The sequence below is a fragment of the Paenibacillus sp. J22P51 genome (assembly GCF_059692215.1).
In genome coordinates this window covers 230,686-346,028 of sequence record NZ_JCAUAZ010000004.1, presented here as the reverse complement: position 1 = coordinate 346,028, position 115,343 = coordinate 230,686, and the positions used below count along the sequence as shown (strand labels likewise).

The window sequence follows — 115,343 nt, the reverse complement described above, 5'->3', positions numbered from 1 at the left end:
CCAGAAATATAATGAACATATTTATATCTACCGTCATACACCATAGAACGTCCTAAAAATTCGCTAAAAACGTATTTATTAATCGGCTTTTCAGGGTTCTCGATTAATGCCATTAAGCTTTTCCCTTGAACCGTATTCGGTTTAGGAGCCTGACAAATATCCAAGAACATAGGCATGAGATTAACCGTACTTACCAACGAGTCACAAGTACTGCCTTTCGAGACGCCCGGTCCGTAAACTAGGAGTGGAACTTTGACCATCGATTCGTAAAAGAAATATTTATAGGATAAACCATGGTCACCCAGCGCATCGCCATGATCACTTGTAAACACGATATACGTATCTTCCAGCACGCCTTTTTCCCTTAATACATCTATCATCTTGCCAATGCCTTCATCGATCAGAGAGATTGTCGCATAGTAATGCTTCCGCCATCTTCTGATTTGCTCGGGAGTTGCCTTTGTAGGATCAATTCTGAAAACCGAATTATTCTCCGTATCCCTGCAGAACGCCAATTGTTCTTCCAACATATAGTTCGCTTCTACAGAACCTTGAATCGGCTCAGGAATCTCGCATTCTTCATACATATCCTTCATTTCTGCAGGCGGGTCGTAGGGATCGTGCGGGCTTGGAAAACTAACCCAAACGGCAAAAGGCTCATCGCCATTCGTTCCCAGCCATTGTGCTGCGCTTTCTGCAACAAATACATCTGGGTGAAACTTCTTTTCATGAATAAAATAAGGCGCTCCGAGCGATTCCTGGTATTCCGGAAACTCAACCGGACTCGATCGGTCCAATCCATTGTGCTTGAGAAAGGTATAGTGGTCATCCGGCAAATAAAAATGCCGTTTATCCTCACATATAATTCGCTCTTTAAAACCGCCTAGTTGATCCCACGGGGTAAAATGCATTTTTCCAATCGCTGCCGTTTGATAGCCTTCTCTGCCAACGATCTCGGGCCATACCGGCGTCCCCTCAGGAAGGTTAGTATCGTTGGATAATGTCCCGACGACAGATGGATACTGCCCACACATCATGGCCGATCGGCTAGGTCCGCATACGGGAGCTGTCACGTAGCAGTTGTTAAATACCATGCCATTATTAGCAATCCAATCCAAATTAGGCGTTTTCATAAAATCCAACCCATAACATGGCAGTGAATCCTGTCTTTGTTGATCCGTTGTAATAAACAATAAATTCTTTTTTTTCATTTTACATTTACCTCCGTTAAATAGAGCTGTATCGTTCCACTTCGGTCGGAGGCGAATAAAATGCTGTCAGCCTTCCAGCTGAAAGTCGGATGGCAATGCGACATCTGGGAGCCCCATGAGGTGTGGTGGGTACATAATGTTTCCAGCTCCGTTTCACCATTGTTCAATGTGATGAGGACAATATCATCGACTTCATCCCCGACCAATAGGCTGTTATCGTTGTTGGCATGATAATGGTTGCAGTAATGCGGCATCGGAATCGTTTTGAGCACCTCGCCGTTCTCATCAGCTAACCCGATATAAGGCGTTTGCCCGCTTTCCTCCGTAACAATCGTAGCCTGCGTTCGCTTCGAGGTAATGGTGCCGTCATGCCCTTTCCTACGATTATCGAAGAAAATCAAGCCGTCTCGCGTCCAAAACTCATGGCCTACGCAGTCGTCCTCCTCCTGCCTGAAGCAGGGTGTTACTTTACCAGAGGAAATTTCCAGCAGCCAAATACGTTGATGCACCTGATTCCACGGACCTTCATGACAGAACATGGCCAGATCGCTGTTATGAGGAGAAAATTGGAAATGCCCCAGCCAGTGGGTATCTTCAAAAGCATTATAGACCTGGGAACCATCCAAATGGGCAATCGTGACAAAGCCCCGTTTGATCGCATACATAGTCTCCTTAAAGCCGGCATAGTTATTGCCATATTTTATGGAGACATCCTCATTACGGCAAAAGCCCACTAGCTTTTTATCTGGACTTATAAAAGGAGACCATAACGTCATGCCTTCGGTCTCTTCGTACACAACGGTGATCTCTCCCGTTCGGGTATTAACCTTTTTGATCTTGTTGCCGGTAATGTAGACTAACAGCTCGCTGTCTGGTGTCTTCGTGCTGAATCCTGTATGGCCGACGCCTTCGGGTTCATCTGTTATTTGTGTAATTTGACCTGAAGCCAGATGCATCTTGAAAAAGTTGTACAGCCCCCGGTCACTGCCTCGATCGGAGAGAAAGTATATTTCCTTATCTCCCAGCGAGAAGGAATTGTCCGTAAAATAGAGATGCACATTGTTGGAGGAGCCTGCGGTCAGCTGCCACACCTGTCGTCCCGTTTTTTCATCGATGTACGATTTCTTTTCCGATGGATATACTTTACCTATCAATGGGTTCACTCTCCTATGGATCTAGCTGATTTCCAACGTTAACTCCCACTCTTTGACGCCACCGCCAGGCACTATCAGACAACTGTTCAAACCATGAGCAATGCTCACATTATCCAAATACCCGGTCGCTGGCTCCATTGCAAGGTGATAATGATCATTCCAACCGCCGCCATTCATCCAGAAGGCCAAATAAGGAATTGTTTTCACATCAAAAATGAGTGTAAATCGTTCTCCTGTCGCTTCCTCAACTACGGAGCACCAGCCCTCTTGAAGGGGGGACTTTACATAAAACTTATCGGCCACGCCGGAATTCCGGGCAGGCATCTTGTTTACTTCTACTTCGGTCCCGTCCTTGCCAATAAATGCTGGCCATGCATGCTCCGTGCCCCATTTTCCCAAACGCTGGTCTAACGAAACGGTCGTTACGATTTGGCCTACGGATGGCGGCAAACAGATGCGCATAGATTCCGTAGCAGCGATGATGGGATGAGGAGCCCACAAATAAGGCATATCATGCTCGCTCAAATTCGTTAAACGATAAAAGAAATGTACCTGACTACCTTTCAAAACGATCTTTTTCTCCAGTCGGTAAGGCAGTTGACATCCTTGAACCTCACCATGCATCTCTAGGTCGGAAACTTTGCTGCACGCCCACGGCATTGCCCATACTTCTCCGTGATCAGGAATCTGGACATGTTTCCATGGATCAACAGGATAAGAACAGCTATCTATGCTTGGAAATAATTCATCCCAACCGCATCGATCCCACTCCTCCCACAAACTGCCGTAGCGAGGCTGTTGAAACCCTACCATGCCATCTGGTCGATCCATCCATTGTTTTCCCGTCTTTTTATTGATGAGCGAACAGATTTTGGTTCCGAGTGCAGGAATGATGTCAATCAACAGGTTCTCATTTTCCAAGCGGATTTGTTCAAGTTGTTGATGTTCGGACTTGTTTTCCATTCAAGCACCACCCCTTCACCACCGTGGGATTATACAATGAGCAGTTCGTGAAATTCGCATGAGCGCGCACCATGAATAACGAACGGGTCTTGAGTGGCAAGCTTTTCAGCTTCTTCCAAAGATTTAGCGTTGTAAATAACCATGCCTCCTGCTCCGTCTACAAAACGAGCTTTGAGATAGATGGAGCCCTTCTTTTCCAGATCTTCCAAATAAGCTAAGTGAGCCGGTCGATGGAGTCGATTCTTTTCCTCATCAAGCATCGGCAAAATCGCGATGTACTGTTTCATAGCTCAGCCAACATCCCTCCGTCTATAACTACACCCGTGCCAATCATAAATGGCGCCTCATCGCTTAACATAAAGCAAATGAGGTTGGCAACTTCCTCAGGTTTTCCAATGCGTCCAAGCGGCTGGGCGTCTTTCCATTCCTCATTTAAATCAGCGCCATGCAATCCGCCCAATTCCGCATATCTGTTTAACATGCCAGTATCTGTCGCGCCTGGAAGAACCGCGTTAACGCGAATCCCTTTTTTGGCGTAATCGATCGCCATGCTTCTTGTCAAAGCCATCAGCCCGCCCTTTGAAGCCGCATAGGCTGCATAGTTTGAAATGGTTGCTTGCGCGTGAACGGAAGCGACGTTAATAATGACGCCTCCGCCACTGTTGATCATAGGTGGAATGCCGTATTTTCCCAACAAGAACGCGGATGTTAAATTCACATTGATCGTGTTGTGCCACTCCTCCTCGGATAAATCTACAACTCCAAGCAAGGATTCAATCGCAGCACTATGGACAATGCCATCCAGCCTGCCATAGGTATCAACCGCGGTCTGGATCACCCTTCGAATATCGTCAGACTGTCCCACATCGGTTTTGACGAAAATAGCTTTTCCCGCCGAGCCTTCCATCTGCTCCAGCGTTTCCATGGCGTTCTTTTCAGAACGATTGGCTATGACGACGTTAGCCCCTTCTCTGACCAAACGTAGGGAAGTGGCTCGGCCAATGCCGGTTCCGCCGCCGGTAACAATGAAAACCTTTTTCTCAAATCGCATGGTATCGCCCTCTTTATTAAGGATGTAAAGTAATTTTGCTGAATTCGGTCTTGCCTTCCACTAAAGCTTTAAATATGTCGGGTCCATCAGACAAGCTGCGCTTCGCCAGCCAACCTTCCGTTCTGATTTTCCCACTGACCAGCATCTGAACCGCATGTTTAAAATCCGAATCCGTATAGGAATAGGAACCGAGAATGTTAACTTCTTGACGGACAAGATGATTCATTTTCATAGGGGATTCATCGCTTCCCAAACCAACCAGCACGATGTTTCCGCCAGGATTAATCAGTTGCAGCGCTTGTTGTCTCACTGCTGTTGCACCGACGCAATCAATAATCGTATCGATTCCCCGCTGAGCGAACAGCTTAGTCACTTTGTCTTCCACTTGTTCCGGCGTCGCAACTTCAGCACCTAGAAGCTTGACATGATTCAGCCGCACTTCCTGCCGATCCACGACCAACGCTTTATTCGCCCCCATATTCAATGCCGCCTGCAAAGTCAACAACCCTATCGTCCCAGCTCCATAAATGATAAGATCATCCAAATACGGAAGACCGAGCTTGATCGCATGGATGCATACGGCTAGTGGTTCCGCCAACGAGGCGACAGCGGCATCCATTTCTTTGGGAATGGAATACAAGCTGCTTAAAGGTACGGTCACGTACCCCGCAAAAGCACCCGGCCGATGAATGCCTATCAGTTCACGATGACGGCATAGATTACGCTTGCCGATTAAGCAACGGTCGCAAGAGCCGCAAGAAATAAGTGGATTGGCTACAACTTTGTCTCCGATGGAAAATCCTTCAGTTGCGCTTGCTCCCTTATGTATGTCAACAATCGTGCCGCAAAATTCATGCCCCATAATTAACGGCGGAATTCTGACACTGCTATGGCCCAGATAACCTTCCAATTCGCTGCCGCAAATGCCTGCGGCTTCGACCTTGATGATGGCCTCTCCCGGAAGCGAGCGCGGATCTTCCATGTCTTCAAGACTTAATTGCCTCGGTCCGTTATATACCAGTGTCTTCATGCAGACTAGACCTCCACACCGTTGACGATATGCTTGGGACGTTCTCCGCTAAGTATACGTTTTACTTCCAAAGCCGCATGACGTTGCAGCCGGTTCACTGAACTTTCCGAATACCAAGCGCAATGGCTTGTAATAAAGCACTGCTCTATTTGCAGCAGGGGACTGTCCGGCGAAACGGGCTGCTGCTCCAGTACATCCAGTGCTGCACCGGCAATCTGGTTATTCGTTAGCGCAGCAATCAAACTTTCGGTGTGAACGACCGCTCCTCTGGACGTATTGATCAAATAGGCCGTTGATTTCATTCGCTCAAAGGCTTCATGATTGAAAATATGCTTCGTATCAGGCGTTAAAGGAAGATGAACCGAGATCATATCGCTTTGTTCCAGCAGTTCATTCCAATCGACCTTCTGCGTGTTCATTTGTTCAAAAATAGGCTGCTGCACATAGGGATCGTAGCCTATCGTGTTAATGCCGAAGCTTTGCGCTCTTCTTGCCACATCTTTTCCGATATTCCCGAAGCCGGCAAGGCCTAACGTTTTCCCTTGAAGTCCCATAATAGGGCTGCATGGCGTTATTTGCCAAACGCCTCTGCGGACTTGTGCAACAATTTGCGGAATTTTGCGGACGCTCGAAAGCAGTAAGGACATCGCATGATCGGCAACTTCCCCGGTCCCATAGTCCGGAACGTTGACAACAGGAATATTTCTTGCCTTGGCCGCTTCAATATCCACATTATCGACACCGACGCCGTACCTGACGATGATTTTACAGCGCTCCAGACTGTCTATGACTTCCTTGGTGATCGGCGCTCTTTCCGCTATAATCGCATCAGCTTGTTTCGCCATACGAAGCACTTCTTCTGGCGTTTTGCATTGTCCCGAAATGAGCTCAACACCCATTGGCAACAAGACTTCTTCTTCTTGCTTTAAATCCGGAAACCCGTAATCCGTCACTACTACCTTGTAGGTTGTCATCAATTACACTCCTTTTTCGTGCGTTTTTATATACTTCTCATAGTTCCATCTTCTGCTGACATTGTCGCATAGCAATCTACGAACCACCCAGCCACACCATCTACGATTGCAGCCAAATAAGACTGTCCTTGCTCGGCGGATGCGGCCTCACTACTATCCGTAATGCCATCAGCGCCAGTTAACTTGCCATGACAGCCGATAAAAGTGCCCGCCGGCCCACCAAATATCCAATCCAGCTCGGGATGCTCCTGCGGAATGAGGTCCTTACGTACAAGACCCTCATTAAGCGCAAGCATTAACGAAGTTTCAAATCGACCGGCATGTCCAGCCACCATCCCCCGATTTTCTTCCCGAGCAGCCGTAATCGCTTGCCCAGCTGCGTTCCAATAGGAAGCGGAAGCGACCCACACCGGATGCCCCACAACTAAGTCCTGTGCCGCCTGGTTCATCATGTTGGCATTGCCGCCATGCGAATTAATAAAAATGATTTTGCGGAATCCGTCCTTGATTAAGCTTTCTCCGATTTCCCTAAGCATCCGTAAATACGTTTCCGGGGAAAACGAGAGGGTGCCACCAAAGGCAAGATGATGACTGGAGCAGCCGATCGACAATTGCGGAGTCAGGAGCAGCTTCGCTTTTCCTTCTGCGGTCGCTTTACGGACAGCCTCTGTACTCACATGCTCGCAAATCAGGCTGTCCGTATAGACACTAAGGTGCCTTCCGTGCTGCTCCGTTGCCGCCAGCGGCACAACTGCGGCGTAACCGGCTCTTGCGCATTCCGTAATTTCTTCCCGTGTCAAATGGTGAAATAGGAATGTATCCATAGCGTGAACCTCCATTTATGGTATTTAGCCTGATATATACTGTATTTACACGCCTAATTAATCCATTATATGTAAGATTATAATTGAGCTAACACGCGATCCATTGCCAGCAATGTCTCTTTAATATCAGATCTATTGTGTGCCGTGGAAATGTACCAAAGACCATTCGGACGGAGTAATACGCCTTCGTCCAGCATCAATTCGGCAAAGCGGCTATATTTGGCTGAGTCGCGTTTATTGAACGTATCGAAGTCGTTAACTTCCACGGCATCAATAAACATCATGTGAAGCACAGGGCCAACTTGGTTGACTACGCCAGAGATACCATGCCTGCCCAGCAAAACGCGTATTCCGGTAGCAAGCTCTATAAATAAAGCTTCCATTTGTTCATAAGCAGCACCGTTGTCTTGCGAGAGGTGGCTTATTGTAGAGATGGCTGCTGCGGTAGAAACACAGTTTCCGTTCAGCGTACCCAGATGACTCACTTTACCATCATCCACGAGCTTCATGATTTCAGCTTTACCGGCCACCGCGCTGATGGCGATGCCGCCGCCCATCGCTTTGCCGATAACGACTAAGTCAGGAAGGATACCGAATCTTCCGTGAGCCCCACCCAAGCTAAGTCGAAAACCGGTAATCACCTCATCCATAATCATGACGATATGGAGCTCTTCGGTCAGTTTGCGGATCAACTCTAGATAGCCGGGCTTAGGCTGGATACAGCCGGAATTGCACATGACCGGCTCCGTTATGACAGCTGCGATTTCATGACCGCGGGTGCGGAACACAGATTCTAAGGCAACAGGATCATTCCAAGGAAGTAAGATGATATCATCCAGACTGTTTTCGCTTTGTCCGAATGTACCAGGGGGGATTTGAGAAGCTTTGTCGTCGGAAGCTTTTTGACTCATGTCCGAGCTGGGAAAAGAGGTAAAAATTGAATCCGACCAGCCATGGTAATGTCCATGGAAGCGCACGACCTTTGTTTTATTCGTGAATGCACGTGACAATCGGAGCGCCAGCATAACAGCTTCCGTTCCGGAGCCGCTAAGCGATACTTTCTCAGCGCAAGGAATGACCTCTGTTAGCAAATCAGCAAGCTGAATTTCACCATCATGCTGAAGCCCGTAAGTAGATCCATTGAGCAAGGCTTGATGGATGCTTTCAGTCAGGCCGTCATGCGCGTGACCCAGAATTAATGGACCGTAGGCAAGCAAGTAGTCGATATATGCATTGCCATCCACGTCTCGGATGCGAGCACCTTTCGCTGACTCTGCGTACAAGGGGGTTGGTTTCATTGACGCACGCAAAGAACTGGCTACTCCGCCTGCAAGATGTTGTTTGGCTGCTTGATGTTTAGCAATGGATTTTTCATAAGTTCTCATTGGGATGCCTCCTTGTAAGACATGGAATCAAGCGGATAAATAGGACGTGTTAGATGTACATACTGAAAGTGGAATAGGTTTTCTCCACAACAGCCTGGCGTATCGACTTGTATGATTTTTTTACACATAGGGCCAAATGCTGTTTTCCATGCAATGGCTGATTTCACAACGATGACATGAAAGTCTTCTGCACGTAAGCCAACAGACGTGACATGTCCAAGATCCCATGGCGCTGTACGCTTTTCCGTTAAAATAATGGTTAAATTTCCGGCTTCGATGACAGCCGTTTTGCCCATATCCGCCCATTGTCCAGTCATATAAGGACCGATATGTGTATATTTACCATCAAATAAAAGACGGATGACACCTGTAATTGGAATCGGCTCACCATTCAATTGATCGCTTTTACCGCCAATTGCAGCATCAAATACTGCTCCAACTCCTTGGCGATGTGCAAATTGAGCTGCTTCCGCATCACGAATTACAATGAGACATTTTTGAGGTGCGTTGGTTAGATGCTTCAATACGTGCGTCGCATCTGCTGGAGCGCCTCCTCCTACATTATCCGCGCCTTCTACGAGTATGACGGGTCCATTGTCTTCGGCAAAGGCCATTGCAACAGCTTCAGCTGCCGGGTATCCATTGCTTTTCAGCTTATCCCGGAGTTCCCATGCCATAAGGCTAAGCTCCTCGGCATACTGCTCGGCAAGCGGTTGATCGTTATTCGTCGTCACCACAAAAGCAACGCCAGCATCAGGGACATCGCTGTAGGGAAAGCCGCCAGCTACGGTAACATTGAGTACCTTCGGATCACGCTCTATGGCGAACGCACGTTCCATGATTTCCATCATCGGACCTGCCACGTCAGTCAGCATCACCTGCGGTACAAGGAGTAAACGCGGTTGAACGAATGAACGAACTGGCTTGATCTCTCCGCGGATCGTCTGTGCTAATAAATGAACAGCTTCCACCGCTCTTTCATGGGCATCTACATGCGGATAGGTGTCATAACCTACAAGGATGTCGGCGTGTTCCACCATTTGAGCGCTGATATTGGCATGCAAATCAAGTGTTACTGCAAGGGGTTTGGAAGGACCTGCCTTTTCTCGGATGCGGCGGATTAGTTCCCCTTCCATGTCTGGAAATCCTTCGGCTACCATTGCGCCATGCAGAATGGCAACGATTCCATCAGCTGATAAATCAATAGAGGAAACCACTGAATCGAAAAGGGCCTCCACTGTTCTACGGCTGACCATTCCGCTTGGAGGAGCCGCGGTGTACAACCCGCATGCCAAATCCGCGAGCTCCAATTGAGCCCCATCGATCACGCCACCCATGGATGTTCGCGTATGCTCATATCTTTGATGAAAAAGATCATTACCTTGAATCCATTCCGGAGCAAAATCGTCCATTTCGGTCATACCTGGTGCAAACGTGTTCGTTTCATGAAAAATGCCGACAATTGCTAGCTTCATAAAATTTTCTCCTTCCGTTTAGCTCAATCCTCTTGAAGTAACTGCCAGCACCTACCGGGAAGATCCGCCTGAAATATTTGGATATTTCCTACATCGGCAACTGTCACAAAACAAGTGCGCCCGTCAGGCCCGCCAAAAGTCAGGTTCGTACAGTCTTTCCCCGACAATGGTACTTCCAGAAGTACCTCGCCGCTTGGTGAAATTTTGGCAATACAGCCTTTGCCATGACGGGTTACATATAGGTTTCCGGCTATGTCGCAACGCATCCCATCTAGTCCGAAATCAGGGAACTCAATAAGGAGCCGTTTATTGCTAATTAGATAGTCCGCAGATAGATCGTATGCCCAAATTCGGCGTTGTCGTGTTTCATTGACATACAGTGTCTTCTCATCTGGACTGACTTCTATTCCGTTTGTCGTTCCCATGTTGGCTTCCAATAAAGTTGCTTTGCCATATGTATCAACGCGCCAGAGTTGTCCCGTGGAGTCTTTCCAATTCGGGTCGCTAGCAAAAATAACCCCGCTTGAAGTAATCGCAAGATCATTGGGTTGATTCATTGCCGGCTCATGAACATAGACGGAGATTTGGCGCGTCGCGATATCGACTTTGAGAATATTATGTCCGGTATGATCCGCAATGAACATGTCTCCTAGCCTATTCGTACGGATCCCGCAGCCAGTGCTGCCATTTTCCAATTCAAGGAATATAGAGCATTTGGCTGCAGGCGTTACCTTCCCAATTGTATGTCTACGGGCAAAATTCACAGCATACAAATTGCCTTCTCGATCGCAAGCAGGTCCTTCAATGCTCTTGGTGAAACCAAAGGGTTCTGTAAAAGACCGACTAATAAAATTGGAATCACTCATCGAGGGAAGCTTCCTTTCCATCCAAAGTTAGCGATATACTTTTTGACTTAGTTCTTCGCAAGCTCGCTTGATCCAGACATGTACTTTATCCCAGATTTCTTCGGTAATACGCACTTCGGGAACGGAAATGCTGATAGAAGCTACGGTTCTGTTAGCCGCATCAACGACAGCGCCAGCGACACAATGCACGCCGAGCACCGTTTCACCCAGGTTGTAACCAATACCTTGTGCTTTTACTTTTTCTAATTCCAAGTGCAACTGCTTTAAAGAGGAGATCGTTTTACTTGTCACTTGCTCCAGTTTTTCTTGCGGATAAAGCGCGTGCAATTCTTCTTCCGTGAAGTCGGCAAGCAGGATTTTACCTGAAGCCGTAGCATGCAGCGGAAATACATCACTCTGATTAGGCGTAAACCGCAATGCTTGGCTGCTTACTTTCTCCCCCAGATACAAGAGCTGGTTCCCGCTTCTCACGGATAAACTGACCGTTTCGTTCAAATCCTCCGAGATCTTATCGGCAATCTGATAAAACTCACCAGTCAAACTCGTATTCTGAATATAACGATTGCGAATCGTGAACAATTTATATCCAATACGGAATTGCTTCCCGGACTTATCAGTCTCAAGGTACCCACGGCTCAACATGTTCTGTAAAATGAGGTAGGTGCTGCTGGCAGGCATATTTAAATTTTTGGCAATTTCTGATAAATTGTAGGAATCTGTCCCTCCAGTAAATAGCTCAAAGATGTCCAGTACCCGATCTGCTGATTTGACTTTATGCGCTTGTTGTTTTTCCAATTCGCAATTCCCCCTTTGAAGTCGTTTCATATACATGAAAACGCTTTAATTGTAGCTTATCCGATTGCTTATGAAAAAACAAGCACTCCAAATTTTTCCGGAACATGGAAATTCCTCGATGCTCCAGTAGGCGACCAAGCCCAGTAATGACGCTGGCCTGAGGGATTTTCATCAATCCGGTAAAGATTAATTCTCCAGGTCATTCCCGGAGCAGGAGCTGGGTCGAAAGAAGCGACAGGAAGCGCCATGTCATACACGGCCGTTCCCTCTTCTGGCCACGATACCTGAGTCAGCAATCCGTCCAGATTCCAGCTAGCATCGACCTTCTGTTTCTGTCCCTCTTCTTTATCAATGAGGGCATCGAATACAACGCCCCGGGGACTCAGCTCGAATTCTTTATAAAATCTGCCCTCCCCGCTCTCATCGATGAAGATTTCTACGACATCTTCCTTATATATGGGGTCGTCCCGATTCTCATAGGTGGCAACAATATGATCGTCGGCACATTCAAAGCGCACATGGATATAGCTATCGGTGCGGCAAATTTTCACGGTTGTGTTTAAACGTGCTTCTTCTCCAGTTACATTATCAACAAGCGGTATGCTCCCTATTTCCTCCCAGCGCACTTCGCTTCCACTCTGATAGATGCAGTTGTAAACGTGCGCAACCATAGCGTCTTCTCTCCCTTATTTCCGTATCTGGGCGATAACATCAATCTCAACGAGCAGATCATAATTCAAGTCACAATAAATAGCTGTACGGCTGGGAAACGGGCTTGTGAAAAAACGTCTGTAAATGGTATTGAATTCCTCATACAGCTTCCTATCGCTCAAATAAATATTACATTTCACCACATCGTCCAAAGTAAGTCCGGCAGCGGCGAGAATCTGTCTAATATTTTCCATCGTCTGAACCGTTTGCGATTCCAGATCATTGCCAACTACGGCGCCTGTAAGCGGATCAAGACCGCCTTGCCCCGATACGAATACCAATGAGTCCGTTTGGATCGCTGGAGAGATCGGTTTACTGCTGTTTGAACCCATTATCTCAGTTCGCATAAAAGACCTCCATATTTTGTAATGTAAGAGTAGCTAGCTCGTATATAAACCTTTTGGGTCATACGCAACGCTCCATGCGTCTAAGGACAACGGGCGCTTAAGATATAAGGATTCCATGGCCGTATTAATGAGATACGTAGTTAACAGGTTCCTTTCAATCGGGCAAGGAGGTGTGCCATACTGTATCATTTCTTCGATTAATTCGGTCAATTTAGTAAAATGGCTGTAAGGCCGCTCACGCCCTGTATTACAATACGCAGCGATACTAGCGTCTGCATGATCCTGAACGGCAAAGCTCCATCTCGTAGCGAATTTATGAAGCTGCGCCACATAACCCATCGTGCCGTCATTATACACGACAACGAATAGTGCGGGATCAGGGCATTCATTGCGGGGATGCCTTCCAACTAGCTCCGGCTCGAGTGCGAGTGCTTTCATCATCAGCGCCTCCGGCCATTCCGCTCGATCCATCGCTTGCCACATCTCATCGCCAGCTAAGGCATGAACGAACGCAACACCCGACTCGGCACCACGCCGATGCTCAGCCAAAACCTGCAGCACTTCCATGCCATGAAATCCGTAGGATTCATGCCCACCATGGCTGACGACAAAGAAAGTACGGCCTCCCTGCAGAAAGGAAAGATCGAAGTGAGGCACATAATCCGTATATGGAATGGAGGATCCCGCCATGCATGGAATACCCCGACTCTTAACTTCATCATAAATCCATCGCGCATCCTCATTATCGTAGGAGAAATGCTTATCAAGGAATATAGGTACGCGGACTCCGTGACGATCCATGGCAGCTAACGTCTCTTTCATAAACCGCAGCCTTGGATACAAGTGCTGTTGTTTCTCATTCCATGGATAATCTCCATGCTCCCCAATGACGACAATGCCGTCGATTTTCTGTTCAGGAGCGCCCCAGGCAACCGCTTCCTCAATGGTGGCGCAGATCGCTACACCATGCTTGGCGGACAGCTCGCGACTCAAGTCTCTATCCGTTACTTGCTCAACATACATCGCAACCAGCTCAACTTGCGGTTCATAGCCAAGCTCGCCGAGCAGCCTGCTAACAATCACATCTGCGTGCGAATTGAGCTTATACTGGGTTATGATCGCTGCGACACGCTTCTTCATCCTTCAGCCGCCTCCATCTTCATCGATCTCATATCCGAATCCCTCCGTCTATCGTATACAGTGATCCCGTTATATACGAAGAAGCATCAGACAGCAGGAACGAAGCAAGCTCGGAAATCTCGTCCGGCGTGCCGCTGCGCCCTAACCAGGTACTCTTTCGCAGCTCTTCCGCCTTCTCAGGCGACACCGGCTTCGGTTCTTTAACATCCCCCGGTATGATCACGTTAGCCCGTATGCCGTGAACGGCATTCTCGGCAGCGATGACCTGCGTCAAGAAGTTGACCCCAGCTTTCGACGACCCGTATGCTCCTTCTCCTGCCCTCGGTTTTACCCCAAGGATGGAAGATGTATTGACGATTGAACCGCCTCCGGAATCCTTCATTAGCAGGATGGCATGCTTGCTTATGAGAAATGTCGAAGTGAGCGTACCTTGGATAACTTGATTCCAGTCCTCCAACGTGTATTCCGCAACGGGCTTTCGATTCTGCGTATAGCTATTATGAAAGGACCCATCCAGGCGGCCAAACTGTTCGCGGATTTGCTGGAACATGCCAGCGACCTGATCTTCATTGCTCGCATCGGCCTGCACGAAAAGCAGGCAATCTGGGCCATACTGCTCTTGAAGCGCCATCATACGGGGAGAATCCTCCGCAGCTACCCAATCATTGGCGATGACCTTAGCTCCTCTGCCCAGAAACATCCGTACTGAGGCGAAACCGATCTTACCGAGCGCACCGGTCACAACAATGACCTTATCCTGAAGTGGTAAATTCATTCAAATACCTCCTGCTTTAGACAATAGGGACACTTCTGGCCCCGTTCCAGCTTATCCCTTCAAGCCGGTCGATGCCATCCCCTGAATGAATTGCTTCTGAGCAAACAGGAACAAGATGACAACCGGTATGGTGATAATGAACGCAGCAGCCATAACGATCGGAATTTCATTAGGTTGATCATTAACCGCCTTAAGAAATAAGAGGCCAAGCGGCAGTGTAAACATTTTGTTATTCGTTAAATACAAAAGAGGTCCGATCGTATTACTCCATGCACCGATGAATGTGAACACAGCCAATGCCGAAAGCGCAGGTTTGGACAGTGGGATATAAATGCGCCAGAGCACTCCCCATGGGGTGTAGCCATCGATAAGCGCTGCTTCAAAAAGTTCCTTTGGCAATGTTTTATAAAATTGATGCATGAGGAATATGCCGAATGCTCCTCCAAGAAAGGCTGGCACAATTAATGGATAAAAGGTGTCAAGAGCATTTAGATTTTTCCAAATGAAGTATTGCGGAACCATGGTCACCTGACCAGGCAGGATCAAAGTCGATACCATGGCCAGGTAGATCCATTTTTTTAATTTAAACTCAAACATGGCAAGCCCAAATGCGATAACGGCACAAGAAATCATCGTTCCGGCGACATCGAAAAAAGTCACAATGGAGCTATTTAATGTGTAACGGGCAAAATGAACATTCTGGCTGTTCCATGCAGCAACATAATGCTGCCAAGTCACCGGATCAGGAATCCACTGCGGCGGCATCTGCAGCACTTTTGCTCCGGTTTTGATCGAAGTCACTACCATCCAATAGAATGGAATGAACATGCAAAATCCGCCTATGATTAGAAACGAATAAAGCAGCGTTGCGCTTAGTTTTGATTCTTTAGTCATAGTGCACCCACCTCTTTTCCATCTGCCGTTGGAAGATTGTAATGACCAGGATCACAATGAATAGCAGCCATGCCATTGCGGAAGCAGGTCCCATTTTGAATAAAATAAAAGCATCACGGTAAATCATAATGTTCACGGTCAGCAATTGGTCCCTAACTCCTCCTGGTGCACCGACCAACGTAAGGAATGAATCAAAGGCATGGAAGGCGGAAATTGTCGAAAGAATAAGTACCATATAGGCCATCGGTGAGACGAGCGGAACTACAATGCTTCTGAAAACTTGCCACTTGGAGGCACCATCTAAATCTGCCGCTTCATACAAGTCTTTCGAGATATTTTGCATACCTGCCAGCAGCAGCACCATCGAGCCCCCTATACCTTTCCATACATTCGCTATAGCTACACTCCCAATGACTACCCACCAATTCGGATTATCGAGATATTTGTACGGCCCTAGGTGAACGTAACTGAGAAGCAAATTGACAACACCGAAGTGAGAATTCAGGATCCATGACCATACCATACCTGCTGCGATCCAGGGCGTAATCACAGGTAAAAAGAAAATGACCCGAAAGAAACCTTTGAAGCGGATAGACTGGTTTAACACATACGCCGCAACGAACGCGATACCCGTTTTCAGCGGCACAAAGATCAAAGCAAAATAAAAAATATTGCGAAACGCATAATACATTTGCTTCTCATGAAAAATCGTTTTCCAGTTTTGAAGACCTACCCACCGCGGAGCATTGAACATGTCCCATTTCGTGAAGGTTAGATACAAGGAATAAATAAAAGGATAGGCTGAGAAAACAAGAAACCCGATGACAAACGGCAGTGTGAGTATGTATCCCCAATAATTGTACCTTTGTATGACGCAGCACTCCTCATCTTCATAAATATAGGAGGAGGTGTTGACCTCCCCCTAAACATTGCGACATGGCTACTTGTTGTTATTAAGAACCGTTTTCAACTTTTCATCAGCTTCCTTCAAGCCTACCTCTGGCGTTTTGTTCCCTTTAAACATTTCGAGGAAGATCGGTTGAATCGCTGATGTCATTTCGCTCCAGAACGGTGTTTCATCCGTAGTCACACCAGCTTGAGCAAGCCCTTCGGTGAATGCTTTTTTGTTTTTCGGATTGGTGTTCAGATCCAACTTTGCGTTAGCGGATACTCTGAGCGGAAGTGAAGCACCGCTTGAAGCCAGATATCCCTGAGCCTCATCACCCAAGAAATATTTCAGGAATTCCCATGCTGCATCTTTCTGTTCCTTCTTCGCTTTAGAGAAGATAACCCAGGAGTTCGCAACAAACGGAACATATCGCTTGCCATCGAAGCCTTTAGGAACCATGACTGTGTCATAATCCAAGTTCGGATAATCTTTTTTGTATGTAAGTTGTCCGCTGTATTGCATAATCATCATACCGATTTTATTTTCCCCGAACATTTGAGCAATTTTACCATTGGCTTCAAGCGTATCGGATGTTGGAGCAATTCCGCTTTTCATCGTATTTTGCCATGCCGTAACACCCTGAATTGTTTTCGGATCCAAGAGCATGGACTTCGTTTTGGTTTCATCCAACCAACCGCCGCCGTAAATCTTCGACCATGGCCAGTAGCCTTGCGTCATATTTTTTTCGACGGACATGCCGTAAATATCTGTTTTGCCGTCGCCATTTGTGTCTTTGGTTAACTTCTTAGCTGTATCCAACATATCCTGGTAAGTCCAGTTATCGGTTGGAGCTTCAATGCCTGCGTCTTTAAAAATTTTCTTGTTATACGCCAGCGCAATCGGGTTCAAACCATGCGGTATGCCCCATACCTTGCCACTCTCATCCTTGGCTGCATATAAAGTGCTGACATAGTCACTCTCTTTAAGATCACGTTTGATATACGCTGTAAGATCCTCCGCTACCCCACGCTTCCCGTAACCACGAATAATCGCATTTTCCTGGAACCAGATGTCTGGAGCATTGTTGCCGGCAATTTGCGCTGTAATTTTTGTAGCAAATTCAGCCCATGGCGCGTCTTGAATTTCCAATTTAATATAAGGGAATTTCTTCTGAAAACCTTCGATAATCTCTTTTTTGGTAACGTCATAGCTTCCTGGCAAACCTACCTTAAGTGTCACTTCTTTGGGAGCGGCAGTTCCCGCAGTCGCAGCAGGTGCATTACTGACCGTTGCCGTCGATTCTCCTTGACCATTGCCGCAAGCTGCAAGCGTTACTACCATCATACTGCTCAATATAACCAAACTCGTCTTTTTCAATTAAAACCCTCCCATATATGTGTACTTGTAATGTAGAACACCTAGTTGGAATCGCTTTCTTATGTACCTTAATTATATCCCGACTATTAATTCACGTCAATGAAATGTTTTCACATTTATGAATAAAGTGCATGTTATCCTGACAGATCGATACAAACAAAAGGGCGGCTATCTATAGCCGCCCTAACTGTAAACTTTATTATTGGCAACGTAATTTAACCAATAAAGTGAGGAGGGAGCGATTTAATTGCTGTCAGTTAACCTACTTGCTCGGTTTTATCTCAACAGTGTTGCTTCTTATAGTGCCTGTTTTATCTGTATATTCGATATACGCATAATAGCTCTTTTCGTTTGTAAGCCCCTTGATGTGCGCCCCTTTGGCGTTGTAATTGACATTGCTGTATTCTGTGAATTCTCCATCTTTGCTGTTTGCTATAAACACCTTATAACCGTTGCCGTTTGATGAAAGAATGGCAAAATTCACATTGCCTTGCCCATTACCCGGGGACACACTTGTAATTTCTATATCATATTTTTGCGCCCATTTCGCTGTCAGCTCGATGTCTCCTATTATTGGCGTGTTAATGAAGTCAAATGCCTCGCTTGCATTGCCCTCGAACCAACCTTCGAAATTATAGCCGTTCTTCGTCGGGCTTGCAGGTGCTGATACAAATGAGCCATGCGTTGCTTTTTGTGCTTGAACGTCACTGCCGTCAATAACGAATTTGACGGTGTATTCCTTTCTCTCTACCCACGGCATTAAACGGTAATTTTGGGTGATAGGTTCATTCATACCCCAAAATGGATTGCCGCTTTCGGCTATATACCAACCCATCCATACATCGGTGTTCGTGTTGTATTCCACAGCGTTAACCATGGTCCAATCAATTGTTTTGCCTTCTTCGACAATCAGTGTCTGTACAACAGTCGAACCGTCAAAGCCGATAAACTCAACCTTGTACTTGTTTAAGGCAGTTTGGATTACCTCAAATGGTACGGCCGCACCAACCGTTGCAAGTTCAGCCCCCGTCCTCTTAATAGGCGTAGCGTTCGGATATCCAAACAAAACTTCTTTATCCGTAAGCGAAGTGATAACGGACATGTTCGTCGGTGTTGTATTTAGGTTTGATAACACGCCTATGGATGCCGAGAATGGAGCAGCATTCAGCGGAGAAGGTAATTCCGCTGTTACCGTGCCTTGTGAACCCGTAGTTGACGAAAATGCAACCGTATTGCCTAGATCGGCAGTTAGGCTTCTCAGTTTGCCTTTTGGCAATGCCACAAAGACGTTCCCCGTTGAAGTTGCGCCAGAACCTGCACCGATGTTGGATGCTGAGGCCGCTTTAGCAATAGCCGTGACCTGGGTATTCTCGCCATAAATCAGTATACTTCCGCTTGCGCCGTTTTCTCCGCCGCCGATGCCTGCGCCCATAGCGGTGGTCACGCCGCCACCTGTAGCCGTTATCGTTCCGCCACTGATGATGATATTGCCGCCTGCGCCATTCTTACCTCCGCCGATGCCTGCGGCTGCGTTGGCTGAATTGCCACCGCCGATAGCCGTAATTGTTCCGCCGGTGATGGTAATGTTGCCGCCTGCGTTGCCCGTACTGCCGCCAATGCCTGCGCCTGCGGAACCGCCGCCTGTGGCTGTAATCGTTCCACCGCTGATGGTGATGTTACCGCTTGCGCCGCCGATACCTGCACCGGAGGAACCGCCGCCCGCCGTAATCGTTCCGCCGGTGATCGTGATGTTGCCGCCCGTACCGAGGGCGCCGGCACCGATGCCTGCTGCACCGTTAGCACCTGTGGCAGTAACCGTTCCACCACTGATGGTAATGTTGCCGCTTGCGCCGCCGTTGCCACCGCCAATGCCAGCAGAGTTGCTGCCGCCTTTGGCAAGAGAAATCGTGCCGCCGGTGATCGTAATATCGCCGCCTGCGCCGCCTCTACCGCCACCGATGCCTGCGGCATTCCCGCCGGCCGTCGCCGTAATCTTGCCGCCGGCGATCGTAATGGCGCCGCCTGCACTGCCTTTACCTCCACCTATGCCCGCAGCCTCATTGGCACCGGTAACGGTAAGCGTTTGGCTTGTATCCGCTGCATGGATGGTCAAGGCGCTGCCAACAGGAATGCCTATTCCCGCTCCATTGCCGACGATGAGTGCAGTGTGTACGGTGGTGATGACGTTTGTGCCGACAAGCATGAGACTATTGCTTCCTGTCGCAAAGTACAGAGCTGCTTTAGCTTGCGCATCTGCTGATTTCATTTTAAGATTGTTGATTGTCAACTCGTTGTTGCCTTCGTTAATTATGGCAACTCCAACAAACTCAACGTTAGGATTGCCTTTGATTGTAAGATGCTTGTTTAAAGGTACGTTAATTGTCACGTTGCCCGTTGGTGAAGTTGTAAATCCCGACAAGTCAATAATACCGGCAAAATTCGGATTGTTTAGAACAGCATCCACTCCAGCTTGATCCCATGTTTGGGGTATCGCTGTGTCTAGAGAAGTCCATTTTGCGTAAAGTGTTAGGCTTTGTGTAATCACGCCAGTCTCAAAGTCAAAAGCGTTTTGGAATTCCCCATCCGTATACCAACCGTCAAAAGCATAACCATTTCTAGTCGGATCTGACGGTTTGGCAATCGTTGCTCCGCTGGTAAGATCGGATATTGCTGCAACAGCCGATCCGCCATTCGTGTTAAACGCGACGGTGAAATTTTGGATGCTCGGCTTCCATTTGGCATAAAGAACCGTATCCGCTTCGACGGCTTTGCTGAAATCAAACTTATTCGCATACGTCTCGTCGAACCAACCTACAAACGTATAATTGGCTCTCGTCGGCGTCGGAGGTGTAACGATTTCACCGAGAGACTCTCCGTTTGCATGAACGGTCAAGCTTGCATCAGATGTAACGCCGTCATTGTATTTATAAGTAAGACTATAGTTCGTATCATAGTCACCTTCCGAAACATAAACGGAAATTGGTAACGAAAGACCACCGTCCAATTTTACTAGGAAAGCTCCCTTGCCTTTTGCCGGTTGACCCGTTAATACATTCGCTTTTGTATTAGCAAGGTCAGCAAGACCTTTCGTAATGGTTGTTCCAAATTGCTCACCTAAGAAGTTTTTGCCGATTTTCTTGGGGTAGCCTGTTACAGTGAGTACCAAGTCGACACCCTGAGTTATAGTGCCTTTGGTATTTCCTTCTGAATTGGTAACGGTGAACCAAGCATAATCACTGTTCTTCCGCAAATCATACTTTGTTCCGGTCGGAATACCTGCTGTTTTAATAACAACTTGCTGCGTGGTGTTCCCTGTAAGGTTAAGCTGATACTTACTGCCACCTGATCTTAAAGCGGTTGGTCTAGTCGGAACAATCACATCTTTGCCGCTTTCTATCGCTCCGATATCAGGTGCTGCGCCAGCGTAGTCGGCTGAGGTTACAAAGTTATTAATCGTTGTGCCCTTATCAAAACCAAGGCTTCCGCTTGTTTGGCTCAAGTCACCTTCTGCTCTGTTCGTGAAAGTGGCCTTTTTGCTTGAATCCGGATTGATTGCCGTTACAGGTGTTCCGATTTTTTCACCGGTTATCCCATTTGGCTCAACAATCGGCGTAGGTCCACCGGTAGTACCGTAAGCATTAGTGGTTACCGCAGATCCGTTAAACAAGTCGTAATCGTAGCTAGCGCCAGGATAATTGTAAATGTGTTTAATCGTAATGATGACTTGGCCATTAGCCAAAGGACTATCCATCGATTCGATAATATTATTGCGATAATACGGTCTGTATATTTGACTATCTTTGCGGGTAATATGACTAGCTGAGCTAAGAATTGTATTGTTGAACAGATAGTTAGCGCCTAACCCCATATTCGCTTCCTTCGTAGCAGCCCCGTGCTTCAGTGCGCCTTGAATCAAGCCCCATTCATCACCCAAGTTTGTTAGGACATTTCTATACAAATAAATGGGACCAACATAGTTCGTATCGAGACCTACGCCATTAGCGACCCCTTCTATTTTGTTGTTGTAAAACCTCACGTTCATATCCGAGCCTTCTAATTCGACGCTGTCATCTTGCGTATACGCGAAATAATTTCCGTACACGTCGGAATCTTTCCCAACACCGCCGTCTACTTCGCCATTCCCCCAAGTTTCAATGGCATCGTTAAAACGATGATCATCGCTTCCGACAATGTCGTTGTATCGAATAACGACGCCTTGCCCGCCTCTTGCATACATAGCGCTTACACCTTGCGGATGCTTATCGTCCCATTCAGGGTACCACGCTCTACCGCCGCCGCCGTTCCATGCATTGGTTTTGGTTCTTGCATCATGAATATAGTTTTTTTCAATGACGAGATTGCTTGCGTCGCTGATAAAAATACCGGAGTCATTGTTAACAGGCGTTGCGTTGGCAGAGTAACTTTGCCCTGTACGCAAGTCAACAGCCAGGTTTGGATCTGCATTTGCCACTACCGTTTGCTTAGCTAAGTATTGTGTTGCTTCTCTTCCGAAATTTGAAATATCACTATTAATAATTCGGATGTGGTGACTTGAACTGAGAACCGATATCGCGCTTCTCTTGCCTCCACGAATCATTAAGTTCTCCAAAATAACATATTCGGACTGCGCAATAGATACCGCTTCCCAAAATTCGTCAGTTACTTCGATAACGGTACTTCCGTCCCCAATGATTCGGATATATCCGTTTTCCGTTCCTCTAATCCCTTGAACCGACAGCGGTTTTCCCGGCTCATAGATGGATGCGATAGGTATATCTCTAGCAATTGGCACGTCTTCTTTCCATGTTCTTATTTGCTTGGTGTATGTAGAACCATCCTTAAGGACTTTAACTTGCACTTCATAATCCGTGTCGGGTTCAAGACCGACAATAGAGCCTCTGAACTGCTTGTTGACCGAATCCCATGCCAGTGGAAGGCCGTCTTCCCATGTCGCAACTCCTGTTTTCCTGAATCGCACCTCATTAGCAGGGTCAGGGACAACCTGTATGGTGGTGACAGGTGATGTCGGAAGCTTATATGCAATCGTATCTCCAGGAGTCGTATAACCGGCATAATTTAGATACAAACTTAAATTATTGAACGTAGTTCTTAAAAGCAAATCGTTACCTGTAGTTGGTATGCCAGAACCACTTTGAGCAGCGCTTGTGGAAATGGTTGTTTTAAATTCCTTATCTGGCCTGCCATCTGAGTATTGTATTCTCACTCTAATGATGTCGTCGCTGCCGCCGCCGGACAAATAACTAAGGCCTCCCTCAAAGGCTCCTGTTGCCGCATTATAACCGGGCTTAGGTGCTATTAACCAAGCGTTTCCGGTATTTCTCGGTTGGGCTACTACATAGTTTGCCGGATCCGCTGACTTCCGCCATACGGTTACTTCGGCGTTCGGATCATCGCTCGGAATACTATAATAGCCGTCTCTCGATTTTCCCACGGCTGTTATATCAACACCCGGTACGGCTACCGGCAAAGCGGCATCAGCGGAAATATGCCGATTTTCATCATATAGAACTTTTGCCGTATTGCTCGAGGCATCCCACGTGTAGGTTGCTTCAAAGGCATACATGACAGTATCCAATGGAATAAAACTTCTAATACCTTCTTTAAAGGGCATTTCGGTCGTAACCGTTGAGCCGTCTTTTAATGTGACTTCGTTGCTTCCATATGTAGCTGTCATCTCATAAAAATCATTCTTTAAAGTAAATGCTTTGCCATCGATAGACTCATAAAATACCGAATATAAATAATGAGCAATTGCCTCGGTAGATACCCATATTTTGCCGTCCATAAACTTAGGCGATACATCCGATTTCATATTTTTGCCGTTCACCGTGACCTGGATAGGCGATGCAGGTTCTTGAATCTCGACAGGCTGATGCACATATGCTGCAAATGCTGAATTAGGAAGAACAAGTGAAATGAATACTGCAACAATAAGTAAAAATCTCATAATTGGTTTCATTTTGTTTGCCATTTGAATAAAATCCTCCTTTTTCATTTGCTGATTAGAATTATTAATGAATCCGCCTTTCTTTTCTTGAATTGCAATATGTGTATCCATCCTCCCATGGAAGCGTTTTCTATGACAGTATGATTATATCTCGGGCATTTATACACGTCAATGAAACGTTTTCACATTTATGAATTTAATAATTGTGATATGCCAGTTCTGATGTATGGAAGCTGCAGAAAATAGGGAAGTTTTTCGCGAGCTTAGCTATTTCCTCAGCGGGTACAGTTTCAAGTTCGGTTAATCGACGGACTCTCGTCATTTCCGCCATTTCCTGATAAGTAATAATCATATCGGCCTTCTTGAACAACTCCGGTCCCCATCTCACAGAAAAATCAATATGGCGGCGTTCATCAATCAAGTCAAATTCACAGGTAATCGCAGATAATACATCGCCAAATTTCCAAAACGCTTCTGCCGACTTTCGCTTCTTCTTGAAGCCGCAAGCTTCACCTAACAGAGTTAAGTTGGAATACAATTCGGTAAAATGTTCTTTGACATCCTGCTTGCCTGGACCCCCCAGCCACTGGAATTGGTCGACTGAATAGCCCATCTGCAGCAAACGGCGCATACCCATCTGACTGTGACGAAATTCGTCCCACATGTGACGGGCCAGATCAAAGTAAAAAGGCAAAGGCATCCGATCCACATAATAATAAATGCAGGACAACGTCTCTCCAGCAAAAATCTCAGTAGCATAGATGTATATCATTTGTTTCACACTGTCATGCAGCACAGACATACTGGTATCTGTATAGGATTTTTGCGGTTTTGGATTCGTATATCGTGGATATTTACTTTCAAGCTTTGCCTTCTCCGGAAGCGGACCAGCTGGATCCTGCACCAGGTTAACTGGCCAGGTCACAGAGTTCACATCATCTACGAGAGCATTTGCTTGGAAAACTGCCCAGACAGTAAGGATATACCGTTCCCATTCCGCCAGCTTTCGCGACCCTTCTTCACTTCCACAATGGACAAACTGCAATTGCTCATGCAGCCAGCGCTGTGTTGCTTCCCGTTCCATGAAGATGATCTTGATCTGGTCCAGTGTAGGCGCATTTAAAATTGGATCCAGTTTGGCCACCAATGCATCATATTGGGCATACAAATGTCTAAGGATAAATAAGTAACTGACCAGAAAAGTGTGTTCATCTGGCGCACCGAACATTCTTTCGAATGCCTCCCTCGTGATATCAGGCATCCAATCCTTGTCATGCATACCGCCAGGCAGTTCCTCGATACGTTCATACAAGCATTTCACATTCCGATTATGCACATAGCATAATCGACCAAGTTGAATCTTCTGCTCATATACCGGAATGGCCGGTATCCACCCTCCAATTAATTTGGATAGTGCAAGCTCCTGCCAGAGTAAATGCTTCAGCTCGTTGCACGTATCCACAGGCCGCAAAAAACGATTTTTCAGAAAGCTGTGCTCCGTTGCCATATTCTGCTGCAAACCTTCAAAATCTTTTTCGTCTCTCATATCAGCACGATCCCTCCAGTAGCTTCTCTAGAAAAATAAACCGCATCCTGCTGATACGGCTTACCCCATTCATCCCTGTTTCCATAATCCCTCTCGAAACGAGTGCCCATGTCGGAAATACATGCTTCTGTTCTCCAACCGATGCAACGTCTCCTTGACAGCAATATCGACAGCCAAATCGATCGTTTCATTGCCGAAAGCTGCGCTTGAATCCCTTGGATCCATCACACCTCCGACGCCGATAAGCGGTTCCCCTTTCGGTGGAAGCAAGTCCAGTCTAACCGTCTCAGGATGAAGCGCCATCATGTGCGAAGTCTCCCACCCAGCAGCGTGATCCCCAGCACATTCGTACCGGTCTTCCACCAGCATATAATCAACAAACGCCCAAGCCTGCATGCCGCTGCTGCTGCGGCTATGCAACCGTTTGTTGAACAGCATCGCAGCCGCTCTGGCATGATCGATTAGCGGATAATGTCCAGCAACTAGAACGCCTACCCGAAAGCCAAGCGATTCCGCTTCCGCAAGGATATGCAGGAGAAGCTTCTCGTAATTGATCACTTGTTCCATAGCGGAAAAAGGCATTCGTTCCGGAAGAAAATTGTCAGGATTCAGCTGCATCATTTCTGCAATTTGCTGTCTGTCCGCCGCATTAGCTTCCATCAAGCCTTCAACCCGGCTTTCGCCGTAGTACAATGGCGGAAATACAAGTCCGCCTCCCTTTTGTGCGCATCTAATGGCAATGCCTTCTGCCTGCAAGGAGTCGGCTCCAACGGGATTATGCAAGCCATGCCATTCCAGCGTGCCTATAGGTATGTAAACTACCGGACATTCCGTTCTCCTCGCAATAATCTGCTCAGGGCGAAGCATATGGTATCTGACTTCTTCGCTCATGGTCCACCTCACTCTCCACTGGCCCAATAATTTTTCAATCGTTCAACTTCAATGCCAGCCAGCATCACGATGCCGATACCGTGTGTATCGTTGGTCTTCCATGGCAAGTCATCCTTATAATAATCAGCGGTGAACGCATATTTGGATCCCGTACACACCCCGTGTACATTGCCGTACTGATCGATCGCATTGCTCGTCAACCCTTTCCAACCAAGCCTAATGGAAGCTTCAAATGCGGAGCGATTATCCTTCAGGATCCCCATACGCAAACCTCTACAGAAGGCGTAGATGAACATGGCTGTGCAGGAGGTCTCTTCATAGGAATCGGGATGGGTCAGGACTTGATGCCACAAACCATTTTCCCCTTGAAGTGAAAGTAATCCATCACAAAACTCTTGGAAAAATGCAACTAAATCTCCTCTTCGAGCGTGAGCCAACGGTAGTACTTCCAATAGCTCCGACAGTGAAAATAGTGGCCAACCGTTCCCTCGGCCCCATGGCACATAGGTGGCCGTGTTAAATTTGAAATCGTAAACATGCGACATGATTTTCAGCTCAGGCATATATAAATACTTTTTATAGGCCATAAATTGCTCAGCTGCATCATCCAGAATGCTCATATTCCCGGTGAGTAAATAATAGCGTTTCATGAACGGGGTGCTCATATATAAATCATCAGCCCAGAGTGTTTTTTCCATGTAATATCCAGGACTTTCCCGATAAAATGCCCCGTCCTCTCTACGTTCCTGACGGTTCATGATGAAGTCTGCTATCACTTCAGCTACTTCCAAATAGGTACTTTCCTGATCTTCTGTATACGCCTCGAGCATCGCAGATCCAAACGAACCGCAATCATCCAACATGTCCAATTCAACTAACTGATGATTGACCCATGGAAAACCGTACTGTTTGCCATCCCATTTTGCATACTCGTAAATTTGGGTACACTCCGAGATATGATGAGTCACATAACGTACGATGTCTTCACGCCCAAGCATTCTACCTGCCTGCAGCAAACCATACAGCGTGACGCCAAGCGGATAGTTCCAACGCGCATAATTCGTGTTCTCCATATAGGGACGAACCCAAGCATCCGGTTGATCCAGCCGCCAATAAAGGCCTCCGTTCTCTGGTTCCCAAACGGTATACATCGTTTGCAATTCTGCGGGCGTATATTCCCTTTCATTTTGAAAAGGTCCTGCATACAACCAGCGTTCGTCTGTGCCTTGGATGGGATGCGGAAGCTCAACCTCACATGACTTGCCATTTTGATGGATGAATAGTTGGAAGCCCCAATCCTTCCCACCGCTTTGTGACCGCACCAAGAGTTGATGGTGGCCATAGGTCAGATCGATGTCAAAATGAATGGGTTGTAAAGCCTGCGCATGAAAGACTTCCGTTTCGTCTATCCACAAGGTTAGCGCTCCACTCTGGTTGGTTCCTCTAAAGGAATAGCGCTGCTTTCCTGGAGATTGACAAAGCAGACGAGTCCAACCATATGCATATTGACCCGTTTTAACTTGATCCCCGAACATTCTCGTGAAAACAGGTTGCCTGATCTCGTCTGCTTCCCACTTCAGCGATGGTCGCCATTCAAGGCCCGTCTCCATCTCACTTTGTCCTAGGACGGGCAACGCATGCGCTTTAAACACATCCTCATCTACGGGAAGTGAGTAGATCCATCCTGCTTGACCTTCTCGCTCGCTGAATGGGGATAAGGCAGGTGGTGTAGTCCATTTGCTGCGAATCGTTCCTAGGATACAGCCGAACCCGGCTGGCGTTTTACGCATTTTAATCAGGATCGTCGTCCAACCCGAACTCAGCGGTATTTTCAGATGACGTTTGTTCGCAGAGTTCAACTCATCAAGCGTCTCTGACTTATAGAGCAGTTTTCCATCCACATATACGGTTGCCGGGCCATAGCAGCTTAGTGCCGACTCGATCACCCTATCCGTATCGCTCCATATTTGAGTGAAGGCATAGCCAAACTGTCCATTCGTCGCATCAGGAAACTTCTCTCCCAAGTTGAGATCATATCTGGCATCTGCCATTTGCCTAAATCCTTGTCGGCTATACATCCGCCAAGTGAAAGAATTCGCGGGGTGCGTCCCGATATAGTGATTAGCAATATTTTCTAAGATACGCGGGGTATTAGAGCCGCATCGAGCTTCTATACTTTGCTGCTTGTCAAAATGCCGTGTTGTCATCATTTGAGTTTGCTCCTTAATGAAATCGTGATTATGATTTCATTGTAGCCACATAGTATCATATTGTCTTTGCCCTGCATTGTGTTAAAATGTTGTTGTATTGTGATTTATTTAGAGGAGGTCGTCCTACTGACTCTCATTAAGGATTTTCAACTTAATAACGAACCGGTCCAAATGACGTTTCACAGTCAAACGACTGCCTTCTGGGACATTTATCATGCTCACCAAGGCATGGAATTTATCTATGTGCATGAAGGGGAAGGCTCCGTCATCATTGATCCTTATATGTACGAGATAAAACCAAACACATTAATGTTCTTCCAACCTTATCAACTGCATCGGGTCAAAATGGATCTCAATACGAAAACGCACAATTCCTATGAACGCTCGAAGTTTTTATTTGAACCTTCTCTTGTAGACAACATGCTGAGCACCTTGCCCAGATTGCAGAGCTTCTTTCGATCCTTGTGGAAAGATACCCTAACCTGCCAAGTCCTGTACTTGCCCGAATTAGCGTCTGAATGGGATGTTCAGTTGAAACAGTTAGATGATGCTTTACGGATGACGCCCAAGGAAGAACATATGGAAGCGTTCACGATCTTCTTGATCGCCTTCCTGCAGGGGCTGCGAGCGCAATGGCCAGATAAACAAGACCCCGCATCCGCCATCCAACGCCCCATTCATCATGTAGAACACATCATGAAATGGATTGATGACAACTATCAGAATCCCTTCAAACTGGAAGACCTAGCAGAATCCCTGCATTTAAATACCACGCATGTGTCGCATCTCTTTCGCAAATTTTCCGGCAGCAGTATTACGGAATACTTAACGGCCAAACGATTACGAGAAGCTTGTTGGCTGCTCAGAACCACATCCGAGCCTGTTCATAACATCGCCTCGGCGGTCGGGCTGAACAATGTGTCTTACTTCTGCCAGTTATTCAAAACCCACATTGGCACTTCTCCGCACCAATATCGCAAAAACAGCGCACATACCTTATAAGGGAAATGTGCGCTGTCTTTGCATAACTAAACGACGCGACCCGGAAGTCCATGAATTTATGGACAACCGGGTCGTTTTCTTCTTATTGCATTGATTCCGAATCCACTTATCGCACCCGCTTCGCCATATACTCCCTTGGCGTCATGCCAAACTTAGCCTTGAACAGTTTATAGAAATAACTTTCATTCTCAACACCTACGCGCTGCATGATCTCCTGGATGCTTAGTTTGGAGTTCTCCATCCATTCCACTGCTTTATGCAGCTTCACCTGATTAATATATTCGGGGATCGACATCCCGAGATGGATCTTGGATATTTTGCTCAATTTATACGCGGGCAGTCTCATCATTTCAGAAATACTTGCAGCAGAGAGGGAGGAATCGAAATAGTTGGAATCGATGATCTCCTTGATCGTATCGGCGACCACTTGGTTGCCTTGAATCCCTTTTTCTTCTCCCTCACTATGAATGGCGCGTACCGCTTCCAACAGAAGTCCCTCGAACTGTTCAATCGTTTCTTCCTCATACAACTCACGACTCATAAGTCTAGCGGGCACTGCAATCGGTTCCTTGCTCGTACGGTTCATCTCAAATATCGTCTTCTTCAAATGGTGCACCACCTGCATACTCACCAACATGATGCTGCCATAGTCCAGCTTGCGGATCTGCCCGAACACTTCACGCAGTCTTTCTTCTGTTTTGATCGCATGCCCCTTAGGCACCGCATCCATAAATTTACCGACCATTTCCAACACTTGCTCAATATCTACATTTTGTGTATTCGCGTCAATGAGTGCTTGCGTAATCACGGACTTCGTTCCAAAAACATATCGATAGGAGCTATTAGCCAAGGTATGATTATAGGCGCCAGCAATCGCTGTATATTCGCTTATGACATCGCTGACAGTCGCTGAAAAAGAGATATGGTAGTGCTTCTGAATGTAGTTCTGTGCTTCCTGCAGCGCTTGTTCCACCTGTTCCACGGATTCCTCATGACTATCAGACATGTTTAATAGAATGGTGAACGAGTCATCTTTCATATCCACGGTTTGGGCGACACTCATTATCGATAGGGCATCCGTCGTAACATTAGTGATAGCGAAGCGCAGCAATTCTCTTTCGGCTAAGCTTTTATGGCTTAGGAATTTCTTGTACTCATCGATACGCAAAACACAAATCAGGAACGGTTTGTCTTTCATTAGGTTGACATTCAACAGTCGCAGCACATCTTCAAATTCAGCTGCATTCATACTGTAGCTATCTGCCATCAACTTTTTCAAAAAGTAAATCTTCATGATGCTTGTATTATTATTCTTCTCGAGGTTGTATTCATACAGCTGTTCTCTCGACTTCCGATACACTTCGGTCAAATAGGAAAACTCGTCTTTCACGCCAGGCTTCAGGAACCCATCCCTTCCCGCTCCGCCGGGCGATGTCTGTTCCATCAGCCTTCTGACCGGCTTGTAAATACCTCGAGAAACCGATAGCGTTAAGAGCAGCGCCCCGACAAAAACAGCTCCCGTAATTAACAGAATCGTATCCATCAGCTGCTTCAGATTCGCGTACACTTCTTTATACGGCTTCGCTTCCAACAGCGTCCATCCCGTATTTTCCAAATAGATATAAGAGACGATGAACTTCTCACCATTCACTTTGGACTCATAAAATCCAGCCGGCTCTCCCGCATGCATCCGATCTTGGGAAACCGACGTTTCGAAGGCTTCCTTAATCGTAACTGCTGAGGCATTGTCAGCGATCAAATGGTTCGTATCGGCTTCAATGAACTGATTTTTATTGTCTAAAATGTATAAATCACTCTGCGTCCGCGAATCAAACTGGTTAATCGTTCGAATGTTATCGACGAGCCAGTCCAATTTCACATTGAGAATGATAGCGCCGTCCATCACACCTTTTTCATCCACATTTTCAAACATGACATAACTCAGTACGGTATCGTACGTAGGATTGGCGCTGCTGCCACCGGTTTGCATTTTCCGCACAATCGCTTTCAACGGCGTAATATGAGGATTATCCGCGAGAACCCTATCTAATTCAACATCCTTATGGTACAAATCACCGAATGTGGAGTAATACATCTTCTTATGATTGTTATAGACATAGACAGATTGAACGAACGGATAATTGGCGACGACGGTCGCATTCAGTTTATTAATCGTATTCATATGATCATACGTCTCTTCGTCATTCAAATACATGAGCGCCTTGACGTCATTATTACCGTATGTAGAAAAGGTAAGCTTACTGATCATCGTGTCCAAATAATCGATATTGTACTTCATTTGGGACAAGACCTTCTGGCTTCCCTCGTATTCGCTTTGAAACACATTTTTCTCCACATTTACGTAAATAAGGCTGGAAAATGAAAGTAAGATGAGCAGGATAATGCAGTTGATCCATAGAAAAATACGCAGCAAATACTTCTTTTCCTGTACGATTCGCCAAAGTTTCATTCCAGTTCCCCCTTATGTCTAATCTATATTAGGCACGAATCCCATGCACCTTATTATAACGCTTTCAACGGGAACAGTCCCTACTGATTTGCATCATAGGGACTTTCCAGTGCGTATATGGCTATCTCATACGAATCGTCTTCACTTCAAAAGGTGTAAAGGATAAGGCTAAGGTACTGGAGCCTGTTAGATCTCCGAAATCTGTTATGACATTCTGTTCCAGCATGTCGGTTTCATAAGCCTGTATGATGGCTATGCCCAAGTGAAGTGAGCAACGTGTTGTTGCCCCTTTGGCTTCGTAAGCTCTTACGATCCAATCGCCGGAGCCATCTTCGGCAAGCTTGATCGTGTCGAGAATGATGTTAGCTCGATCGCAGCACATTAGACTAAAGGGATGGTGCACGGTGCCGGCAGCAGCTACGATTGGACTGTTCAACTCGTAAGCCTCCTGGATAACTGGATTGCTCATAAAGCCTTTATTCCATATGTGCATCGCATACGTAAACTCATGCAAACCTTCATCTGCTCGATCATCCGGGTAGCTGGGAGCGCGCAGCAAGGTTAGATTCATATGCTTACCTAAGGCATTCATGCCGTATTTGCTATCGTTCAAAAGGGAGAAGCAACGGTCTCCTTCCACGAAGGCGGACCATTTGTGTTGATTGACTTCGTAACGATCTGCGTCATGGAGACGGGAAAAATGATTTGGCCTTTTGGCATATCCAAATTGAATCTCATTGAGGACCTCATGGCTGTGCAGGTTCACATGAAAGCCAACCTTCAGAAGCTTGTGCTTCTCTTTCCACATGATCTTCGTACGGAAATCAACACGTCGGCTGTTCGCTTCCAAGCGGATTTCTTGCTTGAGCGTAGATTGATTTAACGTGCGCTCGACAAGTATTGATGCGAAAAGAGGGCCTTCCGCTAGCACGGTGACTCGTGCTTTTTCGTGAAGTGCTATAGGTGAATCCGCGTAACGTCGGTCGATTTCCCAGGCATCATAATTGGATGTTTGATCGCGAAACATGAGAAATTGGTTGCACAGACCATTCGACCAGTCCTCGCCGGTTTCTTTATCGATCAGGCTTGTGATTTCTCCGAATTCGTTGAGGCTGAGTTTCAGCCATTGATTTTCTAGAGATGCTGGTGTTGCAGAAAGCTTGTTACTGATGACGGATTCGTTGCGCGTTGCGGCCATATCCAATGTGGTATAGCCCATAGCTGGAAGCTGCACTTGGATATAGGTTTTGTCGCCATGTACTTGCGAGTAGGAATGGTGTTTTCCTCCGTCGCTGGATGGAAGCTCCACGATTGCCGACCGCTTCCAAGCTAAGGAATTGAATAGCGTCTGTCTTTCGCTAGTTGGCGATACTAGTGCCTTTAGCGCTTCACCCGTTGATTGATTCGCCGAATTCAGCACGTCTTCAAAAGCCTTTTCCGCCTCAACGTGTACCCTTGTAATCGAGGTCCCCGGCAAAATATCGTGAAACTGCAGCAGCAGCAATTGACGCCAGGTATCCGCTAGGGATTGTTTGGCATAGGGATGTCCATGTAATTTGGATGCTATCGCGTTCCAAAGCTCCGCCTCTCTTAATGCAAATTCCCCAGCACGATTGCCGCTCTTCATCTTCGCTTGACTGGTGAACGTTCCCCTGTGGGCAGGGTAGTACAGCTCCCCGACATAGTGGCTTTCCGGCATGCCTCGCCGCTGCACATCTTCAAAATAGTCGATCGGTGAAGCGATCTCCGTCTGTGGCGCACCTTCCAAGTTGCCTAATCTTCGTAGGAATTCTAAGTCGTCGCGATTCGCTCCGCCGCCCCCATCCCCGTATCCGAATTGAACAAGTCGGGTGGAAATATGTTGCTTTTGAATACGTTCGTTCCACTGGAGGAGGACATATGCCGCATCTGTTGGATTCGGGAATGGACCATAATCCAGTAAATGAACATTGACGGTCGAACCGTCGATCCCCTCCCAAGTAAATGTATTATAAGGGAACGGTTCCGCTACGTTGTCATAGGTCTGATACATTTTGACCGAAGCAAAATAACGAATGCCACACTTCCGCATGATCTGCGGCAAGCTCCCCGAATAGCCAAACACGTCCGGCAGCCACAGCATTTCATTATCTACGCCGAACTGTTCGCGGAAGAACGCTTTGCCGTACAAGAACTGACGAACCAGACTCTCACCGCTAGGGATGTTCGTATCTGGCTCGACCCACATTCCGCCTTCCGGAATGATTCTGCCTTCCGCAACGTAATACTTCATTCGTCCATATAGTTCAGGGTATAGATCTTTGACCATTTGAAACAAATACGGCTGGCTCTGCACATACTTATACTCCGGATACTGCTCCAGAAGCGCCATCTGATTGGATAAGGTGCGAGCAATTTTCCGTTTCGTCTCTTCAATCGGCCATAACCATGCAATATCCAAATGCGATTGCCCCATCATATACAACTTAGGTACTGTAGAACCATTCACGCAAGCTAGCAGCGGTTTCAGAATTTGCCGGCCTTTATGCGCTAAATTTGCTAGTCCAGCATCGTCGCTAGTATTCCAGTCTAAACTGGCTATGAGTTTGCGAAAGCTTTTATCGATCTCACTAACGCGTAAGGAAGCAGGCTCGATCCCGTTTCGGAGTTGAAGCAAGGTTTGCAGGTCGATATAGAACTGATACAGTTCTTCCTGAACGATCACGACTTGTGAGGATCCATAAACGGGTAGTGCACGATCATGACCTGCATAAACCTCCGCCAAGATCTCGTATACGTCCCCTCTCACAGCATTTCGTGTTAATGTGACGCCGATGTGCTGTAAATCGCTCGCGCCTGCCAGCTTCCCGTTGACATAAATCGTACTCTCTCCGCCAATGTTCAGATGCAGCTCTACACGTTTTCCCGCACACTCAGGCGTAATAGCCACTGTGCCTTTGAACCAGCCGTAGTGTGAGCTTTTGCCCCATTGGGTGCCTGGTTGAATGGTTTGGAACGAGCTTTGAACAGCTTCCTCGTAGGGAAGCCATTTATTAACGAGAACATATTGAAAATCGACGTTAGTGATCGGTCTGTATATGTGCTGATCTTTTTCTTTGAGCCACTTCTCTATGTGAAAAAGCAATTCTTTAGCTGGCATGATGAGAACCTCCGTCTAATTTGAGGAATGAATGTCTGTGTTAATAATTTTAATACAGATTTAAAATTTCTGTGTTATTTATATAAATGAATAATATGATCAACCAGTAACTGTGTCAATTAAATAATTAGTTTAATCGACTATTTAATACAGTTGACACAACAAAAAGAGCCCTATCACATAAACAGGACTCTTCTCTCTATCACTTCACTGTATCAATTGTATTTCCCTCGTGGATATCCGCCTTGCAGATCTGGCCTTGTACGGAATAATGATCCTTCCCGTTCAGCTCGTGCATAAGCTGCATCGCAGCCACTCGCCCCATATCATAGAACGGCTGATTGACCCCCGTAATATTAAGCTTCAATTTACGGTTCACATTCAGGGCATCGTAGGTGACGAGCGAAATATCCTGTGGAACAGAGAAGGCAAGCAGCTCCGTGGCTGCGATAACCGCCTCTGCGATTTGATCATTCGCTGCAAAAATAGCGGTACATGCACTTTCTTTTATCAACGTTGCAACCTTGTGACTATAGGCTTCCAGCTCATCTTCAAAATTTTCAAACTCCGTTGCAATCAACACATCCTGATTCGCATCAAAAGGGAGCCCCGTATCCATAAACGCTTGCTTCATGCCAAGCATTCGTTCATGGAACGTGCTCAAGTCTGAGTTGCGAACGAAGAGAATGCGTCTATGTCCCTTTGCGAGCAGCATTTTCGTTAGTTTGTATGCCCCCGCAACATTATCGCTAGTGACATATGGAAGATCGCTGTTATATAAATGGCGGTCGAGACAGACAACCTTGATGCCATTGGTGTGCAATGATTGATACAGCCGTTGATTACGTTCCTCATGCTTTGTATCGTAAATCGGGCTAAGGATCACGCCGTCGACTTTTTTCGCAACGGCACCTTTCATTAACGACTCCAGCTTATCTAGATTACGATCATCGCTGTAGCTTAATAAGTGAAAGCCGTGCAGATGCAGCACATCTTCAATCCCTCGCAAAGCAGTGGCCCATAGCGGATTTTCAATCCCGATGACGGAAGCCGCCACTAATCCGGAGCGGTTCTGCTGGTCGCCTGTGAAAGTAACACCCTTGTCTATATATGTGCCCCTGCGGTTATCCCGCTTCAGCAACCCTTCCGCGCATAGTTCCTTGATCGCTTTCTCCACCGTGTTCACACTGGAGCTATAATATTTAGCGAAATCACGCGACGACGGCAACCTTGCATCGCCCAGCCATTCGCCTTCCATGATCCGCTTTTTGATTTCATCCTTGATACGTGAGTAGGGATAAGTTGTCATCGTAGTCCTGCCTTTTGGATCAGATTACTTTGACTATAGGGGAATTGTATTAACTGTGTCAAATGTTGTTCATTAACTAATCAAAACTCCCCACGCTCCCTAGCTCAAATTCCACCTTTGCATATCGTAGCTGCTTTTAACACATATATCTCTACTGGGCATGTAAGATTCCACTCACGCATGTTCTCCCTCTTGATCCGAGAATTAGAATAACTGGAAAAACTACAGCTATTTTTTTGACAAATTGGATCCAAATTCAGTTTAACTGGAAAACATGTTGTTAATTTTCGCCAATACGGCCAATCTGACCATTTCGGCTTAAATTAACTGTATAAAATCCATTAATTCCTCATATTTCCACTAAAGTGGTTAAATTAACTACATAAAATCCATCTATTTTTGGGGACGGGTTGCGGCTTGCGGGGGGGCGGGTTGCGGGGGGCGGGTTGTGGATTGTGGATTGCGACTTGTGGCTTGCGGGTCGCGGCTTGCGGCTTGCGGCTTGCGGCTTGCGGCTGTGGATTGTGGATTGCGGGTCGCGGCTCGCGGCTCGCGGCTTGCGGCTTGTGGGTTGCGGCTTGCGGCTTGCGAATTGCGGATTGCGACTTGCGGGTCGCGGCTTGCGGCTTGCGACTTGCGGCTTGCGGCTTGCGGGTCGCGGGTCGCGGATTGCGGATTGCGGGTCGCGGGTCGCGGATTGCGACTTGCGACTTGCGACTTGCGGCTTGCGGCTTGCAGGGGCGGGGGACAGAGCCCCCCACTCACCCCATCCTACTTTTATACTGCGTAGGCGTAAAACCCGCACACCTTCGCAACATTCCACCGCCTCCGCCCATCGTTCCATTGGATAAATCCAGTAGAATGCTCTAAATAGTAGCCTGAAAATGAATTTGATTGGATAAATCCAGTCAGATCGACCGATATAGGCCTTTTTTTGCCCGTTTTCAGAAGCCACCATTGGATAAATCCAATGAAATGATCATTTTATCGCTTAATTAGCCAATTACACTGTATTTATCCATTGAGCGACGCTGCTATTCTGTAATAAGCATACAGCCAACGCCGTTTCGCTGAGCGCGCCATATCCCTCCCTTTTATCCCAGGGGGCGCGATAGCCAACAACAAAAAAGACCTCCCGCATGTTAGCCGAAGGCCTATCTTTATCCACATTAATTATTCGTACCAATAAGCCTTGAAGCCTTTTTCCAAGCGAAGCAGCGCTTCTAGGTAATAGTAGTCGCCCCAAATCACGTAATCATCCGGAGCCGCGCCACCGCGAACGCTGTAAGAACCGCGCTCAAGAAAGCCTGTCCCCGAAGCGTTCAATATTGACCTTCGTTTTGTCCAAAGCATCCTCGATAGCCTGGTTCCACATGATCAAATCACTCCATCTCAGACTAATTGGGTTGTTTCACGTTCTATGAAAGAAAGCGGAACTTCAAATTCTCGTTCCTCGCCTGCCTCTACGGTATGCCCAAACTTATGAAGCAATTTATTGATAGCCATTTGTGCCTGAAGTTGATAAGGAATATCCCAGCTTGAAATGCCAGGGTAGCTATGCATCGCTATATAATCATTATTAATGCCGATCATTTGTAGTCGGTCTGGGAAGTCGATCTTCAATTTATTGGCTGCTGAAAGCAGTTTCAAGGCAATATGATCATCAAAAGCAATGATGCCCGTTCGCTGAGACGGCCCTGCCAACATCTCTTGGAAAAATAACTCCAAGTCCAGTTCTTTCATCTCCACGATTTGATGCGGAATCTCCACAGTCAGTTGTTGGATACCCGTCTCAAATCCCTGGCGGCGCTGTTCATCAATCACATTGGCGTGCTTACTGCCCACGTAGATAAGTGAATCACAGCCGCGGTCTACAAGCAGCTTCGTTGACTGCCTGCAAGCCTCGGCAAAGCCTAAATTCACGGCGCCAACGGCAATATCCTCAGGCCAATCCCAGCCATTAATGAGCACTAAAGGTGTGCCGCTATTTACAATTGCGCGTGTTGAATCCATTCCCATCGCTAATCCATGACAAATGAGTCCATCCACTCTTCGCTGTAACAGAACCTCTAAATTTCTCCGTTCAATCGTCGGATCGAATCCACCTGAGGAAAAGACCGATAAATGATAACCCGCATGATGGGCTTCCAGCTGTAAGTACTCCGCTAACCGTCCGTAATAACTCGTCAACCCGGGAACAATGAGGCCAATTTCAAAGGTTTTGTTACGACTTAACCCCGCTGCCATGGTGTTGCGTCGATACCCCAATTGCTCTGCCGCCAATTCGACTTTGCGAATCGTCTCCTTGGACGAGCGAATCCCACCTCGATTCAGCACATTGGAGACCGTGGCAATCGATACCCCTGCTGCTGCTGCCACTTCTACAATTGTGACTTGTTTTGGTTTACTCATATATGTTTTTCAGCTCCATCGGTTAAACGTTTAACATTCTCCTCTAGATTAAATTGAACCGTTGAACCTGTCAAGCGAATCACGACGGAATCCCAGAACTATTTGCAAAAAAAGAATCGCTCCCAGGCCAAACTCTGCCTTAGAACGATTCCTACAATCCGTTATTCCTATTTAATGTGGGTACACTGTTTCAAACTCGTTGCCGCACGGTCCGCCATCCGGGTTAGCCTCCAAAGAAACAGCTTCCCCGTTCGCTCGGAACAAAGGTCGGTAATGAGTATTAATGTGCGTCGATGAGGCATTGGCGTAATGGCAGATGAACGCACGGCGGAAGCGATCCTGGGACTTGTTACGATACGAACCATGAATCAAGTTCCCATTGAAAAAGAGCACATCGCCTCGGTCCATGATGACCGGCATTGCCTTCTCATCCTTGGGCGGTTTCACGTAGTGAGTCGTAAATGATTCCTTCGCATCTGCGATGTCGGGACATGAAATTTCGAGTGCATTCGTTTTCGGTACAACGAGCAATCCCCCATTTTCCTCATCAGCCGCGTCGATCGCCGTCCAAGCCGCAATACAATTGCCTGGTTCCACCTGCAAATAAAAGTTATCCTGATGAAGCGCTTGCCCCCGGGAGCCCGGTGGTTTGTAATAAAACATACTTTGAGCAGCCAGTGCCTCTTCCTCATACAAATCTGCTAATACTTCTAATACGGGCTGATGCAGCATATAGGTTTTGGCAGTCTCATTAAACCGATGCGGGTGCATGACACGCGGGTAGCGTTTCAAGGGATCTACGACTTCAGCCGTCAGCTCAGGATCAAAATAACCAGGAATCTTTTGATGGCTAATCGCTTCAAAGGTCTCGTCAATTTCAACAAGATTTGCCTCCGAAAACAACCCTTTCACGATCACGTATCCCTCTGTCTCAAAATGCTGCTTCTGTTCCTTCGTCAGTTTCAATAGTGCTTTCGTCATCGCTCTTACCTCCGTCATCAACTTGTTTTTCTATGTCTTAAGCATATCGAAATAAGCGGTTACATAGAAGTAATAATCTTGCTAATCATTCCTACAATCCTGCTATTACATGGTATACTAGAAACCATCACACACGTAGAGAAAGGGATTCTCCATCATGAAATTGGATATAAATAAACTCATCGCCGGTCATTACATAGAGCCTGATACGTATGCAATTAAACGCCCTCATGGTCTTAATGATTGGCTAATCATGTTTACCTTAGAGGGGGCTGGCTTCGTAAAACAACACGGTATAGAACGTGTCTGCAACAAAGGGGACATCATTTTACTAGCACCTGATACTCCCCATCATTATGGCACGATGAAAAACCAAATCTGGCAATTTGTATGGGCGCATTTTCCCCCAATCATAACGGAAACCAACTTACTTCCACAGGAAGATCAGGTCTTCTTAACGATCGAAAACGAATCCATCCAAGAGCGAATTCACCTAGCCTTCACCCGCATATTAGCAGATTCCCGGGAACGTGGGGAGTATTGGTTCGAGCTTTGTTGCAGTTCCTTGCGGGAAATCCTCCTTATCATGGCACAGAAAAGCATCCGCAAAATGGACCCCCGCATCGAAGAAGTTCTTCACCTGCTTTCGCAGCAGATGCGCGAACAGATACGTATTGAGGATCTTGCACAAACAGTCGGTCTCTCCCCGTCGAGATTATCTCATCTGTTCAAAGAGAGCACCGGCTATTCCATCATTGATACACTGAATCGTATGCGGATCCAACAAGCGGTTCTGATGATAGCCCATTCGGGACGAAGTGCTTCTGACGTTTGTTATAATGTTGGCTTTCAAAATTATAATCATTTCACGAATCAATTCCGTAAATGGCAGGGCATGACTCCGAGTATGTTTATGAAAAATCCGCGGTAAATAATTTATTTTATTCCTATCAGAATACTCTGAATTAGTGTATAATGAAGATACTAACAATTCATTGTGAACGGAGGATGACCATGACGAACCAACTATTACGGGGCGATTACGATTGTGTAGATGAGGTTCCTTTGCATCGTGTGCGGGGTAATCAACTAGGGATTCTGCTAAGTATTCTTGTCAGTGTTCTCAGTCAACAGCTTTGGATTCTAGTCCTTCCATTGATTGTACAGCTAATTAGTCGTTCTTATGGCGTAAAATACAATCTATTTGTCCGGCTGTTATCTCCACTCTTTCCTATCAGTTCACGAACAGAAAGCCGCGAGCTGCTGCGTTTCAACAACTTGTTGGCCATTCTTTTTCTCATCGTTATCATAACGGCTTCGATTTTCAATTTCACGACACTGGCCTATCTAACACTAAGTATGCTAACCATAGCTGTCGTGCTGGCGTTATGCGGATTTTGCTTTGGATGTTTCATGTATTTTCATTGGAAGCAATATTGGGCTCGAAGACATGCTTAAGCGCACATACTGAAAACCACAACCGTCGCGGTTGTGGTTTTATTTGTTTTTACATTCACGAACGCCCCTCAGGAGCCGCTATATCCACATACACATCACCAGATATGATGAGGGGTTTATACGTTTCCAATCCCGGCAGCACGATACCGACAGCATTTCCCATCTTATCAAATTCAGCTCCGTGACAAGGACACCAAAAGAACAGCTCCTTTTTTTTACTCCGCTGCGCTTCCGTAGCAGGCTCCACCGAACAGCCTAGATGCGTGCATGCCGGTGAAAGAATGACAAGCGCGCCGCTCTCGTCTTTCGTCACATATACGAAACCTTGTTTAGGCGTTTTTACCCAAGCATCCTCGATCGTAGCGGTATAGTGAATTCTATCAAAGCCAGTCATGGCATTTAATTTCTCCAATTCGCCGATCTTAACGAAACTACTGGGAATTTCCTTAGTAGTTCCATGCGCCTGCTCATCCTGCTTTTTCCCATGGACTGCCCCGTAATAGAACAAAGCCGTATTCCCAAGTAATACGCCAGACAAACCTACAACCAATTTTCCTGATGTGCTTAAAAAGGATCTTCTGCTGATTTTGCGCGGCAAACGAACAGTCATAAGGGCGGTCAACTCCTTCATTTGAGATACTTTACCATCATTATATCTTACTAATTTTGGAAATATCTGATGCATTCATGAGTATATTGTGACCGTGACCCGAGTACTCGGAAGTGATCTTTTATATCACTGATTGAGAATCTCTGATTCATTTTTGATGTATATGATACAGAACATGTTCATTTAGAGGACTTTCCTTCTCAACTTTCGGGTGGTTGAACATTTTAACAAAACGCATACCGATGTTTATCATTACTTTTTGTGAAGGCTTATTAACATAGGCTGTGAAACTATAAACATCGTTAAAACCCAATTCGTTAAATCCATAATGTAAACAAGCTTCCGCCCCTTCGGTTGCGTAGCCTCTTCCCCATGCCTCTTTCTTCAATCGCCATCCAATTTCTATACACGGCGTAAACTCAGCCTCAAAGGTTGCCCTATGAAATCCAATAAACCCGATAAACTCCTTATTTTCTTTTACTTCCACGGCATATAACCCGAATCCACATTCTTTCAATTCAGTAATAATTGATTGATAGAACACGTTTGTTTCGTCGATCGATAAGGTTCTAGGAAAATAGGTCATAACCTGTTCATCTGCATTTAGTCGACTAAATGGCGCTAAGTCTGATTCTTCCCAGTCACGTAATTGCAATCTAGACGTTTCCACATATATCATTTTACACCTTAGGCTCAGCAGTGATCATCCATGCTACACCGAATTTATCCATAAGTTCGCCGTAAAATAAGCCAAAAGGCTGTTGTTCTATCGGATACCTCACATTACCGCCTACCGCAAGCTTCGCGAATGCTTCACTAGCTTCATTTTCGGTTTCGTACGATATACTTAGTGAGATGCCAGGACCTGGCGTAAACGGTTTAAAATTATCCGTCATGAAAATGGCATTCCCGCCGGCAACAACCATACTTAAATGCATGACTTTATCCTTAAATTCATGTTGTGCTCCCATTAACTGTTCATGCGTCATGATAGAAACAATCTCACCGCCGAGCGATTGTATGTAAAACGCTGCTTGAGACCTCGCATCCATTGATAAAAGATATGGTGTTAATTTTCCCATTTTACAATCATCCTTTCAATTATGTATTAGAAATGACTCGCGCATTGAGCAATCTTTAATTGAATAACGCTACATATTGTTTCATCTGTTCCTTGTTTTCAGTCAGATCATCAATGACTTCCGATGAAATAGCCGCCAGTTTTCCCTCTAGGTAGGTACAATGATGATGGTAGGGTGACTCTTCGTTTATGTAATTCATGACTATTGGCACATTTGCAGCGAGACCTTGATTCTTAGGGTGCATGATCCATTCCATGGATTTCCAGTCTAAAATGCTTTCCACTGTTTTCCTAGGCGTGCTGTACACGCGATCTTCCGGAATCCGTGCTTCATACAGATACATGCCCCCGAACTGCTGGTGATCTACAGTCCACGTTACCAGTCCTTTATACCGCAGTTGATAGTCAGATTCCGCTATTTCGGTCTCCTCGGTTATTTCGCGAACCATGGAGTGCCTAGGTGATTCATCCATTTCAAGCTTCCCGCCAATACCATTCCAACATCCCATCCAACTAGGGAACTCTCTGTTCAGTAATAACACATGATTGCCTTGTCTAATGAAGCAAATGTTAAATGTAATCATTTTTCCTCCAGCATGTACAATTGTAATAATTTCTGAATGCGTACACCATTTTGATTCAACCAGTGATGTCTCGTGTAGAATTGATTGAGAATGTAATTGAAGTTCTGTTTAATGTCGTTCCCCGAATAATGCTGACCCATATAAAAATGAAGTACAGCTAGATGATAAACCTGGGTTAATAAGTGAAGGTGTTCGATTTCTTGCAACGAGCATTTGCGAAATTCAGCATAGCCTCTAATGAAGGCTTCCGTCATTTCCAACGAACCATTACTCATCTGAAGCACATGATTAAGGCAAATGGCGAATTCCATAAAGCCGACATCGTAGGATGTCAAATCAAAATCCAGCACACCCCGGATCTTGTTCTCCTGAGCCAATAAGTTAAATATCAATACATCGTGATGCACCAGTTGTTTGGGCAGATCTGTTAATTGGTGCTTGTTTTTCTCCACAGAAGAAACCATTTCGCCATAGAAAGTCAGGTAATTCTCAGGTATATCAAAAGGTGGGGCTTCCATAAACGACTTTACAGCTTGATCATCGGAAAGTGGATGAATCGCATATATCTCCAAAAACGATTTCCCGCGGAATACCAGATTCCCTGTTTCATACTGATTTAGTGCAGATGAGATTTCCCCAACCACATGACCATAATCAGCAGCATGCTTGATGTCTGACAATCTAGGAACGTCTCCTTCAACAAAAGATACGATTGCACCAAGCATGCCGTTCGACAATTGTACGTATTCATCTCCAGTACGTGTACGAAGAAATACAGGTACTCGAAACGATAGATCATTTTTACTTAAAAATGACGTTATGCTGCTTTCTAGTTCAATGCCCTCTATATGTTTGGTGTATGGATTGTAGATACGAACTACAACCTTTTCTCCTTGAATCCTTATTATCTTGGTGAGGTTGGTCAAACCAAATGGAACCGACTCCATTTCATAAACCGAATCTTGAAAATAATTACGGACTAATTCATCGATGGCTTCCCGCATATGTCCCCCGTACTTTAATGAAATAAAAAAGGAGCTGCTTCCATGCAGCTCCTGATTTTTGACATTTTAATTGTATCAAAATATTACCATTTAGTTCAACCTTTACCCGTGATTCAGCTCACCTTTACCGATGTGGTATAGCAAATCAATATTCTTTCAGCGTATGCAGGAAACCACACGACACCGGATGAATATGTTAATCATTGGAAGGTGATAAACAATGATTGATGATACACATCCATCTGACCATCAACTGATAATCGATGCTCAGAGCGGCGACTTCGAAGCGTTTCGTAAGATCGTGCAACTATATTCAAACGCCCTTCTTTCAGTTGCATATAGCGTATTAGGGGACTTTCATGAAGCCCAGGATGTTACACAAGAGGCTTTCGTGAAATGTTACAATAATCTACATACATTGAAAGATCACTCTCGGCTTGGTAGTTGGCTTTACTCCATTGCTTATCGAACTAGTCTTGACTTTGTAAAAAAGAGAAAGACAATCCTTCCCCTTAACAAAACTATTGCCCAAAAATCAGACGACGTCAATTCTTGGCTTGATCAGCATGTCATTAAAGAATCCATATGGAACGCCTTGCAAACATTAGAGGATAAAAGTAAATCCGCCATTATTCTTCACTATTTAAGTGATTGGTCAATGAAAGATATCAGTCAATTTCTAACTATGTCTGTATCCGCGGTGGAAAGCCGTATTCGTCGTGCCAGGGAAACGCTTAAACTCTACCTTGCCGACGATTCCGAACTTTATTTCAGACCTTATCGACTAGGTCATGATTTTGAGCAATTGGTTTGTGAAAAAGTATTGAAAAGAATGGGACACTTCTATATCCCTGTTACAAATAAAAAACAAACAGCAGATTGGTTCGTCAGTCATTTTCACTTAGGAATCAGCATTCATGGTAATCTTCAATTGGAAATGGGTCATGAACTTTATTTGCTCGAATGCCACATACATTCTCCAACAATAATACCTATTTTAACTTTTTCAGTACCTGATATTGATAATTTATGGTCACAATTAACAACCAATGGCGTTATTACCGATCCTATTGAGACTAACAGATTGTTCGGTAAACTCTTTTCTTTTTATGACCCCGATGGAAATAAATATCATGCCGTAGAAAATACATAAAAAATGTTGCCGCATGTGACGGGTTTGACAATATGGAGTCGTCTATATATCGAAGTAATTTAACCGGAGAGGTGGAACAACCGATGGCGGAAAAAGAACTAACCGAATTACAACAACAGCAGGTATTGCAAAAACCTATTCTAAAAAGGGTTCTTTGCAACTACTTACCTGTTACAAATTTAGAGCAAGCTGCCAAATGGTATGGGGAGACTTTTGGTTTAACGGTAAGAAAACGTGAACCTGATGGAGCAATAATTATCTTAGGAGACGGACAGTGGTTGTTTCTATTAGAAACAGTTCATAAAAAAACTGCAAACTTTATCACCAACCAATGGGAGGGAGAAAACTATGAAATGTTCTCTTTAACATTTGAAGTTGAGAACATTGTTGAACTTCATAAGAGGCTTCGAGAAAATGGAGTTGATGTTGAAGCGTTAATTGACCATGATAGTTGTGGTTTGCAGTTTAAATTCAAGGACCCTGATGGAAACAAGTTCAACGTGTGGCAAGACTCAACATCTTCCAGTTGATGATAATTAGTAATTGGTACAAAGTGGCAGCTTATATTAATCCTTAGATGAGTACACTATTTATGTTTCCAATTCCTCAGATGGGTGGGCTAATGTCATGACAACACACGACCAACAACAAGAAAATCACGCTAAAGACCAAAGAGATAACAAACCAAATCATGGTAAAAGCAGAAAAAAGAAGAAATAGTAATCATGGAATTGATGATGTAGTCATCATTCATGTGGTTAACAAAAGCACAAAAAAGCCCTAGGGATTCTTTCCCTTAGGGCTTTAGTTTTATTTTCTTACCAGCATGACTAGTGCTCCTCCGACTTTTCAAATGATATTACTTACCAGGTGCAGGTCTTACGATTAGAAAAATAAGAAGAATTATCCCCATATACCCGAAAAGCGGGTACAGATAAGTTAGAAGTGATGTGAAACCAACCTGACTGATTAATAAACAGGTCAACAAGGTAGCCAGAACTACCCAATTCCGTGGAAGCGCATAGATACGCCCAATATGTCGGGTGATTCCAAACACATTACCAATAATCGTCGTTAATATTTCCCCGTAGATGACCACTATGAATAGAACATGGAAGAACCGCCCGAAATCTCGTATAATTTCAGCCATCGGAATATCAAAACTCAATATCTCTGGCATCCGTGAATGTATTGCAAAATGGCTAATTAATAGCATAACGCCAAGCCCTATGCCCCCCCATAAGCCTCCCCATTTCAATATGCTCTCATCCTTCACTTCACTACCCAATGGCACCAAAACCGCCTGAGCAAAAGCAAAATTTAATGCAACATAGGTAAAAGGACTAATGATCCATTTCAAATGGTTCGGTGACTGCTGCTCTTGCCAATTAGTAGCTTCCCCAATTCCATCTACGCCAACCACCTGGATGATCACAAGAACCATGAAAAAAAGCATCAAAGGCATCACAAGTGAATTTGCTGCCAAAATGCCATTCATTTCTTTGCTCATCACCAGATAGCTCAGTAAAATACTAATGATGATTCCAAATTGATACGGTAATCCCAGCTGCTCCTCAAAAATCGATCCAGTACCGGACATCATCACAGCGGTTACACCAAATAAGATGATAAACGTCAATGTATTGGCGACTTTCCCAAAAATATCTCCAAATAGATAATAATTGAGCTCCTGATAGGAGGAGGCCTTAAGTCTGTGGGAGAGAATCATCATCTTCGTACCAATCCATATAAAAAAGAACGTTGCAATCAATATCCCAACTCCGCCATAGGCTCCGTATATCGTGAAGAAATGCATGATGGACTGCCCCGAGGCAAATCCTGCACCAACCACAGTCCCCATGTAAGTCGCGGCGATTTGTAAAATCATACGTGTTTTAGGATTCATAGCTCCCCCATCGTCAAGCAACATCTTGTACAACTCATTGTATGTTGGGGGAGCTTGTATATGCCATCTTACAGTTTCTTGATATTTATTGAGATATAATTTTGCGTTTGTTCAATCGTGAGCTAGGTGGTTATGTCCCAATTAATTTTGCATAGATATAAGACTAGTACTCTTTAACTTTACAAAAAAAACGTTGATTTCTGTTCTGAATTGGTTTATAAATTAAATTATAATCATTATTATTTAAAAATTAATTTAAATTGATGGGAGAGGTAGAAATGAGTTCTATGGATACTGCTAACTCAGGAAAATGCCCGTTCTCGCATGGAAGCGCTACAAGTCACAAATCTAGTGGTACGACGAATAGAAACTGGTGGCCAAATCAGTTGAATTTAAACATTCTCCATCAACATGACCGCAAATCGAACCCTTTGGGCGACGATTTTGATTATGCAAAGGAATTCGAAAAATTAGACTACCAAGCGCTTAAACGGGATCTGCGTGATCTCATGACGGACAGTCAAGATTGGTGGCCAGCTGACTACGGACATTATGGTCCATTCTTCATCCGCATGGCTTGGCACTCCGCAGGCACTTATCGTACAGGTGACGGCCGCGGTGGGGCTGGAACCGGCACACAGCGTTTTGCTCCTCTTAACAGCTGGCCTGATAACGGCAACCTTGATAAAGCTCGTCGACTGCTGTGGCCGATTAAACAAAAGTATGGCAACAAAATCTCTTGGGCCGACTTGTTCATTCTAACTGGCAATGTCGCTATTGAATCGATGGGTGGCAAAACATTTGGTTTCGGCGGCGGACGTGCGGACGTGTGGCACCCCGAAGAAGACATCTACTGGGGTGTAGAAACAGAGTGGCTGGGGGATAAGCGTTATACAGGCGATCGCGAGCTTGAGAATCCGCTTGCCGCCGTTCAAATGGGACTTATCTATGTGAATCCAGAAGGTCCGAACGGTAAGCCGGATCCGCTTGCAAGTGCACGCGACATCCGCGATACCTTCAAACGGATGGGTATGAATGATGAAGAGACTGTTGCCCTCGTAGCCGGTGGACATACATTCGGCAAAGCACACGGTGCAGGTGATGCTGCGCATGTAGGTGCAGAGCCGGAAGCTGCTGCTATCGAAGCATTAGGCTTAGGTTGGCTCAGCACGCACGGCTCAGGCAAAGGTCGCGATACCATCACCAGCGGTATTGAAGGGGCTTGGACTGCAAATCCGACACAGTGGGATAATGGTTATTTTGAACTCCTATTCGGATACGAATGGACGCTTACGAAGAGCCCTGCAGGCGCGCATCAGTGGACGCCAGTAAATCCTGCTGAAGAGCATCTCGCTCCAGACGCAGAAGATGCATCCATTCGTGTTACGACGATCATGACTACCGCGGATATGGCTTTACGCGTGGATCCAGCGTATGAGAAAATTTCTCGTCGTTTTTATGAGAATCCAGAAGAATTTGCAGATGCATTTGCTCGTGCATGGTTTAAGCTCACACATCGTGACATGGGTCCTCTTCCAAGATATCTTGGGCCGGAAGTTCCTGAAGAAATTCTGATCTGGCAAGATTCTGTGCCGGCTGTTACATATGCATTAACTGATTCAGAAGTAGAAGATCTCAAAACAAAGATTCTTGACTCTGGCCTTACAGTCAGTGAACTGGTAACTGCGGCTTGGGCTTCGGCTAGCACCTTCCGTGGTACTGACATGCGCGGCGGCGCTAACGGTGCCCGCATTCGGCTTGCACCACAGAATGAATGGGAAGTGAATCAACCCGATCAACTTATCAAAGTGCTTACGATCCTAGAGGGCATTCAAGATGACCTCGTTACTGAAGTGAGCCTCGCTGATTTGATCGTGCTTGGTGGTAGCGCCGCGGTGGAAAAAGCTGCACGTGATGCAGGCTTTCATGTAACGGTTCCATTTACTCCTGGACGCGGTGATGCAACAGAAGAGCAAACCGATGCAGAAAGCTTCGCAGTGCTAGAGCCGATCGCTGATGGTTTCCGCAATTATCAGAAGAAGCAATATCGTGTAAGCTCAGCAGAGCTTCTAGTAGACAAAGCACACCTGCTGAACCTGACTGCACCGGAAATGACAGCTCTTGTTGGCGGTATGCGTGTTCTAGGTACGAACTTCGGTGGCACCAAACACGGTGTATTCACGAATCGTATAGGCACACTCACGAACGACTTCTTTATTAACTTGCTCGATATGGGCGTACAGTGGAACCCTATTGGCGGAGATGTATTTGAAGGACGCGATCGCAATACGGGTAAAGTCGTTCGTACAGCGACTACAGTTGATCTCGTGTTCGGCTCAAACTCCGTTCTGCGTGCCATTGCAGAAGTTTATGCTCAAGACGATAACAAAGAGAAGTTTGTGCGCGACTTTGTAGCTGCCTGGGTCAAGGTAATGAATGCGGATCGTTACGATCTGAAATAGAAACGTCTATACAGCAAAGAGCAGTATTTGTCGTTCAATACTGCTCTTTGCTTTCGTATTATTAAAACAGAAATTATCGAAAAAAAGACTAAGAAGGTGATCATAATGAGTAAGGATACGGTATTAGACAATATGAAAGAAGTAGGGCTACGTCTTACTCCCCAGCGTATTCATATCGTCGAACTCCTATTCGAATTGTCCCATCCAACAGCGGATCGGATTTATTCCATGATGACCGAGAAATTTCCTTATGTCAGTCAAGCTACAGTCTATAACACGCTCAAAAAGCTGAAAGAGATCGGAGTCGTCAAAGAACTCACGCATGGCGACAAGTCAAGTAACTTTGAATTAAACGAAACGGAACACTGGCATTTTAATTGTAAGGTTTGCGGTGAGATCTACGATGTGGAGCCTAATGAAACCGATGCGCTGATGGCAGTCGGTACACATAGCGGTTCGTTCCAGGTCGAAAGCTACAAGGTAGAGTTTTATGGCGTATGTGCGAAATGCAAGTCTTAAAACAGTGAGCACATAGCAAAGGCTACCGATCTAAGTCGGCAGCCTCGTACTGGTTGCTTAAACCTTTGGATAATCAACAACAATAACATCTTCCAGAATTCCATCCAGCGATTTAACAAATTCCTGATGAACCGGATGCGGACCATAGGAACGTAAGGACGCAAGGTCTTCGAAAGTAACCCGTAACCCAAGCGTGTAGCCCTTTATATTTTGTGTTTCCTCCGTTACGTTGATGCCTGCACTTATATCACATATCCCGGGAATACGATCCCGAAATGCGAGCAATTGTTCCAGCAATTCCTGCTGTTTGATTGGCGTGATGTTGCTATTGAACTTGAATATAACGAGATGTTCGTACATGGCTCCATTGCTCCTTTTTTTGGGGGATTATTTCTATATATAAAAGCCTAATTCAGCACTTTTCTATCCAATTTACCTAAGGTTGTATATGGAATTTCGTCAACGAAGATGATTTCTTTGGGCAACTGGAATCGTGCCAATCTGGTGCGCAGCCATTCCAACAGCTCCTCCGTTGTTATTTTCGCATCAGGAGCCAAAAGGACAAAAGCTTTCAACCGCTGTCCAAAATGCTCATCCGAAATCCCGATGACGGCTGCATCCTCTACGAAAGGGTGAGTCCGCACAATTTGTTCCACTTCCAAAGGATAGACATTTTCCCCGGCTGAGACAATCATACTGTCCGCTCTCCCACAGTAATAATAATAGCCCTTCTCATCACGATAGCCCAAATCACCGGTTTCGATCCAGGTATTAGCCTTGTTTCTCATAGACCATTTGTTATTAATACAAAATTTACCTATACTGCCGACTTCGACGTCTTTCTTCTGATCATCCATGACTTTAAAATGGACGCCCTTAATCTTCCTGCCGATCGTATGTGCAGAGTAGGTCAAATCCTGTGGTGAAGCGATGATATTCAGGCCCGCTTCCGAAGTACCAAACAGATTGTACAACACTTCTCCCAATTGACTCTTCGTTTCTCTGACCAGTTTGGGATTGAGCTCTGCACCTCCTGAAGCTATGCAAGAAAGTGATTTCAAATCGTCCGGATTGGTTTTTAACATTTTATGTAACATTAAGGGAACAACCGTTATGATATCAACCTGATGCTTCCGTATCAACCGGCATGCTTTCTCTGCATCGAATCCACGATGAATAACGACTTTTTTGCCTAAAGCGCAGAATAAGAGCAGCACAGCTACGCCATAACCATGATAAATGGGGGTCGCAATATACGCAGTATGTTTTTCCGGAATTTTTAGTCGTGTAAGGAATGCCGTAAAAGGATCCAAATAATTGAATAGCGAGGGTTTATGTGCCGCTTCTTTGGCGTTTCCTGTGGTCCCGCCGGTCAGCAGAACTAGTTTCCCGGAGGAAGCTCGTCGTTGTTTGTGTGTTTGTTTTTCGTGATTGTTTGTAAAAAGTATGTTATTTATTGCTGGCAAGGAATCGTGATAACTCAACAATTTGGCATTCGTATACGTAGTTTGCTCAAGCAAGGAGCCTAGCTCTTCATCATATATCAATAGATCTAACTCTTTACGCGCCAGAATTGTTTGCAATTGCCCCTTGCTCATTTCTGCATTCAGTAAATAACTATCCGCCCCCGTTACAGAAACCGCATAAATGGCCTTCACCAAAGAAGCATGATTCTTGCACAAAAAGCCCACCTTCATGCCGCACCCAAGTTGATACCTCATTCTCAATAAGGTCGCTAACTCATCGGATTGTGCAAACAATTGGTTGTAAGTTAAGGTTTCCTGCTCATCTACTAAAGCGATTTTGTCCCCGTAACTTCTAGCTGCAAAATGCAGCAGAGTCATCAGATTGATGCCTGAGGTATAGATGGCGGAAGCTAACCGGAACAACGCAAACAGCGAGAGCAGTCTAATTGTGTATAACACATAGATCAGTTTATACATTCTCATGGCCATTATCCCTTTTCCGCAGCATGCTTGGCATGGCATTGTCCCAGTATCTTCTTAAAATAACGGAAGCGAGTTGTCCGAAGATCAACCACCACGGTTTGAATGTGTGCCTTCGGGTATAGATCGCCTTCCCTATCATCTTAGCAACCTGCTGAGGATTCATGGCAGGCATTTTGCGATACGCAGCGGTTGGCAGAATCATGGGTGTCCTAACGAGTGGAAGGTAAATAGAGGTCGTGGAGATCCCCATCCTGTTCAGCTCGGGAGCGGCCGAACGAAACCAGGTATCGAAGGCTGACTTCGAAGCCTGATACGCAGCCCAATGCGGCAAAGGGAGCAGCATGGCATTGATCGTCGAGACATTGATGACGTGGCCTTGGCTTTTTTCAAGAAGTGGCACGGTAGACAGCAGCAGTTGAACTGGGGCAAAATAATTGATCGCCATGGTGCGCGTAAAATCGTGATAGCGGTCCAATGACTGCCTTATTGAACGCTTGATCGAATGGCCCGCATTGCTAACAACGATATCCAACCCATCTGGAAGCTGATGGAGAAAGGTCAGCAATCCCTCCATGTCCTTCTCATTTCGAAGATCCGCAGGGAACACACGAACTCGGGCTGCTTTCGTTTCGATTTCACTTTGCATAGCTAAGAGCTTGTCCTCACGTCTAGCCACCAAGATCAGATGAACCTGCATGTCAGAAAGTAGATACGCGAGCTGTTCGCCTATTCCGGAACTGGCACCCGTTATAAGCACCGTCTTTCCTTCTAGCTGCTTCTCCAGCTTCTGTTTATTCAAAAACGTAGGAGGAAATAGAAGATTTTCGAGTAGGCTGTACGTTTGCATTTGGACTCCTTTCTAGCCTGAAGGAAAAGCCGCTTCGAAACATTCATTTCTTTTGTCTTGTAAGTAAAATAGCAGTAAGCAAGGACATTTGAATAGAAATTACGATACATAAAACAATTATTGTGCCTTCATCACCTACAGGGTCTAACATACCACTTAAAACTAGACTGGCTATGAATGATAATATAATCAGTCCTAAGAAAATCGCCACGAATTTTACGATTTGCTCATTTCGATAGTTTGGCATGAAACCACAACCTTCCATAACTTTTGTGTTACTTATGCCCGAAGAACTCGCTAATCAAAAGCCGTCCCCTAAGGTCAAATAACCTATTAGGACGGCCCATTTCATTCAAACCAACGTAAACACCGTTATCTCAGGTCGGCACATGAACCGAATGGGTTGCACCGACACACCGATTCCTCGATTCGTATAAAGGGTAAGTGACTTATTAGTCCCTACATGATACAGTCCGGCCGGATATTTGACGCCATAAGGCACGGAAGCCAACGGTCCGATGAACGGGAGTCTAACTTGACCACCGTGGGAATGTCCTGAGAGCTGCAAATGGATGGCTTCTTCGGAAGCAATATCGGCAAAGTCTGGTGCATGGGATAACAGGAGCACCCACTCTTCTTTTTTTACCGACTTCATAGCTGCTTTAAGATCAGGAACACCCTCCCACATATCCTCTATGCCAGCGATCCAAATGGATTGGTTGCCTTTCTGTATCCGCACCCCCTTATTACGCAGGCAGTGAAATCCACCACCCTCTAGAACGTCCGCTACTTCTTCCACATCTCCATAGTAATCATGATTGCCGAGCACAGCATAGCAGCCGTTAGTCGCTGTGATCGTACGCAATACATCTCGAATTGCTTGACCAGATGGACCAATCGCATAATCGACGAGATCGCCAGTAAAGCATACGATGTCTGGTTTTTCCGCCTGAATGACCAGAGCTACGTTAGTCAATTGTTTGACATCTAAATGGAAACCAAAATGCAGATCACTGAATTGCACCACACGCAATCCCTTGAATGCCTCCGGCAGTGTAGGAAATGACAGCGAAACACGCTCAACTTGCAACCAGCGGGGCTCCACCCACGTGGCATAGCCATAACTTAAAGGGGGGACTGCCAGTAAACCACCGCCCAGCAGCAGACCCTTCTTCAAAAAGGAACGACGACTCATTTTTTCCATGTTTTTCATAGAACTATCATATATCAAAATGGGTACATATCGCTATTTTCAACGATGCAAAAATATTTTAAAATGTGTGAAACAAATTCACCATTTCATCCGTTAAGTGGGTACAGATAAAAATAATGGAAATGAAAACTAACTAAGCAAAGGATGAGATAGATGAAGAAAAAGGGTTGGGCCGCCGGCCTCCTGCTTACCGCGATAATCTTAACATCCGCTTTTACTCCTGTGACTACGAATGCTGGTCAGGAGACTGTGGTCAAGCTCGATGGCCGGCCGATCGCTTTCTCGATGCAGCCTCGCATGATGGACGGAATTCTAATGGCTTCGGTTCGGGATCTTGCAAACGCTTTAGATATGGTCGTGACGTGGCAAGGAGCTGAACGTACTGCGGTGATTACTGGCAATGGATACGAGCTAAAATTGCCGATGAATTCGGAATATGCGTACGTAAACGGAAAAGCAACCACCATGTCAGGCATAACGCAAATCGTGGACGACTCTCTTTACGTACCGCTTCGTTTCTTCATGGAAAGCGCCAATCTTGTTGTCCGCTGGGACTCAGCAACTAGCTCTGTGAGCATTACGAAGCAAGCTGACAGCTTGCCGGTTGTCGGAACCTTTGACCACTTGGTCACCTTGTTGACGCAGAATGGACCCAACTATCAGAGTACAGATGGCAAGATGGTCAATGAATTCAAAAAAGAATCCCTGAGTACCTCCTCCGCTCCCGCTACAGCCGTAAGTGCAGGTGTCGCAGTCCAGGATTCAGCCAAGTCAGTGTCACCCGAATACTCTAGCACGAATGTGCAAGTCCAAGGCGTGGATGAATCCGATGTCGTCAAGTCAGATGGAACGTACATCTACACCGTGAATAAGCAGCGTATTGTCGTCACGGAGGCCTATCCAGCTGACCAGATGAAAGTGATGAGTATCCTTGATTTCCCGAAAACGCAAGACACACAGTTCCAACCAAGTGAAATCTACGTTGACGACAAGCATCTCATCGTGCTGGGTCATTCTTATCAGAACTTCAAACCAGTGCCTTACAATGATTTACCAAGCATCGGCATCTCAGAAAGGAAAATGATTTTACCGATCCGATCGCAGGCAACGACGAAGGTCATGATTTACGATCTCACAGACCGGAGTAACCTGAAGCTTGTGAAAGACGCTGAGCTTGAAGGAAACTACATGTCTTCTCGCAAAATCGGATCATCGCTCTATTTTATCGCCAATAAATATGTCAATTACTATCAATACCGGGAGATGACGGATAAGGCAGCAGCTCAAAAAGAACTAGCCCCTGCTTATCGAGATTCCTCGGCCGGTGATTCCTTCACTTCGATTCCGTTGGATCGGATTTATTATTTGCCCAAAGCCCTAGAGCCTAACTATGTGCTCATCGGAGGCATAAATCTGAATGATTTGGCACAGACGATGGATGTCACTTCGTACCTCGGATCGGGGCAGAACGTGTACGCTTCTGAAGAGAACTTATATGTGGCGGCTACCAGCTATGAACAAATGCGTTTTCAACCGATGCCTATAGACTCTTCAGTTCCAGGTATACGCGTTGGTGAGCCCAATGGAGCTAGTCCGCCTGTTGAAGCTCCAAAGCAGGAAACGATCGTTTATCAATTCGGGCTGAACACCGGAAAAGCCGTGTACAAGAATACCGGGAAGGTACCTGGACATCTACTGAATCAATTCTCCATGGATGAGCACAATGGTCACCTTCGTCTTGCTACGACAACAGATATAGGATTGTGGAAAAACCACGTTTACATTCTGGACGCGAGCCTGAAGGAAGTAGGCAAGATCGAGAACATTGCTCCAGGTGAGCGCATCTACTCCACCCGCTTCATGGGCGACCGGGCTTACATGGTTACTTTTAAAAACACCGATCCGCTATTTGTCATGGATTTAAAAGACCCTGTTGCGCCAAAATTATTAGGGGCATTAAAGATTCCTGGCTACAGCAATTATCTTCATCCGTATGATGAAAATCATATTATTGGCTTCGGGAAAGATACGATCGAGGTCGATACCAAAGGATCACAATCCATCGCCTATTACCAAGGCATGAAAGTGGCGCTATTCGATGTTTCCGATGTGAACAATCCGAAGGAGAAATTCAAGGAATTGATTGGGGATCGAGGAACCGATTCCGAGCTGCTGAATAATCACCGTGCGTTGCTATTCTCCAAGGAGAAGAATTTGCTTTCCTTCCCCGTTAACGTGATGAAAATCGATCCGAATCAGGCGTCAAGCAATCCGAAGAATTCGGCAGCCGCTTACGGAAGCTTTGATTTCCAGGGGGCATACGTTTACAACCTTGATTTGGAAAAAGGCTTCCAGTTCCGCGGAGGCATTACGCATCTCACGCAAGATGAGCTGCAAAAAGCTGGCCAACACTTCTATGCCGGCGACAAACAGGTGCAGCGCGTTCTCTATATCGGCGATACGCTGTATACCGTCTCGAACGGATTAATTAAAGCGAACGACCTCAATACGCTACAGGAAAAGAATACGGTGGTCATTCCGTAACACCAAACAGATGCTGAATGACTGGCGCTAGGCCGGGTTCAACTTCTGTAACGTTGTTTTTCATCGTTACAGCGGCTGAATGACCGGCGCTAGGCCGGGTTCACCTCTGTAACGTTGTTTTTCATCGTTACAGCGGCTGAATGACCGGCGTTAGGCCGGATTCACCTCTGTAACGTTGTTTTTCATCGTTACAGAGGCTGAATGACCGGCCCTAGGCCGGGTTCAACTTCTGTAACGTTGTTTTTCATCGTTACAGAGTAAAAAAGCCTCGATTCCTATTAAGGATCGGGGCTTCTTTGCTTCTTCTAACTCTTTATATGACCAAAACAGTTTTCAAAAAGGCAGCCAACGAGTCGAGTTGATTCCCAACGGAACGATTGGTTTGCTTCGCGGCAGCCTGTGCGGCTGGCACCATCGAAAGTTGGGCAGCAACCACATGCTTCGTTGGGTTTTCCTCCAGCAGTTGGATCAATCCTTGGGAGACAGCTTGAATGTACTCACTTTTTTTACCTTGCATGATGAGCTCAAAAGTATTCTCCAGAAGAGAAGGCTCAACATCAATCGCTTTCCCTTTCCGGTTAGCGAAGGCTGCTAATTGATTCGTCGTTCCTTGAACGGTGTTCGGATTCGTAAAGGCAACAATCGCAGGCTGATTCAGCTGACAGATATCTTCGAACAGAGGATCATCAATTTTGATGATCGGAATGGGATAACGATGAACTTCTTCATCGTAAATAGCTGTATAAAAAGTGCATGTAATTAAAATCGCGTCCACATGGCAATTGGCTATCCAATCCAGAGTATCAAGTACCTTCTTTTGGGCGGTTTCTGCCCCAAAATCAGTATCCTTTTTGATACGATCCAGACCTGGATCGACAAAATGGATTAATTCTACATCCAAGCTGCCTAATGCATGTTCAATGTGTTCAATATTCGAATAATGGGCATGAAAGCATCCGATTCTTTTCATAGCTAGTCCCCTATAATGTACGTTTTCAAGAAAGTATTGCGGAACTTTCCATGTGGGTCACATTCACGGACCAGTTGCTGAAAGTCGGGCAACTTCTCGTAGCGTGACTGCAGTTTGGCCGGTGACATCGTAAACAGCTTGCCCCAATGTGGTCGAGCTTGGAAGGGCTCAAGATGCTTTTCAATGATGGGCAGGACCTGACTAACAGCCTCCCAATTCGGTTTCCACGTAAAATGGATAGCAACTGACTTCTGTTTATAGCAAGGACTCATCCACAAATCGTCTTCTTCAATTGTACGTACCTCAGAAACATAGAGAAGTGGCGATATCAGCTCCTTGATGCTGTCCAGCGCAGATAAGGCTTCGTAGGCATGGTGACGGGGCACAAAATACTCGCTCTGTAACTCCTCCCCAGCACTTGGGGTGAAATCCATCCGAAAGTGCGGCATCCGTTCATGCCATGGTCCTGGGATCCCCATCTGTTCACTGCAATTCTCGGATGTGTGGCCTGGCACCGGATGGCGATGCATATCGGCTAGCCTTGCTCCAAAGAACTCTGGTTCCACCTGCTCGGTGGCGGAGATATGATCCCCTATTTTTCGCTTTACCCACACTTGATTGAACGAAGATTCCTTCCAGTCTGTGAACAGGCTGACACTATAGCTACTAGAGAAAATTCCGTCAAAGTGCTCTTCAAGCTGCGCCAGTGCCAGATTGTCGTAGACATATTGATTCATCTGAAAGGAGGGGACGACATTCAATGTCATTTTCGTGACTACCCCTAGTCCGCCAAGTCCAACGGCTGCTCCAGCTATGATTCCGTCTTGATGCTCGCGGGAGAACAGGGCGATACTCCCATCCGCTTTGACGACTTCCATAGCATGAATCGCTGTCGCCAGATTGCCGTTCCGATCACCTGAACCGTGTGTGGCGGTTGCGCATGCACCTGCAACAGTAATGTGAGGCAAGGAAGCCAAATTGTGCAGCGCATATCCATTCGCTTGAAGATATTGGCCTAGCTCGCCATAGCGAATGCCAGCTTCAACTGTTACTTTATTATTCGTTCGGTCCAGCGAGATCACGCGATTCAGGTTCTGAAGAGAGATTAAGCTTTCCGTACAGTCGGCGATGCCATTAAACGAATGTCGCGTGCCAAGCACCTTGATTTGGCTGCTGCAAGCCACCAAAGCTTGTACTTCTTCCACGTTCGTGGGAACATGGAATTTCGCGGCGGAGTACGTATAATTTCCTGCCCAGTTTCGATTATTCATCATCAAGATATCACTCCCATCGCGACTATTTGACTCTGACTTCATATTGAAACATTTTAACATATCCAACTATCGAAAGCCTCAATCTCTTCCCCCCAAGGTTAATATATATTGTACAAAACAAAAGGATGGCCTCTCCCCTTCAGGAGAAGTCATCCTTCCTTTATTCCAACTATTCCGATTATGGCTTAACAATAATTTTGATGGCGTTATTCTCTTTATTGTTGAATAATGCTTACGATTCATGTAGTAAGTCATGTTCCACTTCTTTTTTAATTTTATTTGGCATCATTTTCGGTTTACTACTGAACCACTTTGTATACAAGTCTTCATACGTTCCATCTTTGGATACGGATTGGATCGCTTCGTTGATCCTGCCGATGTACTTGTTTTTCTTTTTAGCTAGTATAGCAAGGCTATCTTTTTTGAACGGCTCTCCTACGATTTTCACTTTTCCTTGCGTTGTGTTTTTGATAAAGTCCTGCGCATTGCGTTCTTCAACGATAACTGCATCGACGGTATGGTTGTTTAACTCACTGTAGGCATCGGCAATTTGGGAATAACTACGGATTTTCACCCCTGGAATTTCACTTGCATAGTAATACCCCGCTGATCCATTTTCGGTTGCAATCGCTTTTTGAGCCAAGTCCTCTTTCCCTTTGATAGCCGCGTTCTCTGAAGCAGTAAGAATCACTAAGTTCGTTTGAAAATAAGGATCGGAATAGTCAAGATCATTACTGCGTGCATCCGAAATTGTCTTCCCAGCAATGGCCAAATCAATATCGCCGGACCTTAATCCTTTATTCAATTCACCCATTTCCATTGGAATCAACTCATATTGAAGTTTGGACTTTTTGGCGATCGCTTGCCATAACTCCACCTCAAAGCCCTTCTTTTCTCCCCCGTCAATAAACGTATAGGGACGGAAGTTTTGCTCAATACCGACTTTGACCGTTTTATTCTGCGTGCATCCTGAAGCAATCAGGGCTGCCATCAGGGTGATCAACAGGACAACTCCTCGTTTGTATATAACGCCATCATTCATTGGATTAATGCCCTCCTCATTAGGTAAACATAGGTATTATTTGTAAATGTTATGGCAGTTATGCAATTTCTTCTACAGGCTTATGAACTTTACAATTTCTTGACTTTTAAATATAAGTGAATGATTATATAATGATTCAAAGTACATAAAGGAGAGTGATTGGCGTGGAAATCGGGAAGTTATCCGATGTTTTCAAGCTGTTGGGAGATAAAATGAGACTCACGATACTTTCACTTCTCAAAGAGCGTGAACTTTGTGTGTATGAAATTGTTGAGATCTTGCAAACGAGCCAACCGAATGTAAGCCAACATATGCGTAAGCTCAAAGACGGCGGTCTCGTAAAAGAAACCAAAAAGGGACAATGGGTATTTTATTCGTTAAACATCAGCGATAAGCCCTTCTTACAAGAGCTATTTCAACACTTACCTTCCCAAAAAGAAAAGGTGGATGCGACTTCTTGTGAAAAGCTACATTGTTGCGACTAATAGGAGGAACCTATGGCAGTTCTAGCAGTCTTCATCTTCTTACTTACCCTAACATTTGTGATTTGGCAGCCCCGAGGGTTAAATATTGGTTGGTCCGCTTCGGCGGGTGCCCTGCTGGCACTCATTTGCCAAGTTGTTTCTCTACATGACGTCGTGACAGTGACTGGCATCGTATGGAACGCGACATTGGCTTTTGTGGCCATCATCTTGATCTCCCTTATCCTTGATGGGATCGGTTTCTTTGAATGGTGCGCTCTGCACATGGCACGCATGGCCAAAGGTAACGGAAAAGCGCTATTCATTTATGTCATCCTGCTTGGCGCAGCTGTTGCAGCTCTTTTTGCGAATGACGGAGCAGCGCTGATCCTAACACCCATTGTTCTGGCGATGGTTCGAGCTCTGAAATTCCCAGATCGAATGATTCTTCCCTTCATTATGGCAAGTGGTTTTATTGCAGATACAACCTCACTTCCACTGGTTGTCAGTAATTTGGTAAACATCGTCTCAGCTGATTTCTTTGGTATTGATTTTGTCTCCTATGCAAGCCGAATGTTCGTCACGAGTTTGGTTTCATTAGGTGCCAGCTTGCTTGTTCTCTTCCTATTTTTCCAAAAAGACATTCCAAGAAATTACGATATAGCTCATCTGAGGCGTCCATCCGAAGCAATCAAGGATATCCAGCTTTTCCGATTATCTTGGGTGATACTTGGTGCTCTGTTAGTTGCTTACCTGATTAGTGGCTTTGTTGAGATCCCTGTTTCCATCATTGCCGGTATCGCGGCGCTAGTGTTCATTCTTATTGCTCGATCTAGCAAGGTTATTGTAACTAAACGAGTAATAAAAGAGGCACCGTGGGCTGTTGTGATTTTTTCGATCGGTATGTATGTCGTGGTTTATGGTTTGAAAAATGCCGGTCTGACCGATACTCTAGGAAACTTGATCGAGCAACTATCTGATCACGGATTGTTTGTTGCCACGGTGGGAATGGGATTTCTAGCCGCTATTCTCTCCTCGGTTATGAATAACATGCCGACGGTCATGATCAATGCGCTTGCTATCCAAGGCACTGGGACAGAGGGGATTATCCGTGAAGCTTTGATTTACGCCAATGTGATTGGATCCGATTTAGGTCCTAAAATCACGCCAATTGGCTCACTGGCCACTTTGTTATGGCTTCATGTTCTCTCTACCAAAGGTGTGAAAATAACATGGGGTTATTATTTCAGAATAGGTATTATCCTTACCGTTCCAACATTACTTCTCACACTTATAGGTTTGTACCTATGGTTAAGCGTAATCACATAAATCAATCTTAAGGAGATGTTCCACATGGACAAAAAATTAGTTTATTTTCTATGTACTGGTAACTCCTGCCGCAGCCAGATCGCGGATGGGTTTCTGAAAGCTTTAGGCAGTGAGAAATATGAAGTGAAAAGCGCTGGCCTGGAAGCACACGGATTGAACCCAAGAGCAGTTGCAACGATGCAAGAAGCTGGTATCGATATCTCGAATAACACATCTGACGTGATAGATCCTGTTCTTTTAAGCCAAGCCGATTACATCATTACGTTGTGTGGTCATGCCAACGATAACTGCCCTGTTGTGCTTAACGATAAGGCTGAAAGATGGCACTGGGGCTTCGATGACCCTGCTAAAGCAACCGGAACGGAAGAAGAAATTGCAGCTAAATTCCGTGAAGTAAGAGATGCTATTAAGCTGCGGATTGAGCAATTCTTGGTAGAAGGCACGCACGCTGGTGAGGTCAAAAGACATAAAAACTACCAAGCCTTAGTCGAGGATCGGATTTATTTTGGCGGAGCTGCGGACGTTGAGGATATGGTTAAAAATGAAGGCGTTGAAGTCATCATAGATTTACGCGCAGAAGCAACGGAGTGTGCTTATCCGACTGGCAACGCCCAATGGATTCAAGTCGCTCTTGGAGACAATGCGGCGGGACCGCAAGACCAATTGTTTCAACAAGCCATTAATCACGTGGTTGAAGCCTACCAAAGCGGTAAAAAAGTCGGGTTTCACTGTGCTGGCGGCGGAGGCAGAACCGGCGCTGTCGCAGTTGGCACCTTGATTACATTAGGCAAGAGTCAGACGATCGAAGAAGCTGAAGCCCTGGCCAAAAGCATTCGCGCCAAGGTCAATATTAAGCCAGCTCAACGCGAGGCGATTGAAAAATTGTTTAACATATAAAATAAAAGAAACCAGCCAAACCTGAACTATACCCCAATTGTTAGACACCATCTAACTATTGGAGGTGCAGTTCAGGGAAAGCTGGTTTTCTTAGGATCATGTGCTACGTATTCCTATTGCTTTTACAACAGTTAGTCGATTCTTTCGACTAACTCCACCCGTAGTGCTAAACAGCAGGAATGCTACTTTCACCTCCACGCTATATCACTCTAGGATATTTCCACTATCGCTTAATCGGAATTACTATACGTACTGTCGTTCCGACACCCAGTTTCTAGGTAATGCAAAATAACTTTGTTGCTTAGTAAGTTACCTTGCATCCAAATGCGAATACTTACGTATACGATGTAGAAAGGAGTTGTGCACAGCATGAATGATCTTGAACGCAATCACCATCCGGAAACAAGAAATGAGCTGCAACAAGCCCTTCATGAGATAGAAGCCTGGGAAGCTGAACAGAAAGATCTTTGGTTTTGGGAAAAGCTTGGACGGCTGCCTTTCCAGGTGCTGGACAAATTAACACCGAAGTTTTTGAACAAAAAAATAGGCGAAGCCTTGGACGAGCTCGGTAATTATTTGCAAGCAGGAGGGCGCTATCTGATTTCTGAGAAGGGAACCTTGCGGCATGTTGAAGAAGTGTTTGAGCGCAATAGGGGTGAGCGAGCAGATCTTACTGAGGGGCTTACGATTGCATCCGTGGGAACATTGCCGCTTCAAGTACTGGATCAAACCGCAGACGAGATTGTCCTAAATCGTTCTAAAATCGCTACCCTGCAAGGTGCAACCACAGGCATTGGCGGCATTCTGACGCTTGCTATCGATATTCCGGCCATCCTTGGTCTGTCTTTGAAAACCATTCAGGAAATTGCCATCTGCTATGGCTATGATCCCAAAGACAAGCAGGAGCGGATCTTCACGATCAAAGTCCTTCAATTCTCATCCTCCGACATTGTCGGCAAAAAGGCCATTCTCGAAGAGCTGGCCAACTACGCTTCTGCGGATAAGAAAAATGTGCAGTTGATCTCGCAGCTTCAGGGCTGGCGGGAGGTATTCGCCACGTACCGCGATAATTGGGGGTGGAAGAAACTCTTCCAGCTGATCCCGATCGCGGGAATTCTCTTCGGCGCTTGGATCAATCGCGGCACGCTGAAGGATGTCGGCGAAGCTGCGAAAATGCTGTATCGCAAGCGGCGCATTCTGGAACGTTTGCACGCCCAAGTGGATGGCTAGCTGAAACCATCCCGTACTCTTGCCGTATTAAGGAGTAAACCGCGAAAGGAGGAATGAAAGGTGATCAAATATTTACTACGTAAACTATTTGGATCTCTTCTCCATTCCAGACGAGGCCGACACTACGGACATAGCAGCTCTAATCACAGAGTACATGTGACTCGACGCTACTCTTCGAGTCACCGTGGAGGATACGGACACAGTCATCAAGGACAGGGTTATTATAAAAATAGAGGTAGAAGCTCCAGCTAATTCAAAGCCGCGAAAGTGGCTTTTTCTTTTTAAGCTAATAATGCGTCCAGATCCTCGATACAGGCTTGCACATTCACATATGATGGATCGATCTGCAATAATTTCCGAAGCATATGCTTCGTCTGTGCGGAAATCGACAGTTCCTCTTCCCATCCCAGAATGGCGTCCTCCTGACCAACCGGCGATTCAAATGTCGAGTAAAGCATAAATAGTAGAAAATGACCGATGGCGTACAGATCTGAAGTGACCGCTACGGTTCTTCTTCGGATTTGCTCTTCATCGGAATCTATCGTTAACCGAGCAGGCTCTCCTAGGCGAGCGGCTAAACCAAAATCAATCAAACACATACGCTCCCCGTCTAGAATGACATTCGGAATGCGAATATCCAAATGAACGATACCATGCCCGTGAATGAAGTGTACGATGTCAAGTAAACGGCGTATGAGACTTAGGGCATCCTTTTCCGCAAATCGATCTCCCCGTTCAAATATTAAATCCTCAACGGTCTGACCCTGGATATATTCAGTTATCATATACAATTGTTTCGATTCTTCGAAGGTGGTGTAGCATTTTGGAATGGCGGGATGTACCAGTTCGCTCATGATCGCCGCCTCGCGGCGCAATAGGTCTTGCCCCAGCTGCCCTTTACTCGGCTTAGCCTGCTTCGCGACGACCTCCTGACCGGAATTCCTGTCCTGACATAAGTAAGTTAAGCCATAGCTTCCCATCCCCAGAAAACGTTCAATCTGATATTGATCCCGAATGACCCCGCCTCTCCTTTGAGGATAGTCGATCCACGCTTCATATACCCGTTTCAAATAGGACATCACGGTTAGAGGCCCTCCTTCATTACTCGGCGTTCAAGCTAGAGAAACACGCTACATGCGGAGATCACAACCCTATCATGTCTGGCCTTGCAGTCTCCGATCCAGCTTGCCTTGCACGAACCACGCATACACGACATACCCGACTAGCAGGGCAATCGCCGTAAGAACGAAAGGCCACGCATAATGATTTCCGGCCAAAATATACCCTGCCCAGTAAGAAGCGATCGTATTGCCGATACTGCGAGACACCGTCCGCATCCCTGCGAACAGGTTGCGGTCTTCTTCGGCGACAGCTGACATACATTGGCTGTCCATCAAGTTGTTCAGCATCGTGAAGCCCGTCCCGCGAATGAGCAGCAGCATAGCGAATACAGCAGCTGGCATCGCGATCGCCATCAGCGCTACGATGACGATGTTATACAGAAACAGGAACACGAACGTCCTGCGGCTGCCCCATCTCTCTACGACGTACGGCATAACGATGGAGCCGATAAAGAAGAAAAATCCGGACAACGCGAGCAAACCAGAGATATTACTGTCATCCATCTGAAATCGGAATTTCAGAATGACATTCAAGAACGGGCTGAGCAGTCCGAACGTGAAGCCGGAGTTGAAAATAAGCAGGGAAAGCAGCAGCAGAAAATACATCGCATGTCTTTTCTTCGGCGTATCCGCAGGCTTCGCTGATTGAACGCCACCGTTGACCTTATCTTCAGCATCCTTTTGCACCTTTGCATGGGAAGACGGCAGCAGCAATCCCCGTAATATGCCCGAGAGCCCTAAGCATCCGCCGGCTACGAAGAAGGCGTACTGATACGTCGTTGTATGTCCGGGCAGCCATTCCGGCAGATAACCGCCGAGCCATGTGCCAAGGCCAGTAAATAACGTAAATATAGCGAATAACAATGAATAAGCGCTCGTTTCTTCTTTTTTCGTGCGACAATATTGGAAGATCAATTGAATTTCGGAGTTAACGATCGCTGTAACGCCAAGCGAATAAATAAGCTGCGCGACGGTAACCGCCCCAAGGCTGGTTCCGATCCCGAAGAGTATGAGGGATAGGAATGCTAGGAGCATACCAACTACAAGCATTGTTTTGCGCCCGATATGTTTGACGATGAAGCCTGCCGGCAGGCTGGCCAAGCCAATGGTCAGCGCCCCAAGCGACGTTATTTTGCCGATGTCACCTTTGGAAAATCCGAGGTCTAAAAGATGTAAATTCAGGATAAGGCTAAATATGCCTACACCGATGCCAAACAAACTCTCGGTCGCGATGAACCGCCTCACGTTAGGCGATAAGTCACGAAATAAATTTACGATATACGTCCACATAGATGCACCTTTCCTCTTGCTGGTATGTGCTCTATCTTACATGGAGAGGGCATCGGGTTCAATCTTATTTTCCAGAAGGATGAATCCATGTTCGAATATAGGGGTACGAGTTGGGGTTGCTGCTAGCACCATTTAACTGGAAAAAGTCCATCTATTTCCTTCAAAAGTTGCTGATTACGAAGATTAGACGGAAATCATACAGGTAATTTTACCCTTTTTATACATTTTGTTGAAAATTCCTAAAATTAACTGGAGAAAATACATCTAATCAATGTATAAACGAAATATCCTCTCAATTTAATGGATAAAATCCATCTATTTGTCCAGAAAGCAGCGTAGTAGGCTATGCATCAGTTGCCCTGCTTTAATTGCTTAACAATTTCAAAATACGAAGACTTGTCCCCGTGCTTCGTTCGTCTTTCTTCCCCGTATGACGAATTGTAATTCGCCTGCTTTGAGGCCCCGATTGTATAGGAAACATAACCATAATCGGGCGATAAGCCATCAAACACCAATGGTCAAACAAATTAACCTGGTTAAATAACAGTCCGTCTATGGCGTATTCGAAGATCCCCGTGTCAGGCCCGCACAGCAGTAAAAGTCCTGCACTCTGCCCGTTTACTGTGAAAGAAATCGATGCATCATGGGTATCCGAATATAGATGTCGTGTGTCATATCTCCAGTTCATCAGCGGCTCTGATGTCAGATCCCTCCATTCAAAGCCTTCCAAATGCTCAGCTAAATCCACCTCCAACATGGCTGCATATTCGTAATTATTTGGCTCCAGAGGCGGCGATAGCGGTATAAAATGCTGACCGTTAACGCCTACTGTGTCTTTGTCAGTTTCCGTTACCTCCCTTACATCTAATGCTTCATCCAGATACGCCTGCAAAATCTCAGCATACAACGCATGCCCCTCATCATTCGGATGTATCCGATCGGAAGCAAGCGCGTCCCAGGACACTTGCTTCGACTGTATCAGCGTGTATACGCTAGCAGCGAAGTTAACAGAAGGAATCGCATAATAAGAAGCGACTTCTTCATGAACGGCAATGTTGAAAGGTAGGCTTTCAGTCAAATTTTTATCTGCTGCCGTGTAGAGGAAGCAGATATCCGTTCGAGGCGAGTGTTCTCTGCACTGCCGGACAATGCCTTCCATGCCTCGGATGGATTCCTCGCGATCCTCACCGTCGTTCACACTGAACTCGACGAACAATAAATCGATCTCACCTTGAGACAAAACATGTTCATACAGCCGGTGCGCTCCAAAGGTAGACGTCGTCCCCCCTACGCCAGCATTGATACACGTTACCTTCTCTGGTGAAAATCGTTGCTTTAAGTAGCTCTCTGTCAAAGCACGCCAACTTGTGGCATTCATATCCGATGCCCCTGCACCTTCGGTAATAGAACCGCCTATAAAAGCGACAACAATCGTCTCGTTGCGAAGCAGCCTCTCATTGATTTGAGGCAGCCCTCCACGAAGATTCTCCGAATGATTAGCCCATGTATAAGTCATATTCTGCGTCTCCTTTACTTACATAAAAATCAAGTGCTCTATGTTTGAACATAAAGCACTTGATCCCTTAGATAACTTATTTTTTATACGAAGAACTGTCATACGCCTTTTGCAAAATTTCCAGATAACGTCCGACTTTCAAATTATCCAGTCCTTTCACATAAGCGTCCCAATCCTTATTCAGATCTTTATTTCCCGTGATGAATTGCAGTGCGTTTTGATCGATATAATTTTTGAGATTCGTTTGAAGAATACTTGCTTCATCGGTTAGAGCAGGATCAACCCATACGGCCCAAACAGGGAAAATCTCCTTAGGTTCATGACCTTGGTATAAGAGCGTCGCATTGTAAAGTCTGCGTTCGTAATTAGCCGAGTCATACAAATCTGTTCCTTGAACGAAGCTGTCTCGATATTCCTTCGGTTGGTAGAAGTGTCCCATTCCGCTCCATCCAGCGTTATGCGGGGCTTCTCCCTCAACAGCAGGAATTGACGCAATAAGAGGCTTCACATCTTTGCCTAGTGCGACCTCGCCATCTTTCGGCTTTCTCCAGTCTATCCCTTCCATACCTGATGCTGCATTCGTCTGACCTTCTGTCGTAAACATGTAATCAACCATCTTGATCAGCGTGATTTGCTCTTCTTTGCTTGCCTTGTTCGTAATGACGAATTTCGCTCCTGGCGTCAGTCCCCCACCATCATGGGTAGCTAGGGAACCGTGAGGCCCTGTAAGCGGAGGTACCGGATTGTAATCGGCCGAGTTTTTGTTTCCTTTATCAATGTTTACGAAAATAGCTGGATGCATGCCTGCCCCTATGCCAAGAATTTGCGTACCGGCATTCTCACCGATTTTTTTGAACGCTTCTGCATTTTGCGTAAATGCACCTGGATCAATTAGCCCCTCGTCATACAATGATTTAATGTAAGCTAAGCCTTCTTTCCATTCGGGCTTATTCGCTGCTGTATCTACTTTGCCATTCGTCATCGCCAGGTAATTGCGGTCATCATCATAAATGAAACCGTTCATAAGAAACGGAATGATATGCACCCCAAAATCTTCTGTCGATCCACTTAGCGGAACTTCGTCGGCTTTGCCGTTACCGTTGGGATCACCTTTTTTGAAAGCTTGGAGTACTTTCTTGAAATCCTCGGTCGTTTTCGGCATCTCGAGATTCATTTTGGATAACCATTTCGTATTGACCCACATTTTGTTCGGATACGAGCAGTGGAAGCATTGCGTATAAGAACCTAATCCATAAATTTTGCCATCCGGCGCCGTACTAAAGCTCTTCAGCGTAGCGTCCTTAGCCATAGCCGCCTTGATATTCGGAGCATACTGATCGATCAAATCATTTAAGGGAATTAAAATGCCTTGCTTCCCGTATTTGAGAATATCAGCTTGTGAAAACTGGTCGATCCAGGCCGTCAACATATAGGAATCCGGATAATCACCGCTTGCCAGTGAAATCTGTCTCTTCTCTTTGGCACCATCAAACGGGATAATTTCAAAATTAAACTTGGCATTGAACTTTTCTTCCATGAATTTCGTAAATTTATTCGTCTTCAAGTCGATCGCCGTATCTTGTTGAGCAAACATGCTGATCGCGACAGGACCGCTCGTTGTACCTCCCGTTGCTGCTGGAGACACCGATGCTGTATCATCCTTAGAGCATGCGGCAAGAAACAAACTAGACATCATGATTACCGTTAGTGCGCTTACAAGACCCTTTTTCACATGTATCGCTCCCTTTTTTCATGCATTTAGTATAACCCCGATCTAAGACCGACTACCAGCATTACCTGAAAAGAATCCCCCCTCTCAATGGAATCCATAGGGCCGCGTCTTAGCCTTTAACGGAACCCACCAACATGCCTTGCACGAAGAATCGCTGTACGAACGGATAAATAATCAGCACGGGAAGTGTTGTTACAACAATGAGGGAATATTTCAGTGCTTCCGCCAGCTGCTGTCTTTCTACTAGCTTCATAGCATCCGTTGCATTGGAACTGTTGTTGAGGATGATAATACTGCGCAAAATCAACTGAAGTGGGAACAGACTAGCAGATTTAAGATAAATCAAAGCATCAAAATACGCGTTCCATTGGCCGACTGCATAAATTAAGATAAGAACCGCGATAATCGGTTTCGATAAAGGCACGACAACGCTTCTTAGAAATCTGAAATCACTGCAGCCATCTATTTCACTGGCATCAAACAATTCATCTGGGATCGCGGATTGAAAGAAGGATCTCGTGATGATAACCTGCCACACCCAAATAGCATTGGGGATTAGCAGAGCCCATCTTGTATCGATTAGCCCCATCTGCTTGACGACCAAATAAGTTGGTATTAAACCACCGCTGAATAGCATCGTAAACGTAATTAACATCATGAGCACATTCTTGCCGAAGAAGGTTTTACGAGAAAGCGGATACGCAATCATAATCGTAAGTACGACACTAATGATGGTACCTACACCTGTATAAAAGAGAGAATTCGCATAGCCAACCGTCACTTTCTGGTTATGAATCAAGGTATTGTACCCTTTGAGCGATAGCTCTACGGGCCAAAGCCATACTTTGCCGGACGTGACAGCGGAAGGACTGCTGAACGAACTGCTGATCACATAAATGAGCGGATATAGCACAACAATTAGTAGGACGCTTAGAAGTACATAGACGGCAATCAAGAAAACCTTATCTCCAAATGAATCTTTCACCCTTGCTTTCATCGTAGACATAGCTGCACTCCTTTTTACCAAATACTATGATTCGAGAATTTCTTAGCCATTCCATTAACAACAATGAGCAGGATCAAATTGATCACTGAATTGAACAATCCGACGGCTGTTGCAAAGCTGTAATTCGCATTCAGTAGTCCTACTTTATACACATAGGTCGCGATAATCTCGGAATTCACCGTATTCAGTGGATTTTGCAATAAATAGACCTTTTCGAAGCCAATCGCCATCACATTACCTACATTCAGGATTAAGACGATGACAATGGTGGGCAAAATGCCAGGTAAATCAACGTGTATAATTTTCTGTAAACGTGAAGCACCGTCTACCTTGGCCGCCTCGTAGAGGGAAGGATCCACGCCTGCTAAGGCAGCCAAGAAGATGACTGAGTAATAGCCGGCCGTCTGCCAAATGTCAGACCACACATAGATCGAGCGAAACATGCTGGGCTCTCCGAGAAAATTAATCGAATCCATGCCGAGATGATTCATCACCACATTCACAAAACCGAGTCGTGGCGCCAGAAAGAGCATAATAATGGACACCATCACAACGGTGGATATGAAATAGGGTGCAAAGGAAACGAGTTGGACAAGCTTCTTGAAGCGCTGATTGCGTACTTCATTGATCGCCAACGCCAATAAAATGGGAATCGGGAAGCCAACAATCAGCAGGTATCCACTGATAAAAATCGTGTTCTTCACTAATGTCCAGAACAACGGATTTTCAAAAAATAACTGAAAGTTCTTAAACCCGACCCAGGGGCTTCCCCAGATGCCTTTCGTGACATTGTAGTCCTTAAAGGCAAGCACCGCGTTCAATATCGGATAATACTTGAATATAAGGAAATACAACGCGGGTGGAATGATGAGCAGATACAACTGCCAATGCTTCTTGAAGCTTTTGGTCGCTGCCTCTATGAAACCAAGTCGACTGCTTGTGATCAGTGATCTCTGACTGGTGACTAGTTCTTTATCCAAAACAAAACCCCCTAAGATCATCTGTCTCGAAAATGTTTGCGCTTTCTTGAGCCTTATTCTAGGCGATAATTGCCCGTATTAGATAGGTACAATTGCGTTATTTCACGTACAATTAACGATAAATAGGGAGTACATCTGTCAATGGGGCATCCACCTTTGCTGAAAGCAGCATTAGTCCGATATCTCCGAATTACAACGAGGATTCCTCCCTATAAAGGACCAATAGTCAGAATCTGCCGAATTATCTAACCCTCTTCCTTGCGTGCGAGTTGTTTGGGGCGATTTAGTTGGGCTATTTAGGACTAACTATGATTTAATAACGCGGACTGTGAGATTAATTTGATCATTTCGGACTAATGGGTGCCGGGGAAGCAATCTGTGCCGAGTTAGTTGCTTTGGAGGCCAAAAGCAAAGGAGCTAAGCGCATTTAAGCCGCTTAGCTCCTTTTTAATAAATAGTCTACCGTTATTTATTCTGTTGTGGACTGCCTGTAGGAACTAGGTGAAACACCGAGCACTCGCTTAAATGCTCTTCGAAAGGAATGAGAGCTATTGTAGCCGACACGCGCAGCAATTTCATCTACCGTGTAGGTATCCCCTTTTAACAAATTGGCGGCTTGATCCATTCTCACCTTTTCCAAATGATCCGATAAATTCACACCCGTTACCTCTTTAAACAGGTTGGAGATGTACTTCTCTGGACGCTCTGCCTTCTCTGCAACGCGATATAAGTTCAGATCTGGATCACTGTACATCTCAGCAATATAAGCCATGACTTGCTCCACGGTTTTATTATGATGATCATTCTTTTTACTGGCAATGAGACCGCAGAATGCTTCCATTATTCCATCTATGTCTTGCCTAATTAGCTCGATCTCTTCGTTCGCTTGAATGCCCGTTACGCGATTCTTCACTGTCTCGAAAATATCGGACTCCTGAAATGTTTTCTGGTAAAGCAATTTCAGGAAAGTGCCCTTCAATTCCCCGACAAGCTGATGCTTCATCTCAATGGATAGCTCACGATTTTCAATATTTTGCGCAATAATCGCGTCCAGAATCCGTTTGGCTTCGTCAATGTCCCCCACTCGGATCGTACTGATTAAGCGCAGTTCAATATCGAGCGGATAATAATACGTGTCGCTTTCCAGCTTGGCATCCGAAAACCATAGGACCCCTTTGCGATTCATGTGCAGGGCATACTCTAACGCTTGTGTAGCTTGCTCGTACGTGTGACTGACCTCCATCGCCGTGGAGAATGGATTCCCCAAGGCAGCGGTGATCGTAATTTTATACTCGTTAAATACAAATTCGGCAAGCTCATTTAGAATTCGTTCAATCTCCTTATTCGCTGCTTCCTTGTCATCTGCTGCCGTCATGCCTTTAAAGATCACCACAACCCGGTCGGCACCCAGATCTGTCATATGAACAGGCCCCCCAAGATCCTGCAGTGCCTGTTTCATAACAAGCCGGGCCGCACTTAACTCGTTTAGAATTTCGACGCTGTCCATACCGGAGTACCCCTTGATTTGCAAAATACCTGTGTAGCCCATATCTACATGTAAACCTATATTGGCTTGTTCAGCAGCTGCGGCTATCTCTTCCAGCGATCGGAATTCGCCTGCAATAAGCCTTTTCAAGAACGCATCTCTAATTAAAGGAAGCTGCCGGTTTAGTTCATTTTCGAGACGCCTATTGTTAGAAATCATGTTCGAGATATTGCCCTGTAGAAAGTCATATTCATTGCGTCCCATAGCTGCATCTTTGCCAAACTGCTCTTTCATCACATTCATCAGCCTATGCATAGGTGAACTATTGCGGTAGGATTGCCACAGTCCCACTAACAACCCGATCACAAGAGCTGCACTTGTCACAGACCAAGTTATGTATTTGATTTTATTTGCATTCTCCATTAATACATGTCTGGGGATTCCCGCTCTATATACCCATCCTGTGGTTTTGGAACGAATCGTAATAACCAAATCATCGTTATAGAATTGACTCGCTTTGGCCTGATCAAATCTGGCGTCTGAGGCTAATTTCCCCACGTCCGATTCATTGATGCCAAGCAGACTAATGGTATGTCCTTTGGCATCACTAATGTGAGACCACCCGCCGTATTGAACCTTGAGATCCGATAGGAGGCTGGAAATGACTTTCTCGTCAATAAGAACAACGACCGTAGCGCGCGCGGAGCCATTAAAACTGTCTAACGGAAGCGATTGTATATAGGTAATCACAGAGGTTTGCGCACCATTCGTGATAAAGGGTTTCAACGGGATGATTTCCCTATTGTGCGTTTGCTCTAATAGTGTACGTTTCCATTCATCCGCGGATAAATCCTTATAGTGAGAGGACTGATAATAACGTTCAGGCTGGAAATAGGAAGAGGCCGGGGTTAAGAGGACGTTGTAATTATTTAAATAGATAAAAAATTGCTGTAAGAAATCATTCGTTTGGCTAAATGCTTTAATATCATTATTTACTTTCCAAATGCCATACAGATTGACTTTCTCGTCCATTCCTCTTTCATTCATAAGAACGCTCAACTCTTGATTCAGAGCCAACTGTCTCGTGAAACCTTCGACCTCAGCCATTCTCCGCTCCAAAATATCCTGACTCTTCCGAAGTTGTGTGACGTTATTCTCAATGGATATGGATTGTGTTACCGCGATCGCTGTACGATACGACATATATCCAGCTATACTCGGAATAACCAAGATCACGATATAGGAGATCAGAAATTTACGGAATATTCGTGAGAACTTCGGCATGAACCCTATCCCCCCATTTATGAAAGCGTTATCTAAATTGAATTTTATTATATCATTCTACGTCGGAAATAAATAAAGGAAAGGCAACTACGCTTATACTGACTGTAGCTGCCTTGGTCTACTCGATATTCAGATAAGTTTCATGCACAGCCCACTGTCGATTTGGTACGTGCAGTTGGGCTCCAGAACGAACTCAACCTTACGATCTCGATAACGAAGGAACGATCGGACTGCCGAAAATGCCCGTATGGTCGCCTCGACCAATTCTCCGTCCGCCCAGGTGACATCCACCTCTGCGTTCCCTTTTGCACGCAAGCCCGTGACCTTACCCGTATGCCACTTGGCAGGAAGTGCTGGTAGCAAGTGAATGCCTCCTGCGTGACTTTGCAGCAGCATTTCCGCGATAGCCGCTGTACCGCCAAAATTACCGTCCACCACAAATATATTCGTTTCCGCCCCAGCGATCCCTGCCTTGGAGTAGGTTAATAAATTGTCAAAACACAAATGACCGATTAAATGTGTGAGATGCTTGTAGGCATTCTCGCCGTCATGCAATCTAGCGAAATTCGCTGCAAGAGCGGCTACTGTAAACTCAATATCCTCTAACGTTTCTCGATCCATGCGATTCTCCAAGGTTACCCTTGCCGCAGCGCTGAGCTCTGGTGTACCCTCAGGTGTCACCTGATTGCTAGGGTATAAGCTGAAGAGATGGGATAAGTGGCGATGGTCTGGCTGTGCCTCTTCATAATCCTCCAGCCACTCCTGCAATTGTCCTCTTTGTCCAATGATCAGCGGCGGCAGTATGGCAATGGCCATCTTCAGCTTCTGTTGCAGCTCCACATCCACCTGTAGAAGCTCCGATGCTTCTAGGCAAAACACAAACAAATCGCGAACCAGTACCTGGTCAAGCGTGGAGCCCATGGACAATTGATATTCGCTTCCGTCTAAATAGAAACTGTTCTCAGGCGAATTCGACGGGCCTGTCACCAGCCAGCCATACTTCGGATGAACCGTCATATAGTCGAGGAAAAAGGCTGCAGCTTCTTTCAGCACAGGGTACGCCGTCTCTGCCAGAAACGCTTGACTGAGTCCGAACTCATAGTGCTCACGAAGATGTGTGGCAATCCACAAGCCTCCCGTTACGTTCAGCCCCCACGACGTTTCCCATCCGGGAGACGCGAATCCCCATGCGTTGGTAAATACGTGGGCAACCCATCCCTCACAGCCATAGAAATGCTGAGCTGCCGCTCTTCCACTCCCCGCTAATTGCGCAATGAATCGCATTAAGGGAAGATGGCATTCCGCCAAGTTGCTCACTTCTGTGGGGAAATAATTCATTTCCGTGTTGATATCCAGATGGTAGTCACAGCTCCATTGCATCCGATTGGCTTCGCCATCGTTCCAAATCCCTTGCAGATTGAGCGGCAGTGGAGAATCCGCCCTTGACCCGGCAATCGTCAGATAACGACCATATTGATAAAATAAGGTAAACAATTGCGGATCATCATCCTGCCCCTTCAGAAACAGCTGTATTCTTTCGTCTGTTGGTAAACTAGCATGACTGGTTACGCCTAGGTCTACGTGGACTCTGTCGTACAAACGGCGATAATCCGCCACGTGGGCATCTCTCAGCCGCTCATATCCCTTAGCTATGGCGTTCTCGATTTGGTGCGCCGACTTTGACATCCACGCGTCATCGCTGCTGCCGTAATCTGTGTTCGCTGCGAAATAGATATACACGTCATCTGCCTTGTCTATCCTAATTTGGCCAGCATCTGCGGATACGCTACCGCCACCCGCGATGACTTTCAGCATGCCTTGGCAGCATACACCGCACTCCCCGTTACTATGCATATATTCCGTTGCTTGCCCCTCAAAAACAAACGTATCATTACCGATTAATGTTGCAGTAAACCGATCTGTTCGCCCAAGGATACCGATCGATAGGGATAAACCGCCAGACTGTTCGCTAAATAATCGTGAGGCTACGATTCCATCCGGATGCGAAGCCCAAACTTCTCTTGTTCGTCTATGCCCATTGGAGGTGTAAACTGTCCGCGTGCAGGCGCTATTAAGATCTAGCTCTCGAACAAACTGATCACCTTGATGATCAAAAGCTAGTTGAACATCGCACATCGATAAATTCGTACCGAAATTCCCCTTCTTTTGCTGCAGGGAATGCTTCGCCAGCTCGTCTCCACGCTTGTAATCCCCGGCAAAAAAGTACTCCCTCATCTGATCTAGATCCGCTCTGCCATTGGATTGAACTGGAAGCGATTCGGACTTCCCTGACCAATAGGTCAGTTCTGTCAGGCTCCAGGTTTCATGTTCCACTCCGCCGTAGATCATTGCCCCCAATCTTCCATTTCCGATCGGCAAGCCTTGCGACCACCCTGATGCAGGATGATTAAACCATAGCTTCATTTCATTCATACATGCATTTCCCCCATTATGATTGCGCTTTCTTTTATGCTTATTGTAGGGATATTTCCCTGGCATAGATAGGTACAATTGCGGTATTCCACGTACAATTGCTTCAACAGATAGGGTACATCTCTCATTTGAGCATCCAATTTCCCACTCAGGGTTGTGCAGGCCATCTCACCCATTTTAATTGCCATTTATTGAGCGAAAGAGCTTACCTAATAAAAAGCACATAATAGATAGAAAAAACACAAGTTGTTCGAGATGATCTTTGTTACACTCTTAATGAAAGCGCTGTCAAATGATAATCAGCTCATGCAGCGACTACTTTTTAAAGGAGGTTTAATCATGTTACATAATCGTGGTATCTCAAGTGAATTTGCAAGAAAGTGGCTTCCTGTGTTCGTTTCAATGCCTTTAGTGATGTTATCCATGGGGATCGCTCCCCCAAGCTCTAACGCAGCAACTACTACCTGCAGCACAGTGTCATGCGTCACAACGGCCGTTGCTAATGCAGCGCCTGGAGATACCATTATTCTAGCAGCTGGAGTAACCTTTAATGGTAAGTTTACTCTAGCGGCGAACGGAACAGCAGCAAATCCGATCACTTTCAAAAGCGCCAGCGCCACAAACCGCGCAATTGTTAACGCGGGCTCTACCTCTACAGGCTATGGCTTGACCATGACGGGTGACTATTGGGTTGTCCAAGATGTTAAAGTAACAAACGGCAAAAAAGGAATCATGCTGGACAATGCGAACAACACATTAATCGATAATGTGGAGGTCTATAATATTGGAGAAGAAGGCGTGCATTATCGCGATGGCAGCTCCTATAACACGATCCAGAACTCGAACATTCATGATTGCGGCGTTCTCACACCAGATTATGGTGAGGGCGTTTATGTCGGATCCGATGTAGGCAAATGGGGTACTTATAACGCAGCCACAAACTACAATACGATTAAAAACAATACGATCGGCCCGAATGTAACGGCTGAAAGCATCGATATTAAAGAAGGCTCCACCGGCACGACTGTTGAGTACAATACGTTCAACGGAACGGGGATTAGTGGTGCCAATTCTGCCGACAGCTTCATGGATGTAAAAGGCAACAATGATATTATTCGATACAACACGGGATATCGCAATAACAACAGTATCATCGTTAACGCGTTTGAAGTTCATCAACGCTCTGCAGGTTGGGGATTAAACGCAGACTTCCATGACAATACCGTTTATCTGGATAATGCTACTCCGAACGTAGTCTATACAGATAGTAATGCCACAGCTAAAGCACATAATAATACGCGCAGCCCGGCAGGTAACATGTATTCGGGAAACGTCACGACCTATTAATCCAAAAAACAGACAGCTACGTGCCAGCTGTCTGTTTTTTCATCCGCTTCAAGCAAACCGAAGCATCATTGTTTTAATTTCAAAAGGATTCATCGTCACGGTGAGATCATCTCTACCAAATTCTACTTTCGTTTCCTTGTTACGTTCGACCAGGTCACATTCCTTCACTTCCTCAATAGACGCTGTGAATGAAAGCTTAACCGTAGAGAGCACGTCGAGCAGATTCTGGAATCGCAATATGTAGGCATTACCGTTCTCCGCTTTTTTGAAGGATAAGATATGGATCCCCTCTACGCCTTCTTTCAGAAAACGATACCTTGTCGATCCTGCAGGATTCCAACCTGCTGTCACCTGAGGCGGCATGCATGCTTCGGCGGCTAGCTGCTGTACGCGTCCTGACTTCCAATCCCCCGCATGAGGTATAATCCGGAAAGCATATTGGAAACTGCCGCCGATCCATTGCGGGAAGTTCGTCCCCCATTGATTGTTAAATAAGTTAAAGTGCAGAATTGGCTGCTCGGGTACGTACACTTTCGAATACTGGTAAATCCCCTTTTCACCAATGGAAAACAACGGCGTATCGAATGGAATAATTGTCAATCCTACTTGATCATCCTGCACATCGACCCATTGACTAGCACAGTGAAGACGTGTATTTGCACCCTTCTCAATATCTTCAAGCGGATTTACAACACTGCCTAATTTCTGAAACCGATAATTCGGATGCTCCGCGTTCAGGGCAAACGTGAAATGCCCACTTTCGGCAAATGCGGTAGATGCCTTACGATTTACTGCCACTTGAATATCGGCAAAAGGTTGACTTGCTTCCAAACGAATCGATACGCGGATCTCTTCGCCATTTCCAAACTCCTCGTAGCTTTCATTTGGCGTCGTGAAGCTGATTTCAATGCTGCCCCAGCCTTCACCATTGGAGATCTTAACGTCTGCAAGTTGCAGCCCATAACGCTTATGATCGATTCTAGGATAACCAGGTTTACCGAAATCGTTCACATACCAATCCGTCAAATCATAGCTGTATGCTTTTACAAAATCCAAAATATCCTCTTTACCGTAAACGTCATATTCGTATTGACCGAACTTCCCATTTACGGCCCACTCCTTCTGATTCTGCTTGTCATAAAAGCTGGTCATACAGCCTGTCTGCGTATTGACCACGATGCGTATCGCATCGTTTTCCAAAATCGCGTTCTCTGCGTCTTTAACCGCGATTGCATTTGCATGAACAACCTCCAAGCATTCTGCATACTCAAAAGTTCGATAACCCATTGGCCCCAATTCACCAATATAGGCCTCGCCAGTTTCATTAACGGGATAAGTTTCCTTCGTTTCTCTATCTGTAAGTGTGCCGTGCTTACGATTATCCAGGGTGATCTTCGTATGCTGCCGTTCCCAAGCAAGCGGATTATACACACCAATGATATTCGAATCTATTGAAGTAAAAGGTTGCACCTCACGTAACGCATTTTCCGCTTGATCTACGTAGTTTTTCTGTTCCGCCCAAGAAGCTTCTGTCTTGAGATAGGAGTCTGGAAACATTTCGCGGTCTTTCATGATCGCAGCCTTACCAAAAGCGCGTTGGCTGTTTCGACCAGGCAACAAATTCGATTTAATATCGATTCCCCACGTATGTTCACCGAATAGCAGCGTGTGCTCATAAGCCTCCGCTATGGCACCACTGTGTTCATTGCCACGAATCCCTTGCAGCTGCTCAAGCGTGGATAAACTCTCTCGTGTTGCAATATCTGAACGTAGCCTCCGAACTCGAGATACTTCTTCAGGATAGGTCCCAATTCCATGAATCCAAGTATCGGCTAAATCCTTACGAATTACAGGGATATCCTGAAAGTCTCTGGCCACAAAATCGCGTGCAAAATCATCCATGGTCCCGATCTTCACCTCGGTATTTGGATACTTCCTCGCAACCTCATCCAACAGGTCGCGCACTACATTGCCATCCTGCGGACCGTAGTTGTCTTGCGTTTGCAGCAGCGCTATCCAAATGGGATATGGCCAGTCATCTGGCGGCGTTAGATCTGTCCCATATGCTCCCTTGGAATAATAGGTTAATACCCTGCTGCCATCCGGACCTTCCCAATGAAACAACTGAGGCAAATCAACAGGTGATGAACAAGCATTTACGCCTAAATGCAGAAATTCTATACCTGCATTTTTCAATAAGGTAGGCAGCATCCAGGTATGACCGGGTACATCCGTCATTTTGGCGGAAATAGCCGTGTGTTCGTATTGATCATGAAGCTTTTCCGAGATGTATAACCCTCTGATGTATTCTTCAGTGCCGCAAAACTCCGTATGTGTCGTAAAGGGAAGCCCATGCCAACGCAGCTGTCCGTTACGAATCAAGGCTTCCAGTCTTTCCTTCTTTTCAACATTCGGCGTATCCAAACATTCCTTCAGCATCCATGCAGGCAGCGTCCACACATAATGATGGTCTGGTCCATCCTTCTTCGTGTCTTCACATACAGCTAGAACATCATCCATCATATCTTCTCTATATTGAGTAACGACATTGCTTGCCAAGTCAGTAAAACCTAAGTCTACGTGAGTTTTAAACACGACATAAATTTTCTCTAGTTGTTTCACTGTTCTCTCCTCCGATACTTCAGCGTTTAGCTTAGGATTACCGATGAATCCCAATCGTTACAATTTCACAAGAATCAACCGACACACACATTTGACCTTCCGCATCAGCTTCGATACACGCGTCGTGCTCTTCCATTATTGAGCTTTTGTAGAAATGGTTACACGAAAGATTAGAGCTAAGCTGCAGGCTTGCCTTTCCCGCACTCATGTTGTACCAACGCAGCAGCAGATCATTCGTACCTTCCTTCATTTTCATAGAGGAGAACGCCATCTCACGACCTTTCCACTGGAATGGTGCAAATGTTGGTGCAATCCCTCCCTGGTGAACATCTGTCTGGCATACGGTCCACGGAATTTGGAACTGATAGGCCCCCGCATAGGCGCCCGACTGTATACCCTCTCCGTTATGTGGAATGATGGCCATTCGAACGGTGTGCTCGCCTAGACATTGTGCTTCTGGTGTAGGGAACAACCCCCAGTCGCCTAGCTCGCCGACCGCTCGAAGCAGCGTAATGGCAACCGTATTGCGGCCGTCACGCAAAACCTCGTATTCATTCAGACCTAGATTTGCCACAACAAGTCCTGCCCCTGCCTCACTGAGGTCAACGAATGCCTGTTGATGCTGCGTGTTGCTTGGGTTAACCCACTCTGCAGTTGGTTCATTGTCCCGATGCGGGATTTCAAACATCGTATCAACGCGGTGAACGTGCGTATTCAAATCCGTTGGGAACAACATCCGTAAACGGTGGTCTTTGGCTTGGTTGTTAAAGGTAGCTGTTATTTCTACCCCTTGCCCCCTACGGCTCAAGCTGATAACCGTACGGATTTGCATAGGCACCGTGCGCTCCGAACGCTGTGCTTTTCGGGTCGCAAAGTAGCTCAAATTGCGCTGCTCTTCATCCAGCACATCGTCTGCTGAAGCAGGAATTTCCCAATCGTGTACAATTTCAATGGATGCTTGGTACGGCGTATCTTCTAACACCCGAATTTGCGCTGCCACCCCATGGGTAGTTCTCGGCGTTTCGCCATCCGGCTGTTTGTACATGTACTCATTGCCGATATCCCCTGAATTCTCGTATATGCCTAAATCCCGATAGACACGGCCGTTCGTCTTGTCTGTTAAGTTGAATGAACCGTATGCGCTAACTTCAATTTTAATTGACTCATTCTCCAGTATGCTGTCTCCCACGAGCAGCGAAGAAGGTGGCAATTCCGCTTCACTTTTCACCCACGCATAAGCTTTCAGCCCTAATGCAGGGACACTCTCTGCTTCAAAGGTAAGCTTTACTTTGCGACACAAATAAGGTTGACGGAACTTGTCATCCGGCAGATCGTAACCGAATTGTTGTCCGAGATCTTGGGATGTGCACGGAATGACATTCCCATGTTCATCCACAAGTGTCATGCCTGAAAAATCCATCCCTTGGATGACCTTGCTTGCTTCCTCAGGCGTATAACCGTCACGGAAGTACAAACGCAAGGCATCCAGCTCGATGTTTATGACACCGCTGCGTTCCCAACCGGATGTATTCATAACAAGGAATGGCCGGACGTTTCCACCCATTTTGGCAAAGCCCGATGTATCGACCATTTCGGCAATGGCTCGTTTGCTTTCATCGACAATCGCTTCCGCCACATGCCGACTTTTCTCAAACCGCGTCACCATTTCACGGTGCACTTCATCTATCGAGCATCCGCATATGCTGTCATGCGGATGGTTTTGCATCAGTGTTTTCCAAGCGTAGGTGAACAGATGATGCGGGTATTGCTCCTGAGTTCCAAGAGCATGCGCCAAAGCAGCCAACGGTTCCGCCACCTTTTCCAACATGGCTTGCCCTAACTGATTCATTTGCTTCAAGTATACGCGGGCAGAAGCAGTGTTCACGAGCGTATTCCAACCGTCTGTACGTTGGCTGCGAAGCTCGCCTTTTACAGTGGATAGCTCATGGTTCAAGGAACGCTCAACAGCTTGCAAATAATCAACAAAATTAGAATGAATAAAAGTTGTATCCGGAAATAGTTCGCTCGCAACTTGAAGTGCTTCGGACAAATCCCGCTGGATCGGCTGATGGTCACACCCATTCATATAGAGCAGTTCGCCCATCGATGCGTATTTCTCAGCATCTGCTAGCTTCTGATCCCAGTAAACACGAGCTTCTTCGCGATCAACTGGGATTTCCCATCCATTGTTATACCAGTTGGCAAATAGAATGCCGAGAACCTTAGAACCATCCGGTCCTTCCCAAATCAATTCAGAGAAGGAAGATTCGTAATCACCGTCAGACACGGTATTGTTAAAGCCCGTCGGCTTAACGCCTCGGCCAAAGAATACATTCGTAATCCCGAACTGCCGCATCAATTGCGGCGTCTGACCTACCAGACCGAAGGTATCTGGAAAGTATCCGATTTTCGACACTGGCCCATATCGCTTCGCGTCTTGGTGTCCAATCTGCATATTTCTCACGTTAGCTTCGCCGCTGGTCAAAAAGGCATCCTGCAGGATATACCAAGGACCAATCAATACACGGCCGTCTTGAATCAACCTCGTTAATCTCTCTTTTTGATCCGGTCTGACCGCAAGATAGTCCTCAAGAATGATCGTTTGTCCGTCTAAGAAGAAGCTGCGGTAATTCGGATCTTGATCCAGTTTATCCAGGAGTGTATCCACGAGTTTTACTAGACGAACATGATGCTTTTCATAGGGCAGATACCATTCCCGATCCCAATGTGTATGAGAAATGATATGGGCTGTTCTCTTCGTATTCATCATCTAGCTCCTCGCCATAAATTCCTGCTTTAATCTGACTAATTCCGAAACATTGCGTGACGTAATCGACCCAACGCCCATCTCGATAAAATACTTCATCTCATCTTCTGTATTGACCGTCCATATGTACACGTCCAGCTCATGACGGGCTGCGATCTGAAGGAGCTCGGGCCTGACAACACGATAGTTCACGTTGAGACCAAAGCAATTCGCACTCTTGGCGTGCTCGCAGCTAATTTGGGCGGCCTCCATGTAATTTCCTGTTTGAAATAAGGTAGTATCTACGTTCAGCAACTTGCGTAAGCGTGGATTAATACTGTTAACAGTTTGGGCCCGCAAGGTCTCACATCCGCTTAGAATGACCTGTTCGACTAACCCGTTTTGTTCAACGAATCGGGAAACAGGTTCAATGCAGGCATCGGATTTGATATCCAGATTCATTTGTTTACCTGAAGCCTGAATGCTCGGCAGGACCGACTCCAACGATAGGATACGAATGGTCTCACCGGGGGACCCGTTATGGGCCTTGATATCCAGCTTACTTAGCTCGGCATAGCTCATTTGGGAAATCCTATATTCCGTTCCATCCACGGAGTAAACGTTGTCGTCGTGAGAAAGCACAAGGACCCCATCTGAAGTTATTAATATATCTTCTTCCACAATATCCGCCCCGCTATGAAGCGCCGTTTCTATGGAAAGCAAACTGTTATCTGGTGTGCCCATACATCCCGTATGTGCAGTTAGTAATGGATATGGCTTCATGATCTTCCACCTCTATCAAGGATGATGTTTGCGAAGCCAATCCTAATATAGGATAGAATTCGCAAGCCAAACAGCTTCTTTCTCCTAGAAAGAAGCTCTTTGCTGTAACGAACTGCCTCTCATTTCTTGATTTCCTCAAGAGGCGAGTGATGTCCATAAAACGTCTTTTCCCTTTTAATCGGGGCCGTCCATTTAACTGCATTGGCAATGACGCGTTGTACATCTTTATTATGGTAGGTAGGATACGTCTCGTGACCTGGACGGAAATAAAAGATTTTCCCTTGACCGCGACGATAGGTGCATCCACTGCGGAACACCTCTCCCCCCTGAAACCAACTGACGAGGATTAATTCCTCTGGCGTAGGAATATCGAAATGCTCTCCGTACATTTCCTCCTCTTCCAAATCGATATAAGGTCCAATCCCCTCTACGATTGGGTGTGACGGATCGATGACCCACAGTCGCTCTTTTTCATCCGCTTCTCTCCATAGAAGATCGCAGGAAGTGCCCATCAGTTTGCGGAACAATTTGGAATGATGACCTGAGTGAAGTACGATCAGCCCCATTCCCTCATGTACACGTTTACATATACGATCAACGACGTTATCCTGAAAGCCCTTATGATCTACGTGTCCCCAATAAATAAGGACATCCGTCTGATCCAGCTTCTCTTGGGTTAACCCATGCTCAGGCTCATTGAAGGTTGCAAAACTAATCTCAAAGCCATCCTGGCTAATCCCTTCTGCAATGGCTCCGTGCATGCCTTTTGGGTAGATCTTGGCTACCTTTTCTTTTTTCTTCTCTGCGAGGAATTCATTCCAAATCGTTACTCTGATCATAAGAGCCACTCCCTTTATACATGAATGAATTTATAAGCTTCTCGTCACTCCGTCTTGCGCTGAATCAATGATCGCTTGCAGTACTTGTTGGTTACGGTATCCATCCATAATCGTCGGAAGCGAAGAAGAGTTCCTTTGTTCCAAATAATCCACAAAATCTTGCAGCATCGGCTTCACGGATTTCTGGTCTAAGTGAATGACGGTCTCTGTCAGTTGTAGATTTTCGCCTGATCTGAGCGTCAAATGAACTTCGTTAGGCTGTTCAACTGAAATTCGGACCGTGCCCAAGTCACCAAACAAGGTAACGTTGAATTGGTTACCTGTGCCAATCGCATTTTTATGGGTATAAAACGACCCCATCACGCCGCCTTCTAGTACACTTTGGAAGCCTGTAAAGTCATCCACATCGACTTCGGCGTATTCCCCAGTCCGCATATCCTTTCGGCGATCCGTAAATGTGCTCATCATCCCGGACACCTGCGTAAACTCGCCTACAAAAAAGCGCGCCGCATCCACCATATGTGAGCCTATATCCGCTAATATGCCGGATCCAGCCATCGCTTTATTAAATCGCCATGTGTATTCTTTGTTAAACATAGGCGCGTTTTCCTCTTGCAAGTAATGCGCAGCGATATGCCGGATCCGGCCTAAAGCACCGTCCGTAACGAGCTGCTTTACGTATTGAAAGCAGGGTCTATACCGATATGAAAATCCAACCATGCAGGGTATTGGATTTTTTTCGTATAAGCTTAGTAATTCATCCGCCTCTTCCATGGTTCGGGTAAACGGCTTCTCAGAAAAGATGGGCTTGCCGCATTCAATCGCACATTTTAAGATGTCACAATGGAATTTATTGGAGACACCTGAAATGATGAAGTCGATGTCAGGATCAGCTATGATTGCTCGATAATCAGTGTATCGCTTCTCAGCTGGCAAATTCAGTCGATCCCCGACTTGTTCCACCACTTTCGCATTCACATCACAGATAGCGGTAACGCTTGTATTGGCAATTTTCGCAAGATTGTTGATATGGTAATCACCGATACCGCCAAGGCCAATAATGCCTACGTTCCATTGTTTAGTCGTCATCCTGCTCTCTCCCTATTTGCGATCTACCTCATGATCAATCGTCGAAACGGAATTTCGCTCTATAATCTTGCCTTCAACAATGATATTTTCAGCGTAATCACCTTGCAGCACGCCTAATTGATGCATTAACAATCGGACAGATTGAGCACCTAATTCGGATGGCTGCAAATCCATACTCGTCAAAGACGGGTTCGATTGCACCATCATCGAGTTATCTCCGCATATCACAAATAAAGAAACATCTCCAGGTACATTGAGGTTAAGGTCTTTGATCGCATTGAGAACACTGAACGCGGTGCGATCATCATCGGCAATAATCGCGGTTACTTTTTTCTTCTGCTTACCGATAATATCTATCGTCTCTTCATAGCCATAATCCATGTATTCACTTGAGTTCAGCTCGGGCTTATGATGAATCATGTGCTCCTCTACCTCTAGCCCATGATCTTTCATGGCATGAATGAAACTAGCTTTTCGATCGATGGATACGGTCATATGGTCATTCGCATTCAAAAACATAATATCTTTATGGCCTTTGCCAATTAAATACTCGCAAATATTGGACATCATCTGTGCATTATCATTATCAACGCTTGTAGCGCGCTCAATATTCTCATTCATCACGTGACCAACCGTAACAAAAGGGATCTGTCCCATATGCATGAGGTTGATACGCTCATCATTGGCCGTAGGTCTCATAACGACAGCACCGTCTATGGGATAACTTGTCAAAAATGGTGTTTTCACCTCATGTACTGGAATGATATCTAACAGGACCCTATACCCATAATAAGCTGCTTCCAGAATGACCCCGTTGATAAATTGCGTATGAAATGCGCTAAAGAAGAAGCTCCCGTGCGGTATGGTTAACCCAATGGCCATCGTTTTTTTGGTAACCAAGCTTCGCGCCGTATGATTAGGGACATAATTTAATTGTCTAGAAACACTCATCACACGTTCTCTGACTTCGTTGCTTGTTGGTCTTTTTTGGCTAAAGACATTGGAAACTGTCCCTTTTGAGACTCTCGCTAGCCTTGCAACATCATCAATTTTTGCCATGTTCGGGTATACATCCCTTCGTTACAATGTCCATTTATGCCAATTGTGCATTAAGCTTCTCGACTAAGTCAATTAAATCTACCGGTTTGCTGATTGTATAGGCAGGCTTTTGACTTTCGTCTTCATGCACTTTCGGATATCTTGGCGTCCAGCTCAAGAAGATGCTCGTGATCCCCATTTGATTAGCGCCTTTCACATCTCGGCTTAGGTTGTTCCCTACCATGACAATTCTTGAGCAATCCTGCTCAGTGAGTTCTAACGCACCCATTGCAGCTTTAAACATACGCGGACTTGGCTTCGAATCCTTAATCGTTTCTGAATAAATCATCGTGGTAAAATAATCATACAAGCCATGGTCCGTTAACATGTTCTTGAACGATTGCGCTCTGCCGTCAGCTACAAGAGCCAATATATAGCCACGTTCGGCAAGCGTCTTTACCATAATATCTGCCCCTGGAATCAGATCAGCTTTAATCACAATATCATAGTCATCTCTAATTTCAGTTCCTTCATCAATGATGGTATCTCCGCAGTCCAGGAATACAATCAGCTTCTTCGCATTTGGATCTATCGCTATATGATCTTTCGTTGTTGGCTTACTCATGTACGACACCTCTTAATTTTAATTGATCAGCATAATGACAAGCCGCGTAATGTTTATTGCCTAAATCCTGCAGCTTGGGTTCTTCCTTCACACATTTATCGGTCTTATACATACACCTAGGATGGAAATGACACCCGCTCGGAGGATTGGCCGGATTCGGCACTTCACCTTCGAGAATAATTCGGTCCTTCTTATAATCGGGATCAGGCTCAGGTACGGCTGACAGAAGCGCCTCTGTATAAGGATGCTTAGGTGTTTGAAAAAGCGAATCCACAGGTGCTAACTCTACAATCCGCCCCAAGTGCATAACTGCCACACGGTCAGAAATATTTTGTACGATAGATAAATCGTGCGAGATGAAAATATACGTAATCTGAAGCTGCTGCTGCAGGTCTTTCAACAAGTTAATAATTTGCGCCTTGATCGAAACGTCCAAGGCTGATACGGCTTCATCGCAGACGATGAGTCGAGGCTGGGAAATAAGTGCCCTTGCAATCGCTATACGCTGTCTTTGTCCTCCGGAGAAGGCATGCGGATAACGTTTGAGGTAGCTGACATTCAATCCTGTTTTTTCTGCGATTAAGGTCACTTTTTCATCCAGCTCCGCTTTCGTTAGCTTAAAGTTGGCGAGCAGCGGCTCAGAAATAATGTCATAAACACTCATTCTCGGACTCAGTGAGGAATACGGATCCTGAAAAATCATTTGAATATCTTTTCTGAATTTCTTAAATTCTTTCCCTCGAAGGCCTAGAAAATCAACTTGCTCATCGCCTTCCGTATGGTAAATCACTTCCCCAGACGATGCATTCATTCCCCTCACGATACAACGGCCTAGCGTTGTTTTCCCGCAGCCCGATTCACCAACTATACTTAGCGTTTCTCCCTCCATAAGCTCGAAAGTCACGTCATTCAAAACACGAACGGAGGAAGGCTTACTAAACAACTTATTTTTGTCTTTTACTTCGAAATTTTTGATTAGATTGTTTACTTTCAAAATGGGTTTAGACATCCTTATTCTCCTCACCTTCATTCGTGTAAAGGAAACATCTAACCATATGGTTATCAGATATTCGTGTTTTTGGAACAGCTTGTTTGTTGCATACCCCTTCAATCCGATCCTTGCACCGATCATAGAAACCGCACATGGGAGGCATATCGATAGCCATCGGAACCGTACCTTCGATCGATTCTAATCGTGTATTTCTATTTCCAGCTAATCTTGGCATTGAATTCAGTAAACCTTTTGTATATGGGTGTTTGGGATTTTTGAAAATTTCTCCTACCGTCGATTGCTCAACAATTTTCCCTAAATACATGACAGCTACTTCATCACACATCTCTGCAATGATGCCAAGATCATGCGTTACCAGCAAAATAGCCATGCCAAACTCTTTTTGGAGTCCCTTCATAAGCTCCATCACTTGTGCTTGAATGGTTACATCGAGCGCAGTGGTGGGCTCATCGGCGATTAACAATTCCGGATTGCAGGATAAGGCCATGGAGATCATTGCTCGCTGGCGCATTCCACCGGAAAATTCATGAGGATATTGATCAAACCGTTTCTCTTGATCAGAAATCCCTACTTTACTTAACATTTCAAGCGCTATTTTCTTAGCTTCTTTTTTATTTTTGGTACGGTGGATTAGTATGGATTCCATAATCTGATTTCCAATCGTATACATCGGTGAAAATGCCGTCATCGGCTCTTGAAAAATCATCGCAATTTTTCGGCCACGAATGGATCGAATCTGTTTACTGCGTGGATTTAGCGATAGTAAATTTAACTGGTTTAACGCCTTGTCAGATGTGGAGTGATAGACAATTTTACCTGAAGTTTCACACTCTTTAGGATTAATGCTGATAATAGCTCTGCTGGTTAAACTTTTCCCACAGCCAGACTCGCCAACAAGTCCAAGTGTTTTCCCTTTTTTTATTTCAAAATCCACACCATCTACAGCCCTTATTTCCCCATTATCCATTTGAATGCGAATCTTTAGATCTTGTACGGACAGAAGGGGTAGTTCGGGTTGTGATTCAATAACAGCTTTTAATGTCATGAAATTCCCCGCCTTACTTTAGTTTATTTCTTGTATGGATCGGCTGCATCACGCAATCCGTCGCCTAGAAAGTTAAAAGTTAATACGGTAACAATGACAAATCCTAGAGGGATTAACTTCCATGGGTACAAAGCGATATTCTCAATTTGCTGAGCTTCCTGAAGGAGTACCCCCCAACTAGTAGCAGGAGATCGTATGCCGAGGCCTAGAAAACTCATTGCTGTCTCGCCCAGAATCATACCGGGGATGGCTAATGTCGTCGCAACAACCAAATAGCTGATAAACCCGGGCAAAAGATGCTTTATAATAATTTTAGCGTCGCTAACACCAGCTATTTTAGCTGCTAAAACATATTCTTCATTTTTTAACGATATGAACTTCCCTCTCGCGACCCTAGCTAAATCCGTCCAGCCGATGAACGCAAAGATGATGACGATATACAAATACATGGTAACTACCGGAACGCGGGCCGGTATTGCAGCTGACAAGGCCATCCATAAAGGAAGCGTTGGAAATGAACGAATAATTTCAATGAACCGCTGAATAACCGAGTCAATCCATCCTCCGAAATATCCGGATATCCCTCCGATAAACAAGCCTAAGACGAAGCTTATAAACACGCCAATGAGAGGGATACTTAATGAAATTTGACTGCCAAGGACAACACGCGATAATAAATCTCTACCCATTCCGTCTGTACCAAAAAGAAATATTCGACCGGGTTCGTCTACACCAAAAAGGTGGGTATTCGTTGAAAACAAGCCTAGAAATTTGTAGTTTTCTCCCTTTACAAAAAAACGCAGCGGATGGCGAACCTTCTCGTCCTGTACAAAAATTTTCCGGAGTGTAACAGGATCTCTGCCTGACTTCAGCTCATTTACAAACGGTCTAATATGAAAATGGCCTTCAGCATCCTTGAAGCTCACTTTTGTAGGAGGGGCATTGACATATTTACTGTCGTAGCTTTGCAAACCATAAGGCGCTATAAACTGAGCAAAGATTGCAGCAATGTAGAATATTGCTAAAATGAATAAACTGATACGAGCTAATTTATGTTTTTTCAACCTGCGATAGATAAGACGCCACTGAGAACTGTAGTATACATCGTTGTTTTTCGGACGCTTGATTCTGGTCGATATTTGTTTTCCTATTGATGTCATTGGTTTCATAGGTCACACACCTCTGAATGCAGTGCGAATTTTTGGATCGAGCCATGCCAACAAAATATCCGAAATCAACGTCCCCACAACCGTTAACACGGCCATAAACAATAACCACGTGCCTGCCAGATACATATCTTGAGCTAACAATGCGTTATACATGACTGGACCTTGAATGGGTAAGTTCAGAACAATTGCAGTAATCGTTGAACCTGTGAAAATCGATGTCAGAGACCATCCAATGGTACTTACAATTGGGTTCAACGCAGCGCGCGTCGGATATTTCAGTAGTATTTTGGTTTCCGATAAGCCTTTGGATCTTGCCGTCACCACATTCGGCTTATTTAATTCATCCAGCATTTGCCCCCTCATCACTCGAATTAGCTCAGCAGTGTTCGCCAAACCAATGACAATGATAGGGATAATCATATGTTTCATTAGGTCAAGAACCTTGTCTATTGACCATGCGGCCGTGGCGAAATCACTAGAAAATAGACCTAGCAAAGGATCACCCAAATACACATAGGACAGATACATTAAAATGATAGCCATTAAGAAGTGAGGTGTAGCCATACCCAGAAAACCGAATGCCGAGAATATATAATCACCAATGGAATACTGCTTTACAGCACAGTATATCCCGATAGGAATCGCCACCCCGTATGTAAACACCATCGTCGCGAGAGAGACGATCAACGTCAACGCCATATATTGCGAAATAACGGACATAACAGGCTTGCTATAGCTAAATGAATACCCGAAGTCAAAATGGAGAAAAATGTTCTTCATCCATTCTAGATATTGTATAAACCAAGGTTGATCCAACTTTAAGACGGCTCTCATTTCAGCTATATCTTGTTGTGTCATGACCTCGCCCGCCGCAGACATCTTCGCCGCGTAAGATGAAACATAGTCACCGGGCGGCAGTTGAATGATGTAGAAGACAATTACCGATATAAAAAAAACGACAGGTATGACCAAAATGATTCTTCTTAACATATATTGGAGCATCTCAATCCTATCCTCTCCGGTTAATTCGATGATCCTCTTGAAAATAATAATGGGGAAATTTGAATTTCCCCATTATGTCGTGAAAACTAACTATGGTTTGATAAAGAATTGAGATGGATGACCATGGCCCATGCTGCGGAATTCGTCAGCAAAAACTAAATTCTTAGGTACGTTGCCCATCTTGTTTGATGCAACAATCAGCTTCGGTGTTGGGCCTGCATAACCAATAAGCCATTGATTCTTTTGATTGAGTTTAATGATTTCATTACTCCACTTCGTTATTTCTTCCTTGCTTGTAGATGATTTGACTTTATTCCAGTAATCCATAACGAGCGCCATGTCACCTTCCGGTTTAACCCCGTCTTTTCCATTCGATGACGCATATAAGCCATAATTTCCAAGCCATGGTGTCAATACTCTCAGCGGCACAAGTGTGTCAGGTCTAAAAGCAACATTGACAAGGGAAATATTTTCTGTCGTTACCGGAATCTTATTTGCATATTTGAGATCATTATGAGTTCCGATATCCACAACCTTTATATCTACCTTAAGGCCAACTTTCTCAAAATATTTCTTTACTAATTCCAAGAATGTTGCCGAACCCGTACTCGGCTCAATAATCGTGATGGTTAAATCAGAACCGTCCGCGTTTAAACGGAAATTGTTCTTATCACGTTGCGTCAGACCTAATTCATCCAGAAGCTGATTTGCACGGGCTTGATCAAATTTACTCCACTGATCTGCCCAGCCTTTTTGGTATCCTACCAAGCCTTCCGGAACTGAGGCTTGTTGAGGAGCGCCTAAACCATTCGTAACAATCTCTGAAATTTCTTTGCGGTCGACTGCAACGGAAACAGCTTCTCTAAACCGAATGTCCTGGAAAAGCTTACGCAGATTGGGATCACTAATTGTTTGATTAAATTGAAGACCAGCACTCGACCATACTGGTGTTGTCCAAGGCATAACTGTAAACCCTGCTTTTTTCTCGTTTTCTTTCAATACAGTGAAATCTTTAAAATCAAAATCAAGAAGATTATAATCACCAGCTAATGCGCCAAGAACTCTTTGTGCTGGGTCCTGAACTTTGGTAGCAACGATACGGTCCATGTATGGCAGTTGATTTCCTTCGCTATCAACTTTCCAATAATAAGGATTGCGTTCCATAATAAATTGATTGCTATTCGGATCGTTTTTAGCTACCCATGCTCTTAAAGTTGGGATCTGAGGGTTTATCCAATAGTAATAGCCCGTGGCTACCAGGAAAGATTTCACGTCTGCAAAGCCCCATTGTTTCGCAATTTCAAGCGCTTTATCCTCACCTATGAACTCAGGTAAAATGGTTTTCTGGAAATGTGCCGGTGCAAAAAACCATTTGTTATCGATGGCAACACGCTCCAAAAATTGTACACTCGGATATTTATGTGTAACTTTGAAGGTATAATCATCAACTTTGCTTACTTTCGCTAAAGCCTTTTCTCCTGTTACAGGGTCGACGGAGAAATAGGCATCATAAACTTTTTTGCCAAAAGTCTCTTTCGTGAGCATATGCTCCCAATAGAAAAGGACGTCATCGGCTGTAAACGGCTGACCATCTGACCACTTCATGCCTTTTCTCAAATGGATCGTGAATTCCGTTGAGTCTTTATTCACTTCATAGCTTTTGGCAACGTTAGGCTCAACTGTACTTCCATCCTTATTAAAGCGAAAAAGTGCTTCCTCCGTAGGTTGACCAACAGCCCAGCGATCATTAGGTCCACCCCAAGGCATTTTCCAGTCGCCGCCGTATTTTCCGATCTCATCCGTTACCTTTTCAACCATAATCTCTTCCTTAGCCGGAATCCGTTCAGCCACTGGCTTAAGCGTTCCTGCAGTTACCAGCTTAGTTAACATCGGGGCTTCTTTGTATCCGTCTATTTTTGCTGGAGCTGACGCAATTGGAGCAGTTGTCTCCTTAACTACTGCTGTACTTGCTTTTGGACTTTCACTTTCACTCTCACATGCCACAAAAACAACTGCAAAAATCAACATCATCATCACCAAAAACAACCTGTTGTTTTGCAAGCCAATCCCCTCCATGGTTTTAAAGTATTATACGGGTACTTCAATATTCCTTATCTCTTAAACGGAAATCGGTCCCCTTCACCTCCAAGGTAGGATATATTTAAACCGGTTTAATACGGATATTAAATTTTTCGAGTTGTATGTGGTTAAACCGTTTTAATTAAAATTGTAAGCGCTTTACACATTCTTATGAGATCAATCTTCATCCTATGTAAACTTTCAAAACTCATTCGATTAAACCGGTTTAATACAATTAATTGTAAGCGCTTGCTTTTAGATATTTGTATCTTACATCGGATTTAAATCTATTGCAATTGTTTTTTTGGAAGAAAGTGGGCACGCCATCACCATTGAATGTGTAGCTGCCGGGGTCGTGACATTAAAGCGCTGCACAAAAAACGGCCTCCTAATATAGGGGCCGCGATTGCTAATGCGAGGGAATCCAACCTAAGATTTGCAAGATCGTTAAAACCACTTCAATCACGATTAGAATCACAACGATCCATTCAACGAACAGACCTCGGATTGAGTGACTAATGTTTGAAAAACCTTCCAGAATATGATATAAAATGTCCGTTTTGCTTTTAAGAATTTTGAACCGATCGTTCAATTCAAAAAATTCTATCATCTCATCGTAAAAATGGCTAGCTGTGCTGTTTGTCCAAGTCAGATCAGGTTTATCCAATATCATGATATAGGCTAGGGTGTTATATTCATGACGAACGATTTGTGCTGTCGTTCTTGCCAATTCTTTGTTGCCAACACGAAGCTTCCCTTTTTCAAGTCTATCGATCATAATTTCGAGACTATCATGAATTTTCCCAAGCTGTTCCTCGATCTTTTCAAGTGCAACTGATTTTGCAAGAACTGTAGAGATTAATTCAGGGTAATAGGATTCAAACTCAGCCACTACCACATACTTGTCAGTCAGTTCCATATTATCGATTTGCTCGGTATGTAGACTATAATTCTCTGTGTATTTCTCTGAATTTTGAAGATCTATATCAGGCTCAAATGTCTGAATAAACTTCAAGAAGTTAGTTATTTCATCCTTGTGTAAGTGATTAACAAAGACAACGCTTCCGAAAGAAAACACAAGCACCTGTTGTAATCCAACTATATCTTTATGGAGAATCTTAGAAAGAATTTCACCTCTTAAGATTAAAGGCTGCTCCCACGTATACTTCTTGGGAATTCCGCAATAGGTGGCAATTTTGTTCAAATCTATTTCATTTGTTATGGCCAAGGCTTTAAATGTAATATCCTTCATTTTCACCACTCATCTGTCTGAAAGAGTTTTACTCCTATTTTTGACAGAAAAAGCGATCTTCAATCCTCGCTGGTTGGTTCTTATGCTTTTACAGTTGATTAACTTTTGAATGACAGCCCATTCGTCTGCAAAGCAGCTCGAAGTTTGGGTAATGAACCTGGTCCCATACCGTGATATTTTAGAATCTCAGCTTCGCTGCAGCTTGATAGCTGTTGCAAAGTCGTAATGCCATTGTTCTCCAAAGCTCGTCTGGCCGGTGCTGAGAGTGTTGAAAGAAATCCGGATTCAGGCTTCAGCTCTTGTTCGCAAGTCGGGCAGGTCGGACAGTCGGTACTTTTATAGTATTTGTGTCCTTTGTTGCAAATTCTTAACGTTTTCTTTAAGGTAGCCAATCGTCGATCTCCTCCCCAATGTAAACAATGATGGATGCAGGCATTCTGCCTTTTTAAACTATTTTACCATAAACGGACCTCCGTCATCCTCCCTGACCTATGGGCAGCAATGCTAATTTCTCTTGTAGTCACTAGTTCCCCATCAAAGCAAAAAAGCACGCTCATAATCTAAGCGCACCCCCTAACTAGTATTTATTTTCTAGCTAATCAATTTCAATTTTGCTTTTTTTAGAATGAGCTTTTGATACAGTAATATATAACGATCTAACAGCTGACTTACGGATACGACTTTATCATGCGTAAGGCTACCATTCATTAATAATTGATTAATCATTTCAAAGCGTAATGACTCAATTTTTTCTTGAAGAATTGATTCCATCGTATCATTCTCCATTCACATGAGATTAGGTAAGTTACTTACCTCTATAAAATGCAAAAAAAAGCTCCCGCACATGACAATGTCATGTGCGAGCTTTCTCTTATTATTTCTTATTTTTCGCTAAAATGGCTGTTGCGTCCTTACGGAATTTAGCTGCGCCTTCTTCAACTGTCAGTTTTTTATACAGAATTTGTTCTGCGGTATCTTTGAGCAATTTATCAACTTCAACGGCGCCTACTGGGTTTGGAGGATCCATTTGAGAACTGTTTTTCTCTGCCCAAGCTACGTATTCAAATACTTTCTTTTGTTCCGGCGTCAGATCTGGCATTAACGCTTCCTTCACCTTGGAAGAAACAGGTACACCGCGCTCGCCTTTAATGATTTTGTTAGCATCGATATCATTAATGAGGAAGTCAACGAATCGAACGGCTTCTTCCTTCACTTTAGATGACTTGGCAACTGTCCAATACATACTTGGCTTCAGGAACAACGCTTTGTTCTGACTCCAGCCTGGTACTGGGAGGATGTCAAGCGGACGCTTCGCAGCTGCATTCAAAAGAATGAATTGGTTGGACCAGCCGTTGGAAGATACTGCATTGTTAAGCACGACCTCATCATCTTCCGGTGTTCCTTTCTTCTGAGCTACTTTCTCCAAAGGAAGCAGGTAACCGGAATCATACCATTTTTTGTACATCGTATAGAATTCAATAAATAGTTTATCATCCGTGTAGCCAAGAGTAGTGCCATCGGCTGCGTACATTTTCTGACCTTTACCTCTCAAAAAGAACGGGAAGTAGACATCATGACGAAGCTCAGAAGCAAGCATTTTCCCTTTCGCTTTCAACTGCGCGCCCATTGCATCCCAATCCGCTAATGTCCAATCTTGTTTCACGGTAATGCCAGCATCTTTGAGCATTTGCGGGTCTACAGTTGCCTGAAGGGCATTCGAGCCTGCGTTAATGGCAACAAGCTTGCCGTCTACCTTACCACCGGAAAGATTGTTTTCGCTGATGTCTTTCACATTGAGAACACCATTCTTCGTGTAAGCGTCGAAGTCTTCCAGCTGACCTCTGCCGCCATACTGTGTCAAATACGAAATATCCATTTGGAATACGTCCGGTAAACCATTCGCTGCCGCCTGAGGTGCAAGCTTCTTCCAATAATCGTCAAATGCTGCGTATTCGGATTCAATCTTCACATGCGGATTTTTCTGCTGATAAAGCTCGATGACTTTCAGCGTATAATCGTGGCGTGCTTGTCCGCCCCACCAAGCAACACGAAGTGTAACCGGATCTTTCTTCGCTTGAGCCGTTGGCGCTACACTTGCCGCCGGGCTCGCACTGTTATCCGTGCCGCTCTTCGTACCTGTGCTTCCACATGCTGTTAGAAAGAGTGCAGCTGATAGAACAGTGATCATGACCTTTTTCATCTGTATATCCTCCCCAATTTGCAATCGTGTTCTTTACATGTCTATTATCTCGTTTGAAAATGGAAAGGTTAATCCAAAATACCGTTAATTTTGTTTAAAATGCAGAGGGGTCCGATGAAAGATTACGTTAGAATAACATTGCGAACGGAGGGGACACGTATACATCAGGAAACGTTAGTGCACTAATTTATCTAAAAGAGGAGTTTGGTTGGCATAAGTGACGTGAGGGGCGTGAAGTGGTGCGATTGGCGTAAAAGGAACGAGTGGATCACGATACTACCGCTCTGGATCGCGACATCTCTGCAACACGCCGAAGTTGCGGAACGTCGTTCCGCTATTTACCTAAAAAATCACAAAATCGAAAAGTTACGGAACGTAGTTCCGCTATGTGGTCAATTCGTGAACTAAATCTCCTAAAACCAAGAGATTAGCGGAACCACGTTCCGTTAGCTTAAAAGAATACCTTTTTCTCGCGAAATAGCGGAACGTCGTTCCCTTTCGCAGCACCGTGATCCCCGCTGGCGCGTTCACCTCACTAAGATTTACTTGTCCCTTCTATAATATAAAGGTGCATGTCCTGTCACTAATTTAAAAACTCGGCCAAAATGTGTAACACTGCCGAAACCGACCTTCTTGGCAATTAGACTGACTTTCATCGTTGTTTGCTCCAGAAGCTTCTTCGCTTCCTTGATCCTGACACTGTTCAAATATTCCACGAACGTAAACCCTGTCGCTTCTTTAAAAAAACGGCTTAAATAATAGGGACTCACATAGAATTTCTCCGCCAGTAGATGCAATCCCAGCTCCTGCGAGTAATGGTTATTCATATAACGAACAACCTCCGAGATTCTTTCGTGCATGGGGCTTGGAGATTCCATCGGCTCCATGCTGTTTTGTTTCACATGTCGGCAGCAAATAATAAGCAGCTGCAGCACCAATGTCTGCGCGTACATCTCGAAGCCAGGCTTCTTCTCCTGTATCTCCATCATAATGCTCTGTGCAAGCGCCTCGATGGAAAGCCTATCATGTAGTGGACATTTTACGATGATGTACTCGTTCTCAAATAGTGGTTGCAAAATATCCCGATAGGAATCATTCACCGAGGCCATATAATTCTCATGAATATTAACAATGAGTCGCTCATGCTTAGGCATTTCCGTATTGGCCGTCCGATGCAGGATATTCGGAGAAATGATAATGATATCTCCCTCGTTGATGATCGTCGTCCTGTCTTTTATAAAAAATGACCGTTTCCCAGACATTAAATAGAAGATTTCGTATGTACTATGAAAATGGCTCGTCGGCATATGGTGACTTAACGCCTTCCGGTAGGATACAGAGAGGGTCCCCTCACCGTTATCGTATTGAAAATCTCCCATCCTATGCTCCGCCTTTCATGCGATTTGTTATTTATTATACGCCCATCCTCATTTACCGCAAGATATAAGAAGAAATAGGGTATTCTCGCAAAAAATGTACATTTTCCTCTGCTAAAATAGGCTTAGCGTATAAGAAGGAGGAGTTAACAAGATGAATTCTTCAGAATCAACTGCCAATATGAAGGTAAAATCACAAGAGGAACTAACCCCCATCCAATGGGCTGAGAAGGCTTGTGAGGCGTTAATGTTCAAATTTGAGCCGGAGCTGCTTCCGCCGGACCGGTTTCACTATCATCAAGGCGTCTTTCTGTCAGGTATGGAGAAATGCTGGCGGGAAACGAAGGAAGATAAATACTATACTTATATCAAGCGTTGGGTGGACAGCCAAATCCTTGCAGATGGCAGCATCAAAAAGTACAACCCGGATGAGCTTGATGATATTCAGCCAGGTGTGCTTCTTTTTAACCTGTTTGAGCAAACAGGCGACGAGCGGTATAAAAAAGCCTTGTACACGCTTGTCTCCCATTTAAAGTCATGGCCAACCAATCCATCGGGCGGTTTCTGGCATAAGGGACGTTACCCGAATCAAATGTGGCTGGACGGGTTATACATGGCTGGGCCGATTGCCACCCAGTTCGGTAAGACATTCGGTGAAAGCGAATATTTTGACATGATGACCTTCCAAGCGATCCTGATGGAGAAGCATACCAAAGACCCTCATACAGGCCTGCTCTACCACGGATGGGATGAAACCAAAGCAGTTGCTTGGGCTGACCCCATTACTGGCTTGGCACCGGAGTTCTGGGGGCGTGCGATCGGATGGTACCCTGTCGCCTTGCTGGAAATGTTCGAATACCTTCCCGAGGACCATAAGGATAAAGATAAGCTGACAAGCATTCTTCAAGATCTGCTCATCGCCCTGACGAAATACCAGGATGCCGAAACTGGCCTATGGTATCAGGTTGTCGATAAAGCTGACCAACCGGATAATTGGCTGGAAAATTCCTGTACGGCCTTGTATGTGCATGCCATTGCCAAGGCCGTGCGTTTAGGCTATCTGGACGCCAAGTATCTCCCCTACGCATGGAAGGGTTACCAAGGTGTCATTGATACGCTGAAGTTTGATGAGAACGGCAACGTTATTATCGGGCAGATCTGTATCGGTACAGGGATCGGAGACTATGCCCACTATATTGCCCGGCCTACCAGTGAGAACGATTTGCACGGCGCTGGCGCCTTTATTCTCATGTGTGTGGAAATGAGCCTTGCTCAAAAAGCGATATGAATAAAAAGCTGAAGCCTTTCTTACAGGCTTCAGCTTTTTGGTATAAGGCCTTTAAGTCATTTGATATCTGTGGCAAACGCATCCACCTCGTACAAAGATGGATCCAATGATTTAATAAATGATGTCCATCCCTGCGTCGTGTAAAGCGAAAGCCTGTGCATCGCGCGCGTGCAAGCTGTATAGAAGAGCTTGCGTTCGCTTTCCCGCTCGTATACTTGTGATGAAGCATCGTAGATTAGGACCGCGTCGAACTCAACACCCTTCGCGAGGTAGGCAGGAATAACCATCACTCCCTTCTCAAAGGTGGTCGTCTCCTTGGTAATAAGCCGCAGCGCTTCACTCCCCTGTGACTTCAAAGCTTCATAAGCCTCACGACTTTCGGCTGCTGTCTTGGTAATGACGGCAATGGAGTCGAAGCCTTCACCTCTTAGTGCTGTGAGGTCCTCTATGATTCGCACAGCCCTCACATCGCTGCTGCTAGCCTGGATGAGGCGCGGCTTCCTGCCGCTCCTCTCAAAAGGCACGATTTCTTCGAGAGGCAGAAGCGACTTCGTAAACGCCACAATCTCGCGGGTTGAGCGATAGCTTCGAACAAGACGGATCAGTTTTGTTTCACCTTCCCCATAGAGCCTAATCAATGGCGAATTCACTTCATGCAGATTCGTTGCCTGAGGGAAGATCGCTTGGCTGAAATCTCCTAGAACAGTCATGTGGGCACGAGGAAACAGCTGCTTGAGGAAGAAGAATTGAAATGGCGAGTAGTCTTGACCTTCGTCGATAAATAGTTGCCGTATCTCGGTATTCCTCCGAGTGCCCTCGACAAGTTCCTTTAAGTACAAGAACGGCGCCGCATCCTCATAAAACAATTCGAGCCGACTTAGCTTCTCCTTCGTTTGATTGCATATTTCCGGCCACTTCTTGGGCACCTTTGTTTCATTCGTCATGCTCCGATAAGCTGTCTCATCAGCAAACAACTGATCATACAGCCCGATGATATCTATGAATTTTAACCGTTTCGCGTCTTGTCTCAGGTGTCTAAAATGCTCTTTCACAATCATCTTCCGTAACAGCTCTTCTTCTTCCTGCACGGCAAAGTCAAAATCATTTCCTTCCTCCTGCTTCTCAGGAGACATCTCATAAGATTCGATATACTGTTCGTTAAAATTAAACACCGGCACTTCTTGCTGGTACTTCTTAAGTATCTCCCTGTGGGCTTCGGCATATTGCTCGGTCTCGAGATAATCGAGTTCATCTTGCACCCATACCGCTTTCCGCTCTTTACGCTCTAGCGAAGTCAGCTTTTGCAGGATCCATTCCTGCAATAGAGCGACGCGATTAGCCAGGCGGATGGCGTTGTCGTAGCTGTTAAATTGCAAGGCCATTTGCTCCGCGGTAATTAACTCGCGATCCTGGAAATGGATGCTGCGAAATAGCATGCCTTCTTTCCCCAGCCAACTTGCATAATTTTGGAGCGCATGCAAAAAAACTTCAGATGCTTTATATTGAATCCCGCTCATTCGCGCTTCATATCCATCCGATAATGCTGACGTCAGTACATATTCGATCTGTTCAAACGGGTTCTCTAGACGTAATGTGCTTCCAAGCCAATACTCTAGATATTCCTGCATGGTCGTCTGTTGCATATTCTCTTCACCAAGCTCAGGAAGAACCGTGGATACATAACTGTTAAACATCGGATTAGGTGAGAAAAGAACAATTTGGTCCGCTTTAAGCTTATCGCGATGCTTATACAACAAATAGGCTGCCCGTTGCAGTGCTGCTGACGTCTTTCCGCTGCCGGCCGCCCCCTGTACGATGAGCATAGGGCTATTATCGTTGCGAATGATGTCATTTTGCTCCTTTTGGATGGTCGCCACAATGCTCTTCATTTGTGTATCTGCGCCTTTGCCAAGCACCTGCTGAAGCAATTCATCTCCAATCGTAACGCTCGTGTCGAATACATTGTGCAGCTGACCTTCGCGGATCTGATATTGCCTCTTCAACATCATCTTACCCTCTACGCGACCGCCAGGTGTTTCATAGGCAGACGCTCCAGGAGAATGGTCATAGTACATACTTGCAATTGGTGTTCGCCAGTCAAACACTAGAAAGTTTATGCCGTCTACATCAACGAAGGAGGATACACCGATATAAATTTGCTCATTGAAATTTGTGCCATCTTCTTGAAAATCGATGCGTCCGAAATAAGGAGACGGCAGCAGCCGTTTCATACTCTTCAATCGTTGCATCCGTTGTCTGTGACTGCGCTCCCGTTCGGACAACACGGCTTCTTGCTGCTTCATACTGTAAAATGCCTCTTCGAAATCTTCTGCGGAACTTGTGCTGATCGTCACTTCTTCCCAAAACCGCTTGCGAATGTCTGTTACCTGATCACGCAGTCCATCTACCTCTGGTTCCAATTCGGTGATAGAAGCTTGCAATTTTTTCGTTACCAGTTCCAATCGTTCCTGTTCCTGTTGCAATTCCTTCTCGTTTACCATCTTCAGAAACACACTCCTTTTATTCCTTGTGTGAAAAAAACAAAATAAAAGTTGACAAACTGCAAATCCACATGCTAAAATTTAAGTATAGATAAGATGAAATAACTATGAACATTTTTAATCGAAACGACAATATCCTTTCGATCTTACCATAAAGCTTCATTACATGTAAATATGTTTTTTATAAAGAAGAATCGGCATTTTGTGCCGGTTCTTCTTTTTTTTGTTCCAGTAACATTCTATTCTGTGCTTCCGCTAAGCTGGTGTATTAAGAAAAGACTTAAATAATAGCGGACAATATGAATCGGTTACGATCCTCTCACTTTTATGTGAGAGGATTTTTTTTATGAATATAAAAAATTTACTAGTCAATGGTCAATTATTTTTCTATACTAGTATAGGTTTACTATTATTTGATAGATTTAGATATTTTAGGAGGAAATTATGAAAAAAGTATTGAAAACTAGACTTGCCTCATCTGTCGTAGTAGCAGCTTTGGTAAGCTCACTAACAGGAAGCTTTGCCCTAGCGGCAGACAACGTAAGTGTTATGCCGATTAGTGCCGTAACCGCGAAAACGGATATGCAGCTTGCTGTTGACAACGGTGCAATTGAAGGCTATGGCGACTCCAACTACCGGGGAGAACAATTAGCTACTCGCGCTGAAGTTGTGACGATGCTTAGCCGTGCAGCCAAATTGGCGCAAGCCGATCTTGGAAAAGCAACCTTTAGTGATCTGGTAGAATGGCAAAAGCAGACCATTGCGAATGCGGTTGCCGCTAATCTAGTAGATGGATTTGAGGATGGTACGTTTCATCCCAACGCGAAAATGAGTCGTCAAGAGTTAGCTGTTCTGATTGTTAAGACACTAACAGGTGGACAAGCCCCTAAAGTAAATGAACAAGTACTGAATTACTTTAAAGATAGTGCTTCTATTGCAACCTGGGCACGCCCATACGTAGCTTATGCTGTTATTTCAGGTATTTTCAACCCTGCTCTTGATGGCAACTTTAACCCTACTGCTGAAGTTACGCGTGGTGAGACTGCTACAGCTCTTAAACCGGTACTTTTTAAACTAGTTGATATTCTTACAACGAATGATATTCATGGACAAATTGAAGTAGGTTTTGATAAAAAGCGTAATCAAGCACAAGGTGGAATCGAAACTCTAGCTGGTATTGTAAACGATTTCCGTGCTGTTAATCCTTCCGGAACTGTTGTAGTTGACGGTGGCGATGCTTGGCAAGGAACTCTCATCTCGAATACGACGAATGGTCAATCCGTGCTAGATTCAATGGCTGAGGTCGAATATGACGCTGCTGCCATCGGTAACCACGAATTCGATTTTGGTAGAGATACTTTAATCGCTAACATCAAGAAAGCTAAGTTCCCGATTATGGGCGCTAACATTATTGATGATAAAACAGGTAAACGCGTAGATTGGGCTGAGCCTTATGTCATCATCGAACGCGGCGGGCTTAAGATCGGTATTATCGGTTTTGCAACTCCGCAAACAACAACGACTACCAAGTCTACCAATATTGAAGGCTTAAGCTTCGCAAACCCAGCACCTATCGCTAAGGAGCTTTCTGAAGAGCTTCGTGCAAAAGGCTGTGATGTTATCATGGTTACCTCTCACCTGCCGGGTGAACAGGATGCCAAATCCAAGCAAATTATTAGTGAGCTCGCTGATCTTGCTAATGGCACGGGGAACGGCACACTGGATGCTCTCGTTGGTGGTCATTCTCACATGCGCGTGGCTGGTATTGTTAACGGAATTCCAGTTGTTGAAGCACAAAGTTGGTTGTATGCGGTTGGTCACATTCAACTTTACTTAGATAAAACGACGAAAAAGGTTGTTTCCTCCAATGCTAGTCTTTTGGAAACCTATACGAATTTAACCACAGCTGACGCAGATGTAAAAAATATTGTCGATGGCTATAAATCCAAAATCGCTGAGAAATCTGGCGAAGTTGAAGCCAAAGTTACTGATAATCTTGGCCGCAAGTCATTCCGCTTCGATATGAATGGCAATCAAGACCGTGATGGCGCTACACCGCTCGGCAACATCATCACAGATGCAATGCGCACTTCTGAGAAATCGGATATCGCATTCACGAATATCGGCGGGGTTCGCGCTGATGTTGACAAAGGCGAATTGACCTACAGTGAAATGTTCCAAGTCCTTCCATTCGGAAACTATAATGTGACTGGAACAATGACAGCTGAACAGATTAAGACTGCTTTTGAAGTATTGGATAAGTACACGAAGCTTCCTGCCCTTCAATTCTCCGGTGTTAAGGTAGAATGGGATAACACGCGTAAGGATGGAGATCGTTTTACTAAGATTACCTTAGTCGATGGAACTCCGATTTATGTAGACGGTAAATTCAATACTAGCCGAACTTTCAAAGTAACGACCAACGATTTCATGGCAACCGGAAAAGGTGACGGATTCACTGTTTTCGGTGAAGTGAAGGACTGGAAAGACGGAGCAATCATGCTTGATGCATGGGTTAGCTATGTTAATGCTTTGAACGCTGCCGGTAAAGAAGTATCCGTCCAAGATGACGGTCGCGATATTCGTTTAGATATTAAAAAGTAAGATATACAGTGAACCACCTCTTCTACTTGAAGGGGTGGTTTTTTTATGAGTCTTTTCAGGATTAGAAATACTTTTAAAATCTGATATAATCTTAATAGATAGCTTAAACCTTAAGGGAAAACTTCCAATTAGAAGGTTGTGTTAAATAATGAACTTAGACATGGTTATGCAGGAGCTTGAAGCGCTCGGCAAGGAACGAACCAAGAAGATCTACATGTCCAATGGCGCTCACGAACCGCTTTTTGGCGTAGCGACAGGCGAAATGAAGCCCATCTTCAAAAAAACTAAAATAAATCAACCTTTGGCTGAAGAGCTTTACGCCACAGGGAACTACGACGCGATGTACTTTGCAGGCATTATAGCAGATCCCAATGCAATGACTGTGGCCGATTATGATCGGTGGATGGATACGGCTTATTTTTATATGCTGTCCGATTATGTAGTTGCAGTAACCTTGGCAGAAGCCAATATAGCTCAAGAAGTTGCCGATAAATGGATCGCAAGCGGCGAAGAATTGAGAATGTCAGCGGGTTGGAGTTGTTACTGCTGGCTTTTGGGGAATCGCCCGGACAGTGAATTTTCCGAAAGCAAAATTGCCAATATGCTCGAAATTGTGAGAAATACCATTCACGATTCACCCGAAAGAACGAAATACGCAATGAGTAATTTTATCTCCACAGTGGGGATATCCTATAAGCCGCTCCATGATAAGGCCGTCGAGACCGCAATGGCAGTAGGCCCAGTAGAAGTCAAAAAGGATACGAAAAAAAGCAGTTTCCTACAAGCTTCCTTAAATATTCAAAAGGGCCTAGATAGAGGGCAGCTTGGTTTCAAACGCAAACATGTAAGATGTTAGTCGATGGCTTCATTGCCCGCTAACCGAAAAGGCTGCCGATGATTTCGGCAGCCTCTTGTTGTTGCGCTATCTGGATTTATACAGTAACGGGAAAAATTCATTATCGAACCTCTGACCAAATTGCGGACGAGGCCCGAGCAATCGAACATTATCATGTCGAGCTCTGCCCTCTTTGTAGCGTGTATCTCCAGGCATGAGATGAGCGACAACAGACAACCGAGGCTGATCTGTGAAATTGGTTGCCGACCCGTGGAATGTAAGAGCATGGTGGAAGCTCGCTTGACCAGCTTTTAGTATACAAGGCTCCTCAATCCAATCACGCGTTGCAAAACGCTGCTTCAGCTTCGTCATATCCTGTTCGAAGAACGTATCACTTCCCTCGACTGCGCCCCACTTATGTGAACCCAGGATCGTCATCATACCGCCATTATTCAGGTCTGTGTCCTGCAAAGCAATCCAAACGGTTACCATATTCGTTGTGCTGCTTGATCGCCAATAGCCGTAATCTTGATGCCAGCCCACATTCCCAGCTGTTGTTTCTTGCCCTGAAGTACCCGGCTTGTAGATCACTTGATCATGCCATAGGCGAATCTCATCCTCATTCAGCAGCTTCGCAGCCATCTCTCCTAAATTCGGATCCGTGACGACACTTCGAACTTCATCGTTAATCCACCAGCCATTATCGAATTTACGAAGAGCATGTGGATTCTCCGAAAGTTTGAACACATGCAGCGGCATGCCAGCTCCATCATAATCTTTCTTCCATATGCGCTCATGCGCGCCGCGAAGACGCTCGATCGTCTCGTCATCCAGTAATTTCGGACTGATCCAATAACCGTCTTGATCAAACCTCTCTTTATCCGCTGCTGTGATGTTATATGAAATAACTCCCATGATGAACACCTCATCTTTTCTTGGTCAAAGTGACTTGCTACCTTTATTGTAGACCAGCAGATGAGCATTGACTTTCCAATACCTATCAAATAGGATTGGAAACATATGAGATCATTAGAAACGCGGAGGACCGTGACTATGGTGAAAATAAAGACGGAAAAAGCACGTTGGGTGTATGAATTTCCAGAGTCAGATCAGCTATCCCATTTACCTGAATTAATTATGCTGGGCTATGACCGCTTTCAAGAAGCCTCTCCTCTAATCATCCACCAGCATGAACGATCGTACGAGTATGTATTCGTGGACAGCGGAAAGGTCACTTGGGAGGTAGACGGTCAATTATTCACTTCCCACACCGGACAGATCTTCCACACCCGACCTGGAGAATGGCATCGTGCACGTCTTAATTTCATCGAGCCCTGCAGAATTTGGTGGATGATTCTATCGGATCCCTCCGAGCATGCCGGGTGGCTAAATTTACAAGATGAAGACCGTATGGAGATCCATAACCAACTGCAGCAGCTACCGAGGATTTTGTCCGTGGATAGTCGTGTTCGTGAACCATTCACCAAGCTAAGAGATATCATTGAACATAACGAGCCACTCGCCTCCTGCCGAGTTCGTCATTATGTACTCGATATTATTTTGCAAATGCTGAGCCCGTCCTCTAACCGTCCAATCTCATTTGATCTCCAAAAGGCCATGATTACATTGACTGAAGCCATTCAAGCAGCGCCAGAAATGAGATGGACTAATAAAGACCTCGCTGATCAGGTCGGCGTAAGTGAGTCCCATTTCTACCGAGTGTTCCATCTTATGCATGGACAGTCACCTGCTAATTATATGGATCGGCTACGGATTGAACTTGCCTGTCAGATACTTCTTCAGAAAGAAGTCAGCGTCACAACCGTTGCAATGGATCTAGGTTATAAAACCAGCCAGCATTTTGCCACAGTATTCAAAAAGTATATGGGTCTGTCACCCTCGCAGTGGCGCAGATAATTTAGTAAAACTTTATTTTACACTCATCCTCAGTTATAAGAGATGAATCAAATAACGCCAAATTTAGTTAGGGCATAGTATATGCCATCTTCACTTGCTTTTTTGGTAACGAAATCTGCCTTTTGTTTAAGACGTTCCTCACCGTTTCCCATTGAAATACCCAGGCCAGCGAACTCTAACATATCTAAATCATTACCACCGTCACCGAAAGCGATAGAATTGCTAACGGCAATGTTGTAATAATCCAGTACTTTTTTGATTGCTTCCGATTTAGAGACCACTTGTTTTTCAAGAATGTTTATTACATAACTATGGAAACGTACAAACCGCAGTTGCGGGAAGTTATCAATAAATTTTTGAGCTTCACTCTCATCAGCATACAAACACATACAGTAAATCTCTTCAGAGAGTGCTTCCAATTTCTTGGGACAATGATTAAGACCTAGAGTCTCTAAAAGAGCACCTCTAACACGTTTTTCTTCTACACCTAATCCGTTCATCGAAATCGAATCTGTAAAATAGGAAAGACTGTGTCCATTTAGCTCGGCAAAACTTGATAGTTCACGAACAGTTTTTGCAGAAAGCGCTGACTTATAAATAACATTATTTTTAGCCTTAATAAGTGCTCCATTTGCTGATATTATCGTATCAATTCCGAGTGCAATTAGTTCTTCGCACAAATTATGTGGCCTCCCCGTTGCAACAACGACCTTAATACCTTTTTCACTAAGCCTTGTTATAGCCAATTTTGTGCTTTCAGGTATGCTTCTATCTACTTCACTTAATATGGTCCCGTCAACATCAAAAAACACTATCTCATACAATGCTAGAATCCCCCTGTATATAAAAATACCTTATTCTAATATATTTACAGCTCCAGATTGCTTAAATCTTACAACATAATTTTGGAAAACTGCAACCTATTCGAACCGACCTCCGTCTGAAGGTTTGTCAACATGATTGACGCTACACTTCAAACATCGGAAGGAGCTTTAAAAAATGAAGAAGAAACTAACTGTACTATTAACTGTAGCTGGGATACTCAGTACAACAGCTGCAGTCGGAGCTGAGGATTTGGTAGAAAAGGTTACAGGTTACTTACAAAAAGATGTAAAGATTCTTGTTAATGGACAAGACAGCAAGCTAACGCCCGTCTACATCGATGGAAAAGCATACCTCCCAGTACGCGACGCTGCGACTCAGCTTGGGTATTCGGTAAATTACGATGAAGCGAACAAAGAAATCGAGCTGGACGAAGCGGAAGTGGCTGACTTGATGCCTGCATCCGGTGTGATCGTAAGCGTACAGGCTAAGGAAGACGGTAATACCCGCATCGAGCTGCTCGGCAGCACATGGGTTATTTTAAACGTAGACAAATCGACAGCCATTAAGAGCCTAGACGGTAAAACGCTAACTGCAGCCGATCTTAAAGCCGGTACTCAAATCGACGCCGAGTTCGGACCAGCAATGGCGATGAGCTATCCAGGCCAAGCCCAAGCTGTAAGCATTAACGTTCACGCAGACCGCTCGGTCAAAGAAGATACAATCAAAGAAGTGAAACATACAGATGATGGCTGGCAAGTTCAATTAGGCGACAGTTTGGTACTTAACGGCGGTAAAGAAACTCGCGTCATGACGTCTCAAGGCGAATCCGTGAATTGGGAGGACCTGAAAGCCGGCACGAAAGTAAAAGCCTACTACGGTCCATTTGAAACGAAAAGCCTTCCTCCGCAAAGCCCTGTGTACCTTCTCGTTGTTCAGGCTCAATCGCCTGTAACAGGCACTCCGAAAATGTCGCCAGAGACAGCGCAGGAATATCGCAACTTGGCATGGGCGCAAGTGAAAGAGCAAGCGTCCCATATTACAACGAAGCAAGATGAAGCAGCCGTTCAGATTGTCTCCTCTAACGAGGTTGGCGTATTGGCCTCCACAGACGAGCAGAAGAAATTGCTCGCAGACGTTCAAGCTGCGAAAGGCAATTTCGTGACGGTTACTTTCAACACAGACCAAGATGAGCTGCTTGGACCGTTGACAGCCGTGTTCGATTTCAACACAAAAGCTTTTATCGGCTTCAACGCTAGAAGATAAATGATTTCTAAAAAGCCATGAAATTCAACATCCATTGAATTTCATGGCTTTTTTATTTTTCAGGTGCAGATACCCTATCCATCTTCCATCATTATCTCCGATCAAAACAGCCGAAAAAAGCGCCGCAGCCATCTCGGTTTCACTAATAACTAATTGACAACGTACTTCCGAATAATCTCTTCACGGAATTTCAGCCCATGCCCGGGGCGATTCCAAACGGTAACCATACCGTCCTTGATTTGCGGAACCTCTTCAAACAAATCATCGTACCAATCCATGTACTCTATGTAGACTCCGTTGGGAATGGCGGCAAAGACCTGGATTTGAAGCTCCCACGCCAGATGTGGAGTGACCGGGATTCGATGTGCGCTTGCCATATTGGCTATGCGGAGCGCCTCGGTAATCCCCCCCGCTCTGAGATTAATCATCAGAATGTCTCCGGCTTTCCTGTCAATCAGGTCACGAAACCCGTATCGTGAATACTCGGTCTCGCCGGTCGTAATCCGGATATCCAGCGCTTTGGCGATCTCCGCATGACCAATAATATCGTCTGCAGGAACAGGTTCTTCGAACCAGTATACGCCGAGCTTTTCCAGCTCTCTTCCGAACTGAATGGCTGTTGCCACATCAAGCCCCTGATTCACGTCAACCATAATGTCGATATCCGCACCCAGCGTTTTTCTAACGGCGGCCACCCGTTTAAGATCGATTCTTAAATCCGGGAACCCTGCTTTCATCTTAAACGCTTTAAATCCTCGAGAAATATAACTTTCTGCTTCCTCGACAAGCTCCCCCTCAGATAATGCCATGAATCCAGCGCTTCCATAGGCTTTAACCTGATCCGCATAAGGCCCAAGCATCGCATGAATCGACGTATTCTGAAGCTTCCCGGCCAAATCCCAGAGGGCGATATCCACCGCGGATATCCCATAAAGTGCAACTCCCTTGCGGCCAATCATGTTGAGCGCCCACCAAAGTTTTTCCCATATCTTATTCCGATACAACGGGTTTTCGCCGATTAGCAAATCGGCAATGTCATGATCCATGCATGTTTTGATCGTTTCGCTGCCTTGACCCAGGATAGGCAAATATCCCATTCCGGTAATTCCTTCATCCGTCTCAATTTCGACAATGATTGCATTTCTTTTACTAATGAAAAACGTAGATACTCGAATGGGGGTCGGGAATGGTACTGAAATAAGCTTCGTTTTAACAGATGTGATTTTCATAGTAACCTCCTGCTAAATAAAGTTCTTTCATACTTTCGTGGACTTCTAAGAACATCTTATTTACAAACATGGAAAAATATCTATCCTTGTTCGAATAACAGCAATGATATATTTCACCGAACCTCTAAAGTTTGCGGCTCTTCGGACGTAGCGCCCACGAGAAGATATTTAATGCAGCATATGAAAGCGGAAGGAAAATAAGAAACCCGTATTCACCATAATCGTTTGCAAATATATGAGATAAGGCCGCACCAGTCATTACAAAGAAGATACCAGCGTGAGCCCATTCTTTAAGTCGCGGAAAACCTGGTACGACGAGAGCGATGGCTCCAAGCACTTTCCAAATCCCGAGAATCGTCAAGATGTATGATGGGTAACCGAGGTTTGTCACTAACTCCACATTCCCCCCAAATTGCATCAGTTGCCCGATACCACTTAACATAATCGCTGCTGCGAGTAATAATGTTACTGTCCAGTGTCCAGTGAACAATTTTTTTTAACTCCACATGAAAAAAGAAAAGCAGCCGATCTACAAGTGATCGACTGCCTGTTTGTTAAACTATAGTTTCTAATACGCTCCGATTGGTATACTCGACCATTTCTCTAACCACTGCTCATACGTTTCTTCTGATTCGGGACTGTTAAGGCTTTGTGCTATAAAACCCTGAGCCTTCCCACTTGCAGTAGCGGTTGGTGTGGCTTCATAACGAATGTCCATGGACCAACGCACATGATCTGATTTGTTGGGAAGAGCCCTATGAGGAAGTAGTTGATTGAAACAGAGCACATCTCCTGGTTCCATCTCTATTGAAAGACCTTTCAATTTGCTGGCGTCCTCTTTGCGCAGCCCCAGGAAGTTGGTTTCTTCGTCAATCGCGCCTTCTAGCAAGGTATCTGTAAAAAATCCAGGCGCAACTTGCAAGCAGCTATTAGCTTCTGTCACCTTTTGCAAAGGCATCCACATGGATAGAACATGTACATTCTCAGCATCCCGATAGTACTGGGCATCTTGATGCCAAGGAGTATCAGTCCATTTCTGGTCTGGCAACTTTGGTCTTGCATTAAAGATGCCGTGAACAGAAAGCTCCGACGTATCAAGTAGATCCGAAGCCACATTCAACATAACAGGATGTTTGAAGAAATTAAACATAGCAGGACCAACTAGATCTCTCCTCGGGCTGCGGCTATATTTAGGTTTACCTGCTGCTCCCCATAGTTCGACAAGACGATGTTGAAAATCAAGATCCTCTCGTTTATCCTTCAACAATCCTTCTTTGATCCACTTCTCTACCAATTCATCGACCCATTTCATGATGACCCCAGTAGCAAGGTCCAAAAGATCTGTTGGGATAACACCTTTCACATGCAAGTAATGATTCTTTCTGTAAAATTCTAATTGCTCTTTCGTAAGTAAGATGGCCATCGCAACATTTCTCCTTTTGATGTTTGTTACTGTAATTGTAACTGCCCGAAACCTTTACAGAAACCACATGATAACCTTGAAATTTAACCATTTGTCGTTAAAATTAAAGTAGAAGAAGTAGGAGAGTGATGCCGTTTGGAGAAGCCATTCAGGCTTAGTGCAATGAAAAGCCCCATCTCCATAGGGCATACCCATTTTACAACTGTGGAGGTTGGGTGGTCGTATAATCTGCATAATCATAAAGGCTATGAACTTCTATATTGTCATTCAGGAACCTTCATGGAATGGATTCATGGAGAATCTATCGAAATGAAATGTGGGGATTGGTTATTGATCAGTCCAGGAGTTAGCCACAGCACGATCAATGTATCCAAAGATGCCCTAACTTACTTTTCGATGCATTTTGATTTAGAGGATGTTGAGGTTCGAAACGAATTAATGAATATGAATTATGTTCATTTAGGTGGACCCTTTTCCAAATTACAGAACTTGTTTAAGGACATTCAGGCGGCGATCGGAAAAAGATCAACGGAGAATGGCGATTTAACAACGATTCAAAAGCTGTTGTTTCAATCCACGATTCTTCAGTTATTAGTGGAAATACTGAACTTAATATCGCTTCCTAATGACCGTATTGTTCTCCATAACAAGATATTGAACATAGAAGAAATTGAACTAGCAAATACCATTGAACGTAAGCTCCATGAATTTATGGATTCCACGATCACTATTCATGGAGTTGCTCAAGAACTTTATATTAGCAGAAGCCATTGCAATGAGGTGTTTAAAAAGGTTTATGGTATTGCTCCTCGTCAATATTTAAGCATGCTCAAATTAAAAAAGGCGGAGGCATTAATTCTACACTCCGGCCTTTCTATGGAAGTGATTAGTGAGAAACTGGGCTTCTCGTGTTTAGGCAGTTTCAGCAGACAGTTCCGCCGTTGGACCGATCTATCGCCTTTGCAGTATAGGAATTCTCAGCGCTAGTAGTGAGAAATCGGTCAGGTCCAACGATGCTTACTTCATAGGCATCTCAGTGCGTAGTCAATAAAACCACCTCGAATGTGTGACTGTGAGGCGTACAAAAAACCCGAGGAGCAATTGCTCCTCGGGTTTTTGTGTGTGATTTATGGATTTACTTTTGTCTTAAATACTTGTTTTCCACCTTTAAACTCGATTACGGCAGCTGATTTGACAGGATCGTGGTTTTTATCCAATGTAATGACCCCTGTTGTTAGCTTCAAGTCTTTGGTAGCAGCCAAAGCATTTTTCAGCTTTTCTGCATCTGTGCTGCCTGCCCGCTTAAGTCCGTCTACGATCATTTTTAAACCGTCATAGTACAAAACTGCCATAGAATCTGGCACTTCATTGTTATATTCTTTTTTGAATGCTGCAACGAATTGCTGAACTTCCGGTGTAGTATCATCCACTGAATAGTGATTGGACATGAATGTGTTATTCAATGCTTCAGCACCTGCGATTTCTACCAGCTGCGGAGCATCCCAACCATCGCCGCCCAACAATGGAGCCTTGATGCCAAGTTCACGAGCTTGTTTAGCAATTTTACCTACTTCTTCATAATACCCTGGAATAAACACAACATCTGGATTTTTTTCTTTAATACGTGTAAGTACAGCTTTAAAGTCTGCATCTTTTTGTTGGTAGGATTCTGCTGCTACAACTTTCCCGCCATTCGCGGTAAATGTTTCAGTAAAATATTTAGCCAGCCCTTTTGCATAGTCACTTGAAGCGTCTGAGTACACAACTGCTGTCTTCGCACTCAAACTTTTCGAAGCAAAATCGGCCATAACTTTACCTTGGAAAGGATCAATAAAGCAAGAACGGAAAACCCAATCATTTACTTTGTTGGTTCTCTCATCAACCGTAATCTTTGGATTCGTGCCTGAACCCGTTAGTATTGGAATTTTCTTCTCCATGGCAACAGGTACAGTCGCAAGGACATTGGTAGACGTTACGGGCCCAACTATAGCAACTACTTTATCATTAGAAATTAATTTCTGTGCAACGCGTGTAGCTTCTTCTGATTTCGAAGCATTATCAGCC

94 protein-coding genes and 2 pseudogenes (2 of these 96 only partly in view) are annotated in these 115,343 nt (G+C 45.2%); 21 read left to right on the top strand and 75 right to left on the bottom strand.

Annotation, left to right across the window (positions count from 1 at the left end; genetic code table 11):
* The 23 genes from AC58QC_RS12430 to AC58QC_RS12320 all read right to left on the bottom strand — a co-directional run.
* Window positions 1-1,211: the 5' portion of a sulfatase family protein gene (locus AC58QC_RS12430; protein ID WP_497415454.1), read on the bottom strand. The gene continues 223 nt to the left of window position 1, outside the view; 1,211 of the gene's 1,434 nt are visible here — the first part of the coding sequence; it begins with the start codon at window positions 1,209-1,211; the stop codon falls past the left edge of the window.
* Window positions 1,208-2,365 carry an oligogalacturonate lyase family protein gene (locus tag AC58QC_RS12425; RefSeq protein WP_497415453.1) on the bottom strand — a complete coding sequence of 386 codons (1,158 nt, stop codon included), beginning with the start codon at window positions 2,363-2,365 and terminating at the stop codon, window positions 1,208-1,210. The genes AC58QC_RS12430 and AC58QC_RS12425 overlap by 4 nt, the downstream gene beginning before the upstream one ends.
* A 21-nt stretch (window positions 2,366-2,386) precedes the next feature.
* Window positions 2,387-3,328 (bottom strand): DUF5107 domain-containing protein, encoded by a 942-nt coding sequence (locus AC58QC_RS12420; RefSeq protein WP_497415452.1) that lies wholly within the window; start codon window positions 3,326-3,328, stop codon window positions 2,387-2,389.
* Between the two features lie 29 nt (window positions 3,329-3,357).
* Window positions 3,358-3,615 carry a YciI family protein gene (locus AC58QC_RS12415; RefSeq protein ID WP_497415451.1) on the bottom strand — a complete coding sequence of 86 codons (258 nt, stop codon included), beginning with the start codon at window positions 3,613-3,615 and terminating at the stop codon, window positions 3,358-3,360.
* Window positions 3,612-4,379, bottom strand: a complete 768-nt coding sequence (locus AC58QC_RS12410; protein ID WP_497415450.1) for an SDR family NAD(P)-dependent oxidoreductase — start codon at window positions 4,377-4,379, stop codon at window positions 3,612-3,614. The genes AC58QC_RS12415 and AC58QC_RS12410 overlap by 4 nt, the downstream gene beginning before the upstream one ends.
* A gap of 16 nt (window positions 4,380-4,395) precedes the next feature.
* A complete protein-coding gene (locus tag AC58QC_RS12405) occupies window positions 4,396-5,409 on the bottom strand; it encodes a zinc-dependent alcohol dehydrogenase (protein ID WP_497415449.1) in 1,014 nt (337 codons plus the stop codon).
* Between the two features lie 5 nt (window positions 5,410-5,414).
* Window positions 5,415-6,383, bottom strand: coding sequence for a C-terminal binding protein (locus tag AC58QC_RS12400; protein WP_497415448.1), 969 nt, complete (start codon window positions 6,381-6,383; stop codon window positions 5,415-5,417).
* Between the two features lie 26 nt (window positions 6,384-6,409).
* Window positions 6,410-7,207: a creatininase family protein gene (locus tag AC58QC_RS12395; protein ID WP_497415447.1), complete on the bottom strand. Its 798-nt coding sequence runs from the start codon at window positions 7,205-7,207 to the stop codon at window positions 6,410-6,412.
* A 77-nt stretch (window positions 7,208-7,284) separates the two neighbouring features.
* Window positions 7,285-8,592: an aspartate aminotransferase family protein gene (locus AC58QC_RS12390; protein WP_497415446.1), complete on the bottom strand. Its 1,308-nt coding sequence runs from the start codon at window positions 8,590-8,592 to the stop codon at window positions 7,285-7,287.
* The gene (locus AC58QC_RS12385) at window positions 8,589-10,067 is read right to left on the bottom strand and encodes a M81 family metallopeptidase (protein WP_497415445.1); all 1,479 of its coding nucleotides are present in this window, start codon (window positions 10,065-10,067) and stop codon (window positions 8,589-8,591) included. Before AC58QC_RS12385 ends, AC58QC_RS12390 begins: the two co-directional genes overlap by 4 nt.
* A 23-nt stretch (window positions 10,068-10,090) precedes the next feature.
* Complete coding sequence (locus AC58QC_RS12380) at window positions 10,091-10,933, bottom strand: SMP-30/gluconolactonase/LRE family protein (RefSeq protein WP_497415444.1); 843 nt, start codon at window positions 10,931-10,933, stop codon at window positions 10,091-10,093.
* Between the two features lie 27 nt (window positions 10,934-10,960).
* Window positions 10,961-11,728: an IclR family transcriptional regulator gene (locus tag AC58QC_RS12375; protein WP_497415443.1), complete on the bottom strand. Its 768-nt coding sequence runs from the start codon at window positions 11,726-11,728 to the stop codon at window positions 10,961-10,963.
* Between the two features lie 68 nt (window positions 11,729-11,796).
* Window positions 11,797-12,399 (bottom strand): carbohydrate-binding family 9-like protein, encoded by a 603-nt coding sequence (locus AC58QC_RS12370; RefSeq protein ID WP_497415442.1) that lies wholly within the window; start codon window positions 12,397-12,399, stop codon window positions 11,797-11,799.
* 15 nt (window positions 12,400-12,414) lie between these two features.
* On the bottom strand, window positions 12,415-12,786 hold the full coding sequence (locus AC58QC_RS12365; RefSeq protein ID WP_497415441.1) for a RidA family protein: 372 nt from the start codon (window positions 12,784-12,786) through the stop codon (window positions 12,415-12,417).
* 33 nt (window positions 12,787-12,819) lie between these two features.
* On the bottom strand, window positions 12,820-13,926 hold the full coding sequence (locus AC58QC_RS12360; RefSeq protein WP_497415440.1) for a hypothetical protein: 1,107 nt from the start codon (window positions 13,924-13,926) through the stop codon (window positions 12,820-12,822).
* 28 nt (window positions 13,927-13,954) lie between these two features.
* Window positions 13,955-14,701 carry an SDR family NAD(P)-dependent oxidoreductase gene (locus AC58QC_RS12355; protein ID WP_497415439.1) on the bottom strand — a complete coding sequence of 249 codons (747 nt, stop codon included), beginning with the start codon at window positions 14,699-14,701 and terminating at the stop codon, window positions 13,955-13,957.
* Window positions 14,702-14,752: 51 nt separating this feature from the next.
* Entirely contained in the window at window positions 14,753-15,595 is an 843-nt protein-coding gene (locus AC58QC_RS12350) for a carbohydrate ABC transporter permease (RefSeq protein WP_497415438.1), read from the bottom strand.
* Window positions 15,588-16,349 (bottom strand): carbohydrate ABC transporter permease, encoded by a 762-nt coding sequence (locus AC58QC_RS12345; RefSeq protein ID WP_497415437.1) that lies wholly within the window; start codon window positions 16,347-16,349, stop codon window positions 15,588-15,590. Before AC58QC_RS12345 ends, AC58QC_RS12350 begins: the two co-directional genes overlap by 8 nt.
* 186 nt (window positions 16,350-16,535) lie before the next feature.
* Window positions 16,536-17,861: an ABC transporter substrate-binding protein gene (locus AC58QC_RS12340; protein ID WP_497415436.1), complete on the bottom strand. Its 1,326-nt coding sequence runs from the start codon at window positions 17,859-17,861 to the stop codon at window positions 16,536-16,538.
* A gap of 262 nt (window positions 17,862-18,123) precedes the next feature.
* The gene (locus AC58QC_RS12335) at window positions 18,124-23,853 is read right to left on the bottom strand and encodes an InlB B-repeat-containing protein (protein WP_497415435.1); all 5,730 of its coding nucleotides are present in this window, start codon (window positions 23,851-23,853) and stop codon (window positions 18,124-18,126) included.
* A 172-nt stretch (window positions 23,854-24,025) separates the two neighbouring features.
* Window positions 24,026-25,375 (bottom strand): hypothetical protein, encoded by a 1,350-nt coding sequence (locus tag AC58QC_RS12330; protein ID WP_497415434.1) that lies wholly within the window; start codon window positions 25,373-25,375, stop codon window positions 24,026-24,028.
* 69 nt (window positions 25,376-25,444) lie between these two features.
* Window positions 25,445-26,266 (bottom strand): creatininase family protein, encoded by an 822-nt coding sequence (locus AC58QC_RS12325; protein WP_497415433.1) that lies wholly within the window; start codon window positions 26,264-26,266, stop codon window positions 25,445-25,447.
* Window positions 26,267-26,274: 8 nt separating this feature from the next.
* Window positions 26,275-28,476 (bottom strand): glycoside hydrolase family 88/105 protein, encoded by a 2,202-nt coding sequence (locus AC58QC_RS12320; protein ID WP_497415432.1) that lies wholly within the window; start codon window positions 28,474-28,476, stop codon window positions 26,275-26,277.
* Window positions 28,477-28,575: 99 nt separating this feature from the next.
* On the opposite strand from AC58QC_RS12320, the gene AC58QC_RS12315 reads away from it, so the two are divergent.
* Entirely contained in the window at window positions 28,576-29,478 is a 903-nt protein-coding gene (locus AC58QC_RS12315) for an AraC family transcriptional regulator (RefSeq protein ID WP_497415431.1), read from the top strand.
* A gap of 106 nt (window positions 29,479-29,584) precedes the next feature.
* On the opposite strand, the gene AC58QC_RS12310 is transcribed toward AC58QC_RS12315, so the two are convergent.
* From AC58QC_RS12310 to AC58QC_RS12300, 3 genes are all read right to left on the bottom strand, one after another.
* Complete coding sequence (locus tag AC58QC_RS12310; RefSeq protein WP_497415430.1) at window positions 29,585-31,948, bottom strand: helix-turn-helix domain-containing protein; 2,364 nt, start codon at window positions 31,946-31,948, stop codon at window positions 29,585-29,587.
* Window positions 31,949-32,069: 121 nt separating this feature from the next.
* On the bottom strand, window positions 32,070-35,087 hold the full coding sequence (locus AC58QC_RS12305; protein WP_497415429.1) for an alpha-mannosidase: 3,018 nt from the start codon (window positions 35,085-35,087) through the stop codon (window positions 32,070-32,072).
* 202 nt (window positions 35,088-35,289) lie between these two features.
* The gene (locus tag AC58QC_RS12300) at window positions 35,290-36,396 is read right to left on the bottom strand and encodes a GntR family transcriptional regulator (RefSeq protein ID WP_497415428.1); all 1,107 of its coding nucleotides are present in this window, start codon (window positions 36,394-36,396) and stop codon (window positions 35,290-35,292) included.
* A gap of 453 nt (window positions 36,397-36,849) precedes the next feature.
* Here AC58QC_RS12300 and AC58QC_RS12295 point away from each other — a divergent pair, with 453 nt between their 5' ends.
* Window positions 36,850-37,266 carry a hypothetical protein gene (locus AC58QC_RS12295; RefSeq protein ID WP_497415427.1) on the top strand — a complete coding sequence of 139 codons (417 nt, stop codon included), beginning with the start codon at window positions 36,850-36,852 and terminating at the stop codon, window positions 37,264-37,266.
* 303 nt (window positions 37,267-37,569) lie between these two features.
* Here AC58QC_RS12295 and AC58QC_RS12290 read toward each other — a convergent pair.
* From AC58QC_RS12290 to AC58QC_RS12280, 3 genes and pseudogenes are all read right to left on the bottom strand, one after another.
* Window positions 37,570-37,704, bottom strand: a pseudogene (locus tag AC58QC_RS12290) (glycoside hydrolase family 88 protein); the annotation flags it as partial.
* Between the two features lie 84 nt (window positions 37,705-37,788).
* Entirely contained in the window at window positions 37,789-38,808 is a 1,020-nt protein-coding gene (locus AC58QC_RS12285; protein ID WP_497415426.1) for a LacI family DNA-binding transcriptional regulator, read from the bottom strand.
* Window positions 38,809-38,979: 171 nt separating this feature from the next.
* Window positions 38,980-39,789 (bottom strand): phytanoyl-CoA dioxygenase family protein, encoded by an 810-nt coding sequence (locus tag AC58QC_RS12280; protein ID WP_497415425.1) that lies wholly within the window; start codon window positions 39,787-39,789, stop codon window positions 38,980-38,982.
* Window positions 39,790-39,946: 157 nt separating this feature from the next.
* Here AC58QC_RS12280 and AC58QC_RS12275 point away from each other — a divergent pair, with 157 nt between their 5' ends.
* Window positions 39,947-40,720, top strand: a complete 774-nt coding sequence (locus AC58QC_RS12275) for a helix-turn-helix domain-containing protein (protein ID WP_497415424.1) — start codon at window positions 39,947-39,949, stop codon at window positions 40,718-40,720.
* A gap of 83 nt (window positions 40,721-40,803) precedes the next feature.
* Window positions 40,804-41,247 carry a DUF4395 domain-containing protein gene (locus AC58QC_RS12270; protein WP_497415423.1) on the top strand — a complete coding sequence of 148 codons (444 nt, stop codon included), beginning with the start codon at window positions 40,804-40,806 and terminating at the stop codon, window positions 41,245-41,247.
* Between the two features lie 55 nt (window positions 41,248-41,302).
* On the opposite strand, the gene AC58QC_RS12265 is transcribed toward AC58QC_RS12270, so the two are convergent.
* From AC58QC_RS12265 to AC58QC_RS12245, 5 genes are all read right to left on the bottom strand, one after another.
* Window positions 41,303-41,857 (bottom strand): Rieske 2Fe-2S domain-containing protein, encoded by a 555-nt coding sequence (locus AC58QC_RS12265; RefSeq protein ID WP_497415422.1) that lies wholly within the window; start codon window positions 41,855-41,857, stop codon window positions 41,303-41,305.
* 148 nt (window positions 41,858-42,005) lie between these two features.
* Window positions 42,006-42,536: a GNAT family N-acetyltransferase gene (locus AC58QC_RS12260; RefSeq protein WP_497415421.1), complete on the bottom strand. Its 531-nt coding sequence runs from the start codon at window positions 42,534-42,536 to the stop codon at window positions 42,006-42,008.
* Window position 42,537: 1 nt separating this feature from the next.
* The gene (locus AC58QC_RS12255; RefSeq protein WP_497415420.1) at window positions 42,538-42,939 is read right to left on the bottom strand and encodes a VOC family protein; all 402 of its coding nucleotides are present in this window, start codon (window positions 42,937-42,939) and stop codon (window positions 42,538-42,540) included.
* A gap of 55 nt (window positions 42,940-42,994) precedes the next feature.
* A complete protein-coding gene (locus AC58QC_RS12250; protein WP_497415419.1) occupies window positions 42,995-43,522 on the bottom strand; it encodes an NUDIX hydrolase in 528 nt (175 codons plus the stop codon).
* The gene (locus AC58QC_RS12245; RefSeq protein WP_497415418.1) at window positions 43,519-44,526 is read right to left on the bottom strand and encodes a phosphotransferase enzyme family protein; all 1,008 of its coding nucleotides are present in this window, start codon (window positions 44,524-44,526) and stop codon (window positions 43,519-43,521) included. Before AC58QC_RS12245 ends, AC58QC_RS12250 begins: the two co-directional genes overlap by 4 nt.
* A 220-nt stretch (window positions 44,527-44,746) precedes the next feature.
* Here AC58QC_RS12245 and AC58QC_RS12240 point away from each other — a divergent pair, with 220 nt between their 5' ends.
* Window positions 44,747-45,679, top strand: coding sequence for a sigma-70 family RNA polymerase sigma factor (locus tag AC58QC_RS12240; RefSeq protein ID WP_497415417.1), 933 nt, complete (start codon window positions 44,747-44,749; stop codon window positions 45,677-45,679).
* Between the two features lie 83 nt (window positions 45,680-45,762).
* The gene (locus tag AC58QC_RS12235) at window positions 45,763-46,209 is read left to right on the top strand and encodes a VOC family protein (protein ID WP_497415416.1); all 447 of its coding nucleotides are present in this window, start codon (window positions 45,763-45,765) and stop codon (window positions 46,207-46,209) included.
* Window positions 46,210-46,538: 329 nt separating this feature from the next.
* Here the strand turns inward: AC58QC_RS12235 and AC58QC_RS12230 are convergent, their stop codons facing one another.
* Complete coding sequence (locus AC58QC_RS12230) at window positions 46,539-47,585, bottom strand: YkvI family membrane protein (protein ID WP_497415415.1); 1,047 nt, start codon at window positions 47,583-47,585, stop codon at window positions 46,539-46,541.
* Window positions 47,586-47,863: 278 nt separating this feature from the next.
* Here AC58QC_RS12230 and katG point away from each other — a divergent pair, with 278 nt between their 5' ends.
* Together katG and AC58QC_RS12220 are read left to right on the top strand one after the other, a co-directional pair.
* Window positions 47,864-50,047 carry a catalase/peroxidase HPI gene (katG, locus tag AC58QC_RS12225; RefSeq protein WP_497415414.1) on the top strand — a complete coding sequence of 728 codons (2,184 nt, stop codon included), beginning with the start codon at window positions 47,864-47,866 and terminating at the stop codon, window positions 50,045-50,047.
* 105 nt (window positions 50,048-50,152) lie between these two features.
* Entirely contained in the window at window positions 50,153-50,566 is a 414-nt protein-coding gene (locus tag AC58QC_RS12220; protein ID WP_497415413.1) for a Fur family transcriptional regulator, read from the top strand.
* Window positions 50,567-50,623: 57 nt separating this feature from the next.
* Here the strand turns inward: AC58QC_RS12220 and AC58QC_RS12215 are convergent, their stop codons facing one another.
* The 5 genes from AC58QC_RS12215 to AC58QC_RS12195 all read right to left on the bottom strand — a co-directional run bounded on the left by AC58QC_RS12215 (window position 50,624) and on the right by AC58QC_RS12195 (window position 54,575).
* Window positions 50,624-50,926, bottom strand: coding sequence for a Dabb family protein (locus AC58QC_RS12215; RefSeq protein ID WP_497415412.1), 303 nt, complete (start codon window positions 50,924-50,926; stop codon window positions 50,624-50,626).
* A 47-nt stretch (window positions 50,927-50,973) separates the two neighbouring features.
* Window positions 50,974-52,515 (bottom strand): AMP-binding protein, encoded by a 1,542-nt coding sequence (locus AC58QC_RS12210; RefSeq protein ID WP_497415411.1) that lies wholly within the window; start codon window positions 52,513-52,515, stop codon window positions 50,974-50,976.
* Window positions 52,502-53,362: an SDR family NAD(P)-dependent oxidoreductase gene (locus AC58QC_RS12205; RefSeq protein ID WP_497415410.1), complete on the bottom strand. Its 861-nt coding sequence runs from the start codon at window positions 53,360-53,362 to the stop codon at window positions 52,502-52,504. Before AC58QC_RS12205 ends, AC58QC_RS12210 begins: the two co-directional genes overlap by 14 nt.
* 43 nt (window positions 53,363-53,405) lie before the next feature.
* Window positions 53,406-53,609: a hypothetical protein gene (locus AC58QC_RS12200; RefSeq protein ID WP_497415409.1), complete on the bottom strand. Its 204-nt coding sequence runs from the start codon at window positions 53,607-53,609 to the stop codon at window positions 53,406-53,408.
* A 105-nt stretch (window positions 53,610-53,714) separates the two neighbouring features.
* Window positions 53,715-54,575 carry a metallophosphoesterase gene (locus AC58QC_RS12195; RefSeq protein WP_497415408.1) on the bottom strand — a complete coding sequence of 287 codons (861 nt, stop codon included), beginning with the start codon at window positions 54,573-54,575 and terminating at the stop codon, window positions 53,715-53,717.
* Between the two features lie 153 nt (window positions 54,576-54,728).
* Between AC58QC_RS12195 and AC58QC_RS12190 the strand changes: the two genes are divergently transcribed.
* Window positions 54,729-57,119, top strand: coding sequence for a beta-propeller domain-containing protein (locus AC58QC_RS12190; RefSeq protein ID WP_497415407.1), 2,391 nt, complete (start codon window positions 54,729-54,731; stop codon window positions 57,117-57,119).
* A gap of 313 nt (window positions 57,120-57,432) precedes the next feature.
* Here the strand turns inward: AC58QC_RS12190 and AC58QC_RS12185 are convergent, their stop codons facing one another.
* The 3 genes from AC58QC_RS12185 to AC58QC_RS12175 all read right to left on the bottom strand — a co-directional run bounded on the left by AC58QC_RS12185 (window position 57,433) and on the right by AC58QC_RS12175 (window position 60,405).
* Window positions 57,433-58,089, bottom strand: a complete 657-nt coding sequence (locus AC58QC_RS12185) for a hypothetical protein (RefSeq protein ID WP_497415406.1) — start codon at window positions 58,087-58,089, stop codon at window positions 57,433-57,435.
* 2 nt (window positions 58,090-58,091) lie between these two features.
* Window positions 58,092-59,363 (bottom strand): FAD-binding protein, encoded by a 1,272-nt coding sequence (locus AC58QC_RS12180; protein WP_497415405.1) that lies wholly within the window; start codon window positions 59,361-59,363, stop codon window positions 58,092-58,094.
* A 232-nt stretch (window positions 59,364-59,595) separates the two neighbouring features.
* A complete protein-coding gene (locus tag AC58QC_RS12175; RefSeq protein ID WP_497415404.1) occupies window positions 59,596-60,405 on the bottom strand; it encodes a transporter substrate-binding domain-containing protein in 810 nt (269 codons plus the stop codon).
* Between the two features lie 158 nt (window positions 60,406-60,563).
* Between AC58QC_RS12175 and AC58QC_RS12170 the strand changes: the two genes are divergently transcribed.
* The 5 genes and pseudogenes from AC58QC_RS12170 (at window position 60,564) to AC58QC_RS12150 (ending at window position 64,322) form a co-directional block, all read left to right on the top strand.
* Window positions 60,564-60,890, top strand: a complete 327-nt coding sequence (locus AC58QC_RS12170) for an ArsR/SmtB family transcription factor (RefSeq protein ID WP_497415552.1) — start codon at window positions 60,564-60,566, stop codon at window positions 60,888-60,890.
* Between the two features lie 12 nt (window positions 60,891-60,902).
* A complete protein-coding gene (locus AC58QC_RS12165; protein ID WP_497415403.1) occupies window positions 60,903-62,195 on the top strand; it encodes an arsenic transporter in 1,293 nt (430 codons plus the stop codon).
* A gap of 24 nt (window positions 62,196-62,219) precedes the next feature.
* Window positions 62,220-62,636: pseudogene (arsC, locus tag AC58QC_RS12160) on the top strand (arsenate reductase (thioredoxin)); the annotation flags it as partial.
* A complete protein-coding gene (locus AC58QC_RS12155; protein WP_497415551.1) occupies window positions 62,625-63,092 on the top strand; it encodes a protein-tyrosine phosphatase family protein in 468 nt (155 codons plus the stop codon). The pseudogene arsC and the gene AC58QC_RS12155, both read left to right, overlap by 12 nt.
* A gap of 369 nt (window positions 63,093-63,461) precedes the next feature.
* On the top strand, window positions 63,462-64,322 hold the full coding sequence (locus tag AC58QC_RS12150; protein WP_497415402.1) for an EcsC family protein: 861 nt from the start codon (window positions 63,462-63,464) through the stop codon (window positions 64,320-64,322).
* 281 nt (window positions 64,323-64,603) lie between these two features.
* Here the strand turns inward: AC58QC_RS12150 and AC58QC_RS12145 are convergent, their stop codons facing one another.
* The 8 genes from AC58QC_RS12145 to AC58QC_RS12110 form a co-directional block, all read right to left on the bottom strand.
* A complete protein-coding gene (locus AC58QC_RS12145; RefSeq protein ID WP_497415401.1) occupies window positions 64,604-65,401 on the bottom strand; it encodes a serine/threonine protein kinase in 798 nt (265 codons plus the stop codon).
* A 75-nt stretch (window positions 65,402-65,476) separates the two neighbouring features.
* Window positions 65,477-66,733: an MFS transporter gene (locus AC58QC_RS12140; protein ID WP_497415400.1), complete on the bottom strand. Its 1,257-nt coding sequence runs from the start codon at window positions 66,731-66,733 to the stop codon at window positions 65,477-65,479.
* Window positions 66,734-67,097: 364 nt separating this feature from the next.
* Window positions 67,098-68,249: an SGNH/GDSL hydrolase family protein gene (locus AC58QC_RS12135; protein WP_497415399.1), complete on the bottom strand. Its 1,152-nt coding sequence runs from the start codon at window positions 68,247-68,249 to the stop codon at window positions 67,098-67,100.
* Window positions 68,250-68,325: 76 nt separating this feature from the next.
* Window positions 68,326-69,981: an extracellular solute-binding protein gene (locus AC58QC_RS12130; protein ID WP_497415398.1), complete on the bottom strand. Its 1,656-nt coding sequence runs from the start codon at window positions 69,979-69,981 to the stop codon at window positions 68,326-68,328.
* Window positions 69,982-70,090: 109 nt separating this feature from the next.
* Window positions 70,091-70,978, bottom strand: a complete 888-nt coding sequence (locus AC58QC_RS12125) for a carbohydrate ABC transporter permease (protein ID WP_497415550.1) — start codon at window positions 70,976-70,978, stop codon at window positions 70,091-70,093.
* A 23-nt stretch (window positions 70,979-71,001) separates the two neighbouring features.
* A complete protein-coding gene (locus AC58QC_RS12120) occupies window positions 71,002-71,856 on the bottom strand; it encodes an ABC transporter permease (RefSeq protein ID WP_497415549.1) in 855 nt (284 codons plus the stop codon).
* Between the two features lie 580 nt (window positions 71,857-72,436).
* Complete coding sequence (locus tag AC58QC_RS12115) at window positions 72,437-74,737, bottom strand: helix-turn-helix domain-containing protein (protein WP_497415397.1); 2,301 nt, start codon at window positions 74,735-74,737, stop codon at window positions 72,437-72,439.
* A gap of 129 nt (window positions 74,738-74,866) precedes the next feature.
* A complete protein-coding gene (locus AC58QC_RS12110; RefSeq protein ID WP_497415396.1) occupies window positions 74,867-77,170 on the bottom strand; it encodes a glycoside hydrolase family 95 protein in 2,304 nt (767 codons plus the stop codon).
* 339 nt (window positions 77,171-77,509) lie between these two features.
* Between AC58QC_RS12110 and AC58QC_RS12105 the strand changes: the two genes are divergently transcribed.
* The gene (locus tag AC58QC_RS12105; RefSeq protein ID WP_497415395.1) at window positions 77,510-78,517 is read left to right on the top strand and encodes a right-handed parallel beta-helix repeat-containing protein; all 1,008 of its coding nucleotides are present in this window, start codon (window positions 77,510-77,512) and stop codon (window positions 78,515-78,517) included.
* A 48-nt stretch (window positions 78,518-78,565) separates the two neighbouring features.
* Here the strand turns inward: AC58QC_RS12105 and AC58QC_RS12100 are convergent, their stop codons facing one another.
* The 17 genes from AC58QC_RS12100 to AC58QC_RS12020 all read right to left on the bottom strand — a co-directional run bounded on the left by AC58QC_RS12100 (window position 78,566) and on the right by AC58QC_RS12020 (window position 99,397).
* Window positions 78,566-81,139 (bottom strand): DUF5054 domain-containing protein, encoded by a 2,574-nt coding sequence (locus AC58QC_RS12100; protein ID WP_497415394.1) that lies wholly within the window; start codon window positions 81,137-81,139, stop codon window positions 78,566-78,568.
* Window positions 81,140-81,176: 37 nt separating this feature from the next.
* Window positions 81,177-83,906 (bottom strand): alpha-mannosidase, encoded by a 2,730-nt coding sequence (locus AC58QC_RS12095; RefSeq protein WP_497415393.1) that lies wholly within the window; start codon window positions 83,904-83,906, stop codon window positions 81,177-81,179.
* 3 nt (window positions 83,907-83,909) lie between these two features.
* On the bottom strand, window positions 83,910-84,668 hold the full coding sequence (locus tag AC58QC_RS12090) for a glycerophosphodiester phosphodiesterase (RefSeq protein ID WP_497415392.1): 759 nt from the start codon (window positions 84,666-84,668) through the stop codon (window positions 83,910-83,912).
* Window positions 84,669-84,787: 119 nt separating this feature from the next.
* Window positions 84,788-85,507, bottom strand: coding sequence for a ThuA domain-containing protein (locus AC58QC_RS12085; protein ID WP_497415391.1), 720 nt, complete (start codon window positions 85,505-85,507; stop codon window positions 84,788-84,790).
* Between the two features lie 30 nt (window positions 85,508-85,537).
* Complete coding sequence (locus AC58QC_RS12080) at window positions 85,538-86,596, bottom strand: Gfo/Idh/MocA family protein (RefSeq protein ID WP_497415390.1); 1,059 nt, start codon at window positions 86,594-86,596, stop codon at window positions 85,538-85,540.
* Window positions 86,597-86,608: 12 nt separating this feature from the next.
* Complete coding sequence (locus AC58QC_RS12075; protein ID WP_497415389.1) at window positions 86,609-87,655, bottom strand: LacI family DNA-binding transcriptional regulator; 1,047 nt, start codon at window positions 87,653-87,655, stop codon at window positions 86,609-86,611.
* Window positions 87,656-87,689: 34 nt separating this feature from the next.
* Window positions 87,690-88,259, bottom strand: coding sequence for an HAD family hydrolase (locus tag AC58QC_RS12070; RefSeq protein ID WP_497415388.1), 570 nt, complete (start codon window positions 88,257-88,259; stop codon window positions 87,690-87,692).
* Window positions 88,252-89,268, bottom strand: coding sequence for an ABC transporter ATP-binding protein (locus AC58QC_RS12065; RefSeq protein WP_497415387.1), 1,017 nt, complete (start codon window positions 89,266-89,268; stop codon window positions 88,252-88,254). Before AC58QC_RS12065 ends, AC58QC_RS12070 begins: the two co-directional genes overlap by 8 nt.
* Window positions 89,261-90,316 (bottom strand): ABC transporter ATP-binding protein, encoded by a 1,056-nt coding sequence (locus AC58QC_RS12060; RefSeq protein WP_497415386.1) that lies wholly within the window; start codon window positions 90,314-90,316, stop codon window positions 89,261-89,263. The genes AC58QC_RS12065 and AC58QC_RS12060 overlap by 8 nt, the downstream gene beginning before the upstream one ends.
* A gap of 23 nt (window positions 90,317-90,339) precedes the next feature.
* On the bottom strand, window positions 90,340-91,485 hold the full coding sequence (locus AC58QC_RS12055; protein ID WP_497415385.1) for an ABC transporter permease: 1,146 nt from the start codon (window positions 91,483-91,485) through the stop codon (window positions 90,340-90,342).
* A gap of 3 nt (window positions 91,486-91,488) precedes the next feature.
* Window positions 91,489-92,475: an ABC transporter permease gene (locus tag AC58QC_RS12050; protein WP_497415384.1), complete on the bottom strand. Its 987-nt coding sequence runs from the start codon at window positions 92,473-92,475 to the stop codon at window positions 91,489-91,491.
* 102 nt (window positions 92,476-92,577) lie between these two features.
* Window positions 92,578-94,548 (bottom strand): ABC transporter substrate-binding protein, encoded by a 1,971-nt coding sequence (locus AC58QC_RS12045; RefSeq protein ID WP_497415383.1) that lies wholly within the window; start codon window positions 94,546-94,548, stop codon window positions 92,578-92,580.
* Between the two features lie 427 nt (window positions 94,549-94,975).
* Window positions 94,976-95,818: an RMD1 family protein gene (locus tag AC58QC_RS12040; protein WP_497415382.1), complete on the bottom strand. Its 843-nt coding sequence runs from the start codon at window positions 95,816-95,818 to the stop codon at window positions 94,976-94,978.
* A gap of 98 nt (window positions 95,819-95,916) precedes the next feature.
* The gene (locus tag AC58QC_RS12035) at window positions 95,917-96,210 is read right to left on the bottom strand and encodes an RNA polymerase alpha subunit C-terminal domain-containing protein (RefSeq protein ID WP_497415381.1); all 294 of its coding nucleotides are present in this window, start codon (window positions 96,208-96,210) and stop codon (window positions 95,917-95,919) included.
* A 199-nt stretch (window positions 96,211-96,409) separates the two neighbouring features.
* Window positions 96,410-96,589 (bottom strand): aspartyl-phosphate phosphatase Spo0E family protein, encoded by a 180-nt coding sequence (locus tag AC58QC_RS12030; RefSeq protein ID WP_497415380.1) that lies wholly within the window; start codon window positions 96,587-96,589, stop codon window positions 96,410-96,412.
* A gap of 103 nt (window positions 96,590-96,692) precedes the next feature.
* On the bottom strand, window positions 96,693-98,018 hold the full coding sequence (locus tag AC58QC_RS12025; RefSeq protein WP_497415379.1) for an ABC transporter substrate-binding protein: 1,326 nt from the start codon (window positions 98,016-98,018) through the stop codon (window positions 96,693-96,695).
* Between the two features lie 542 nt (window positions 98,019-98,560).
* A complete protein-coding gene (locus AC58QC_RS12020; RefSeq protein WP_497415378.1) occupies window positions 98,561-99,397 on the bottom strand; it encodes a helix-turn-helix domain-containing protein in 837 nt (278 codons plus the stop codon).
* A 151-nt stretch (window positions 99,398-99,548) separates the two neighbouring features.
* Here AC58QC_RS12020 and AC58QC_RS12015 point away from each other — a divergent pair, with 151 nt between their 5' ends.
* Window positions 99,549-100,682, top strand: coding sequence for a glycoside hydrolase family 88/105 protein (locus AC58QC_RS12015; RefSeq protein WP_497415377.1), 1,134 nt, complete (start codon window positions 99,549-99,551; stop codon window positions 100,680-100,682).
* Window positions 100,683-100,738: 56 nt separating this feature from the next.
* On the opposite strand, the gene helD is transcribed toward AC58QC_RS12015, so the two are convergent.
* Window positions 100,739-103,183: an RNA polymerase recycling motor HelD gene (helD, locus tag AC58QC_RS12010; protein WP_497415376.1), complete on the bottom strand. Its 2,445-nt coding sequence runs from the start codon at window positions 103,181-103,183 to the stop codon at window positions 100,739-100,741.
* Window positions 103,184-103,627: 444 nt separating this feature from the next.
* On the opposite strand from helD, the gene AC58QC_RS12005 reads away from it, so the two are divergent.
* Window positions 103,628-105,787 carry a 5'-nucleotidase C-terminal domain-containing protein gene (locus AC58QC_RS12005; protein ID WP_497415375.1) on the top strand — a complete coding sequence of 720 codons (2,160 nt, stop codon included), beginning with the start codon at window positions 103,628-103,630 and terminating at the stop codon, window positions 105,785-105,787.
* Window positions 105,788-105,935: 148 nt separating this feature from the next.
* Window positions 105,936-106,643 (top strand): DNA alkylation repair protein, encoded by a 708-nt coding sequence (locus AC58QC_RS12000; RefSeq protein WP_497415374.1) that lies wholly within the window; start codon window positions 105,936-105,938, stop codon window positions 106,641-106,643.
* A gap of 66 nt (window positions 106,644-106,709) precedes the next feature.
* On the opposite strand, the gene AC58QC_RS11995 is transcribed toward AC58QC_RS12000, so the two are convergent.
* Window positions 106,710-107,537, bottom strand: coding sequence for a phytanoyl-CoA dioxygenase family protein (locus AC58QC_RS11995; protein ID WP_497415373.1), 828 nt, complete (start codon window positions 107,535-107,537; stop codon window positions 106,710-106,712).
* A gap of 138 nt (window positions 107,538-107,675) precedes the next feature.
* Between AC58QC_RS11995 and AC58QC_RS11990 the strand changes: the two genes are divergently transcribed.
* Window positions 107,676-108,539, top strand: coding sequence for an AraC family transcriptional regulator (locus AC58QC_RS11990; RefSeq protein WP_497415372.1), 864 nt, complete (start codon window positions 107,676-107,678; stop codon window positions 108,537-108,539).
* A 47-nt stretch (window positions 108,540-108,586) separates the two neighbouring features.
* On the opposite strand, the gene AC58QC_RS11985 is transcribed toward AC58QC_RS11990, so the two are convergent.
* Window positions 108,587-109,363 (bottom strand): Cof-type HAD-IIB family hydrolase, encoded by a 777-nt coding sequence (locus AC58QC_RS11985; RefSeq protein WP_497415371.1) that lies wholly within the window; start codon window positions 109,361-109,363, stop codon window positions 108,587-108,589.
* A 175-nt stretch (window positions 109,364-109,538) separates the two neighbouring features.
* On the opposite strand from AC58QC_RS11985, the gene AC58QC_RS11980 reads away from it, so the two are divergent.
* Complete coding sequence (locus AC58QC_RS11980; protein ID WP_497415370.1) at window positions 109,539-110,627, top strand: stalk domain-containing protein; 1,089 nt, start codon at window positions 109,539-109,541, stop codon at window positions 110,625-110,627.
* Between the two features lie 149 nt (window positions 110,628-110,776).
* Here the strand turns inward: AC58QC_RS11980 and AC58QC_RS11975 are convergent, their stop codons facing one another.
* The 3 genes from AC58QC_RS11975 to AC58QC_RS11965 form a co-directional block, all read right to left on the bottom strand.
* Window positions 110,777-111,856 (bottom strand): mandelate racemase/muconate lactonizing enzyme family protein, encoded by a 1,080-nt coding sequence (locus AC58QC_RS11975; RefSeq protein WP_497415369.1) that lies wholly within the window; start codon window positions 111,854-111,856, stop codon window positions 110,777-110,779.
* Between the two features lie 124 nt (window positions 111,857-111,980).
* The gene (locus AC58QC_RS11970) at window positions 111,981-112,346 is read right to left on the bottom strand and encodes a DoxX family protein (protein ID WP_497415368.1); all 366 of its coding nucleotides are present in this window, start codon (window positions 112,344-112,346) and stop codon (window positions 111,981-111,983) included.
* 78 nt (window positions 112,347-112,424) lie between these two features.
* Window positions 112,425-113,279, bottom strand: a complete 855-nt coding sequence (locus AC58QC_RS11965) for a phytanoyl-CoA dioxygenase family protein (protein ID WP_497415367.1) — start codon at window positions 113,277-113,279, stop codon at window positions 112,425-112,427.
* A gap of 135 nt (window positions 113,280-113,414) precedes the next feature.
* Between AC58QC_RS11965 and AC58QC_RS11960 the strand changes: the two genes are divergently transcribed.
* The gene (locus AC58QC_RS11960) at window positions 113,415-114,266 is read left to right on the top strand and encodes an AraC family transcriptional regulator (protein WP_497415366.1); all 852 of its coding nucleotides are present in this window, start codon (window positions 113,415-113,417) and stop codon (window positions 114,264-114,266) included.
* Between the two features lie 140 nt (window positions 114,267-114,406).
* Here AC58QC_RS11960 and AC58QC_RS11955 read toward each other — a convergent pair whose 3' ends face one another.
* On the bottom strand, window positions 114,407-115,343 hold the 3' portion of the coding sequence (locus tag AC58QC_RS11955; RefSeq protein ID WP_497415365.1) for an ABC transporter substrate-binding protein. The gene runs 230 nt beyond the window's last position; the window shows 937 of its 1,167 coding nt (coding positions 231-1,167); the start codon falls outside the window, past its right edge; its stop codon occupies window positions 114,407-114,409.

Excerpts from the sequence above, each read along its gene's own strand:
- AC58QC_RS12420 (WP_497415452.1), bottom strand. The coding sequence starts at position 3,328 with ATGGAAAACAAGTCCGAACATCAACAACTTGAACAAATCCGCTTGGAA.
- AC58QC_RS12415 (WP_497415451.1), bottom strand. The coding sequence starts at position 3,615 with ATGAAACAGTACATCGCGATTTTGCCGATGCTTGATGAGGAAAAGAAT.
- AC58QC_RS12410 (WP_497415450.1), bottom strand. The coding sequence starts at position 4,379 with ATGCGATTTGAGAAAAAGGTTTTCATTGTTACCGGCGGCGGAACCGGC.
- AC58QC_RS12405 (WP_497415449.1), bottom strand. The coding sequence starts at position 5,409 with ATGAAGACACTGGTATATAACGGACCGAGGCAATTAAGTCTTGAAGAC.
- AC58QC_RS12400 (WP_497415448.1), bottom strand. The coding sequence starts at position 6,383 with ATGACAACCTACAAGGTAGTAGTGACGGATTACGGGTTTCCGGATTTA.
- AC58QC_RS12395 (WP_497415447.1), bottom strand. The coding sequence starts at position 7,207 with ATGGATACATTCCTATTTCACCATTTGACACGGGAAGAAATTACGGAA.
- AC58QC_RS12390 (WP_497415446.1), bottom strand. The coding sequence starts at position 8,592 with ATGAGAACTTATGAAAAATCCATTGCTAAACATCAAGCAGCCAAACAA.
- AC58QC_RS12385 (WP_497415445.1), bottom strand. The coding sequence starts at position 10,067 with ATGAAGCTAGCAATTGTCGGCATTTTTCATGAAACGAACACGTTTGCA.
- AC58QC_RS12380 (WP_497415444.1), bottom strand. The coding sequence starts at position 10,933 with ATGAGTGATTCCAATTTTATTAGTCGGTCTTTTACAGAACCCTTTGGT.
- AC58QC_RS12370 (WP_497415442.1), bottom strand. The coding sequence starts at position 12,399 with ATGGTTGCGCACGTTTACAACTGCATCTATCAGAGTGGAAGCGAAGTG.
- AC58QC_RS12365 (WP_497415441.1), bottom strand. The coding sequence starts at position 12,786 with ATGCGAACTGAGATAATGGGTTCAAACAGCAGTAAACCGATCTCTCCA.
- AC58QC_RS12360 (WP_497415440.1), bottom strand. The coding sequence starts at position 13,926 with ATGAAGAAGCGTGTCGCAGCGATCATAACCCAGTATAAGCTCAATTCG.
- AC58QC_RS12355 (WP_497415439.1), bottom strand. The coding sequence starts at position 14,701 with ATGAATTTACCACTTCAGGATAAGGTCATTGTTGTGACCGGTGCGCTC.
- AC58QC_RS12350 (WP_497415438.1), bottom strand. The coding sequence starts at position 15,595 with ATGACTAAAGAATCAAAACTAAGCGCAACGCTGCTTTATTCGTTTCTA.
- AC58QC_RS12345 (WP_497415437.1), bottom strand. The coding sequence starts at position 16,349 with ATGTTCAATGCTCCGCGGTGGGTAGGTCTTCAAAACTGGAAAACGATT.
- AC58QC_RS12335 (WP_497415435.1), bottom strand. The coding sequence starts at position 23,853 with ATGGCAAACAAAATGAAACCAATTATGAGATTTTTACTTATTGTTGCA.
- AC58QC_RS12330 (WP_497415434.1), bottom strand. The coding sequence starts at position 25,375 with ATGAGAGACGAAAAAGATTTTGAAGGTTTGCAGCAGAATATGGCAACG.
- AC58QC_RS12325 (WP_497415433.1), bottom strand. The coding sequence starts at position 26,266 with ATGAGCGAAGAAGTCAGATACCATATGCTTCGCCCTGAGCAGATTATT.
- AC58QC_RS12320 (WP_497415432.1), bottom strand. The coding sequence starts at position 28,476 with ATGATGACAACACGGCATTTTGACAAGCAGCAAAGTATAGAAGCTCGA.
- AC58QC_RS12310 (WP_497415430.1), bottom strand. The coding sequence starts at position 31,948 with ATGAAACTTTGGCGAATCGTACAGGAAAAGAAGTATTTGCTGCGTATT.
- AC58QC_RS12305 (WP_497415429.1), bottom strand. The coding sequence starts at position 35,087 with ATGCCAGCTAAAGAATTGCTTTTTCACATAGAGAAGTGGCTCAAAGAA.
- AC58QC_RS12300 (WP_497415428.1), bottom strand. The coding sequence starts at position 36,396 with ATGACAACTTATCCCTACTCACGTATCAAGGATGAAATCAAAAAGCGG.
- AC58QC_RS12285 (WP_497415426.1), bottom strand. The coding sequence starts at position 38,808 with ATGAGTAAACCAAAACAAGTCACAATTGTAGAAGTGGCAGCAGCAGCA.
- AC58QC_RS12280 (WP_497415425.1), bottom strand. The coding sequence starts at position 39,789 with ATGACGAAAGCACTATTGAAACTGACGAAGGAACAGAAGCAGCATTTT.
- AC58QC_RS12275 (WP_497415424.1), top strand. The coding sequence starts at position 39,947 with ATGAAATTGGATATAAATAAACTCATCGCCGGTCATTACATAGAGCCT.
- AC58QC_RS12270 (WP_497415423.1), top strand. The coding sequence starts at position 40,804 with ATGACGAACCAACTATTACGGGGCGATTACGATTGTGTAGATGAGGTT.
- AC58QC_RS12265 (WP_497415422.1), bottom strand. The coding sequence starts at position 41,857 with ATGACTGTTCGTTTGCCGCGCAAAATCAGCAGAAGATCCTTTTTAAGC.
- AC58QC_RS12260 (WP_497415421.1), bottom strand. The coding sequence starts at position 42,536 with ATGATATATGTGGAAACGTCTAGATTGCAATTACGTGACTGGGAAGAA.
- AC58QC_RS12255 (WP_497415420.1), bottom strand. The coding sequence starts at position 42,939 with ATGGGAAAATTAACACCATATCTTTTATCAATGGATGCGAGGTCTCAA.
- AC58QC_RS12250 (WP_497415419.1), bottom strand. The coding sequence starts at position 43,522 with ATGATTACATTTAACATTTGCTTCATTAGACAAGGCAATCATGTGTTA.
- AC58QC_RS12245 (WP_497415418.1), bottom strand. The coding sequence starts at position 44,526 with ATGCGGGAAGCCATCGATGAATTAGTCCGTAATTATTTTCAAGATTCG.
- AC58QC_RS12240 (WP_497415417.1), top strand. The coding sequence starts at position 44,747 with ATGATTGATGATACACATCCATCTGACCATCAACTGATAATCGATGCT.
- AC58QC_RS12235 (WP_497415416.1), top strand. The coding sequence starts at position 45,763 with ATGGCGGAAAAAGAACTAACCGAATTACAACAACAGCAGGTATTGCAA.
- AC58QC_RS12230 (WP_497415415.1), bottom strand. The coding sequence starts at position 47,585 with ATGAATCCTAAAACACGTATGATTTTACAAATCGCCGCGACTTACATG.
- katG (WP_497415414.1), top strand. The coding sequence starts at position 47,864 with ATGAGTTCTATGGATACTGCTAACTCAGGAAAATGCCCGTTCTCGCAT.
- AC58QC_RS12220 (WP_497415413.1), top strand. The coding sequence starts at position 50,153 with ATGAGTAAGGATACGGTATTAGACAATATGAAAGAAGTAGGGCTACGT.
- AC58QC_RS12215 (WP_497415412.1), bottom strand. The coding sequence starts at position 50,926 with ATGTACGAACATCTCGTTATATTCAAGTTCAATAGCAACATCACGCCA.
- AC58QC_RS12210 (WP_497415411.1), bottom strand. The coding sequence starts at position 52,515 with ATGAGAATGTATAAACTGATCTATGTGTTATACACAATTAGACTGCTC.
- AC58QC_RS12205 (WP_497415410.1), bottom strand. The coding sequence starts at position 53,362 with ATGCAAACGTACAGCCTACTCGAAAATCTTCTATTTCCTCCTACGTTT.
- AC58QC_RS12200 (WP_497415409.1), bottom strand. The coding sequence starts at position 53,609 with ATGCCAAACTATCGAAATGAGCAAATCGTAAAATTCGTGGCGATTTTC.
- AC58QC_RS12195 (WP_497415408.1), bottom strand. The coding sequence starts at position 54,575 with ATGAAAAACATGGAAAAAATGAGTCGTCGTTCCTTTTTGAAGAAGGGT.
- AC58QC_RS12190 (WP_497415407.1), top strand. The coding sequence starts at position 54,729 with ATGAAGAAAAAGGGTTGGGCCGCCGGCCTCCTGCTTACCGCGATAATC.
- AC58QC_RS12185 (WP_497415406.1), bottom strand. The coding sequence starts at position 58,089 with ATGAAAAGAATCGGATGCTTTCATGCCCATTATTCGAATATTGAACAC.
- AC58QC_RS12180 (WP_497415405.1), bottom strand. The coding sequence starts at position 59,363 with ATGATGAATAATCGAAACTGGGCAGGAAATTATACGTACTCCGCCGCG.
- AC58QC_RS12175 (WP_497415404.1), bottom strand. The coding sequence starts at position 60,405 with ATGAATGATGGCGTTATATACAAACGAGGAGTTGTCCTGTTGATCACC.
- AC58QC_RS12165 (WP_497415403.1), top strand. The coding sequence starts at position 60,903 with ATGGCAGTTCTAGCAGTCTTCATCTTCTTACTTACCCTAACATTTGTG.
- AC58QC_RS12150 (WP_497415402.1), top strand. The coding sequence starts at position 63,462 with ATGAATGATCTTGAACGCAATCACCATCCGGAAACAAGAAATGAGCTG.
- AC58QC_RS12145 (WP_497415401.1), bottom strand. The coding sequence starts at position 65,401 with ATGTCCTATTTGAAACGGGTATATGAAGCGTGGATCGACTATCCTCAA.
- AC58QC_RS12140 (WP_497415400.1), bottom strand. The coding sequence starts at position 66,733 with ATGTGGACGTATATCGTAAATTTATTTCGTGACTTATCGCCTAACGTG.
- AC58QC_RS12135 (WP_497415399.1), bottom strand. The coding sequence starts at position 68,249 with ATGACTTATACATGGGCTAATCATTCGGAGAATCTTCGTGGAGGGCTG.
- AC58QC_RS12125 (WP_497415550.1), bottom strand. The coding sequence starts at position 70,978 with ATGAAAGCAAGGGTGAAAGATTCATTTGGAGATAAGGTTTTCTTGATT.
- AC58QC_RS12115 (WP_497415397.1), bottom strand. The coding sequence starts at position 74,737 with ATGCCGAAGTTCTCACGAATATTCCGTAAATTTCTGATCTCCTATATC.
- AC58QC_RS12110 (WP_497415396.1), bottom strand. The coding sequence starts at position 77,170 with ATGAATGAAATGAAGCTATGGTTTAATCATCCTGCATCAGGGTGGTCG.
- AC58QC_RS12105 (WP_497415395.1), top strand. The coding sequence starts at position 77,510 with ATGTTACATAATCGTGGTATCTCAAGTGAATTTGCAAGAAAGTGGCTT.
- AC58QC_RS12095 (WP_497415393.1), bottom strand. The coding sequence starts at position 83,906 with ATGAATACGAAGAGAACAGCCCATATCATTTCTCATACACATTGGGAT.
- AC58QC_RS12090 (WP_497415392.1), bottom strand. The coding sequence starts at position 84,668 with ATGAAGCCATATCCATTACTAACTGCACATACGGGATGTATGGGCACA.
- AC58QC_RS12085 (WP_497415391.1), bottom strand. The coding sequence starts at position 85,507 with ATGATCAGAGTAACGATTTGGAATGAATTCCTCGCAGAGAAGAAAAAA.
- AC58QC_RS12080 (WP_497415390.1), bottom strand. The coding sequence starts at position 86,596 with ATGACGACTAAACAATGGAACGTAGGCATTATTGGCCTTGGCGGTATC.
- AC58QC_RS12075 (WP_497415389.1), bottom strand. The coding sequence starts at position 87,655 with ATGGCAAAAATTGATGATGTTGCAAGGCTAGCGAGAGTCTCAAAAGGG.
- AC58QC_RS12070 (WP_497415388.1), bottom strand. The coding sequence starts at position 88,259 with ATGAGTAAGCCAACAACGAAAGATCATATAGCGATAGATCCAAATGCG.
- AC58QC_RS12065 (WP_497415387.1), bottom strand. The coding sequence starts at position 89,268 with ATGTCTAAACCCATTTTGAAAGTAAACAATCTAATCAAAAATTTCGAA.
- AC58QC_RS12060 (WP_497415386.1), bottom strand. The coding sequence starts at position 90,316 with ATGACATTAAAAGCTGTTATTGAATCACAACCCGAACTACCCCTTCTG.
- AC58QC_RS12055 (WP_497415385.1), bottom strand. The coding sequence starts at position 91,485 with ATGAAACCAATGACATCAATAGGAAAACAAATATCGACCAGAATCAAG.
- AC58QC_RS12050 (WP_497415384.1), bottom strand. The coding sequence starts at position 92,475 with ATGTTAAGAAGAATCATTTTGGTCATACCTGTCGTTTTTTTTATATCG.
- AC58QC_RS12040 (WP_497415382.1), bottom strand. The coding sequence starts at position 95,818 with ATGAAGGATATTACATTTAAAGCCTTGGCCATAACAAATGAAATAGAT.
- AC58QC_RS12030 (WP_497415380.1), bottom strand. The coding sequence starts at position 96,589 with ATGGAATCAATTCTTCAAGAAAAAATTGAGTCATTACGCTTTGAAATG.
- AC58QC_RS12025 (WP_497415379.1), bottom strand. The coding sequence starts at position 98,018 with ATGAAAAAGGTCATGATCACTGTTCTATCAGCTGCACTCTTTCTAACA.
- AC58QC_RS12020 (WP_497415378.1), bottom strand. The coding sequence starts at position 99,397 with ATGGGAGATTTTCAATACGATAACGGTGAGGGGACCCTCTCTGTATCC.
- AC58QC_RS12015 (WP_497415377.1), top strand. The coding sequence starts at position 99,549 with ATGAATTCTTCAGAATCAACTGCCAATATGAAGGTAAAATCACAAGAG.
- helD (WP_497415376.1), bottom strand. The coding sequence starts at position 103,183 with ATGGTAAACGAGAAGGAATTGCAACAGGAACAGGAACGATTGGAACTG.
- AC58QC_RS12005 (WP_497415375.1), top strand. The coding sequence starts at position 103,628 with ATGAAAAAAGTATTGAAAACTAGACTTGCCTCATCTGTCGTAGTAGCA.
- AC58QC_RS12000 (WP_497415374.1), top strand. The coding sequence starts at position 105,936 with ATGAACTTAGACATGGTTATGCAGGAGCTTGAAGCGCTCGGCAAGGAA.
- AC58QC_RS11995 (WP_497415373.1), bottom strand. The coding sequence starts at position 107,537 with ATGGGAGTTATTTCATATAACATCACAGCAGCGGATAAAGAGAGGTTT.
- AC58QC_RS11990 (WP_497415372.1), top strand. The coding sequence starts at position 107,676 with ATGGTGAAAATAAAGACGGAAAAAGCACGTTGGGTGTATGAATTTCCA.
- AC58QC_RS11980 (WP_497415370.1), top strand. The coding sequence starts at position 109,539 with ATGAAGAAGAAACTAACTGTACTATTAACTGTAGCTGGGATACTCAGT.
- AC58QC_RS11975 (WP_497415369.1), bottom strand. The coding sequence starts at position 111,856 with ATGAAAATCACATCTGTTAAAACGAAGCTTATTTCAGTACCATTCCCG.
- AC58QC_RS11965 (WP_497415367.1), bottom strand. The coding sequence starts at position 113,279 with ATGGCCATCTTACTTACGAAAGAGCAATTAGAATTTTACAGAAAGAAT.